Raw genomic sequence first — 115,343 nt, 5'->3', positions numbered from 1 at the left:
CTTATATCTCTTTACAACAATACCTAAAAGGTACATTGCCTGGAATATATGTACAAGAGACGACGGGTGAGCCGGGAAGTATTCAGAATATGCTGATTCGTGGATTGTCTTCTCCTGTATTTTCTAAAGGAGATATGTCTTCCGCACAACCAGTAGTTTATCTTAATGGAATCCCCTTGTTAACCAATGATGCTTTTGTATATGGCATTAAATCTACGGAAGTGAATCCTATTGGTACTGCTACTAATATATTATCCGGTTTGAATTTAGATAATGTGGAATCTATTGAAGTAGTAAAAGATGCTGCTCGTTTAGCGAAGTTAGGTCCACTTGCTGTTAATGGGGCAATATTAGTCAATATGAAAGATGGTTATTACGGTGGTAGTAATATGTTTATCCGTGCTAATGGGGGTATCGCTATTCCTCCATCAAATGTGAAAATGACAAATGCTGCTAATGATTATGCTTTTCGTATGCGATTTGCTGATTATTGTGCTACTAAGGAGCAACATACCGCTTATTTGAACAAAATGCCGTCTTGGATGCGAGATATTCGTGATATGAATTTCTTCGGAGAACCGGGATGGGCAGATGAATATTACAGTATATCACCCTTTATAATTTCAGTGCTTCCATGGGAAGTGGCGGTAGCTTTTCAAATTATATATTTATGATGGGCTATACGGGCAATGATGGGGTAGCTGATGAAACAAAGTTTAATAAATTAACTGCTAATTTTGCTTTGAACATGAAACTTCTGGAGCAATTGGGAGTTTCTTGTTTGATTAATCTTTCACGTGTCTCCCGTGATGGTAATCGTAACTTGCGTGATCGTTATGCTGAGATCGAGTATTTACCGGATCTGACTACTCCTCTTTCTCCTGTTACTTCTGTTTATCGTTCTTATCTCGATATTTATGAAGAATATAAAAAGAATGATAATTTAAACAATTTGTTGAATGGTTATTTGGGGATGAATTACAATTGGCGTGGATTATATGTAGATACTCGTTTAATGCTAGACTATAATACGAATGTGCGTCATGTTTTTTGGCCGATGGACTTGATGGAGTCAGTAAATTATGTCTCCAATTATTCCGGGTATAATCGTCGTTTGATTTGGCAGTCGTCTGCAGATTATAAGTTTGATTTTTTGAAGAATCATTTTTTCAAAATAGGCTTGCAAGAGATTATCATGAAAAGTGTGCAACACTATAACTATACGCAAGGCTATGATGGAGATGATGATACAAAACCGACTACTAGTGGCGGTGGTTTCAAACAGATGAAGCGCTATGTCGATAAAATGCAAAATAATATGGTAAGTACATTGTTTTCGATTGACTACCGATATAGAAATTTTTTTGATGTACAGCTCGTGCTTCGTACAGATGGCTCATCCAATGTACAGAAAGATAATCGTTGGTTGTTTACTCCGGCTACTAGTGCAAGTATAAATTTAAAAGATTTGTTGTTGAAAGATGTCAAACAACTATCTGACTTGTCAATGCGTGGGTCATGGGCCAGAATAGGACGCTATCAGGATAATAATAGATTTGCTGCAGGGCCACAATATACGGGAGAAGAGTTGACAGGTATTGGGCAGCCTGTTATGTCTTCCTACTATGGATATGCTACAATAGCACGTCCTTATAACACAGCTTGGGTCGGTTATGGTTTGGGGTGGCCTTATTCGGATAAATGGAATATAGGGTTGAATACCTCTTTTTTTAACAAACGTCTTTCTTTGGATGTAGAATATTATAATAATACAGACTGTGATTTGATTACAACCATTCCTGTAAATGAAGAATTCGGATATAAATATAGGTATGCCAATGGTATGAAGGTCCGTAATTCAGGAGTGGAACTGACTCTGTCCGGTAAGCCTTTTGAAAACCCTAAAGGTTTCTCTTGGGATGCTTCATTTTCATTAGCTTACAATAAAAATGAATTATTGCAATTACCTGAAAATTTGAATGAATTAGTCATAGGTAATCGTATGTTAAAAGTAGGACATGCTATTGATCAATTCTGGCTCTATCAAAATGAGGGAGTTTATACTTCAGATACTGAAGTTCCAGTCCAGAATGGAAAGAAGCTTGCTATGGGGTCCATACCATTTGCAAAGAATGATCCGAAATGGAAAGATCAAAATGGTGATAACCAGATCAATGATGATGATAAAATTTTAAAAGGCCATAGTTTACCGCCTGTAACAGGAAGTTTCATTAATAACTTCAAACTAGGACAATTTGACTTAGGTATCAATCTTTTCTTTGCATTAGGACATGATGCCATTAATTATCGTTCATCGCAACGTTATAACTTCTTTGCATTGGAGAATACACCGTCACTTGAAAGTTTGCGCGAAATATTTTTCTGGCAAAGTACAAATGACAAGGATGATTATCCTTTATACAATCAAATGAGTGGTTTGACTCCTTACCGTGCAGAACAAGACTTATTTATGGAGAAACTGTCTTATCTTAAATTGCGTTCGGTAACAGTGGGTTATACGTTACCAGTCAAGAAAAAGGCTTATAAAGGAGGTGGAAAGAAGAAGGTTGTATCAAAAAACAAATTGGAAAATATCTATTTCTATGTGACTGGCAATAATTTGCTAACCTTTACCGGATTTAGTGGAGATGATCCGGAGTTGATAGATATGGATGGTTATTACAGAGGATATGGTCAGCCGCTTTCTCGTTCGGTTATCGTAGGAATGAAGTTTAATTTCTAATCTAATACATTAATTATATATGAATCAGATATTGTGGATCAGAAAAATGATAAAACCATTGGTGCTTGCTTCTGTTCTTTTCTTTTCATCATGTAGTGATTTGTTGGAAAATGATGATGCATTTTTCCATGTAGCTACTCAAGAGCAACAATGGAATTCGTTGACGGATACTCGTGCTGCTTTGTTCGGCGTTTATGGATTGATGCGTACGGCGCTAGGAGAGAATAATACTTTTTGGGCAGTTGGTGATCTGCGTTTAGGTGATTTTTCCGTACGGATGCGCGATGATTTACAAGCTATCCGTGAGAATCGTTTAGATGCTCCTTATGAAAATATTCGTCAGATATCCAATTGGAATCGGTTTTATAGAGTGATCAATGCTGCCTGTGTTTTTATAGAGAATGCAAAAAAAGTGATGGATAAGGATGATGCTTATTCTGAAATCAACTATACGTATGATGTAGCGCAGGTACGTGCTCTTAGAGCATTAGCTTATTTTTATATGATACAGATGTGGGGTGATGTTCCGTTGATTACTCAGTCTTATGATAACGGTTCATTTCCGGAAATGAAACGAACAGATGCACAAACCGTGTTGAATTATGTGGAGGGTGAGTTGTTGGCAGTAGCAAAGTTGTTGCCTTTGCAGTTAGGGTCTTCATCTGATAAATATTATGATGGTGATACTAGTGCATGGCGGGGATTACTTATTAATCGTCTTTCTGTGTATGCTATATTAGCTTATGTGGAAGCTTGGAAAGGTAATTATGTCGATGCAGAAGCATATACTGCATATGTGATTAAGAACATAGGTGTTTATATTGTAGGCACTATTGATTGTGTGACTATTACTAATATGGTTAGTCCGACAGGACTTTTTAGTCAGGAGTATAGTAATGATTATAAGGCTGCCCGTTTGGTTACTTTTGGCTATAGATATGGTACGGATAATGCAAACGAGACGGGGACGGATGGTCATCTGGAGTCATGGACATTAGCAGAACCGGTTACAAGGAAACAATTACCGGAGATTTACGTGTCAATCGATACACTAAAGAATCTGTTTATGAGTCAATTTACGACAGATAATCGTTTTGGTTATGATGAGTTGTCGAAGCCAATGAAGTATTATTCCAATTATGTAACGGGACTTTCCAGAGAATATCCTATATTTTCAAAAATAAACGTTGTGCGTGAAGGAAAGGATAATACAGGTGATTTTGGTGTTTTTACCTCATTTATTATTTGGTCCCGTTTTGAGGATGTTTTGTTATTACGTGCCGAGGCTTTGGTGATGTTAAATCGTCCGGAGGATGCGATTAATTGTTTGAATGAGCTTCGTGGAGTACGTAATTTGAGAAATTTATCATATTTGAAAGATTTAAAGGGAGATGCTAAAGCATTATTAAAAGAAATTTTTCGTGAACGCCGTAGAGAACTGATGGGAGAAGGACATCATTGGTTTGATCGTATTCGTGAAGCGCGGATTGTCGGAGATGATACTGAAATGGTAAAGCTGATTAATGAAGGAGGCATTTATTGGCCTGTGGCAGAAGAAGTGATGAGAGAGAATCCTTCTATTACACAAAATGAATATTGGAAATGATGAAAATACAAAATACTATGAACAGGTTATTGACTATTGTATGTGGATGGGGGATAATGCTACTATCTTCATGTATGGATACTGCGGTGGTAGATGCTGATATTTCAGAGTTACAGCCGCAGGGCCTGACTCGATTTGATGGTACTATCTATGAGTATTTACAGAATGATGATCTTAATTTGGGAGTAACTTACGATTCGTTGATGCTTTTAATAGATTATGAAGAACCAGATTGTCCGGTAGAGTTGAAATTTTCAGAGTTAAAGCGATGTTTGCAAGATGAGGCCGGACAGTATACTTTCATGGCAATTCCCGATTCTTGTTTCCGGTATGCCTTACAAGAATTGAATCGTTATCGTCGGCTGAACGAGCTGATGATAGATTCCGATGATTTTTCAGAAGAAATTCCGGAGTCGGAGAAATATGCTGCCGGAGAACTAACATTAAACAAGTTGTTAAATTATCGTAAGGATATAGAGAGAACAGATGAAAAGAATCCGGAGAAAAAATGGACAGATAGTTATATCTATAAGGATGGGTTGGATTCGCTGGTGTGCCGTTATATGACCCCGGGTATTTACGATACGGAAACACTTTCCGGATTTTCTTACGTGGAGGGAAAGGTTATTCAAGGCTTACATAATTATCGGATGAATCTTGCTTATCGGCGGTTGCCTGCTAGCGGATTTGTTGGTGGAGGCCTGAAAGATCTTACTATTTATGATATGCGTAATACGCTAGAGAAAGAAAAATGGGAATCTGCTAAAATGTTATGGACTGACATATATGCTAAGAACGGTGTTATCCATGTTTTGCTTCCGCAACACGAATTTGGATTTGGACGATTTATTCAGTATTTTAGAAATGTAGGCCATGAAAAATAGAAGAAAGATACATAAATTGGGATGGAACGGTTTGTTGTGTTCATTATTGATAGTAAACGCAGGTTGTCTTGACAAGTACTTGCCAGAAGAGAAAGATGCTTTTGATCGGGATGTTAATTTTACGCGAACATCTTTTGATCCTGTAATGGGGCATACTGTATATTATACAGATATTTGTAATACAGGAAACTCTACACTACCTTTGACTTTTGCTATTACAGATATAAAGCACAATGATGGGACACCAGCTCCTGAACTGGAAGAGTATTACCCGGTACGGGTATGGAAAAAGCCTTATTTGGGGACGGAAAAAACAATAGAGGAAATTAATGCTAAACGGGGAACAGAATACCGTCGATTATTCGATGTAATTAAGCATAGTGGAGAAATAGTAATGTGGGGAGAAGCAAATTCAGGTATTCTGCGCTGCCAACCCGATTCCGGATATGTTTTTAATATGGAGATTGCTAACTCGGGTGGTTTTAAAACGATTAAAAGAATGCGGCTTATGCCAAAAAGGGAAGTAGATTTCGAACCATCTATTTATGATTCGGAAACAGGTTTACCTATCGCTGAATTTGTATCACCTTCTACCTCGCTGATGACTTATGAAAACAAGAACAATTCTTCTATATCCTATATAATTAAACCGGAGGATATTCATATCTACTTTAGAGAAAATAAGGATGCAGGAGAAGGAACTTCGCTTTCTATTTCTTTTTATGATTCATCATGGGCTGTTATTGACCCGCGTCGTTTTAATGAAACTTCATGGGATAATTTGTTTCAAGCAGGTTTTCTGAAAGACATAAATGAAAACAAAGTTGTATATGATATGGCTTATCCGCTTCCGTTGTTTACAGGAAAGACCAATTACACGGATGATAAAGGAGAAAAGGCACGAATTAGGTTTACAACGAGTTATATGTCTAAATATGGTACTCGTCGCAGAGGGTATTTCGTTTTTGAGTTTGCCATTTATAAAGAGGCACATTGGGATATGTTTATTCATTTTTCCAAAGGAATGCCTATGCTGGGAGACGCTAAGATCAACAATTAATCTTAAATGCGAATAAAAATGAAAAATAGATATACTTTACTTTTATTTTTTCTGTTTTCCGTAGTTGCGGATTCTGTTGCGCAGCAGTTGGAAAGGGTCACTATCAGCGGAACGGTATATGATAAGGCTATAGGGGAGGCAGAAACATTTCCGGGTGTAAATATTATATGTCAGGATGCCAAGACTAAAAAAAGAATTGCCGGTACAGCATCCGATTTGGAGGGCGCATTCTCTATCAAGGTTCCTGTAGGTTCTGAGCTAGTGTTCAGTTATGTATCCTATAAACCTACTATATATAAGGTGCGGAAAGCAGCATCTGGCATTAGTATCTTTTTGGAGGAAAATGTCAATGAAATCGAAGAAACCGTTATTATAGGTAATCGTAAGGTTAGCAAAGCTAATGCAACCTCTGCCCATACGGTAATAAAGGCGGACGAATTAGCACAGACACCTGTTTCCAATGTGATGAGCTTGTTACAAGGACGTGTTGCTGGTATGGAAGTTCAGTTGAATAACGGTTTACCAGGAGCACAAGGGACATTCAATATTCGTGGTATTTCGGATATTTCAGTTGTTGGCGATAAAGAAACCGGATGGGATTTAGCATCTTCTGCTCCTCTATTCGTGGTTGACGATATTCCACAGGATGATGTAAGTGATTATAATTCTGAAGGTTTGATTAGTGGTTCAGGCGTGAGTCCTCTTTCTACTATTGCACTGGAAGATATTGATAATATACAAATATTGAAGGATGCAGCTGCTACATCACTTTATGGTTCGAAAGGGGCTTATGGAGTAATTTTGATAACAACTAAAAAAGGAAATTCATCCAAACCTAAAGTGACCTATTCTGGTAATTTTACAGTTTCTACACCACCTAGTTTACGCGAAGTGGCTATTGGTAATGCGGAACGAAATATTCTGAAATGGCAGATATTGAATAATGATACTTCAAAAATATACCACGGTTATTATGATATCATGTTTATGCCGTCTGTGTCTGATAGTTTGAATCCTTACTTTAATAACAACACTGACTGGCAGGAACAATTTTATCGGGTTACTTATAATCACTCACACAACTTGAGTTTCATGGGAGGAAGTGATTTGTTTAATTATAAGATCAATGGTAATTATTATACAGAAAAAGGTATTGTAAAGAATACAGATTTCAATCGTTATGCTCTGACTGGAAACATGAACTATAGATCACCTAATTCTAAGTTTACTATTGGTGTGGACATGAAGGTTAGTTTTACCGACAATAGTACTGGTAGTGGAAATGCTGTGTCGCAATCAGGGGTTGCTAGTGCTGCAAACGCTTCTTCATTGCTCCCTCCACCTTCACTTTATTCTGCTTCAGTAGATGCTTTACAAGTTTTTGGCATCACCAATTCAACAGTGAAATCCGGATATTCGGCAACCGTGAATTTGGGATATAAACTTCCGTTTAATATTGACTGGAAAGGAATTTTTAATTATTCGTATGATGCAAGTGAACAAGAAAAGTTCACACCAGCTATTCTTGCCGATAATAGTTATCAGTCTATAGCCTATAATTATAGTGGTAATACCTCTAAAATTTATGTAAGTACTCATGCAACTCGTTCTTTTGATTTGAAATATATTCGTTTAGGGCTTACTGCTGGTATTCGTTATGATTCAAGGACTGCTACTGGTAATTCGATTACTTTTACGGGATTACCTAATGATTATATTATTGGTCCTGTTGGTCATGGCAAATCAAGTGGAAATGCTACAGTCAGTGAAAATCAGAGTACATTCTCATTGATTTTTAACCCAAGTATTAATCTTAAGACCAAACAGAGTTTTAGAGCTGGTGGAGATAAGTATATTATCGAACCCTCTATTAGTCCGGAGCTTAGTTCTGTGTATGGCACTAAAACGAAGTGGAATATAAATCCAGGAGTTGGACTTCGTTGGAATATTGGTTATGAAGATTTTATGCGTCCTTTTGAAAGTTGGCTGGATAATATGAATATTCGTCTGACTTGGGGACAGGTGGTGAAATACAAAGCCACTCGTTATGATGTATGGGGTACATATGACATCAAGGCTGAAAATACTTATAATGGACAATCTTATATCCCTATTGATTTTGCAAAGCTTCCTAATGCACAATTAGATCCTATTACAACTACTACGTGGAATTTGGGTTATGGGTTTTCATTATTCAATGGGCGTTTGAGTACAACTCTTGATGCCTACTATAAGCAAGTAGATAATCAATTGAGTGACATCTATTTGCCTGATCATTCAGGATTTGACAAGATGCGAAGTACTGAAGTCAGTTTGGTCAACTATGGTTTAGAAGTTGCGTTGACTGGAAGACCTCTCCCTACGCGTAGTAATTGGAACCTCACTTGCGGGTTAAATTTTGCAATCAATAGAGATGTAATCACTAAGTTGCCAAATGAAGCTCGTCAGATTTTAAATAATGATGCATGGGTTGCTAATCGGTTAGGAGCCAACACAACTTCTATGTTACTTTATATTAATAAGGGGGTATATGCTACAGATGAGGATGTACCGGTTAATCCAGTGACGGGTAAACGACTCAAGATCGGTGGAAATGATACTGAAGAAGCTTATTTCAAAGCAGGCGATCCTATTTGGGTAGATGTCAATGGTGATTATGTTATTGACGAGAAGGATCGTGTAGTAGCTGCTAATGCACGTCCTAAAGTAACTGGGGGATTCTATTTTAACTTGAGTTACAAAGAATTCAGTATGCATGTAAATACTTCATTTGTGTTTGGGCGTGATATTATCAATACTGTGTTGGCAAGAACTTTTGAATCATATAGTAATCCTGTAAAGAAAAAAATAAGCGATTTGCGTAAAAATGCAGCTCTTGCTCCTATAGAACGATATAACTTTTGGACGGAAAACAATCGTTATAATGCTAAATACCCTAATCCGTACGATTATATCCATAACGATATTATTGATCCTTTTAGAGAGGAACAAACTCTTTTTGTAGAGGATGGATCTTATTTCAAATTGAATACAGTATCTCTTTCATATCGTTTCCCAAAAGAGTGGTTGAGTTTTTTTCGGGTGAGTGGTGTTACACTGAAAGCATCTGTTAACAATATTTGGACTTTTTCCAAATATTCAGGTATTAGTCCTGAGAGTGTGACTGGTTTAGGACGGGATAATTCAGGCGGATATCCTAATGCTCGTACATGGACAGTAGGTGTGGTATTGAATTTATAATTAGTAATGTAAAAATAATGATTATGTTGAAATATATATCAATGGGTTTGCTCCTGATTTTTGCCTCCACGTTTAGCAGCTGCAAATTAGATAAGGATGATGAAGAAAAAATGCCGGGAGATAAATTCTGGAGTGGATCACCGGCTAATGCTGAGGCTTTTATGCTTAGTATATATCAGAGTTTGCGTACGGCTACCACATCATGCGGTTTCTTTCTTTACTCTGGAGATGTACGTTGTGCACCTATTACAGGACAGAGTACTAATAATTATTTGTATCTGATTCAGAACGATATGAAAAATTATAAAAGTAAGAAAGATAGTAAAGAAGAAGGTAAATCTGCAGATTGTGGTGCTATTTATAATTGGAAAAAGATGTATAGGGTTGTGCAAGGTGCCAATATCATGATGGAGGAAATTACTAACATTCAAGGATTATCAGGAGAAGAGGTGGAGCGGTATCGTGCGGAATGTTGTTTTTTGCGTAGTTTAGCCTATTTCTTCATGGTACGTTTGTTTGGTGATGTGCCTTATTATACCGAAGCTTATTTTGCCAATCCATTGCCTCGCACTGATAAATCTGTAGTGCTTACAAATTGTTTGGCAGACTTACAATCATTGCTGGATAATGATCCGGAAGGAAAAATTTTACGTTGGCGGAATGGAAATGGGAGTTGGCGTGCCAATCGTGGTTCTGTGTTGGCATTAATGATGCATATAAATATGTGGTTAGCTTTCTTTGATACAGGTAATGCACAAACTTATTATAGTGAAGTGGTGCGTTTGGCAGAGGTTGATTCTTGGATAGATGGTACGTACTATTCTTTGCAGTCAATGGAACAGATGTCCAATGTATTTAGAGGAAACTCTAATGAAGGGTTGTTTGAGATTGTGCAAAATATTACAATGGGTGAAGTCTTTGATACGAATAACATGTGGTGTACGAAAGTTGTGTATGAGGTTCGGAATAAAACAGAAGCGGATTTTGCTTATAGTGAAGCCTTTTTGACTCATCTTTATCCCGAGGAAACAAATGACATGAGAAAGGAATATTGGTTCAAAAATTTATATCGTGAAGAGGGAACTGGAGGAAGCTCGAGTATTCGTCCGGTAGAAATTATAAAATTGTTGAATGCGGATGAATATAAATCCACTACTATCCCCAATGCTGGTAATTATATTGTTTTTCGTCTTGCTGATGTGATTTTACTTTATGCTGAGGCACTCAACAATTTAGGAGAAAGGGAAAAAGCACTACAGGAAGTTAATCGAATTAGACAGCGGGCAGGAGCTCCTGACTTTACGATGGAAGATGACTTGGACGCCTCTATTTATTGGGAACGTGTACGCGAACTGATGGGAGAGGGACAGTATTATTACGATTTAGTGCGGACGATGAAAATAACGGATGCTTCTTTTGCTGTATTTTCTGATGATAGTGGTCATCGCGAAACGATGGCAAATCTAAAACAAGGTTCATGGACATGGCCCATCTATAAAGGTGCATTGGATAATAATCCATATATGTCAAAGAATATTTATTGGGAATAATGACTATGATAAATGAATAAATATAATGTGAAAGTCATGAATAATATAAGGAAAGCAGTTTATGGAATATGTATATTACTGTCTACTCTTTTGATGAGTAGTTGTAATAACGATGATTATCTGGTAGATGGAGGAATTAGTAACCCTTATTTTGATGGGAATGTGATGCAATATTTGGAGTCTCGTCCCGATTTATTTGAGGATTTGGTGAAAGTTATTAAACTAACGAAATGGAACGATATCTTGCGTAATGAAGAAGTTACTTTTTTTGCTCCTACAGATTTTTCTATTAATAAAAGTGTAGACCGTCTAAACTATTATTTGTACAATTATGAAGGGAAAGATCAGATCACAGACCTGTCACAAGTAAAGTCCGAAGTTTGGGAGGACCTTATCGGTATGTATGTAATGGAGGGTAAATACCGGTTGAACGATATTGCACAGATAGATACTACAGCAGTAAGTACGTATCCGGGACAGACCAACCTTACTTATGATAAAAGTTACAAGATGACTATGGGAGTCTGTTATGGGGATGCAAATGGAATTAAATATGCAGGTTATAGACAGATTATGTATGCCTATCAAGATTTTGGATATCCGCTATATGCTTATGTATCATCTTGTAACATAGAACCTCATAATGGTATCGTACACGTCATCAGGCTTGATCATTATCTTGGATTTAGTAGTTCGACTTTATATATGAAGGCGCTTGAAGCGGGGATTGATTATCCGGACAAGAACCGGATGATTGTTGGAAAAGAAGACGACGAAGAACACTTATTAAAAGAAAAGAATGATGAATAAAAGATATTGTGATAATTACAGAGGATGGTTGCATAAATCGATAGAGATGTTGTGTATGATTGCTTTGTCATTGGCTGTAGCCGGGTGCAATGCTGATGAAGAAGATTCTATCAAGGAAAATCCATATTCGGGCGGGCGTGAACCGTTGACTGTGAAACTGTTGTCGGAAACTCCTGAACCGGAGACTGCCGGACCTGGTACGAAGGTGACTTTCAGAACTGCAGGATTGGCTAAATATTCTAATAAGGATGAAAATAAATTCGATTTTGAATTTTATATATCTGATGAACAATGTGAGATTGCGGCTGCTACTGATTCTACATTAACTATCATTATACCGGAAAATGTAAGCTCGGGAACCACTTATTTAGTATTGGAGAATCAGATCTTTTACGGACCTTATTTTAATGTATCAGGTAGCGTATCTATTGATCAGGGATTTGAGTACTATAAGACTGGTCCTAGTTACGGCTCTATTTTTGCTTGTGTACCTTGGTCTGGTAATACACAACAAACTACAGAATTTTATCTGTGTGGTGATTTTGAGCAAAGTAAAAATAGCTGGTATGCTGGACTTTTGATGGTCAATAATGAAAAAGGATTAGTGAATTTTGGTACAGCTAATAAGTTTGCGCTTAAATATGGAATATATAGGCGTATATATGTTAATGATGGAAATACGACTTCTTCTTATGCTGCTAAGTTGAGTGGTATGGATTCTTGGAAAGCAGATAAAGAATCACCAAAAGCATTGTTATATGGTTGGTTTAATGATTATGAAAGATGGTCCTCTGTGACGTTGGATGGATTTAATTTTAGAAATGTGCTTTTAGTAAATAGCGATATGACAGTTCTGACGGAGAAGAGAAAATTTCCAGATCCTGATGGTAATATGAAAGAGATCAATATTCCGGTTTTTAATGGAGGTACAGACATGTTAAATGGAATTATACGTGCTTTCAGTACAACAGATGGAAAAATAATAGCTGTTACTAATTCTAGGTGGCATGTATACACGGACTATGAAAATACGACCTGTAGCGCGAACGGTAAGGCTATTATTCCGGCCGAGATATATACAAAAATTAAATCCGTGATGAGGATGGATGAATATGGTACTTTGGATTTGGAATATCGTCGGAGTAGCGTTAATCCAGAAGAAGAAGCATTGCCGGGAGCCGATGGAGAAATAAAAGATGCATGTATGACAAATGATGAGTCGATCATTATTGTCGGTGATTTGACGGCATTTGATGGTAAAGCTATTAATAATATTGTAAAGTTGGATAAGGATGGAATAATGGATGATACTTTCAGTGCGAATGTAGGTGCAGGTGCTGACGGAGAGATAAATAAAATAACTTATACCTCTTATGTTGATGGAGAAGGAATTGCACAAGAGCGTATTGTGATTGTGGGTGCTTTTACTACTTTTAATGGAAAATCAGTTCCAGGATTAGCGGTATTGAATGTTGATGGTACTTTTGATATGGAATTCGAACTAAAAGCAATGGAAGGCGGAAGACCTAATTTTGCGAAAATAGTTGATTTGACACCTTATTCAGACATACATAAACCACATCTTGTTATTTCCGGAACATTTAATAAATATGCAGGAATTACTCGTCAGGGATTCTTGATTTTAGATATGAAAGGTAATGCCATCAGGAATTTAATGTACCCGGCAGATTCTATGGAGAGCTGTACGATGTGCAATATTCCTTAACGTCAGATTACGCTAACGGATTATTGTTGACTGGTGACTTCACTTCTTTTGATGGTAAACGGATGAATAATATTGTGATGTTGAAAGTGGATGTGAAGAATGTAGTAAATAGAGGTATGAATGAGTAACCTTAAAATGAAGAGGAATAATATGAAAACAATGAACTACAAAACGATAAAAAAAGTGGTATGTAGGAGTATCGCGGGAATGTTGTTACTGTCTACCGTAAGTTGTGACGGTACAATGGAAGATTCGTTGCGCTATAATTATCCGGCATCAGGCTCCAATTATGATTCGGGACACGTATTACTCGTAGTGATGGATGGTGCTGCCGGGCGTTCGGTACAGTCAGCCAGAAATGCGGATAAGACTCCAAATCTGAAAACGATGATTGCTCACGCGATGTATACTGATTATGGATTGGCAGATGGAACCAATAAATTGCTTAATGATGAACAAATGACAGGAGCACGTGGATGGGCTAATTTGATGACAGGTAGCACTGCACATGGTATAAAGACAGAGACACAATTGGAGCAAGCCGGAACAGTGGATAATTTTTTGTCAAGACTGGTGGATGCTGGTGCTTCTGTCAGTATGTATGCAGCAAGCAATCAGTTTCACGCATCTTTTAGTTCAGATGATATGAATGCTCCTGCATTGGTAGGAGGAGATGAGGCTGTAAGAGAACATGTTTTGGAAGAACTACAATTACCACAAACCTCCGATTTGGTTGTTGCACAATTCAAAGGGGTAGTTGATGCGGCTGACGGAACTTTTTATAAAGATAATGGAGATCCGACAGAAGATGTATCAAATGCTATTGGAAAGTTGGATAGTTATATTGGGGAATTTTGGAATGCATTGAAAGAGCGTCCCGGCTATATTCGGGAAAGATGGCTGATTATAGTTACCTCTAATTATGGGGGGAGTTATTCATCTATAGAATCTCCTGCTACCCATTACGAAGATAGAACAAGAAATACGTTTACGTTGATGTATAATCCTGATTTGGAATCCACCGTACAAGTTACTCCGGGTAATTCTGCACTTGCTTATACTTTTTATACTCCTGTTTATTCATACGATAACCGATATCCGAATCCTGCAACGTATGCAGAATCAGCTCGATTAGGGAATTTGGAGATGGGAGAATTCGTCTTTGATCCAACGACGAAAGAAATATCTCCTATTACGATTCAATTTTTTTTGAGAGCAAGTACTTTAGGGTCCCAGAAATATATTATTTTGTCTAAGAGTACTGATATGAATGAAGATAATAAGGAAGCTAATGGATGGTTTTTTCATTTTAATCAGGATAAAAGTAATAGACGTATTTGTTTTGGATTCGGGGATAAAAGAGCAATTTTTCAGACTCAGAATGAAGATGTTCTTGAGCTTGATTGGAGAGAATGGCACGTCGTTACATTGACATTGGAGCCTGATCCTAAAAAGAAGGTGAATACATTGTTGAGTATATATTTGGATGGAAAACTTAATAACTCTAGCAGCCAGACAAATGCTAACATGGTGAAATGGTATGCTGCAACTCCTAGTTTGGCAACATCCAAACAAGCACCGTTACGCATCGGAGGTACTGAAAACAGGGATTCTCAAAACACCCAAAGGAATACTAAAGGACAGCAAGCAAAAAATTATATGTATCTGTCAAATCTCCAGATTTATGATAAAGCTTTGTCTGCAGAGGAGGTGGAATTATATGCCGGAAAGAATCAGCTACATAAATTAGCGGATGCATATCCACTTTGGAATAATCTGGTGGGGTATTGGCCTTGTGATTTGGAAGAAGATCAGTTGGAACCAATTATGAAGAATTACGCTAAAGATAATAAAGAAAACGACGATTCTGATGATTTTATCATAGATCGTGGTGTAGCTAATGCTTGGACATCGGGTAGTGAAATATCTTCAGGTATGCATCCTATTCCCGAATCAGACATAACATACTATAGTAAAACATTTAATACAGTAGACGTTTCGCGTCAAGTATTGTCTTGGCTCGGAAAGACTGTGCGATGGGATTGGAATATGGAAGGAAAAGCTTGGAAGTTAACTTATACCCAACTTTCAGACGAAAACAATTAATGCTTAAATTTTACAGAAAATGAAAGATAAGATAGTTTATGTGCTTCTGACCATAGGACTTGTGTGGGGAGCGATAGCGTGCGAAGATAAAGACTTTGAGGGAATTATCTCCAATACAGATGATTATGTGTCTGAGACTGGAGGCGATTATTACGAAGGAGGAGGCATTGATGTTAGTCATTATGATCGTGCGCGTGCTTTTCCCGGGCTAGTTGATACGCTGAAGGAAAGACGGCTTGAAGAGGCTATTGTAAAAATAGATTTGTCCCGTAATTCGATAGCTTCAGATAAAGTGAACTTGAAAGCAGTGCTCCCGCTATTTATAGTACTGGGTTATATGCGGGAGCGGGTGAAAAAATAACATTGACATTGGATGATGATGTGAAAGGATTGATTGTGCAGATTGGTGTTCATACACGTGACCTTTCTTCTTTGGTAGGAACTGCGTATTTAGAACGTGACGCAAAAATAACATCAGCTATGCCATTGTTCCAGGGAACAAATGAGATTCGTAATCCTTATGGTGGATATATTTGGATCAAGCGTACCGGAGCTAATAATCCTGATGCCCCAACGATTGCTGTGAAAGTAAAAGGAGCGTATGCAGCTCCTGACTATATACAGGGGGAAACTGATGCGGACGAGTGGATACAGAAAATAAATGAGACAACAGTACCATGGATAGAATTGCGGGGAGAGCAGATGGCTTTTTCAGTCCCTGTAAAATATATGAAGCAAAAAGTGCAAAAAGGCAAAGCATTTGTTACTCAAATGGAAGAGGCTCTTCGCATGTGGAATGACTGGATGCTTTGTTATAACGAATTTTACGGGCTTGATGGAGAAGATATGGAAAACTATCCGGACTTTCCTGTATTAGGATTTCCATTTAGAGAAGTGCTGGATGCGCACTTACTGACTGAACGTTTCTCATATTACAGTACGACCAATGTTGAACTGTTGTCTTCTGAAGAAGTAATTGATGCTATTACTGATCCCGAACAGATTAAGCAAAATGCAATGAATATTTGTCATATTATGGGATGGATACAGACAGATATGTATACCCCAACTTCTTTCCCTGTAAGTACTTTGGTAAGTTTTAAAGATATGTATCTACTGATGCCTAACTATTATTTTCTATATAAGAATAATTGGTGGGGAGAGACAAATACTTCTAAACTGTTTTCAGGAAGGAAACAAGGAACCAATGTTATGGCTAGTACTTCTTATCAGTTAATGTCATCAGCCTTTACAAATTTAGCGGCTTTTGCAAATGCGGACAGTTGTAAAATATTTAATAAAAATGTGGGAGAGTCTGTGAAATCAGATTATGGAAGTGCACAGACTTGGCCTGCTGTATTCTCTTTTTTCTCTGCTATATTGAGTTATAAGCAAGTTGATACAGATAAAGATGGTTGGAAATACTTCGGTTATCTCAATCGCTTTCTTAAAAAACAGAGTGAACTGTTTCCAACCTCTCGAAGATTGAATATTCAGGATGCTATGTTGACTTGTTTAACTACTTATTTTGAACGCGACTTTTCTCAATTATTTGATCGTTGGGGAATTATGGTAGGAGATGCACAGCGTGTAGAAGCTGCCAAGTATAAGCATGTGGAAAAACGTATATGGATTATAATCCATTAAAGAAAAATGAAACTGCAGTATTTGATGGAAAGGCATTTCAAACATTATCAGGGAAATATCCATACCTGCATTTACGTTCTGACTGGGCTGTAGTTGCTTATTCGGGTGAAGGAGATAACTTGAAGGCAAAAAATTACAGTTATAATTTCTCTGGTAACAAGCATTTGACTAATTTAGAAGATAATCCTGATAAATACAATGAGGCGTATTGTTCACCCTATAATCTTTTTGATAATGATCCTGCTACACTTTGGTCCTCTTATCACGATCCTTATACTGATGTAAAGTGGTTTGACGGAGAGCAGAAATATGCTTTTAAAGTAGACAAATTGTATTATGAAGCCAAGACCCCTGATTACCCTTATTCTCTAGTGGTTCAGCCAGGAAATGCGGGAATAGATATAGATGGAGTTTATGTGGCGTTTGGTGATTATGATTCCGAAGCATCTATTTATAATGGTGATGTGAAAGATTATCAGAAATATGATTTCCATCCTCAACATATTATGGTGGAGGTAACGAATGACCTGTTGAGTTATGATGATATAGATACGTTGTATACCAATATTAAAGATATTCAGTGGAGACGTGTGTATGATTCAAAAGATGATCCGAAAGGAGGGAAAGTAAATGGGCAGCAGTTTTGGCCGGATCGGCGCAATACATTCTATGTAGAATTTGCAAGACAGAGCGGAGTGACAGGAATCCGTCTTATTATGGATACAGATAGTCACGTGGCAAAAGATCGTCCCGCAAATTTTCCGATTGAAGAGAAACCTAACCGTCCGGAATTTGCTAACAAATACCTGAACCGTATACAGAAGATTGCAGAGTTTGGAACGTTTTATTTTAAGGAGGATTGATAAAAATGAAAACACAACAGATATGGAAATATGGCTTCTTGGTAGTAATGGTATTGGGAAGTGTACTGACTGCATGTACCAAATATGATACGCCTATGGAAGTGGAAGAGGAAGGCAAAACGGCAAGCCGTGCCTCTATTGAAAAGTATGTGCTTTGGATTAATCTCGATGGTGCTGGAGGAGGGGATTTGGCAAAAAATGCTTTTCCCGAGAATGGAACTATAAAGGGAATGCTTCCTCACAGTCGTTATTCTTGGAATGGGATGGAAGCGGAGCATGTGGAAGGAGAGAACTATGTATCTACAGCGGAAAATGCAATTGCATCCGCTTCGATGCTGACTGGCAATATACCTTTAAGACATGGGATGTCGGATAATACTTATCAGTCGGAACAAGTGTTTGATCCGGATTTTGACGAGTCATTGAAAGCTTATCCTGGCTTTTTTCAGTATATTACTGATTATAACAAATCAATGAAAACATTAGCTATTACACCATGGAAAACACTGAATGATAAATTATTGGATGAAGCAAGCGTAACATTCACATCTACTTCGGATGAGGAAACATTGAATAAAGCTTTGCAAAATATAGATGAAGAAAATAACCGGGTAATTTATCTTTCTTTTCGAAGTGTTTTAGATGCTGCAGTGAGTGGAGGAGGATGGAATACAGGAAATACCGCTTATGTGGAAGCTATGTCGAAGATGGATGATTATATAGGTCAGTTGCTGGACGCTGTTAGGGCGCGTCCGAATTATTATTACGAAGATTGGTTAGTAGTTGTTACTTCTAATCATGGCGGAACAGCTAATGGTACTTATGGAGGGATGTCTTTGGAAGAACGAAGTATGTTTGGTATTTTTTATTATGATCACTTTACACAGCCGAAAGAGATGAATCCGGGAGTAGTAGAAGATGTATTGTGTTTTGATCGGTCATTTTATGGGACAGTTATTGATTCCATAACTCGTACTCCAGACTTGAAAGATATTGCGACTATGCGCCAGATTTATTCGCCCGATTCATTAGATGGTGGAATGACTGTTGAATTCATAATGGCGGCAAGACCTTCTAATAGTCATAGCTATGTTCCTTGGAATCAGGATGGGATAAATATTCTTAGTAAAGGCAATTGGTATGTAAAATTAGATCATACTTATACTTCTGGAGCTGCTTCCTTTTTTGGACAAAGTGATGGGACTATGTCACAAAACGGTGCTGCTAATTTTCTGAATCCTATGGTTCACACGTTGACTTCTACCATGAAACTTTATAATTCAGAAGCATATATCGAGACGAAAGAAGAGACTGGTAATGAATATGACAAGGATGGTAATTATGTGGGTGGTGATCAATGGGGGAATATAACTCCTCCATATACAAGGTATATTCTAAGCGAAGAGGAAAACTGGCTTTATATAATTATTATGATGGGATAAAAAAAACGGCATCTGCTACTGTTATAGAAAAGGAGGTTGATAAGGAAAGTAGGTCTTTTATAGATAATTTCAATTTGGAAATTAATGGAGGAATGAGAAATTCATGCCGTTACATTCTAGAAATTCGTATTTGGAATAAAGAGTTTGCACCGGAGGAGGTTGTGAGTTACAGTAATAAACTGAAGTTGCCGGCTTCAGATCCTAATTATAAACATCTTATTGGTTATTGGCAGTTTTATAAGGGCGATAATGGACAATATATACAAGATGATTCGATTGTTGTCAATCAGATAAAGACAGTGAAGAAACGATTTGTAAAAAGCCGTACAATAGGTGCTGATGGCAAAGAAGTGGTAGAATATGAGTATAGGGATATACCGACGGAGGGTATTCGTTTGCGGAAGAAAATAATAGGTGCCGATGGTAGGAGTTATTATACCAATATTAAAAAAGAGGAAGGTGATATATTGCGGTATATGACTATGCCTAATACGCTATATCAGACGATGTTGGCCGATGGAAGAATGATGGAAAGTGTATTACCAGTGCCTGCCGTTCTGGAATGGATGGGAGTTCCTTTCCCAACTGAAACGACACGTGATCAGAAATTTAAGACCTCTAAATTGGATGGTGTGGCTAGCTCGTATGAAGCAGAGAGTAAAAAAGTGGTATGGCGTGGTATGTTCTTAGGAGATTATACGAAAGATTTGGAATGGCGTGATTATGACAAATAAGCTGTCCATACTTCATTAAGTAAAGAATATAAAAAAGAGCTGAGTATGTGTTGAAAGTTTGAGACATATTCGGCTCTTGTATGATATAAGCCAAAGTTGGCATAATTAAATGTTTCAGAATAGTTGAAAGTTATGATCTACTTTTATAGAAAGACTGTTATTGTATGGATGCTTGCTTGTATATTCGGCTGTATAGCAATAAATGCTCAACCTTCTTTGAAGGAACAGAAAGTGAAAGTTGAAAAGTGGGATAGAAAATTGAAGGTAATGCAGAGTCAATATAGTACCAATCGTTTGTCTCTGGGGAGAAAAACTACCCAAGTGTCAAATGACGATTTGGAGCAGTGGAGAGCATTTATATAAGGAAGCTGCAGACGATCGTTTGTCGGCGAAGATGGAGTGGCATCAACTAAGGAATATCTATAGAGAAACAACAGATAGCTTGAAAAAGGCTGAGTTAAAATCAATGGTACATGCATGGCTTAAAACTTTTCAGATTTTTGATGGACGATGTCGCTGTGCTTTAGACTACATAGCGCGTTTAGATGTTGATCGTATATTAACTCTGAATGAACAGAACAGGCTCTTCAAATAGCTAAATTGCAATTGGAGAAGGAAAAAGCGATGAAGGGAAATAAATCTGAAACAATAAGAAGGGCTGTTCTAAAAATAAAGAATGATTGTATCTCTGATTTGTATAAACAACTGGACACATTATCCGAATCAGAAAAAGATCTCCAACGTGATTCTATCGATTTAATATCTAAGGTCTTGGAGTATTATAAGAAAGCGACAATATGGGAGGATATTCCATAATTGTAGTAACCTCATGACGAAAAATATCGCTTTTTATCCGGAAGTTTTCTATTTACACAAAATGATGGACAGTGCCCTCTATATTCATCTTCTTTTTTAAGCGACCGCGTCTTACTCGAAATGAAGACATTTTAATATTTAGAAATTCTGCAATTTCAGCATGATTTTTCTCTGTACGTAATAGAAAGATGATATGAAAATCATCTTCTGTTAAAGAAGAATAGTTACTACGTAATTTTTCAGCGAAATTGGTTTGTGTCTTATTTATCCAATTTTCCGGTTTGCTCCAATTTCAATTTCCCGCCATTTGAAACGCTTCTTCAAAATTGGCATTTTCTGAAGCGCTGTTTTTTCAAGTATAGTTCTGTTTGCTTTTCTATCTGTTGTATCTTATTCTCATCACTGCTCTTAGACTTTGATTTTCCTTTGAAATACTTAGATCAAAAGGAGAATACATAATGCAATTAATATAACTACCACCATATTTGTTTCCCTCCTTCATAGGTGAATATCTGTTCTTCCTTCTTGGTTAAGTCCTTCAGTAAGTAAAGCACTTTGGAGGGGATTGAATCATAGGTTAAGACATCTCCTGCTGCTACTTTCTGTCCTAAAAAACAAGGATCATTTTGGGCAAAGTAGAAAAGCTCATAGAGATGTCTGGTTATGATTTTATAATATTTCCGTAAACGTTCGCTGGTGAAAGAATAGTGATGAATCATGTTGTCAATTAAAAAATGCGTAGCCTTATATTTCAGACTGTCTCCTTCATAATGTGATAATACTTTTATTAACTTCAGTGCGATTGGTGCTTGCATAATCTAACGCTATGTCTACACTGTCTTTATTTTTACAAGAGATAAAGACAAAGATAAATATCAGTGTTAAAATCAAAAATATTTTTGTCTTATTTTGCATGTTTAATAGAATTTGGTTGAACAAAGGTAGACTATTTACCACTGATTATTAAAGAATCATCACATTTTATATTGTAGATTTATTCTTCACATTTTCGCTGAAACTTATTGGAAAGGGAAAAGAGGGTGAAGAGGGAGAGGTTCATCCACTCTTTCATCCAAACAACTTAACAGGATTGATACTTAGAAAATCTTCTACTTTCATACCTCTCTCCAACCACCATTGTTGCCCTTTATATTCTTATTCTTTGTATTTCACAGCCACCGAAACCCTGTAATTGCCCGGAACGGGTGTATAAATGGGTTGGTGGGTAGTCCCTTTGTTTTGCAACTTCTTTTCTGCGATTAGTCTTTTAATATGGCGGTATGCAGTAATTTGTGTCATTCCGCAGAGGTACTGGAAGTCTTTTCGGGTGATAAGTTGGTTTTCTGCAAAATACTTTGTCAATTCCATATCTATCTCCACTTCAGAAAGCCCGGCAGAATGTGGCCTGTATTTCGAACGGTGGAATTCCATATCGGAAAGTTCGGCTTTCAGTTCTTTGTCTGCTTTGAATTTGATTGCTTTCAGTTTAACTTTATGCACTCGCTTATCTTTAGGATCCCGTATTTCTTCTTCGCAGGAAAGAGTTACTTGTAGATATCCCAATCCGTCGATATGCACCTTTTTCCCTTCTTTAAGGCACTGTGCCACTTCGTATTTCAGTTCTTCCAAAGTTGCTGTCACATCAGACGGGCTTAATGAACAGCGATCGTGAATCCGGTAAACCAGTTTTTTCGTATTTACTGTTTCATAACTAATCGGACGCGCATGATATCTTACCTTGTTTTTCTTCTCCTTCGGCATCGGAGTCTTATATAGTTCAAATTGTACTGCCATAGTCTTTCTTTTATCTTTAGATGTTTGTAGATTATCTTCCTGATGTTTCTTAATTTTCTTCTTGATATTTATTATTTATCATTGCTGTGATAAGTACTTATCATTAATGTGATATATACATGTCATTACTGTGATAAGATATTATCATTATTGTGATAAACTATAAATGTCCGCATCAAAGATAAGGTTTAATTAGGAGATAAACAAGAAACAATAAGGTAAAACGCAAGTATTTATAAAATAGAAGGAGTTAAAAAGTTGTAAATCCCATATTCCGGATATTATATTCGCATCCATTAAATACTAAAAACGAAATTTTATGGACAAGAAAAGTGTGCTGCTTTCATTATGGCAGAAGTTTGTAAACCGCTTTTATAAAGCGGAGAGTGTGAAGGATTACTGGAATACGCATCAAAGCCTTCGGTTAGTTGTTATGAAGAGCCTAAAGAGAGAAAGGAGATAAAAGAGAGGGATTCGCTTTCTAAAACGAAACAGTTGACTGAAAGTGTAGACCTTTTCTTGAAATCTCATTATGATTTTCGTTATAATGTTCTGACGGAAGAAACTGAATTTCGTTTATTGGAACGGATGAACGGGGAATTTCAGCCTGTCAATCAACGTGTGTTGAATACGATTTGCCTAGAAACGCATGAGGCTGGTATTGCATGTTGGGATCGTGATTTGTCGCGGTGTATTTATTCCACTCGTATAGCAGAATATCATCCTTCAGGCTGTATTTGGATGAATTGCCGAAGTGGGATGGGATAGACCGTGTGTCTGCATTGGCACGACGGGTTCCGAAAACCCGTTGTGGGAAAAAGGATTCCGTATTTGGATGTTGGGGATGACGGCACAATGGATGGGGGTAATGGGAGATCATGCGAACAGTGTAGCTCCCTTGCTTATCAGTACAGAACAGGGATATTTTAAATCTACCTTTTGTAAGTCTTTACTCCCTCCTGTACTTCGCCGTTATTATATGGATAAGGTAGATTTAACAAGTCAGGGGAATGTGGAGCGTAGACTGGCGGAGATGGGACTTCTCAATTTGGATGAATTTGACAAGTTTTCTCCTGCAAAAATGCCTTTGTTGAAGAATCTGATGCAAATGGCTTCATTGAGCCTATGCAAAGCATATCAGAAAAACTACCGCTCCTTACCTCGTATTGCTTCTTTTATTGGTACGTCTAACAGGAAAGATTTGCTTACTGACCCGACTGGTAGCCGCAGATTTATTTGCGTGGAAGTAGAGCGCCCTATTGATTGTGAAGCGATTGAATATGAACAACTTTATTCACAATTGAAAGTGGCAATCTTGTCAGGTCAGCGTTATTGGTTTACGAAAGAAGAAGAACAGGAATTGCAAAGGAACAATATGGCGTTTTACCGTCAAGGACCAGTGGAAGATGTACTGCGTGCTTGTTATCGATCGGCAGAAAGAGGAGAGGAGTGTGATCTTCTTTCTGCAGCTGATATATTTCAATGTTTAAAAAAGAGGAATCCTGCAGCTATGCGTGGTGCAAATCCGGCAAGTTTGGCGCAAATATTGGTAGCGGTGGGGATAGAACGTAAACATACTAAGTTTGGAAATGTGTATCGGGTGGTACCGATTTGTGGGTAATTATATATTTGCAGATCTGGCTACCAAGCAGATGGAAAATTATGGGCACTAATAGTAGGCGTTCGGGTGAATGGTCGGGTGAAGGATGCCCCTTCACCCGCTATCGCCTTGTGGTAGCGGGTTGTGAAGGGGAAGGAGAATTTGATTGTTTCTGAATCTGTTTGTGTTATTTTCCGGAAAGAGTGATTTCGGCAGCTTCCAATCCTTCTGAAATAGCTTTTAACGTGGACTTCCCTTTGGTTCCGTCGTTTTGCAATACGACAAGGCATTTACCATAAAATGCTTTCCGTTTATTGTCTTTGAAACGTTCCATTGAGTAAGGGGAACCGTTGTCTACGCCTGCGATAGAGATATTTCCGTTGACTTCAAAGCGCACAAGATTATCTGCATTCGGGCAGAGTGTTCCGTCTTTATCCAGTATTTCTACTGTGACGAAACTCAAATCTTTTCCGTCGGCTTTTATCGTGCGGCGGTCGGCTGTCAGGCGGATTTGCGTGGGTTCTCCGGCAGTACGGATTTCTTGTTCGAGTACCATCTGACCGTTTTTGCGGGAAATTGCTTTTACGGTTCCCGGTTCATACTTCACGCGCCAAGAGAGATGATACTCATTCTCTCCTTTCCTTTTTACGCCTTGCGATTTGCCGTTAACCAGCAGTTCCACTTCATCGGCGTTGTTGTAGTAAACCCATATATCGATCTCTTGTCCCTTCTCCCAGTTCCAGTGTGGGAACAAATGGAGAACCTTTTTATTTGTCCACTCCGATTGGTACATGTAGTATACATCTTTGGGAAATCCCGCCAGGTCGATGATGCCGAAGTAGGAACTACGGGCGGGATATTCGTAGGGTGTGGGTTCTCCGATATAATCAAAACCGGTCCAGACGTAGTATCCGGGGATGTGGTCCATTGTTTTCACCATATCCCAGCTTTTTTCGTGGGTACTGCCCCAGGGCACATGGCAATTGTCGTAGGAGGAACATTCTTTTAGCGGACGGTCGAATTTAGCCTTTTCGGCATGAGGGCGGATGAAAATGGAATCCGATGGCATTTCGTAATATCCGCGTGTCATCAGTCCGGAAGTGGATTCGGTAATCAACAGCTTTCGTCCGGGATATTTTTCGTTGAATTTCTCCCAGTTGTGGTTGTTGTAGTTAAAACCGATCAGATCCGGTGCCGGCGATTGGATTAACAGGTTGCGCGGTTCGGTTTCGTTGTTTGCAGTAGAGATGGGACGTGTTAGGTCCAATTTTCGCACGATCTCCGTCAAACGTGTAGTTAATAAGGTATAGGGGTGCTTGTCGCTCTGCTCTTTCACCTCTTCGGGAGTAAGTCTCAACTTAAATAATTGGTTGGCATATTCTACGCTTAGCGTGTCGCCAAAACTATCCGACCATTGTTCCCATATCTCGTTGCCGATGCTCCATGTAAATATGGAGGGATGGTTACGGTCGCGAAGTATAAAATCGGTCAGGTCACGTTCGTACCATTCCAGGAAATCATTGCTGTAATCATATTCCGATTTGGTTTTGCGCCACATATCAAACACTTCATCCTGTACGATAAAGCCCATGCGGTCGCACAGCTCCAACAGTTCGGGTGTTGGCGGATTGTGCGCCGTGCGGATACCGTTGCATCCCATCTCTTTGAGGATTTCCAGTTGACGCTCCAGCGCGCGGTAATTAACGGCAGCACCCAGACATCCCAGATCGTGATGCAGGCACACGCCCTTTATTTTCATGGATTTGCCATTGAGCGAGAAACCCTTCTCTGCATCGAAGGTAAATGTGCGTACACCGGTGGTTGTGTAATAGGTATCGGTAAGTTTGCCGTCCACTCTTAATTCTGTTTTTACCTGATACAGATAGGGCGTTTCGGGCGACCATAGCCGCGGGTTGTCCAGGGCAATGGTTTGCCGACAGATACCAGTGTATTCCGAAGATACACGTAGTGTTTCTACCGTTTTACGTATGGATTTGTTTTGCGCATCCAACAGAGTGGTACTGATTTCTACATCACAGGGAACGGTATTTTCGTTTTTAACGGTTGTGTTTATGACAATGTCGGCCTGTGTGGCTGTTACTTTAGGCGTTGTTACATACGTTCCCCACAGGTCGACGTGTACCGGATTTAGTACGGTGAGCCACACGTTACGATAAATTCCGCTTCCCGAATACCAGCGTGAGTTGGGTTGCCTGCTGTTGTCCGCTTTTACGGCAATTACATTGGGCTCGTCGAATTTGATGTAGGGCGTGAGGTCGTAACGGAACGAAATATATCCGTATGGACGTTTGCCCACCAATTGACCGTTGATATATACTTCAGAGTGCATATATACACCGTCGAAATCGATGCATATCTTCTTGCCCGCCAGTTTCTTACCTATGGTGAAGGTTTTGCGGTACCATCCTGTGCCGCCGGGCAATGCTCCTCCGCTAAATCCTGAAGGGTTCTTTTCGCTGAAATCTCCTCCGATCGACCAGTCGTGGGGAAGGTTCAGGGTTTTCCATGCTGCGTCGTCCAGTTGGGGCGATGAGACATCGGGCATTTCTCCCAAATGGAATCTCCAGCCGTCATTAAACTCGGTTCTACGCTCTTTCTCCTGTACTGTCGCCTGGCAGGCGCTAAGAAACAGGCAAACAAATAATAACAGATATATTCTATTCATATTGATCTTTTTTTAATTACAAATATATTTTTGTAGAGTGATTATCGTATAAGAATAACGTGGAAATGCATATTACTAACATTCCTAGGAGGGGATATTGTTGATACAAAAATAACAGATTAATAGTATATGGGCAATTGTTTGTGAAGAAAGATTCAGATATGATTTATTTTTGAACTCCTTTGAATGATTATCGGACTTCATATCGGACATTATATTAATTCATTCTTTCTCAATGTAACGAAATATAGTGTTGGTCTGTAAATAGACCAATTTGAATGATATGAGTACTTTTATTTGTGAATAAATCCTCAACTTTGTACTGATAAAATATGATTATATAATATAGGGTACAAAATGTTTGATGCAAATGTGAAAAATAAGTTGGAAAGTCTATTTGTTTCTATTTTATTTCTTGTCGTAGCATGTGGTTTGATTGGTTGGACTACTGCTACAACTGATAAACGCTTTCCTGATGATGTTGAAGCTGTATTAAATAAGGCGGGAAGTAACCGACCAGAATTGGAAAAAGCCCTTGCTTATTTTATGGAGAAAGGAGACGAACAAATGTTGCAAGCTGCTTATTTTCTAATAAGAAATATGGATATTCATTATTCGGAGACCTATGTTTGGCAAGACAGGGAAGGAAATAAAGTAGAGTTCAGCGAGTTTGATTATCCCAACTTTGCTTTGGCTGTAGATGCGATTGATTCTATCCGCAAAGAGCGTGGCGGGTTGGAATTTCGTGACACGGTTATCTATGATGTGGAGTCAATAACCGGACAATTTCTGATAGATAATATCCATTGCGCTTTCGAGTCATGGCGTACTTCTAAATTTCGGGATATTCCATTCGATGATTTTTGTGAATATATCCTTCCTTACCGGATAACGGTGGAACCTGTGCAGGAGTGGCGGCAGACTTATCAGAAAAAGTATCGATGGATGACTGAAAGTTTGTGGGAAAACAGTCTTGAGAAAGTTCTTGTTTATGCCGGACTTGATTTTAATATATGGTTTACTTCTACCTGGGGAAAAGAGACTCGAAATGAACCTCTTTCCCGCTTGGGCGCACAACAGCTCTTATTTCGTAAAAAGGGAGCTTGCGAAGATATTGCAGCCTTACAGGTTTTTAGTCTCGTTCTCAAGGAATTCCGGCTTCCTACAATATTATTACCTATTGGGCTACTTCTATGGGTTCTCATTTTGTGAACAATGTTTTTACTGAAAAGATGGACCCGTTGCGATTGGATGTGACAAATAATACAGTTGTAAATCGTGGATTGAATCGTGAACCGGCCAAAGTCTTTCGTGTCACATATTCAAAACGTCCTGAAACAGTAGCCATGCAGGAAGATGTAGAAAATATTCCACCCGGTTATTTACAGATGTGCAACTACGTAGATGTAACTTCCGAATGGTGGGAAACCTGCGATCTTACAGTTTCTTTGTTTGCAGGAAAAAAAGAAAGGATAACTTATGCTTATGTATTCAACTACGGCGATTGGAAACCTGCATGGTGGGGAAAGACAAATGGCGATTCGGTGACGTTTGCTGACATGCCTGTAGGTGCGGTTTTCTTACCGGCATATTACCGGAATGGATGGATGATTCCGGCAGGCTTTCCAGTGATTAATAAAAAGGAAGGAGCGGTATGCCTGAAACCGGATTTGCAACATACAAGGAGTATCGAAATCAATCAGCAGGATAACTATCTGAAGTTTCGTCCGGGCAAGCGGTATGAATTATTTTATTGGGATACAGACTGGGAATCTGCAGGAATACAGATTCCTTCTAAGGAGTCGACGAGAATGGTATTTAAAGATGTACCGTCTAATGCTTTATTGATATTGATTCCGGAATATACAGCCGGAAAAGAACGTCCGTTCATCATCGATGAGAGCGGAGCAAGACATTGGTGGTAAATATAAAGAATAAATCTGATATGAGAAGAATACAGTTGTCTTTAGGCATTGCATGCCTGTTTTTGATGTATTTAACGCCTGTATTGGGTCAGGTAAGTAATTGCGACATAAACGAATTTCCTCCACATATTATCTACCGTATGCAGACGATAGATAATATAATCCGACTTTCGAAACAAAGTTTGCAGAATCTAGGTCTGTACTTTATCCGGCAAGATAGTCTGGCTGCAAATATATTGCATGACAACGGCTTTCATGCATCTCTTACTGAATTTTATCAGACGCCTGTAGACGAATTGCGAGGAATTATTTCCGACTTGGAATTCAATGATTACAAGATTATAATCCGGTCAAACCGTTCTTCTCGACTTCGTGAGATTGTATACTGCAAGGATAAGATCAATCTGAAACCATCGGAAGTTCGTGGTTTGTTACTGTGTAGTGACCGGATAGAAAGAAGGATCGGGCAAAAAGGTTTCCGGCAACGGGAAATGGAATTCCGTTGGGCGGATAGTATTATGGGGCAGGAGAGATTACGTCTTTTCTACCGTACAAAGTATGAAGATAAAATACATAAGACGGTAGCAGAATGGTATAACGGAATGAAGAAGGAACATTGGATTAACGTGCGGGAGGACAGTGTATCTATATGTGCTTCTCTGTTGCGCTTTGAAAGTGAACGTTTTTCCTATTCTGAATATTGGAAAAATGCGGGAACTGCCTCCCTTTATAAAGAAGCGATGGCAACAGATCTGTTTAAAAAGCCCGAAAGTCTGAAACAATGGGAAACTTATAAGAAACTTCCTTCCTGGTCATTGATTCGGGATGTTCTTTATAGTAAAGAGCTGATAGCATTGACAACCGCTCAAGTGGACTCGTTGTTCGGTATTCCCGAACGGCTGGAGCAGTTGAAAGAAGAAAAGAAGAGACAGAAAGAAAAATATCTCCAAAGAGGTTTGGAATATTCTCTGGTGAAAGAAGTGCTCACACCTGTGCAAATAAATGTGGTATTGAAAGAAAAATACGGAAATGAAATGCGGCAGAGTGTGGAAAAAGACCTGGAAACACTTGAAAAAAATGGCCTGCTTCAGGGGAGAGATGCCGGAATAATATCGAAAGAGTTGTTGGATTATAAATTGAACCTAAAGATTGCCAATGTATTGGTAGAGTTAGAAAAGTCGCGAGAACATGTATTTAAGCGTTATGATTTGGAAAATAATAAACCGGTACTGATACGAAAGCTGGAAGAAATACGGAAGCTGGAGAAAGAAAAGAAGAAGGTGCAGTTTTAATAGTCATCATTAATTAAATACAAACAAAATGGATGCGATTAGGAAGCCGGTAGAGAAAATGCTCGTATTACTTTTAGCTATTTATATCATTATGTTACCTTTTATGTTCGGTATGTTTGCCGGGTATCAGGTGTTGACGTTTTCCGTCATTTATCTTTCAATGTGTGTGTTTGTGTCCGTTGTCTGCTATACCGGGCAGCGTGTCACTTTGACATGGATGGATATGGCTGTGTTACTGCTTTTCATTTACGAATGGCTTCATGTCGCAATCATCAGTGACGGGCAGGTAGACGTATTGGTTTATTATGAGTGGATGGCATTGGGAATGATCTATTTGCTCTCAAGAATGATGGCGGGCTGTTCAGGTCTATTGTTCATGCTACCGTTTGCTGTTGCTTTGTCCGGAGGGCTGCAAAGCCTTGTTGGTTTCTTGCAATATGGGGGAGCTTTAAAAAGTTCAGGTGAAAACTTTGTGTTGACAGGATGCTTTGGCAATCCCGGCCCTTTGGGTGGATATTTGGCTGTTTCTTTAGTGTCTGCTATTTATTTGTTGATGCAGAAGAAAGGTCTTGCGTGGAGAATAATCGGTATTATATTGTCTTTGCTTGTCGGAGTGATGCTGGTTTGTTCGGATTCCAGAGCCGGATGGCTGGCTGCCCTAGTTCCCGGTCTTTATTTATTGTATAAAGTCCGGTTGTTCGATATTAAAAACAGGACAAGTAAAAATGTACTTTGTACCGCATTGATTATTTTGTGCATAATTATAGTAGCTGCACTCTATCAATATAAGAAAAAATCTGCCGATGTCCGTTTGTTAATATGGACAGTGGGTGTTGAAATGCTTGCCGAGGCTCCTTTGTGCGGACATGGAACAGGAAGTTTCGCTAAGGAATACATGGAATATCAGGCCAGGTATTTTGAACGTCATCCGGATTCCGTATATGCTTCTCTTTCTGATAATAATACGCAGGCTTTCAATGAACTACTGACCGTATTATGTGAACAGGGGGTGATAGGTGGATTGCTCATACTGTTTCCTGTCGGCATAACGTTCTTCGGGAAAAAAGGGACATTTGGAATACGTGGTTTATTGCTTTCACTTTGCGTCTTTTCCTGTTTCTCTTATCCGGGAGACATTTTTCCTTTAAAGGCTTTCTTTCCATTATTTTTAGGAACTATTCCCTGTGACCGATTGGTTGGCTTTTCGGTAAAAAAGAAAGTGTTTGCATTGCTTTTTCTTCTTTGCTTATGTCCGTTATTTATGTTGAGCATTAGGACTAAGAATCTGTATGAGACAGCTTTCATTCAATTAGAGCGAAATAAACCGCAAATTATTTTGCTCTATAATAAAGAATATATGTCCCGTTATTTGCAGTTGTTGTTGGAACATAAAGAATATGGAGAGTTTGTCCGCTTGGCAACGGATGTCAGTTTCCCATTTATGACCTCGATGCTCAAATGCGACATCGGAACATGCTATATGCGAATGGGAGAGTATGAAAAATCGGAAACAGCTTTAAGGTCTGCCTATTGGATGGTCCCTTCTAAAGTATTGCCCAAATATTTACTGTTTACCCTTTATCGTGATGCCAGGCATTTTGAGAAAGCCTGTGATAAGGCAAAAGAAATTTTATCTCTGAAAGTCCCGAAAGTAGGTTCTATTTATTTGGCGGCACGTGCAGAAGCAAGGACTTTCCTGCAATCAGACGTTTGTCGGGAAAAGCGACAGAGTGAAATAAAATGAATTTCCGGAAATTAATTATATCTAACTCAAGTATTAATTTAACTTTTATGCTTATGAAACACAAGAATTTGTTTCGATTGTTTTTTATCTCCTTGCTTCTGTCTACCTTTTGGAGCAGTTGTCTGGACGATCCTTTAGATTGCGTTCAGCCCGGCATGGATACTCCTGCGGGTAGCTTGCCGCTATGCGTGAATATTTTGAATCTACTTCTCCTGCTTTGCGTCAGGTCAGCTTAGGTTCATCTGCCCGTAGCCGTGTCAATTCTTCTCCCTGGAGTTCCTATGACATTTCTCCTAATTGGGATAAGGCCCGTGTTTGGGAATCTTATAAAAAGACTTATGTGGAGGTACCTTTGAAAGGTGACGGTGTTTTCCGTTCTTCTATCATTGGTTCCGGTCGTCGTAATAAGTCCTATCCGGCACGTAGTTTTCTGATACTGACGTTGGACAATGTAACGGAAGATATTCATTACCATGTGGCTACCACCGTGTTGGAGACCCGCGGTCGTACCAAACCCAAAGAGGAGGATTTCCAATATGTGGGTAATGCCGATTTTAACGGTTTCCTGATTTTCTCCAGTGTGAGCGGTAGTTTCCTGAAAGGTTTTCATATTCATGGTGGGAAGTCTCATCTGATTTATATTGGTTCTCCCAGGGCAGCTACCCGTTCGTCTGAACCTTCTTCACGTTCGTATCATTTAATGCTCACTCCTTCTGTTGTTCGTTATTCTTATGATGAATCCGGTGGTGGCGGTGGCATTCAAAGTGGTAATTACAAGTATTGTCAGAATTGTTGGAGATTATATAATGTTGATAAAAATTCCGAGTGCCCTTATTGTGGTGGCGGTTCTGGTGGTGGTAATTCTGGTGGTGATTCCGGCGGTGATTCCGGTGGTGGTGATTCCGGCGGTGATTCCGGTGGTGGTAGTTCTGGTGGCGGTGAAACAGGTGGTCCCATTTATTGTCCTTTCTGTAATCAGCCTATGATATCACCCTTGGCAGTTGCCTAATGGTTGCGAAGTTGAGATAACTCCTCCTGAAGGCGACCTAGTTTATTGTGAGATTTGTGGTGTCGTATATGATACGGGTCGTTATCGGAGTTGTCCTAATGGTTGTGAGGTTTTTTATTGTGATGTCTGTGGCAAGTTCCCTTGTATTTGTTTCAATGACGCTTGTGAACGTTGTGGTAGTATCACTTGCCCCGGTCCTTGGTTCTGTTCGGAACGTGAGTGTACGGGTGAGAAGTGTAAGGTCTGCGGAGGATATAAAGCAAGTACGCGTAGCGGTTCGGATTGTCCGGTGTGTATGTGCGAAGAAAATCCAGATATGGACGAGGCGCTAAAGAGTAAAGTGAAATTTTCCGTTAATAGTTCTAAGATAACGATGTTGCAACCGTATGGATTGAAAGTGGGGCTTCTTGATAGATTGCAGACAACCAAGATAGAATATTGGATAAAATGGGAAGATATGGTGGATACTGATCAAGGTTGGCTGTTGCAAGAAGGTAATTCTTTGAAATGTGATGTTTCTGCCATACGTCCCGGTTGTTTTAAGGTCTTTGCTGTTGTTACACTTTCAGATAATACCGTTATTACAACGGATTTAAAAGACATTGAGGTTCGATACCCTCATGCAGACAAGGATATCGCCAATTCTCCGGTTGTGAAGGCTAAAATGGAAGAGGTCTGGCAGGCTACCAAGAATGCTATGACTACGACACATAGACAGGAAAAAGGTTGTTGGATTTATTTGAATACATTGACTGGTCAATATGAGTTTGGAGATATTGATAATGGTCCCTTGGTCGAAAATAACGGAAAGGATGGTGGTCATATTTCTCCTTCTGTTCCTAAGAAAGTAAAGCAGTCGGAATCTCCTTTGGAACATGGGTACTATCGAGTCGCTTACCTTGGTCGAAAATAACGGAAAGGATGGTGGTCATATTTCTCCTTCTGTTCCTAAGAAAGTAAAGCAGTCGGAATCTCCTTTGGAACATGGGTACTATCGAGTCGCTTACTTTCATACTCACACTCCTTGGAAAAATTGTCCTGAAAACTCGAGGCGTCCGGTAGGTCCTTCTGATAAAGACCGTGAGTGGGGCAGCGATAGCAAGAATGCTCCTTTATTCGTGTATGATTACAAGGGGAAATATGACTTATATACGGAAACTTGTTTACTTTTGGGTGGTCATGAGTTGAATGATCCTGCCGAGGTTGTTTATGTGGGTATAGATAGATGCCGGACTCCGCGTAATGCCTATGAATATTAACTATTAATTTAAAATAAGGAAAGCATATGAGAAAGTTTGTATTGTTATTCAGTTTTTTAGTAAGTTTTGTCCTGACCTCTTATAGTCAGAATTTGGATTCTATTCCGAAATCCAAACGTAATTCTCTGTTGAAATCAATGGCAACAGCCATTGTTATGAAACATGGTCCGGAATATTATCGGGATGAGATAAAAATTAAACGTATTGTTATGCTTGATCACCCTAATATGCACAAAATAGACAAGCAGCATATAGGTGAACCTGTTTATCAGGTCATTTTTCTATATGACAGCCGTAAAGAACGTTTTGAAATGAAATTTGCAGCAAGTGTGACTTTTTGGGGAATTACAGGTAAACCTCGTGATGTTACTTTTGGTAATGGCATAGGTCTGAGTTTTGATATTCCCGCAGATAAAAATCAAGATTTTAAAAACAGTTATGATCCTCTTCCTTTAAAAAAGAAGTAAGGATGAATAAATAAAGTAATCTGCCATTCTAATATTGTGATGGATGGCAGATTACTGATTGGATAATAATGTTTTGAGAGTATGAAAAGTTTGATAGTTTTGTTTTTAATAAGTTTGTTTTCTCTGTCACTTTATTCACAGAATTTGGATAGCATGTCTGTTTCAAAACGTGATTCAATGTTAATAAATATAGCAAAAAGTGCTGTGAAGAAATATGCTCCGGGTTATTTTCGTGAATATGGAACACCAGAGATAGAAAGATATATTTGGGATGGGGAAGAGGATTTGGAATTTGGAGAACGACTAGGACGATCTGTTCTTCGTGTGACATTCTCTTATGATGAAAGTAAGGATTATTTTGGTTATGGTTTTTCTGCAATGGTTGATATTTGGGGGGATGATGGGACATTAAAAGGAGTTATGGGTGGCCATGGCTTTGGTCGTAGGATTAGCGTGCATGAAGCTAACTCAAAGGATAAAAATATAGAGATTGTTCCTTATGTAGAACGTAAACGGCCAGAGAGACACTAACGAAAAGTGGAAAGGGAAAAACTGAAAATGATAGTCCATTATCAGTCTGGGACGACCAACGTAAGTGTGGAGGAATATATAAAGTTGATAATGAACCGATCGTTCCGTAATATAAGACAATAGCCCTAGTCTTTTAAGGTAGTAGGGTGCGAACTAGCAATGGAAGTGACGTTTCTCATTTCCATTGCTACTTTTATTAAGTGTTTCTAAAAAGTGAATTGAGGTGTGAGGATATGAGGTATGCTTATAACGTTAATGATAGTTTTCCTTCTCCTCTACGAATATCTAGTTTTCTACTGATGTGTTGGATGAATGATATATAAGCAATAATTTATAGGGGATGATTTAGGAATGATGTATTTTTGAACTTCTTTGAATGATTATTAGACTCCATATAAAGTCGTATACCAAAGATTTGGAACTTTTTGAATGATTAGAATACCCGTTTCTCTATTATTTTTAAGAACTTTGCCACTGTGAATTAGCTCGATGACTTACGTTGGCTATAAATTTAAAATTAATAATAAAAAAGAATAGACATGAATTACACAAAAATGAAATTTGGTTTAAAGAAAGGGATAGTGGGTGTATGCATCTTGGGAGCAATACTATTGTTTACTACCCCGCTTTCGGCACAAACGAATGGTAAATCCGGTAAAGGATTATACGAACTGTTTAGTACTAAACTGCCGGATGGGGCACAATGGGTAAAAGATAATAAGTATGTTCGGAAAGGAGGGTACTCAAAGAAGACAGAAAACTATATATATGTAGGAGCTGCTAAAAGTCCCGCAGAAATGACAGGTTTATCCATCCCTATCCGAGAAAACCCGGGACCGGGTGAATATCGTTATATTACTTTTGCCTGGGTGAAATGGGGGGGAGAACAGATTGGAATGAAATTTCATGTTTCCGAAAAGTCAGCCAGTCAAAAAGGAAAGAAATATGATTTTACTTATATCGCCGGAGAACCAAAAGATTTGATAAACCAGTTGAAAGGTCTGGATCTTGGTGATAAGCCTGGACACTGGATGGTGATGACACGCGACCTTTGGAAGGATTTCGGTAATATTACTTTAACCGGTATATCATTTATCTGCCCTGAAAAACGGGATGCGGGTTTTGATGAAATCTTTTTAGCAAAAACGCAGGATGATATAAAAAATGCTCCGAAAGTACTTCCGAGTGAGGTTGCTACTGTTGTTCCGGCAGTGGAGGAAGATGATGAGTTGATGTATGATGAGGCTGCATCAGATAGTATTGCTGCTGATCAGGGGGTACAAATCGACTGGGGAGCACAGATTAAGGCAGGTGGTACAATGATGTATCCATTATATTTGTTGGGATTGATTGCTCTTGTAATTGCAATTCAGAGACTGATAACTTCGCGTCAAGGTCGTCTGGCTCCGAAACCTTTGTGCAAAAGTGTCAACGAATGTTTGGCAAATGGAGATTTGAAAGGAGCATTGGCTGCTTGTGACAAATATCCTTCTACACTAGCCAACTCACTACGTTTTATTTTTGAGCATGTGAAAGCCGGGCGTGAGGCTGTAAGCCAGACGGCAGGTGATATGGCTGCACGTGATATTCGTACACATTTGGCACGTATATATCCTCTTTCTGTTATTGCTTCATTGGCTCCGTTGATTGGTCTGTTAGGTACTGTTGTAGGTATGATAGAAGCATTCGGCCTGGTTGCTTTATATGGGGATGAAGGTGGTGCTTCTATTTTGTCTGATTCTATCTCCAAAGCATTGATAACAACTGCTGCCGGTTTGATTATAGCTGCTCCTGCCATTGCTTTATACTTTATTATCAAGAATCGTATCATGCGTATGGCTTCACTGGTAGAGGTAAAAGTGGAAGAAGTGATTACCAAATTGTATCTGGACAACAAGGAGGAAAAGAATGAGACTGAATTATGATGACGATGATAAGGTAGAAGTACAAATGTCTCCTTTGATAGACTGTGTGTTCTTGCTGCTCATTTTCTTTTTAGTAACTACGATGATGAAAAAATGGGAAATGCAGATTCCGTTAACGCTTCCTACAATGACTTCAAGCCTTTCCACTACACGGGCAGGCGAGGAAGCGGTGATTATCGCAGTAGACGAAAAGAAGAATGTGTATCAGGTAGTAGGACATGATGCCTATTCGGGGGAAAGTACTTACTTGCCTGTAAAAGATTTAAGCGCTTTTCTTTCTGAATTACGCAATAGTCGGGGAGTGGAAACAAATATCGATGTGACGGCCTATCGCACTGTACCGGTAAGCACAGTAATAGAGATATTCGACCAATGTCAAATACAGGGGTTTACACATACACGTGTACGCCTTGGAAGCAAACCCTATTAAGCCTATGAGACTATCATTATTTAATAACGAGGACGAACCGGAAGTTTCTATGTCTCCTTTAATCGACTGTGTGTTTCTTCTGCTTATTTTCTTTCTGGTATCTACCATGACGAAAGTGAAAAATAGGGATATTCCCGTTGATCTGCCAACTTCACAATCGGCCGTTAAATTGAAGCCGGATGATAAGCAGGCTATTGTAGGATTGGATGCCGATGGTAATTTTTATTGGGACGGGCAACCTTGTTCTACCAATTTTATGATGGAACAGTTACGACAGACATGTATCATTGACCCGGGAAAGCGTATTCGCATTGATATGGACAGGCATACTCCGTTCGGACGTTTTGTAGAAGTGATGGATGCTTGCCAGTTTTATAACTTAACTAATATAGGAATCAGGACGTATGACGAAAACTACAACAGGGAGTAGCCGTCTGACGGTTATACTATCATGGATGATAGCATTGATTTGTTTTGTGGGTGGAGCACTCTATATTTGGAAGATGCCGTCTCCGGATCAGGAGGCGATGGATTTGCAAATGAAACAGCAGAAAAATCAAAAGTCCAGGAAGAGTTTGACGGAAAAGGTAAAACAGGAACAGGCACAACGGGCACTACCTGCTAATTATGCCAGACAGTTGGTAGAACAGTCGGAAGTTTTGGTAAAGAAGAATCTGGAAGAGCAGGTGAAGAAGTTTCAAACGATGGCTGAAACAATGAGACGGCGTAAAGACGATATGTTGGCGAAAGTGGAAAAAAGAAAATTGCCATGGGGAGCACCTGCTGATGCGAATGATACATCGAAAGCGCGGGCTATTCCTCAAGCAGGAAATCCGTCAGCCAATGCTTCTGTAGAAGAACTTTATGCTGTATTACGTGACTATGAGGCTGAAATTCAACAAAGTCATTTGGCCGTGAGTGCTGCTAAACAGTCTTTATCCAAGGGACAGTCGTTTCCTGAAGTGTATAGTTCTTTGAAAGCGGGTAATTCACGTATGCCGAGTTTTGATGAATTGATAAGAATGCAGTCAAGGGATAGTGAGTGGGCAACTTCGGCAGGCAGTAATGCTAGTGGAGGATTGGAAATAAAGAGCACTGCTGATTTGAATAATTATCGTGGGTTGCTCGGACAAGCTACTCGTCAGGCAGGGTTGGCACAATCTCGTTTGGAAGGGTTGTTTGGGGCAGTTCGTCAGGCTGGTAATCCTGGGAGCGGAATGAGACAAGGTAATGGCAGCCCGGGGAATGGAGGCTCTGGAGGTAATGGTAGCGGTAATGGAAATGGAACTGGTATGGGAGGAAGTGGAGAAGTTTCTGCTTCCGGAGGCGGAAAGGGAACATTCAGTGCTTATTCAGGATCGAAGTTGAGCAAGGAAATGGTGAAAGCACAAGCGTTGCCCGGACGGCGTTTCTCTAAAGATGCAGAACGTAAGGGATGGCTCTATATCAATACATGGTATATGATTGGACCGTGGGAGAGCTTCGGTCGAGAGGATTTTTCCATCGTTCATCCACCTGAAGTTTCTATTGACTTTGATGCTGTATATACTGATGGGCAGATAGGAACAGGAATTGCGGAAACGGATTCCGATCCGCTAAAAGTTATCGGAGACGAGGTTCAGCTTGACGGGACGCTACGTTGGAAGTTTATGCAGAGTGAATCGATGCACAATGTCCCACCTGTGACTACCGGACATTCAACTTACTATGCTTATACCGAGCTTTATTTTGATGAAGCTACGACGATGCTGGTAGCTATCGGTACGGATGACAGCGGGCGTGTATGGATTAACGGCAAGGATGTATGGCGTGACTATGGAACCAGTTGGTATAATATTGATGAACATATCGCTCCTTTTCAGTTTCGACAGGGGTGGAATAAAGTTTTGGTCCGGCTGGAGAATGGAGGTGGCGGGCCGTGTGGGTTTAGTTTTTTGATTATTCCCCAAAATAAATAGATAGATGTGTGTTTAAATAGAAAGATTGTTTAAGGATTAATTATTGGTAGAAGTTATGTGAAGGCTTTATGTGCCTTCCATAACTTTCTTTTTATGAATTTGATAGAACATGGTACATATAGGTCAGTTGATACAAAAAGAATTATACCGTCAAAATCGGTCTATTACTTGGTTTGCGGAGCAGCTATGTTGTTCTCGAAGTAATATTTATAAGATTTTCTCTCATTCCGATATCAATACTATGTTACTTTTCAAAATATCAGTGATTCTTCATTGTAACTTTTTTCGGTATTATTCGGAGTCTTTAGAGGTTATTGAAAAAATGTAAACTTTTTGGGTACATAATTTCCTCTTTGATTCCATTTATTCTCTTTATCTTGTGCCCATTCATCAAAAGAATATATTAAATTGATTGTTTGACCTTCTAAATTAGTACTATAATGAGAATATTAATATGGGGAATGATGTTATTCACAAGTTTACATGTCTATTCGGCTACGTTACCCGGTCTTAAAGGCAATCTAGCAGACAAGATTCATCCATCTTTGAAGATGGCGTTGTTAAAGGAGGAGATGATTTCCGATACTTCTTATATCTCACTTTTGGAAATAAAAGCGATCGAAAAACTGGAATTGCAAACAGACTTTCGTGTTTGGGATAGACAATCCAGAAAATCTTGTAGCTTTAAGATTAGTTCGTTGGAAGGGCTTGAATACTTTACTTCTTTGCGATACCTTGAGATAGAAGGGAGACGGCGTGATACCATTTTGCATATTCCTTCATTTTCCGTATTTAAAGAGTTGCGTGAACTGAAAATCAAAGACTTTTATCTACCTGCTGTAGATGTGGGCGGTTGTCGGGACCTGGTTTCTTTCACTTGTACTGGTTGTGGTTTGGAAACATTGGATTTACGGAAAAATATTTATCTGCAGAAGCTGGATTGCTCTTTTAATAACTTATCCACAGTAGACTTGAGTCGCAATCGCCGACTTCAATCTGTGATTCTTAAACGACAGACTGCTTGGGGAGTACTTGATGGAGATGAAAGACCCGGCGTTTTGGTCAAATTGTTGCTCCCGGATAACAGACATGCTAAAGAGGGGGTTCTGAAGCTGGATTGTTCAAGAAATAGATTGGAGAATCTGGATATAGGCCGCCTACCTTATTTAAAACAATTGAATTGTAGTTGGAATAAATTAAAAACATTGGATGTGTCGTGTAATACGGAATTGCGGGAGTTGGATTGTGCTGGAAATTATATAGGCGAATTGAACTTGAATCAAAACTTCCAATTGGAGTCGCTTGTATGTGGGCAGCAAGGATATACATGGATACGCAACCGTAATGAAGATTACCGTCTGTTGAGAAAATTGTCACTTCCACGTCAAAAAGAAAATGAAGCGGGCATTTATCTCCGTAAGCTTTCGATAGCGGAAGTAGGAAAGGAAGCTATTCCTGTATTTAGTGAATTTCCTTATTTGAAGGAACTGAATTGTGAAGATAATGAATTGGAGAAGATTGATTTGAGTGCTAACAAGGAGTTGGAAATTTTGAATTGCAGTGGGAATCAGATTGCGCAGTTAGATTTCAGCTCAAACAGGAAGTTGCATTCATTAAACATTGAAGGATGCCCTTTACGCTCGTTGGATTTGATAATGACGGTTATAAAGAATATCAAATGTGATTCTTACGAACAAAGAAAGTCATTGTTAAAACGTCATGCTATCCGCTCTTTAATTCTGATACTGAAATTACCCGAGGGGTATCACGCCGAAACAATTGATTTCAGAAGAGCCGGTGGCGGGGCATATTTCCGGTATAATTCGGAGTCTATTGCTTTACCGCCCCAGTATATAAGGTTGGTAGTCTCGACAAATTATAAGAAGTAATGTGTTTTTGGTAAGATGAAAGAAGGTAAGCAAAAGTGCCGGATATTGAAGACAATCCGGAAGCAGATAGCAGAAGCGAATGACATAAAGCTTGTAACATCTAAATGTAGATATCGGGGGGATTGTCTAGGTACATGTCCTAAATGTGAAGCTGAAGTCCGCTATTTAGAAGAGCAACTCCTTTTTCGTCAAAGAATAGGACTGGCTGTCAAGATAGTAGGTGTTTCGTTGGGAATGTCTACTATGGGGACTACTTCTTTATATGGACAAAAGGTGGGAGAAGATAGTTTGAAGAACGATTGTACTATGCTTCCACAAGTAGAGGTCGTAGGATGGAAGGCTGTTAGAAAAGTTTCGGTTGCAGGAGGAATTGTCCTTGTTTCACAAGATAAACATTCTGTTTCTGTAGAAGGAGTAGTAATGGATAAATGCGGTCATCCGATAATAGGAGCAGAAATTGTTGAAAAAGGAACAGCTCATAGGACGCTCTCTGACCTCAATGGGCGGTTCATCCTTCAAATATCCGGAAAGAGAGCAGTTTTGAAGGTTAATTACCCCGGTATGAAAACGAAGAGTGTGAGAGTAAGGAAGAGAAAGGTTAAAGATATAAAAGTAGTGTTGCATAAGAGTCGCAGAGTATTGGACGAAGTATTATAAAAATAATAGAATATGAATATAGTATTATTGAATTTTGTTTGGAGCGGTGTTATTATAGGAGAAAGCTTTATTCGTTTTTGGTATATAATACCGGCTACCATTATTATTGAAATGGTAATAATTAAGTTGATGACTTCTCATCTGTGGGGAAAATCATTACTTATCTCTACAGTTGGAAACTTGGTTTCTGGAATTATTGGGACTATTGTTATAGGATGTGCCAGTATATTAATTGATTTTCTGTTTGGCTCGGATTTCTTTCCGACTATGTTCATTACTTGGATTCTGATGTTTGCCGGAAGTTTCGGGCTTGAATACTTGACAGTGAGATGGATCTTTAAAGATAAGAGCCGGGCATTGATGTGGGCGATACTTAGTGGAAATGTTTTGAGCTATTGTTTCATTGTAATTTCTTTGCTTGTTAAATATTGGATTAAATAAAAGTTTGAAAGTTATTAATTTGTATGCTTTATAACAAAGATATCTGATAGTTCTTTCTCCAAAAAGACAATTTTTTATATATTGAATGATTTTTGTACGGTTTTGACGCATTTTAGAACCTTTCTGTCTTAAAAAGGATGCATCTTTGTTTCCTGAATAATAACCACGAAAAACTGTATAATTAATGAACTTTAGAAGATTTTCTTTTTGGGTATTAAGCTGTGTGTTCAGTATTAGCATGGCAGGATGTAAATCAGGTAAAAGTAACAATCAGAAGGAAGCAATTACCGATAGTGTATGGACAAAGTCAAAGGTTATTGAGACTATTAAGAAGGTAAATGACTATTGGCAGGCGGAGAATCCAGAACCGGCATTTGCCTTTTGGCATCCGGCTGCTTATCATACCGGAAATATTGCAGCTTATGAAGTAACCGGTAATGAGACTTACAAGAAGTATTCGGAAGCATGGGCTGAAAAGAACCAATGGAAGGGGGCTACTTCTGATGATAAATCCAAGTGGAAATATAATTATGGTGAAACGATGGAACATGTTCTCTTTGGAGATTGGCAAATTTGCTTCCAGACTTATATTGACTTGTATAACATGGACCGTGAGCCGGCAGAGTATAAAATAGCCCGTGCCAAGGAAGTGATGGAATATGAAATGTCAACTCCCAATAATGACTATTGGTGGTGGGCAGACGGATTGTATATGGTAATGCCGGTGATGACCAAACTTTATAAGGTTACAGATAATCAGCAATATTTGGATAAACTCTATGAGTACTTTACTTATGCTAAAAACCTCATGTATGATGAGGAAAGTGCCCTGTTTTATCGCGATGGAAAATATATCTACCCGAAACATAAGACAAATCAAGGATTGAAAGACTTTTGGTCTAGGGGTAACGGTTGGGTGTTTGCTGGTTTGGCGAAGGTTTTGCAAGACTTACCCGAAAATGATGTACATCGTACTGAATATATTACCATATACCAAGCTATGGCTAAATCATTGGCTGCTGCACAACAGGAAGAAGGATACTGGACCCGTAGTTTGTTGGATCCGGTGCAGGCTCCGGGACGTGAAACAAGTGGGACAGCTTTCTTTACCTATGGGTATCTTTGGGGGGTGAATAATGGATTTTTGGATAAATCAACTTATGAACCTGTTATAAAACAAGGTTGGAAATACTTGACTGAAATAGCCTTGCAACCCAATGGAAAGATAGGCTATGTACAACCAATTGGTGAAAGGGCAGATCAACATAAGAATGTCGGACCGGAAACGACTGCGGACTTTGGGGTAGGAGCTTTCCTGTTGGCGGGTTCTGAAATGGTGAAATATCTGAATAATTAAAATTGTTTTTTATATTTGAATGTAATGATGAAAAATAAAAATATCCTGGTCTTTATTTTATTGTGTGTGTTCAGCACAGTAACTTATGCTAAAAAGGGGAAGGTAGAAAAGGAAATCAGTGACCGTGAATATTGGGCACAGATGGCATATAAGATTGCTGCTCCTGTATTGAGTAATATGAGCAAAGGGGAGTTGAAGAAAAATATGCAGGTAGAGATCAGTCCAACATGGGATGGACGCAGTAAGGATGTGACCTACATGGAGTGTTTCGGGCGTCTGATGTCTGGTATTGCTCCCTGGCTTTCTTTGCCGGATGATGATACGGAAGAAGGTAAAATGCGCAAGCAATTGCGTGAATGGGCTTTGAAGAGTTATGCACATGCTGTTGACCCGGATAGCCCTGATTATCTTTTATGGAGAAATGAAGGGCAGCCTTTGGTGGATGCGGCTTATATTGCCAGTAGTTTTCTTCGTGCTAAAAAGCAGCTTTGGGAACCATTGGATGACGTGACAAAACAACGATATATTAAAGAATTTCAGTTGTTGCGTCGGATTGATCCTCCATACACAAACTGGCTATTGTTTTCAGCTATGATTGAATCTTTTCTGATGGAAGCCGGAGAACAATACGATTTGTTCCGTATTCATACAGCTGTTAGAAAAGCAGAAGAGTGGTATGTAGGTGATGGCTGGTATTCGGATGGAGAAACTTTTGCATTCGATTATTATAATAGTTATGTGATTCAACCTATGTTTGTACAAGTAATGCAGACTGTGAACGATCATAAAGTAATATTGCATGACCGTAGTTTGGAGATGCAAAAGAAAACAGAAGATTTGGCTAAGAAACGCATGCAGCGTTTCGGAATGATTTTGGAACGTTTTATATCTCCTGAAGCATCTTTTCCGGTATTCGGTCGTTCGATGACTTATCGTTTGGGAGTTTTTCAGCCATTGTCAATGCTTTGCTGGAAAGAAATGCTGCCCGAAGAACTTCCGGAAGGCCAGGTACGTAATGCTTTAACTTGCGTCATGAAACGTTTGTTTGCTGTTGATGGTAATTTCAATGAGAAAGGATTTTTGCAATTAGGCTTTGCCGGGCATCAGACCGGGCTAGCGGATTGGTATAGTAATAATGGAAGTATGTATATTACGTCAGAGGTATTCCTTCCATTAGGACTTCCTATTAATCATTCCTTTTGGACTTCAGCTCCTCAAGATTGGACTTCCCAAAAGGCATGGAGTGGGCATGAATTTCCCAAGGATCATGCAATACATTATTAAATGAAGAAATTTTTATTTACTATAGGACTGTTGGCTGTCTCTTTTGCAACTCTGTGGGGACAATTCAAATATGTGAAAGTGGATGCGCCATTTTCAATGAAGCCAATAAAAGAGTTTATATATCCTGATCAAGATTTCTCCATTGTAAATTATGGTGCTGTAAAAGGAGGAGAGGCGGATGTTTCTGATGCAATTGCGGGTGCTATAGCTGCTTGTAATCAGGCAGGAGGCGGGAGAGTAGTTATACCTGAAGGAGAATGGTTGACCGGACCAATCCATTTCAAGAGTAATGTAAACTTGTATTTGGCTGAAGGGGCAGTACTGCGTTTTACGGATAGTCCTTCTCATTATTTGCCAGCCGTAATGACGTCTTGGGAGGGGATGGAATGTTATAACTATTCACCTTTGATTTATGCTTTTGAGTGCAAGAATGTGGCTATTACAGGGACAGGTATGTTAAGGCCGAAGATGGATTGTTGGAGAAAGTGGTTTGCCCGTCCTAAGGCTCACATGGATGCACTTAGAAAGTTGTATACGATGGCGTCCAAAGATGTGCCTGTTGAAAAACGGCAGATGGCTGTAGGCGAGAACCATCTTCGTCCGCATCTGATACATTTTAATCGTTGTGAGAATGTGCTGCTTGATAGCTTTAAGATTCGTGAAAGCCCATTCTGGACGATTCATATGTATATGTGCAATGGTGGAATCGTACGTAATTTGGATGTTAAAGCGCATGGGCACAATAACGACGGTATTGATTTGGAGATGACTCGTAATTTTTTAGTAGAGGATTGTACCTTTGACCAAGGTGATGATGCAGTGGTAATTAAGGCCGGTCGTAATCGTGATGCCTGGAGACTGAACACTCCGACTGAAAATATTGTAATTCGTAATTGTAATATTTTGGAAGGACATACTTTATTAGGGATTGGCAGTGAGATTTCAGGTGGTATTCGCAATGTGTATATGCATGATTGTAAGGTTCCACAATCTGTACGACGACTTTTCTTTGTGAAGACAAATCATAGGCGAGGAGCGTTTATTGAGAATATTCACATGGAAAATATAAGAACCGGGCATGTGCAACGTGTACTAGAAATAGATACAGATGTGCTCTATCAGTGGAGAGAGCTTGTTCCTACTTATGAAGAACGTATTACTCGTATTAATGGTATTTATTTGAGAAATGTGATTTGTGATTCTGCTGATGCAATATATGAGTTAAAGGGGGACGCTAAATTACCTATAAGGAATGTAGTTATAAAAGACGTACATGTGGATAAGGTAAAAGATTTTGTAAAAAAAGTCCATAACGTTAAGAACGTAAAGGAGGATAATGTGGCGTACGGTTCATTGAGGGAATGAATGGCTATTGTATTATGATGACAGATTTAAAAAATTACACTAACTAACCTTTATTATATATGTTGGTCCCGTCGATATTGTAAAATGTATTGGCGGGATTTTTTATAATGAATAAAAAACACTGCAAAAAAGCAATATTTAGGCTGTGTTGAATGAATATTGTCCTGTTTTGACTGATTTGAAGACTTTTGTGTGAGAAGAATATCTCATCTTTGCATCAGATTTAGTTTTCAATAGGTAATAGTTTTAGTTTTTAGGGTAATTGAATGAGATTGGTTTTCAAATTCGCTGTCGGTCTTAATGGGAACATTAGCCGATGGTGAATTTATAAAAGAGATTAATGTATCATGAAAACAATAGATTAGAAAATGAAGAAACCTTTATTGTATTTGCTTATTTTATTAGTGACTATTTTCAGCACTTCCTGTTCCCAATCTTCAAAGGAGAGATTTGAAATAGGGGACAAGACATTTTTACTTAACGGAAAACCGTTTGTGGTAAAAGCAGCCGAAATTCATTATCCCCGTATACCAAAAGAGTATTGGGAGCATCGTATCAAAATGTGTAAGGCATTAGGTATGAATACCATTTGTCTTTATGTCTTTTGGAATTTCCATGAGCCGGAAGAAGGAAAATATGACTTTACCGGTCAAAAAGATATTGCGGCTTTCTGCCGGCTGGCGCAGGAAAACGGAATGTATGTGATCGTTCGTCCCGGGCCGTATGTTTGTGCAGAGTGGGAGATGGGTGGATTACCTTGGTGGTTGTTGAAGAAGAAAGACATCAAACTTCGTGAACAGGATCCGTATTATATGGAGCGGGTGAAATTGTTTATGAATGAAGTGGGTAAACAGCTTACCGATCTTCAGATTAGTAAAGGTGGCAATATCATTATGGTACAGGTTGAGAATGAATATGGATCATTCGGAATAGACAAACCATACATTGCCGAAATACGTGATATTGTAAAGCAAGCAGGTTTCACAGGAGTTCCTTTATTCCAATGTGACTGGAATTCGAATTTTGAGAATAATGCATTGGATGATTTGCTTTGGACAATCAACTTTGGTACAGGAGCCAATATTGACGATCAGTTTAAGCGTTTACAAGAACTTCGTCCTGATGTTCCGTTGATGTGTAGTGAGTTTTGGTCCGGATGGTTCGATCATTGGGGAGCGAAGCATGAGACACGTAGTGCGGAGGATTTGGTAAAAGGAATGAAAGAAATGCTTGACCGGAATATTTCATTTAGTTTGTATATGACTCATGGAGGTACTAGTTTCGGACATTGGGGAGGAGCAAATTTCCCTAATTTCTCTCCGACGTGTACGTCTTATGATTATGATGCTCCCATCAATGAATCAGGAAAAGTCACTCCCAAATATTTTGAGGTACGCAATTTGTTAAGCAATTATTTATCCGAAGGCGAGTCATTGCCGGAAATTCCGGATTCTGTTCCGACTATTGCCATTCCGTCATTCAAGTTGGATGAAGTGGCAATACTGTTTGATAATTTGCCGGAGCCAAAGATTAGTGAAAACATTCAGTCAATGGAGGCGTTCGATCAGGGATGGGGAAGTATTTTGTACCGGACTACACTGCCGGCCTCTAAAGAAGAACAGACGTTGACAATCACAGAGGCTCATGACTGGGCGCAAGTTTTTCTGGATGGCAAGAAGTTAGCTACGTTGAGTCGTTTAAAAGGTGAAGGTACGGTTATTCTTCCTCCAATGAAAGAAGGGGCCCAGCTGGATATTTTGGTAGAAGCAATGGGGCGTATGAATTTTGGTAAAGGCATTTATGATTGGAAGGGTATCACTGAAAAAGTGGAAGTCCAGTCGAATAATGGTGTTATTACTTCATTGAAGAACTGGAAAGTTTATAATATTCCGGTTGATTATGCTTTTGCGCAAAATAAGAAATTTGTAAAACAGGATAATCCCCAGAAATATCCTGCCTACTATCGGGGAACCTTTACGTTGGACAAAACTGGTGATACATTCTTGAATATGACTAACTGGAGTAAAGGTATGGTTTGGGTGAACGGTTATGCTATTGGACGTTACTGGGAAATTGGGCCACAACAAACCTTATATGTGCCGGGATGTTGGTTGAAGAAAGGAGAGAATGAAGTGATTATATTGGATATGGCTGGTTCTGTACAGCCACAGACAGAAGGATTACAACAACCTGTTCTTGACAACCTGCGTGTACATGGTGCTGCTTATGCGCATCGTAAGGTTGGTGAGAATTTGGATTTGACAGGAGAAAAACCTGTTTATGAAGGGACTTTTAAATCCGGTAATGGTTGGCAGCATGTGAAATTTGGAAAGGAAGTGGAAACTCGTTTCTTTTGCCTTGAAGCATTGAATGCTTATGATGGAAAAGACTTTGCAGCTATTGCAGAATTAGAATTGTTAGGAGCCGATGGTAAACCTTTGTCACGTCAGCATTGGAAGGTTATTTATGCAGATAGTGAGGAAACTGAAGAGGCAAATAACATTGCAACGAACGTGTTTGACTTACAGGAATCTACTTTCTGGCATACTAGCTACTCTTCAGCTGCTAAACATAAATTTCCACATCAGATTGTGATTAATCTTGGTGAGGATAAGATAGTCACGGGATTTTCTTATTTGCCAAGAGCGGAAGCCGACAAGACGGGAATGATAAAGGATTATCGGGTATATTTGAAGATGACGCCTTTTAAACTTTAAGAAAGGGTAATTATATGTTTGTGATACGTACTTGAGATATTTAAGTCAAAGGTTAATTATTAAGTTTGTTCATTAAGTTATAGGAAAGTAAAAGAATAACTTCCACGTGAGTGAAGGTTTTCTTTTACTTTTCTTTTTTTATAATAGTTGAAATCATAAAGTAGCTTACTTTTGTTCTTTCTCTTATATTATATAATCTAAAATAACTAGTGATGCAAAAAATGAATAAAAATGGATTTAGCCAATGTGCCAGAGCGTACATTGAGCGTTTGCGAAAAGAAGGGCGATATTCTACCGCTCATGTTTATAAGAATGCTCTTTTTTCTTTTAGTAAGTTTTGTGGAACAGGTAACATATCGTTCAGGCAAGTCACCCGGGAGTGTTTACGATGCTATGGACAGCATCTTTACGGGTCCGGATTAAAGCTCAATACGGTTTCTACTTATATGCGTATGTTGCGTAGTATCTATAATCGGGGAGTAGAAGCGGGAAGTGCCCCTTATGTTCCCCGGTTGTTTCATGATGTCTATACAGGCGTGGATATCCGGCAAAAGAAAGCATTGCCTGTGACCGAATTGCACAAACTACTGTATGAGGACCCGAAATCCGAACGTTTGCGTCGTACGCAGACGATTGCAGCTCTGATGTTTCAGTTCTGTGGAATGTCATTCGCGGATTTGGCGCATTTGGAGAAATCGGCTTTAGACCGGAATGTGCTTCAATATAACCGTATCAAGACTAAAACACCTATAAGCCTGGAAATTCTGGAAAGTGCAAAAGAGATGGTGAATCAGCTTCGAAGCAATAAACCCGCTCTTCCTGATTGTCCCGACTATTTATTCGATATTCTGCATGGTGATAAGAAGCGGAAAGATGAAAAAGCATATAAAGAATATCAGTCTGCTCTTCGTCGTTTTAATAATTCTTTGAAGGATTTGGCGAGAGTGTTGCGCCTGAACTCACCCGTTACTTCATATACCTTCCGACATTCTTGGGCCACTACTGCCAAGTATCGCGGAGTTCCGATTGAAATGATTAGTGAATCGCTGGGACACAAATCTATTAAAACCACACAAATATATCTGAAAGGCTTTGGATTAAGAGAACGCACAGAAGTGAATAGAAAGAATTTATCTTACGTTAAAAATTACAATGTAAGTAGGTGATAGATAGGCAAAACTTTAATAATCAGTATTTAAATGTATCCGTTACTTCTTAGGTAACGGAATCAAATGTGACGCAAAGATAGACAAAAATATAAATAGCAAACAAATATTCTCCCATTTTTTTTCGTTTTATCTGATGCATACGGCAAAAAAAAAATCTGAACATGAAATAATCATATCTTCATGCCCTCTGATTTATATGTCCTGTCTTAAAAAGAATTTCCCCCTTCGCTAAAGGCAAAAACTCTTCTACCACTGTAATTGTCGATGTTTTTCTCTGTTCTCATTCCGATTGGTCTTGATTGTGTGTTTTCCGTTACCTAAGAAGTAACGGAATTATATAAGGTAAAAATAGTGGATTAATCAAAAAAGTTTTGAGAATATCTCTATTTAAAAGTATAACATACAAATAAAGATGAAACAAACTAAAGCGGCTTTTAGGAATAAGCCATTTATTTCGTTAAAAGGTAGTATTCTATTTCTGATACTCATTCCGATGAGCGGTCTGGTTCACGCGCAATATTCCATGGGAACAACGGGACAGTTGATGATTCCTACCGCTGAAATGCAGGAGACCGGTACCTTTATGGGAGGAGTCAATTTCTTACCCGAGCAAGTTACTCCATCGGTTTTCAGTTTTCCTACCATGAACTATTTTGTAGATATGACTCTTTTCTCTTTTATCGAATTCACTTACCGGATGACATTACTCAAAATGACAACCGGTACAGGCAGGACGGGTTATCATAATCAGGACCGTTCTAATACGATTCGTATTCGTCCGCTAAAAGAAAGTCGCTATTTCCCAGCTGTTGTGATTGGTGGAGATGATCTTTTGACAGAGAAGAAGACTCCATATTGGGGAGCTTATTATGGTGTGTTGACAAAGACTATCGGATTTCGTTCGGGAGACCAATTGGCTGTAACGGCCGGATGGTATATTCATCAAGGTGATTGTCGTGTATTTAATAAAGGACCTTTCGGAGGTGTCCGCTATACGCCTTCTTTTTGCAAAGAATTGAAGTTGATGGTGGAATATGATACGCGTGGATGGAATATGGGTGCTGCCATGCGCTTTTGGAAGCATTTGTCCGTCAATGTGTTTACTCGTGAATTTACATGTGTTTCCGCCGGTCTGCGGTATGAATGTACATTAATGCATTAAAAGAAGATGAAAAGGATTGTTAGTGCGACCGCTGTTTTTCTCTGTGGTATTTCTTTGTTACAGGCACAGCCAGTTCGTGTGAGTGAGACACTGAAAGAGTTGGATATGGAGAATATTTCAGTTGTGGAGAAAAGGGACACGATAACTGCGGCTTTTGAGACCTCTGCTTATAGGGGTATTTATAATGGAATCGGTATTGCCATACGTCATTTGGTCGCTATACCGGAAATACCGACTTTGCAGCTACTTATATTAGATAATGCCTTACCACAATTATGCATAACCATCCCTGCAGAATTGATTCAAAAATATCAAGCTGGTGAATGTGCGTTGGATGAAGTGTATCGCAAGATGGGGATGACTACTTCTACCGAAACTGCTGTACGGCAGCTGAAAGGCGTAAAACGAAAAGAAAGTTCTTTCGGTAAGGTCGATTTGGTAGTATATCCCAACGTGATGTTAGTCAATAATGTAACTTATAAGTTGTATAAAGCGGCTCTCGAGTTGCAACCTGCCGTGGAAATGCAATTATGGAAAGGCGCCTCGCTACGGATGCAGGTTTCTTTGCCTATTGTAAGTAATGAAGATGGCAAGTGGAACTGCGTTCGCTTGGGATACATGACTTTTCGTCAGGATTTTCGCTTGGCTAATCATTGGAAAGGATACCTCACAGGCGGTAGTTTCTCGAATGACCGTCAAGGACTTGCAGCAGACATCGGCTATTTTTCAGCAAATGGTCGGTGGACGGTAGAAGGTGGAGGAGGAATAACCGGCTCTGCTCATTTCTATGGTAGCGAATGGAAAATGAGTCAATGGAAAAGAGTCAATGGACAAATTAGTGTAGGATATTATATTCCGGAAGTGAATACCTTGGTGAAAGTAGAAGGAGATCGCTTTATTTATGGTGATTATGGAGTACGCGGAACTCTTTCACGCTACTTCGGCGAATATATTGTAGGTATATATGGTATGTATACAAATGGAGCAACGAATGCAGGATTCAACTTTTCTATTCCATTACCGGGAAAGAAACGCAGGCGACATCTGCTACGGGTAATGCTTCCCGAATATTTTGCTTTTCAGTATGATATGCGTAGCGGGAATGAATATGCCCATCGTTCGTTGGGCGAAAGTTATAGTGTTGAACCTAAGTCGGCAGAGAATTCACATTTCTGGCAGCCGGATTATATTCGATATTATTTGATTAAAACGAGTGAGAAGTGAAACATGATTGATATTTTAACTAGTATTTTTAACAAAATTGAAACATTATGAAAAGTGTAAAATGGTTTTATGTGGGTGCCATGGCGATAGCCTTGGGTATGTTAACTTTTGCGACAGTAGCCTGTCACGATGATGATGACGATCCGAAACCGGCAGAAGGGGAAGTAATTGAAACTCCAAAACCGGTAGTGGAGTATTACATTATGGGTACGGTGACTTCTGGGGGAGAAGCAATGAATGGGGTAAAGGTAAAAGTGGGTAGTAAAAATTACACAACCGACTCGAATGGTAAGTTCTCTGTTACAGAAAGTGCTACAGGTACTTATAGTATTGAAGCGTCTTCTAATGGATATCTTTCACAGAAAACGTCAGTTGTCATTGCAGAGAATGCAGAGAATCGTAGTGTGGTAACGGTAGCTCTGGCTCTGACAAAGGAGAGTCGGAAAGAAACGGTGTCAGTAACTGCAGAAGAAGAAATTAAAGTAGAGGATAATAGTGAATCTAATACTACCATTGAAGATCCGGGAGAAGTTGCTCCGGAAGCAGTGGTAGAGGATAAACCACTCGTGAAAGTCGAATTGGCAATACCGGCAGGTGCAATTGATACAGAAGCTAGTGCAAGCCTTATTAGTGATGGGAATGTTGGCATTAGTGTAACAACCTTTGTTCCTGCTCCTGCAGAAGTGACTACTGAAGTGAAGGCTGAAGAAGTGAATCAAAATGTAGAAAAAAGCATACCTTTAGCTGCTGCTAAATTTGAACCGTCTGGTTTGAAATTTAAAAATGATGTTACGATTTCTATTCCTAATCCTATCCCTGGAATAACATTTGCTGATGCTGATATGATACTTACTTATCAGAATCCAGATACAGGAGAATGGGGAGATGCAAAAGATAATGATGGAAATGTAATTAAAAATATATCTTCTACTACAGAAAATGGAGCTGTCACTGCATATACAGCCCAAGTCGATCACTTCTCTGCTTATGCTATAGAAAATAAAGTATACAGCAAGATTAGTAATGAAACTGTGACAACTAATATTCTAGGACAAGCTAGTCGTGATAATAGCGAGAATGCTAAAGCAGTGACTGGTATTGAACTGAAATATAAGGAAAAGTCTGGTTGGGACTATGATAAGAATGATGCTGGTCTTGTTGCTGAAGTTAAATCGCAATTAGGAGCTACTACTAGTGAGAGCGATACAAAAACGGTGAATGCAATGGTTGCTTTCATGAAACTCGTATGTTCTCATTAATGGGATCGGTATCTGGCATTACGGAAACTGAACGTGTTTATAACACTGTAAATGTAAACGGATACACCACTATGAGTTATACTTGCTATGCAAAAGCTCGTACTACCACGTTGACGGCTAATGTAAAGTTTAATGGTCAAAACAAGACGGTTTCGATTACAGCAACTCGTTATACCGGAACGGATCATCAATATAAGACGGTTACTTATAATCCGACACATAGCGGCGGTAAGGGTGGTAGTATTTAAGATGTTTTATAGTAAGGGGGGGATTCGTTTGTAGCATTGAATCCCTGCCTTAGCCGATTAGGAAAGAGTACAGAGGTACATCTTTACCTAATCGGGGCCACGCATCAGATTTTATTTTGATGCACATTTCCCTGAATATCAACTGTCTGTGAAGATCGTTGATATGATTTGAAACGATTCATTGAATCGATATGTAATATTTTTAATAAAACCCTTTTGAATATGTTCCTTTTTTAATAAACCCTTTGGAGCATGTTCATATAGAGTATAGAGGGAGGAGATCACTGTGAAGCGGTCTCCTCTTTTGCTTTTTGAAAATATTGTATTACGCGAAGTAGTATTGCTAAAATCTGTCTTCCTTGGAGTGTTATTATATTCTTTTTGACTAGATTTGACTAGAAGTAATACCCTAAATTCACAAAACAACTTCCTTTGTCCGTCTGATTGGAATATCCCAACGATATTTCCAATGGTCCGAAGATGCTGTCCATTCCATAACCTGCACTAACACCGAATAATTGCTTGCCTTTCAATATATCGAAGAAATTGCTATCCGTTAGCCCGTAATTACCCGTCAGCGTGAGATAATGAATGGCTCCCATACGTTGTCTGAATTTAATAGACGCAATCATGATGGTGTTATCCATCAATTCCAGATTGGTGACCCCGGCAAACGGTAATTGCTGTGGAATATAGAAACCGGGTACGTCACCGCCAATGGCATTTTGCAGCGGATAAGGAAAATCTCTTCCGATCAGGATACGTCCATAAATGGAAGGAATGACGGAGAAACGGCGGGTCACAGGGATGACACTTGCCCACGAAGCATTCAATGCTGAAAATGGAGCGTGGTCGTTGTATTGTGCCATGTTATCCGTATAAAGCGAATAGGCAGCTCTGAAGTCACTTCCTTTAGAAGGGAAGCGTCCTTTATCATAAGTATTATATTGCACTTGGGCAAAATAACTTAGAAAATGTTCCGATTCCACTTTCAGATCGGAGATTTCAGGTTTCTTGAACAGGAAATCTTTGTACTTGTAATATTCAAAACGCAGACCGAGTCCGAAGCGGAAATTCTTGTACCATACATCGGAGAAACCGAATTCTGCCAGATGATATTTATACGTTGTATTATAGGCACGGTCACCTTCCTCGTAAATGTTGATATCGTTGTATTGGAACATATACGAGAAGTTGAAATTACGTTGCTGCATGGGTTCCAGCGTATAGTCTATGCGGGCAGCATATCGTTTACCCAATCGACCGGTAAGAGCCAGGCGGGAAGGAATATGAGTTTTGAGGTCTGCCGTTGCATTCACCAACAAAGACGCGATTTCTTCCGAATCGAAACGGATGCCCAGATTGATTCTTCTTTCGTATTTTTCCTGCAACAGGAAGTTGAGGTGATAACCTTCAGGAGTCTCTTTCAATGTATAGCTGGCACTGGAATAGGATTGGCTGCCACGTAATTGATACAAGGCCTGTTCTATTTGTTGAGTGGTAATGTCACTGTTTTCTTTCAGATTACATTTCTTCATCAGCCATTTTTTATCATCCACCTCTACACCGGAAAATGAGATGTCCGTCACATAAACTGTGCGTGCATTGGAAAGAGAAGAATAAGGGCCATGTTGCTTCGGAGTATAATCTTCGGTTATTCCTATCTTCTTTTTCAAGGCAAGCAACGAATTCCATTGTTCTTTAGCCGCTTCTTCGCCTCTTCGCATCAGAGTGTCGATGGCTGCCGGGGTAAAACTGGCAGATGAATATCCCTCCACATTGACACGGATATAAGTGTCTGTGAGGTCTACATTCTTTTCGTGGTTAGACTGGCAGGTGATGTCTACAATCTGTCCCAGAATATCGGGGACGCTGTTGAGCTTGTCAGCCTTCTTCAAAGCATTCTGCACGTCTACTCCGATAATAATATCGGCTCCCATGGCTTTCACAACATCTGCCGGATAGTTGTTTACAATGCCGCCGTCCACTAATACCATGCTGTCTTGCCGTACCGGAGTAAATACACCCGGAATAGCCATACTGGCACGCATAGCGGTTGAGAGTATTCCGTCATGGAATACAATTTGCTCTCCATTGACAACATTGGCTGCCACACAAGCAAAAGGAATGGGAAGTTTATTAAAGTTGATGGAGTCATGATACCCCACAGTGAGATCTGAAAATAGGTTAGCCAGATTTTGCCCTTTCATGAGTCCTCCGGCAGCAGCATCCTTGGGAGTTTTGGTGAAAGGGATAGAGACTGTATATTTTTCAGACCGTTCACGATCAGTCAATGACATGGCACTTCGTTTGATACGGTCGCTCAACAGGAATGTCCAATCTTGTTTCCGTACCATGCTGTCCAATTGTTCCGTAGTATAACCGATGGCATAAAGGCCACCTACGATAGCTCCCATACTGGTACCGGCTATGTAGTCGATAGGGATTCCGGCTTCCTCAATTACTTTCAGTGCTTTGATGTGTGCCATTCCTTTGGCACCGCCGCCGCTTAGAACGACACCTACCTTTTTCCTTTGCTCTTGAGAATGCAAAGAAAAAGGCAATAAGATGCCAATTGATAAAACTAATGTTGAAAAGATTTGTTTTTTCATTAGGATGTGGTCTAGTGTTGATGTTTAATATAATACAAATGTAGAGCATAATTTGTTTAGTTGTTGAAATGGGAACTAAAAAAAATGTTCCAAAAGTCGGAAATGTGGATTTTTTCTACACCATACAGTGAATTTCCACACTTTCTGCAAAACGAAGAAATATCTAATGCTTTGATTTTAAGCAAATAATGCAGGTAACGCATTTTTGGTATATGAGTTGTAAATAAGGATATAGAACAAACATAAGTTAAATTAAATAATAAGATTCGATATGAGATTATTCTTTTCGAAACATGAGTTGAAACTGAGGAGAAAGAGAACCATTGCTGCTATTATATGTATGGTAGTTGTGTTGGGTGTGTACTGGATACTGACCCGACCTCAGAAGGCTGCGCCGGAAATGCCGACAGTCATTGTTGAACCGGTAGTGAAAGACGACGTAGAGATATACGGGGAATATGTGGGGCGTATTCGTGCCCAACAGTTCGTCGAAGTACGTGCCCGTGTGGAAGGTTATCTGGAAAATATGCTTTTTGCCGAAGGGACATATGTCAATAAGAATCAGGTTTTGTTTGTAATCAACCAGGACCAGTATCGTGCCAAAGCAGATAAAGCCAGAGCGCAATTGAAAAAAGACGAAGCGCAGGCTTTGAAAGCGGAACGTGATTTAAAACGTATCCGTCCGTTGTTTGAACAGAACGCTGCGAGCCAGTTGGACTTGGATAATGCGGAAGCCGCTTATGAAAGTGCCGAGGCAACGGTAGCCATGAGCGAGGCGGATTTGGCACAGGCTGAACTGGAATTGGGTTATACCATTGTTCGTTCGCCCTTATCGGGACACATTAGTGAAAGAAATGTGGACTTGGGTACGTTAGTCGGCCCCGGAGGAAAATCATTGCTTGCTACCATTGTGAAGAGTGATACAGTGTTGGTGGATTTCAGTATGACAGCACTCGATTATTTGAAGAGTAAAGAAAGAAACATTAATTTGGGACAGCAGGATTCCACCCGTTCCTGGCAGCCGAATATTACCATTACATTGGCGGATAATACCGTCTATCCATTTAAAGGATATGTGGATTTTGCCGAACCGCAAGTCGATCCTCAAACCGGAACTTTCTCTGTACGTGCAGAAATGCCGAATCCGAAACAAGTATTGTTGCCGGGACAATTTACAAAGGTAAAGTTGTTGCTGGATGTTCGTGAAGGTGCGCTTGTTGTTCCGATGAAAGCCGTTACCATCGAAAAGGGTGGAGCATATATTTATACCATGCGCAAAGATAATGCGGTAGAGAAACGTTTTATCGAATTAGGACCGGAAGTCGGGAATAATGTGGTGGTAGAAAGAGGACTGGCAGAAGGAGAAATGGTGGTTGTAGAAGGGTTCCATAAGTTGGCTCCGGGCATGAAAGTACGGGTCAGTGATCCGGAAGCCGAAGCTGGGGACAGTATAACTACGACAAAAAATGAAGTGACCGGAGTAAAAGAAAACACTACCGGAACGAAGGATAACGCGAAAGGAGAATAAACGATGAAAGTTACTTTTTTTATAGATAGGCCGGTCTTCTCGGCCGTAATCTCCATCGTGATTGTGATTGTCGGCATTATTGGCCTGACGATGCTTCCGGTGGATCAATATCCGCAGATTACCCCTCCGGTGGTGAAGATCAGCGCATCCTATCCGGGTGCCAGCGCACTTACTGTGTCGCAGGCAGTAGCCACTCCGATTGAGCAGGAAATAAATGGTACGCCGGGTATGCTTTATATGGAATCAAACAGTTCTAACTCCGGAGGTTTTTCGGCAACGGTCACTTTTGATGTATCTGCCGATCCGGATTTGGCAGCCGTTGAGATTCAGAACCGTGTAAAACTGGCGGAATCCCGTCTGCCGGCGGAAGTCATTCAGAATGGTATTTCGGTAGAAAAACAGGCTCCCAGTCAGTTGATGACGCTTTGTTTGACTTCTACTGATCCGAAGTTCGACGAAATTTATTTGAGTAACTTTGCTACTATCAACGTGCTCGATGTAATTCGCCGTATTCCTGGGGTTGGACGTGTATCTAATATCGGTAGCCGCTATTATGCGATGCAGATATGGGCGCAACCCGATAAGTTGGCAAACTTTGGGCTGACCGTACAGGATTTACAGAATGCATTGAAGGATCAGAACCGTGAATCGGCAGCCGGCGTATTGGGGCAACAACCGGTACAGGGACTGGATATTACCATTCCTATTACGACTCAAGGACGTTTGTCTACCGTAGGGCAGTTTGAAGATATTGTAGTGCGTGCCAATGCCAACGGATCTATTATCAGGTTGAAAGACGTGGCGCGTGTATCGTTGGAGGCTTCTTCCTATAACACGGAAAGTGGTATCAACGGCGAGAATGCCGCTGTGCTTGGCATTTATATGTTGCCGGGAGCAAATGCGATGGAAGTAGCCGAGAGGGTAAAAGAGGCTATGGATGAAATTAGCAAGAATTTTCCGGAAGGATTGAGCTATGAGATTCCGTTCGATATGACGACTTATATTTCCGAATCTATTCATGAAGTATATAAGACGTTGTTTGAAGCGTTGGTATTAGTTGTATTGGTGGTTTATCTATCCTTGCAGAGCTGGCGTGCAACGTTGATTCCGGTAGTAGCGGTGCCTATTTCATTGATCGGTACTTTCGGATTCATGTTGATTTTCGGTTTCTCGCTGAATATACTGACATTACTCGGATTGATTCTTGCCATCGGTATTGTTGTGGATGATGCGATTGTGGTAGTGGAAGGCGTAGAACATATCATGGAAACGGAACATCTAAGTCCATACGAAGCAACGAAGAAAGCGATGAACGGACTTGCCAGTGCTTTGATTGCTACATCACTGGTATTGGCGGCAGTGTTCGTTCCGGTTAGTTTTTTAAGTGGGATTACAGGGCAATTGTATCGCCAGTTTACGGTGACGATTGTGGTGTCCGTACTTATTTCTACGGTAGTGGCTCTGACATTGAGCCCGGTGATGTGTTCATTGATTCTGAAGCCGGATAATGGAAAGAAAAAGAATATTGTTTTCCGGAAGATTAATGAATGGCTGGGCATCGGTAGCAATAAATATGTGGCTGCTGTAACTCGCACCATCAAGCATCCTCGCCGGGTTTTGAGTGCTTTTGGTATGGTATTGATCGCTATTATGCTGATTCACCGCATTATTCCGACCAGTTTCTTGCCTGTGGAAGATCAGGGATATTTCAAGATTGAATTGGAACTGCCGGAAGGAGCTACTTTGGAACGTACCCGTATCGTAACAGAACGTGCCATTGCTTATTTGGAAAAGAATCCATATATTGAATATATACAGAACGTAACGGGAAGTAGTCCGCGTGTTGGAAGTAACCAGGGACGTGCTGAACTGACGGTGATCCTGAAACCTTGGGAAGAGCGGAAGAACACCACTATTGAGAAGATTATGGATACGGTGGAAAAACATTTGAGGGAATATCCTGAATGTAAAGTCTATCTGTCCACTCCTCCGGTTATTCCGGGACTGGGTAGCTCGGGAGGTTTTGAAATGCAATTGGAAGCCCGTGGAGAAGCCACTTTCGATAATTTGGTAGACGCGGCAGATACATTAATGTACTACGCATCCAAGCGCAAAGAACTGGCTGGTCTGTCATCTTCTTTGCAGTCGGAAATACCACAACTCTATTTCGATGTAGACCGTGACAAAGTAAAGATGCTGGGTGTGCCACTGGCTGATGTGTTCTCTACCATGAAGGCTTATACCGGTTCGGTGTATGTGAACGACTTTAATATGTTCAACCGTATATATAAGGTTTACATTCAGGCGGAAGCTCCTTACCGGGAACACAAAGACAATATCAATCTGTTCTTCGTGAAAGCCTCCAATGGAGCGATGGTACCATTGACTTCTTTAGGAAATGCCTCCTATACCACAGGACCGGGAAGTATTAAACGTTTCAATATGTTTACTACGGCCGTTATCCGTGGAGCAGCTGCACAGGGATATAGTTCCGGACAGGCGATGGAAATCATGGAGCAGATTGCCCGTGACCATCTTCCCGATAATATCGGTCTTGAATGGAGTGGCCTTTCTTATCAGGAGAAGCAGGCGGGAGGTCAGACAGGTATGGTGATGGCATTGGTATTCCTGTTCGTATTCCTCTTCCTTGCTGCACAATACGAAAGTTGGACGGTGCCTATTGCCGTGTTGCTCTCTTTACCTGTTGCCGCTTTGGGAGCCTATTTAGGAGTCTGGGTTTGCGGATTGGAGAACGATGTCTATTTCCAGATTGGTCTGGTAATGCTGGTGGGACTTGCTGCCAAGAATGCGATTTTGATTGTAGAGTTTGCAAAAGTACAGGTAGATAAAGGTGAAGACCTGGTGCAGTCGGCTATCTACGCAGCCAAATTGCGTTTCCGTCCGATTCTGATGACTTCTCTCGCATTCGTACTCGGTATGCTTCCGATGGTATTGGCAAGCGGTCCGGGGTCGGCAAGCCGGCAGGCAATCGGTACAGGTGTATTTTTCGGAATGATATTTGCCATTGTATTCGGTATCATTCTTGTGCCGTTCTTCTTTGTGATGGTGTATAAAACAAAGTCGAAAATTTTAAAACATAAGAAATAATGAAACGAAAGAAACTATATATTGCTATCCTGTTACTTGCCGGAGTCTTGACTTCCTGCAAGGTAGGGAAAAGCTATGTCCGCCCTGATCTTCATTTGCCCGACAGCTTGGAAAGAGCGCAAGACTCGATCAGCTTCGGCGATCAGGACTGGAGGGATATTTATACGGATGCTACCTTGAGAAGTCTGATAGAACGTGCACTGGATCACAACAAGGATATGCTGATTGCCGCTGCCCGTGTGAAAGAAATGGCAGCACAGAAACGTATTTCCACCGCTGCGTTACTTCCGGATATCAAAGGAAAAGTAACGGCAGAACGTGAACTTGAAAATCATGGAGGAGACGCTTTCAAGAGATCAGATACCTTTGAAGCACAATTTCTCGTTTCATGGGAACTCGATCTTTGGGGAAATCTGCGCTGGGCACGTTCGGCCAGTATTGCCGAATATCTGCAATCTATCGAGGCGCAACGCGCATTGCGGATGACGATTGTTGCTGAAGTGGCACAGGCTTACTATGAATTGGTTGCTTTAGATACAGAACTGGACATCGTAAAGCAAACATTAAAAGCCCGTGAAGAAGGAGTACGTCTGGCACGTATCCGGTTTGCCGGCGGGTTGACTTCCGAGACTTCCTATCGACAGGCACAGGTGGAATTGGCGCGTACGGCAACTTTGGTTCCTGACCTCGAACGTAAAATCTCCCTGAAAGAAAACGATATTGCCTATCTTGCCGGTGAATATCCTAATAAGATAGCCCGTTCTCGTTTGCTTCAGGAATTCAACTCTCCGGAAACACTTCCTGTTGGGTTGCCGTCTACATTATTGGAACGCCGTCCCGACATCCGTCAGGCAGAGCAGAAATTGATTGCTGCCAATGCGAAAGTGGGAGTGGCTTATACAAATATGTTTCCGCGTCTTGCCCTGACAGGTGGTTTCGGTAGTGAAAGTACTTCTTTGTCGGAACTTCTGAAATCTCCCTATGCAGTGATGGAAGGAGCTTTGCTGACTCCGATTTTTGGCTGGGGAAAGAACCGTGCGGCATTGAAAGCAAAAAAGGCAGCTTATGAGGCTGAAGTACATAGTTATGAAAAAGCCGTACTGGAAGCTTTCAAGGAAACACGTAATGCAATTGTCAATTTCAACAAGATCAAAGAAGTGTATGAACTTCGTGCCAATTTGGAACGTTCGGCCAAGAGCTACATGGACCTGGCACAACTGCAATACATCAATGGGGTTATTAATTATCTGGACGTATTGGATGCCCAACGTGGATATTTTGATGCACAGATTGGGTTGAGTAATGCTATCCGTGACGAGTTGATTGCGGTAGTTCAACTCTATAAGGCTCTTGGTGGAGGCTGGGAACAAAATCCCTAGAATTATCATATCGATTCACTCATTGAAGAAAACGTAAAGGCTATCTCCCACGCCGGGAGGTAGCCTTAATTTTTCTTTCTTCTTCTTTTTGTCTTAAAAACAACAACAGAAGAATTTTCATAATTCGGAAAAAAGTGCGAAATTTGCAACGCTTTTCAAGTTTGACAAGAAACTTACTAACACCTTTAAATAAAAAATTAAAGAAAATGACAAAAAGTGCATTGCAAATCGCAAGGGCTGCTTATCAGCCCAAACTTCCGAAAGCATTGGCATCAGGAGCTGTTAAGGCCGTAGCAGGTGCTGCTACTCAATCTGTAGCCGATCAGGAAGCTATCAAAGCATTATTTCCGAACACGTATGGAATGCCGTTGATTACATTCGAAGCTGGTGAAGCTGTTGCTCTTCCCGCTATGAACGTAGGTGTAATTCTTTCCGGTGGTCAGGCTCCGGGCGGACACAATGTAATCTCCGGTTTGTTCGACGGTATCAAGAAATTGAACCCGGAAAACAAATTATATGGTTTTATCCTAGGTCCTGGTGGTCTGGTAGATCATAACTATATGGAACTGACTGCTGATATTATCGACGAATACCGTAACACAGGTGGTTTCGATATCATCGGTTCCGGACGTACGAAGCTGGAAGCAGAAAGCCAGTTCGAAAAGGGATATGAAATCATCAAAGAACTTGGCATCAAAGCATTGGTTATCATCGGTGGTGACGACTCTAACACAAATGCTTGTGTATTGGCTGAATACTATGCAGCTAAGAACTACGGTGTACAGGTAATCGGTTGCCCGAAAACAATCGACGGTGACTTGAAGAACGATATGATTGAAACTTCTTTCGGTTTCGATACAGCATGTAAGACTTATGCAGAAGTAATCGGTAACATCCAACGTGACTGTAACTCTGCACGTAAATACTGGCACTTCATCAAGTTGATGGGTCGTTCGGCTTCTCACATCGCACTGGAATGTGCTTTGCAGGTACAGCCTAACGTGTGTATCGTTTCTGAAGAAGTAGAAGCTAAAGATATGTCTTTGGACGATGTAGTGACTTACATCGCTAAAGTGGTAGCTGACCGTGCTGCACAGGGAAACAACTTTGGTACTGTATTGATTCCGGAAGGATTGGTAGAATTCATTCCTGCCATGAAACGCCTGATTGCTGAATTGAACGACTTCCTGGCTGCTAATGCTGAAGAATTCGGTCAGATTAAGAAATCTCACCAACGTGATTATATCATCCGCAAACTTTCTCCGGAAAATTCTGCTATCTACGCAAGTCTGCCGGAAGGTGTTGCCCGCCAGTTGACTTTGGATCGTGACCCGCACGGAAACGTTCAGGTATCACTGATCGAAACAGAAAAACTGTTGTCTGAAATGGTGGCTACCAAATTGGCTTCATGGAAAGAAGCAGGCAAGTATGTTGGTAAATTTGCTGCTCAACACCACTTCTTCGGTTATGAAGGACGTTGTGCTGCTCCGTCAAACTTTGACGCTGACTATTGCTACTCTCTGGGTTACACAGCCTCTATGTTGATTGCTAACGGTAAGACTGGTTATATGTCTTCTGTACGTAACACAACAGCTCCTGCTGCTGAATGGATTGCTGGTGGTGTGCCTATCACTATGATGATGAACATGGAACGTCGCCACGGTGAAATGAAACCGGTTATTCAGAAAGCATTGGTGAAACTGGATGGTGCTCCTTTCAAGGCATTTGCTGCGCAACGTGATCGTTGGGCTATCGAAACGGATTATGTATATCCGGGTCCGATCCAGTACTTCGGTCCTACAGAAGTTTGCGACCAGGCAACTAAGACTTTGCAGCTGGAACAAGCTAAATAAATACACTTCAGAGCAGTTGTTGATGTAACAGTTGCAATAACAGCTGCAATGAAAGATTCTTTCAGGCACGGATTACACGGACTACACGGTTTATAAGAAATAACTAAAAAACCGTGTTAATTCGCGTAATCCGTGCCTATCTCTAAAAACATTGATCGTTTAAAGTAAATGCCGCAACGCAACAACCCGATGTCTGCCGTACAGAAGAAAAGAACTGTTTCCATTACCAAGAAAAAGGGAACGACCTCTTCTTCCAAAACTTCCCGTACCTCAAAAAAGGAACAGATGAAGCATCGAACTGTGATGCCTGTCTGGATTCGTAACATTTTGGCAGTGGTGATTGTCGGTTGTTTTTCCGTTGTATTCTACTATTTTTTTATCCGTCCTTATGCTTATCGATGGAAACCTTGTCATGGTTTAAAGGAATACGGAGTTTGTATCCCTGACGGATATGATATTCATGGTATTGACATTTCTCATTATCAGGGAAAGATTGATTGGAAAAGACTGTTGCAGAATAAAGAGACGGCTACTCCTTTGCATTTCGTTTTTATGAAAGCTACAGAAGGAGGAGACCATAACGATACTACCTTTGAGGCGAACTTCGCCAATGCCCGTAACCATGGATTTATCCGTGGTGCTTATCATTTTTATATTCCTGGTACGGATGCTTTGAAACAGGCGGACTTCTTTATTCGTACGGTGAAACTGGACACGGGTGATTTACCTCCCGTACTTGATGTGGAAGTGACCGGGCGGAAGGAAAAAAAGGAATTGCAGCAAGGCATTAAACGCTGGCTGGACCGGGTGGAATCTCATTATGGAGTGAAACCTATTCTTTATACTTCTTATAAATTTAAAACCCGTTATCTGGACGATTCCATCTTCAATACATACCCTTACTGGATTGCCATTATTATGTTGACTCTGTAAAATATCAGGGGAAATGGGACTTTTGGCAACATACTGATGTGGGAAGTGTTCCCGGCATCAAAGAAGACGTAGACCTGAACGTGTTCAATGGCTCGTTAGAGGAACTTAAAAAGCTGACAATTAAGTAACAGGTATTTCTTTTCCTAACAACTTATCTCTTCTCTCATTTGTTATAATCGTATTATTACTAAAAAAGATACGATTATGAATTTTGATATAGCTATTATTGGTGGTGGTCCTGCCGGGTACACAGCTGCCGAACGGGCAGGGGCCAACGGATTAAAAGCCGTTCTTTTTGAGAAAAAGGCAATGGGTGGAGTGTGTCTCAATGAGGGGTGTATTCCTACTAAAACTTTGTTATATTCTGCTAAAATACTGGATAGCATCAAAAGTGCTTCCAAATATGGCGTTTCTGCCGAATCTCCTTCGTTCGATTTATCCAAGATTATGAGCCGCAAAGACAAAACAGTGAAAATGTTGACGGGTGGCGTGAAGATGACTGTGAATTCTTACGGAGTGACGATCGTGGAGAAAGAAGCTTTTATAGAAGGAGAGAAAGAGGGGATGATCCGCATCACCTGTGATGGAGAAACCTATTCCGTGAAATACTTGCTGGTATGTACCGGCTCCGATACAGTGATTCCTCCCATACCGGGATTGTCGGGAGTCAGTTATTGGACTTCCAAGGAGGCGTTGGAGATAAAAGAACTTCCCAAGACGCTGGTTATTATTGGCGGTGGAGTGATCGGGATGGAATTTGCTTCTTTCTTTAACAGCATGGGAGTAAAGGTGCATGTGGTAGAAATGATGCCGGAGATTTTGGGAGCGATGGATAAGGAAACGAGCGGTATGCTTCGCGCCGAATATGCCAAACGGGGAGTCACTTTCTATTTGAATACGAAAGTAGTGGAAGTGAACGCTCATGGAGTCGTGATAGAAAAAGAAGGCAAAGTTTCCGCTATTGAAGCGGAGAAAATCTTGCTTAGTGTAGGCCGTAAGGCAAATTTATCCAGAGTGGGGCTGGACAAGCTGAATATAGAATTGCATCGGAACGGGGTCAAAGTAGATGAACATCTGTTGACTTCGCATCCCCGCGTATATGCTTGCGGTGATATTACAGGTTATTCTTTATTGGCACATACCGCTATTCGTGAAGCGGAAGTCGCTATCAATCATATCTTGGGAGTGGAAGACGGATGAATTACGATTGTGTTCCGGGAGTTGTTTATACCAATCCCGAAGTGGCAGGAGTGGGAAAGACAGAAGAAGAATTGATAAAATCAGGACTTTCTTACCGTGTGTCCAAATTACCGATGGCTTATTCCGGTCGGTTCGTAGCCGAGAATGAACAGGGAAACGGCCTTTGTAAGTTGATTCAGGATGAAGAAGGGAAGATCATCGGTTGCCACATATTGGGAAATCCGGCGTCGGAACTCATAGTGATCGCAGGTATTGCTATTCAGAGAGGCTATACGGTGGAAGAATTTCAGAAGACTGTATTCCCGCATCCTACGGTCGGAGAGATTTATCACGAGATTATGTTTTAACTCTTATTCTGTCTGACCTATGATTCGATGTATCTATAGTCCGTTTACTGATATTTACTTTCACTTGGCTGCAGAAGAATATCTGTTGAAGCAGGGAAATGAAGACATTTTCATGCTTTGGCAGGACACTCCTTCTGTGGTAATAGGGAAGCATCAGCGGTTACGGTCGGAAGTCGATCAGGAATGGGCGGAACGGGAGCAGGTACATATTGCCCGTCGTTTTTCCGGTGGGGGAGCAGTGTACCATGATTTGGGTAATGTCAATCTGACTTTTATAGAAACGACTCCCCGCTTGCCGGAGTTTGTCACGTATTTGCAGCGGACGTTGGATTTCCTGAACTCTATGGGACTGATGGCAACAGGAGGCGAACGATTGGGGATTTATCTGAATGGATTGAAAATATCAGGAAGTGCGCAATGCCTGTACAAAGATCGGGTATTGTATCATTGCACGTTATTGTATGATACGGACCTCACAGCGTTGCATCAAGCATTGAATCCGGAACCGATGGCCGATGATGAAACGTTATCGTCTGTATACGCTGTTCCTTCCGTTCGGAGTGAGGTAACCAATATTCGCTGGCATTTGTCGGTGGGGACTGTCACTGATTTCAAAGAAAAGGCTTTTCAGTATTTCAGTAAGTCGCAATCTGTCAGTGCTTTCACTAAGGAGGAGATAGAAGCTGTCAATCAGCTCCGGGAAGAGAAATATATTCAGAAAGAGTGGATATATAGCCGTTGATGCTTGGTTGTGCCGATTGGCATCCGGTTAAAATTTACTTAACTTAAAACTTTCTATTTCAGCCCATTGTTGTAATATATCTAAGGTTGAATAATAAATTTACTGTCTATGTCAAAATTCGAAATAAAAATGCCTAAGTTAGGCGAGAGTATAACCGAAGGGACCATTGTCTCTTGGTCTGTAAAGGTGGGTGACATGATTCAGGAAGACGATGTGCTTTTTGAAGTGAATACTGCTAAAGTAAGTGCAGAAATCCCTTCTCCCGTAGCGGGAAAAGTGGTGGAGATTTTATATAAGGAAGGTGACACGGTAGCTGTAGGAACAGTTGTCGCCATTATTGATTTGGATGGCGAAGAATCATCCGGTACGGAGCCGGCAAGCGAAGGTGCCACAAACGAAGGAGCTGATGCCAGTCAGGTTGCCGCTGATGTTTCCGGAACATCACAATCAGCAGCAGACATTGCTAAGAGTCAATCAGTGAATACTGCATCACCCCCCGTTGATACATCCAAACCCGTTGCTGTTGAGGAAGAACGTTGGTATTCTCCTGTTGTGATTCAGTTGGCGCGGGAGGCTAAGATTCCGAAAGAAGAGTTGGATGCTATACAAGGTACGGGTTATGAAGGGCGATTGAGTAAGAAAGATATAAAAGACTATATTGAAAAGAAGAAAAGAGGAGATATGGCTGAACAGAAGCCAGCCTCTGCTGTTGTTGCTCCGGCTGCAAGCAAACCATCGGTGGCTGTTGCTCCCGAACCGATAACTCCGAAAACGTCTCCGGTTGCATCTGCCCCTGCTGCACAGTCGGCTGCTACTTCATCCAAATCGTCTGCTCCTGTTGCCATGCCTGGAGTTGAAGTGAAAGAGATGGATCGTGTCCGCCGGATTATTGCCGATCACATGGTTATGTCTAAGAAAGTATCTCCTCATGTAACCAATGTGGTAGAAGTGGACGTCACTAAGCTGGTGCGTTGGCGTGAAAAGAACAAAGATGCTTTCTTCCGTCGCGAAGGAGTGAAGTTGACTTATATGCCTGTGATAACCGAGGCCGTAGCGAAAGCATTGGCAGCCTATCCTCAAGTGAATGTGTCAGTAGACGGATATAATATCCTCTTTAAGAAACATATCAATGTAGGTATTGCTGTCTCTCTGAATGATGGAAATCTGATTGTGCCTGTGGTGCATGACGCCGATCGTTTGAATCTGAATGGTCTGGCAGTTGCCATTGACTCTTTAGCCCTGAAAGCAAGGGATAATAAATTAATGCCGGAAGATATTGATGGCGGTACATTTACCATTACCAATTTCGGAACGTTCAAGAGCCTGTTCGGTACACCGATTATTAATCAGCCGCAGGTTGCTATTTTGGGAGTAGGGTATATCGAGAAGAAACCTGCTGTGATAGAAACACCGGAAGGCGATACGATTGCCATCCGCCATAAAATGTATCTGTCTTTGTCTTATGACCATCGGGTAGTAGACGGAATGTTGGGAGGTAACTTCCTCCACTTTATAGCCGACTACCTCGAAAACTGGCAAGGCTGATAACTGATTGTTTCACTCATTAAGAACTTCATTCACTATGAAAAAGAAATATGATATAAAAACGACAGATGTAGAAACCCTGAAAAAGTGGTATCATCTGATGACATTGGGGCGGGCTTTGGATGAAAAAGCACCGTCATACCTGCTACAATCTTTGGGTTGGTCTTATCATGCTCCTTACGCGGGGCATGATGGTATTCAGCTTGCCATCGGTCAGGTATTCACTTTGGGTGAAGACTTCCTGTTTCCTTACTACCGCGATATGCTGACTGTACTTTCTGCCGGAATGACTCCGGAAGAAATCATCCTGAATGGTATCTCGAAAGCGACAGACCCAGGCAGCGGCGGACGTCACATGTCGAACCATTTCGCCAAACCGGAATGGCACATCGAAAACATTTCTTCTGCAACGGGAACGCATGACCTTCATGCGGCAGGTGTGGCACGGGCAATGGTATATTATGGACATAAAGGAGTCGCCATCACTTCTCACGGAGAATCTGCCACTTCCGAAGGATTTGTATATGAGGCTATCAATGGCGCCAGCTTGAACGTCTTCCTGTGATTTTTGTGATACAGGACAACGGATATGGTATCTCTGTCCCTAAATCGGAACAGACAGCCAACCGCAAAGTAGCCGAGAACTTCTCCGGTTTCAAGAACCTGAAAATCATCTATTGCAATGGAAAAGATGTGTTCGACTCGATGAATGCCATGGCCGAAGCTCACGAATATGCAAGGGAAACCCGTAATCCGGTGATTGTGCAGGCCAACTGTGTTCGTATCGGTTCCCATTCCAACTCGGATAAACATACCCTGTACCGGGATGAGAACGAACTGGAATACGTAAAAGATGCCGATCCGTTAATGAAATTCCGCCGGATGTTGTTGCGTTACAAACGCCTGACAGAAGAAGAGTTGCAACAGATCGAAGCTGACGCAAAGAAAGAACTGTCGGCTGCCAACCGAAAAGCGTTGGCTGCTCCCGATCCTGATCCTAAGAGTATCTACGATTTTGTGATGCCCGATCCTTATCAACCCCAGAAGTACAAAGAAGGTACTCATGAAGCAGAGGGCGAAAAGACCTTCCTGGTAAATGCCATTAACGAGACATTGAAAGCCGAATTCCGCTACAATCCCGATACGTTTATCTGGGGACAGGACGTAGCAAACAGAGAGAAAGGCGGTGTGTTTAATGTCACCAAAGGTATGCAGCAGGAATTCGGCGAAGCCCGTGTGTTCAGTGCGCCGATTGCCGAAGATTATATTGTAGGCACCGCCAACGGAATGAGCCGCTTTGATCCTAAAATCCATGTCGTGATAGAGGGAGCGGAGTTTGCCGATTACTTCTGGCCTGCCGTAGAACAATATGTAGAATGTACGCATGAGTATTGGCGCAGCAATGGTAAGTTTGCCCCGAATATACGCTGCGGTTGGCTTCCGGAGGTTATATCGGTGGAGGGCTGTATCACTCTCAAAATATAGAAGGAGCTTTGACTACATTGCCGGGAGCACGAATTGTCTGCCCTTCTTTTGCAGATGATGCAGCCGGATTGTTACGTACTAGTATGCGCTCTAAGGGATTTACTTTGTTTCTCGAACCGAAAGCATTGTATAATTCGGTAGAAGCTGCTACTGTGGTGCCGGAAGACTTTGAAGTACCTTTCGGAAAAGCACGTATCCGCCGTGAGGGTACGGACTTGAGTATTATCACATACGGAAATACGACCCATTTCTGTCTGCATGCCGCCGAACGATTGGAGAAAGAGGGTGGTTGGAAAGTAGAAGTGATCGATATTCGTTCTCTGATTCCGCTGGATAAAGAGGCAATATTTGAATCGGTCAAGAAGACCAGCAAAGCATTGGTTGTACATGAAGATAAAGTATTCTCCGGTTTCGGTGCGGAGCTTGCAGCAATGATTGGTGAGGAAATGTTCCGTTATCTCGACGGACCGGTGCAGCGTGTCGGTTCTACGTTTACTCCCGTCGGTTTCAATCCGATACTGGAAAAAGAAATTTTGCCGGACGAAGCTAAGATATACGAAGCTGCACGGAAATTATTGGAATATTAAAAGATAAGAATGATGAAAAAGATAGGTTTGTTTTATGCTACCAAAGCCGAAAGAACGAGTTGGGTGGCAGAGAAAATACAGAAAGAGTTTGGTGAAGACAAGATAGAAGTAGTGCCTATCGAGCAGGCCTGGCAGAATGATTTTGCTGCTTATGACTGCTTCATTGTGGGTGCTTCCACCTGGTTTGACGGGGAACTTCCTACTTATTGGGACGAACTGTTGCCGGAACTCCGGACAATGAAATTGAAAGGTAAGAAGGTTGCTATCTTCGGTTTGGGAGATCAGATACGTTATCCGGAAAATTTTGCAGATGGAATTGGTCTGCTGGCAGAAGTCTTTGAAGGCGATGAGGCTACCTTGGTCGGTTTTACTTCTTCCGAAGGTTACACTTTCGAACGTTCTAAGGCTTTACGTGGCGAGCAGTGGTGCGGGTTGGTTGTCGATTTGGATAATCAGTCCGAACAGGCGGAAAAGAAAATCAAAGCATGGTGCCAACAGGTCAAAAAAGAGTTCGCGTAACGACTTTGTTTCTCTTTATAAGATAGTGACGCTATCCAATGCAAATAGTGACGGTATATGCTATGGATAGCGTCACTATCCCACGCGTATACCGTCACTATTTTTTTTTCTGCATTAATCTGGAGTCTTACGCTTGTTTATAGCGTATATCGACTGCGATTTTTGCTTGCTTTCTTATATCTTTTAATGATAAGGGAGCTTTCTTTTTTAAAGATATTTGTTGGCTCTTATCCTTTATAAATAAATTTCACTTCTGCCCAACGATTCTTCTCTTTATAATGAACGAAAGTCAGTCCGTTCTTCTCCGCTTCTTCGCGGATGGCGGCAATGTCGTCTATATAAAATCCACTCATGTAGAGTTCGGAATTCGTATGCATACAGGCAACATATTGCTTCATATCATTTAGTAATATATTCCGGTTGATGTTGGCGATGATAACGTCGAAAGGTCCTTTTCCTACAAGCGACGAGGCATCTCCTTCTGATACGGCAATATCGTCTACGTGATTCAATTCGATGTTTTCGATGGAGTTTCGTACGCACCATTCATCAATGTCGATGGCCGTACAGGGACGTGCGCCCCGCATACGTGCGAGGATGGCGAGAATCGAAGTTCCGCAGCCCATATCGAGCAGGGATTTATCTTTCAGTTCGCTGTCCAATAATTCTTCAATGATGAGGCTGGTAGTCTCGTGGTGTCCTGTTCCGAAGGCCATTTGAGGATTGATGACGATGTCATATTCCGCTTTGGGGACATCTTGGTGGAAAGTGCTGTGGATCACACATCGGTTTCCGATAATGATGGGTTGGAAGAAATTCTTTTCCCATTCCTCGTTCCAGTCCTTGTCTTCCGCTTCGGTGTATGTATAAGTAATATCCGTATCGGGTAGGGGGAACTCGTTGATGGCAATCTTGATGGCGTTTTCATCACACAATGTCTGTTGGATATATGCGGTCAGTCCGCCTTCACACTCAACAAAACTTTCAAATCCGACTTCACCCAATATGGCAGCCAGTACGTCATTGACGGTTTCGGTACAAGGCTGGGTGCGGAATGTGAATTCAAAATACTTCATAGTTGTTTTTAATGCTGGTGAATAATGTGCAAAGATACAGCAATCCGGGTATAGAAAGTCAAGTTTGCCTGAACTTTATGCCGGTGAGCGTTGTATCTTCTACAAAGATAGTTAGAAATAGGGATTTCCCTATTATCCTTTGGGGAAAATCTCCCCCGGACGAAAAATCTCTTCCTTATCTTTGTAACGTGAATAAGTTTAAGTAATTACATAAACCGAGATGATATGAAAAAGATTGTTTATTTCTTGCTATTTGCCTTGTGCCTTCCGATAGGTATCTTTGCACAAAGCGTTGATGACGACCTTTACTTCGTACCTTCCAAAGACAAACAGGAGAAGAAAGAAACTCCGGTTAAGAAGGAACCGAAGAAACAGGTGACGACTAACATCTATACTTCACCGGGTACTACAGTGGTTGTTCAGGACCGTAAGGGAAGAACACGGGATGTGGATGAATATAACCGCCGTTACGATGCACGTGAAAATGAATTCGTAATGGATAATGATACCTTATATATAAAAGAAAAATCTAATCCGGATTTGGACGGAGAATGGGTGACGGGCGAATTCAATGGTACGGAAGACGACTATGAATACGCTGAACGTATCATCCGTTTCCGCAATCCGCGTTTCGCTATCAGTATCAGCAGTCCGTTGTATTGGGATGTAGTTTACGGTCCGAATTCATGGGATTGGAACGTATATACCGATGGTATGTATGCTTATGCATTCCCGACGTTCAGTAACCCGCTTTGGTGGGATTGGCGTTATGGCTCTTACGGCTGGGGATGGAACTATGGCTGGGGATGGAATCGTCCTTATTACTCTTGGGGATATTACCCCGGTTATTGGGGCGGAGGCTACTGGGGTGGCTGGTATGGCGGCGGATATTGGGGACATCATCACCACTGGCATGGTGGTCCTAGCTGGGGCTGGGGCGGAGGTGGAAGCGGTCGTTGGACAGGTCCTACCTATACAAACCGTCGTTCTTCCGGACAAAGCAGTTACAGGAATCCTTCTACTATTCGTCGTTATGGTTCGAGTGCCGTTCGTTCCAGTGGTTCTTCTGTTCGGGGAGGCTCTGCAGTTCGTTCAGAAGGTAGCTCTGTTCGTTCTTCTGGTTCTACTTATAGTAGGGGAACTACTTCCAGACGTGTAGTGGGTACACGGACTTCAGGTGAACGCAGTGGCTCAAGTAGTCGTAGCAGTGCTACTTATTCTCGTCCAAGTAGTACTAGAAGTAGCGGAAGTTCTTCATCTTCCCGTTCGACTGGTTCTTCTGGTTATTCGCGTTCGTCTGGAACCACTACTAGAAGCAGTAGTGCAAGATCAACTTATAGTCGTGGAAGTTCAGAAGCACCGCGTAGTTATTCTCCAGCAAGTAATAGTAATACCCGTTCTTCTTCCTATGGCACTTCTCGTTCTTCTTCACGCAGTTATTCTCCAGCTTCGTCAGGTGGCAGTAGCTCTCGGGGTAGTTATTCGAGCGGTGGTTCTTCTTCTAGATCATCATCAGGTGGAGGTTCCTCTCGTAGTAGCAGTGCCAGAAGATAAGTATTAATTAAATGGTTTTGACAGGAATGAAAAAGATAAGTGTTTTAACTGCTCTGGGGATGCTAATGATAGCGCCTTGGGGAATGGCACAAACGATATATGACGGTGCCAAACTAACAGGAAAAGATTTGAATGGCACAGCTCGATTTGTGGGTATGGGTGGAGCTATGGGAGCTCTTGGAGGAGACATATCTACGATGGGGACTAATCCGGCAGGTATTGGCCTTTATCGCAGTAATGATGTAATGACTTCATTTGGGCTTTCTCTTTATGGGAATGAAAGCCAGTATTTGGGGAAAAAGTTTAATTCCGATTTAACTAAAGGAGATTTTAATAACATCGGGTTTGTATTTTCTTCGAAGATTGGTAATGAAACTCCGCTGCGTTTTGTGAATTTCGGTTTTAACTATCATAAAGCGAAATCATTTAATAACAACATGCGCATGGAAGGTAATTTGGGGCTTTACTCCCAAACCTATCTAATGGCATCTCAAGCAGCTGGCATTGAAAAATGGGGAGATTCGCCTTATACGGATAATGGTATTGGGTGGCTTTCTATTCTTGGAGCTGATGCTGGGCTGATTAGAGATATTACAATACATGACAAAACAGGAGGGGTAAACAATATTCCTTATACCTATAAGGATGAACAAGGGAAGGAGGTACAGTATAAGGATATAAATGGTAATCCTCTTTATATCTCTCCTGGACATTTTGAAGGAATGTTGGATAATGGATATGCAAATTTTCATTCAGAAGAACGCGGAGGAATTGATCAATATGATTTTAATGTATCATTTAATTTCAATGATCGGGTATATTTGGGATTGACGCTAGGTGCCTACTCCGTGGATTATAATAAATATACTTTTTATGGTGAGGATTATGGAAACGATGAAAAATACAATTTGCAGAGTTGGAATAGAATAAAGGGGTCTGGCTTTGATGTGAAGTTTGGAGCTATTATTCGTCCTTTTGAATATTCGCCTTTTCGGGTTGGATTAGCTATACATACGCCAATATTCTATAGTTTGGATTATAAAACGAGTGCACAAGTTATATCGGATGTGATGGATGTTGTAACTGGAGAAATAAAGGGATATGACGTGAAATCATGGGATAATCTTCCGGGAAAAGGGGATATGATCCTTCCTTTCGATTTTCAGACTCCTTGGACTTATAATGTAAGTTTGGGATATACGGTAGGCAAGAGCTTGGCTTTAGGAGCAGAGTATGAGTATCAAGATTATTCTTCCATGAAGTTTAAAGATACTGAAGGTAATTCTTCTGCTTATGAATTTGAGAATAGTACGACGTCTATGTTGAAAGGGGTTAGTACAGTCCGTCTTGGTCTAGAGTATAAGGTGATTCCACAGTTTGCTTTTAGGGCAGGATATAATTATAGTACTGCGGCTTTCCATCAAGATGCTTTCAAAGATTTGGCTATTAACTCTATTCAGACAGATACAGACTTTGCCAATTCTAAATCAATGAGTAATTATACATTGGGTATTGGTTATCGCGGATCAATGTTTTATGCTGATTTGGCTTATAAATACTCTACATATAAAGAAAATTTCTATCCGTTTGTGAATGGATTTACAGATGAAGATGGTAATACAGTCATTGGTTCACCGGAAGCAACGAAAGTTACGAATACACGCAGTCAAGTGTTATTTACCGTAGGTATGCGTTTCTAACCTAAAAAAGACAGTTTTCAATTTCAATAATAACTTTTGTGTGTAAAAAATCCCTGGAATGCTGAGTGTCTACAGCGGTTCCGGGGATTTTTATTAGTATCACTTTTTATTCTTTAGTCTTATCTGAATAGTGGAGTTCGTTCGTCAATGATTCCGCGTCTTGCGTACATTTTTACCGCAACAGGAGTTCCGGCTTCTATGGTAATGTCCTCCTCTGCGATGATAGGTTCTTCTTTACCGTCCTCCAGGATAACCGTTCCTATTTTCTCGCCGGCTTTGATGAGCTGTGGAATCAAGTTAGTCAAGATACCTCAGATACTTTCCGGATATCAATGTATTCCGGTTTTGCATTGGGGTCAGCTTCGATTTTACCGCTGAACAGGTCTTGCACACCTTTGTTCTTCAAGAACAGTTTAACGATTGCTCTACCTTCGTACGGCTGGTTGTTCTCGTCGAGCAGAACGACGGGCGTTGTCATTCTCTTGAATGCAAGAGCAACATTCTTAGAACCTTTGTTGGCTTGGGCTGTACCGAACAAATATTCTAAGCCACCCTTGATTTCACGATAGCGGCTGCTCAATGATCTGGTAGTAGCAGCTTCGTCGGTCAATTCAGGATAATGAGCATAGAAAGTAACCGTTTCCGAATCGGTGCCTGCTTCGTTCCAGGTTTGGCTATCCATGCCTATGGCAAACGGATGATAATCCTGCTCGGCAACGGACATGGAGATAACATCCCCGGCAGCGAAATTGCTTTTTAACGGAAGTGTCAGACTACTGCTGTTACGGGTAAGAGCATTGTTGATACTTTGGTCAATAGAAGTAGAAAAGTCGATCACTCCATTACTGGGGTCTTGCAGTTCTTCTTGCTGTTGACAACTGAACAGGCATACTGATGCCATAACAAATAAAAGGCTTTTTCTTTTCATTTGAGGGTAATTAATAGGTTAATAATAGTGAGAGGTTTTCTAATATTCTACTCTGTCTTCTTTGGCCACCCAGGCTTTGAAGGCAGTAAGGGCTTCATTATGTAGTAGGATTTCGGAAGGCAGCTTTCTGTCTTCAGGTTTCAGTTGCAGTTCGTCATAGATAAAAGAGTCGTCGAAGCCGATGTTTTTGGCATCGGTCTTGTTGTTTCCATAGTACATCTTATCCAGGCGTGCCCAATAAATAGCACCCAGGCACATGGGGCAAGGTTCGCAGGAAGTATAGATTTCGTATCCGCTAAGATCAAATGTTCCGAGTTTGGCAGCTGCGGCACGTATGGCGCTTACCTCGGCGTGAGCCGTAGGATCACAAGATGCAGTGACACGATTAACTCCTGTTGCAACTATTTCTCCGTCTTTCGTGGCAATCACAGCACCGAAAGGACCTCCACCATTTTCAACATTTTCTTTTGAAAGCTCGATCGCTTTTCTCATTAAAGCTTCTTTAGTCATGGCACAAAAAATATATTGTTAGTTTCATTTTTTCTTTGCTTCTTTCTACAAAGATAGAAAAAACTAACAATATACAATGGAATGTCCCTATTAATTTTTTAACAATACCGGCAGAATCCGGAAAAAGAAGGAACTTTTTTTTGCTTTTTTTAGGGTTATAGCTTACCTAAGATCTTGTCCATTACCCAGTTAGTCAACGTTGCACTTTCGCCGTCGCAAGAGCAAACCGACTTACCCAATAAGTGGTCTACTACTGCTTGGATAAGAGGCTGTTGCACGTGTTCCGGGTTGCCGATACAGATTTCTTCCCGTCCTTTCTCGGTATGCAGTCCGATAGGTTCGTAAGTAAAGACAGAGAAGCAAATCATTCCTTTGTCGCCGATAATCTCTATGCGGTCTTCGCGGGCAGAATCATGGGCTACGAAGCACCAGGAACCACTACCCACCAGTCCGTTGTCAAATTGGAAACAGGCGCTTAATGTATCTTCTGCAGGATAAAGCCCGCCGCGATTACTCTTGTAACCGCTTGCTTCGAGGATACAACCGAACATATCCTGCAACAAATCAATCTGATGCGGAGCAAGGTCGTAGAAGTAGCCGCCTCCGGCAATATCAGCCTGCACACGCCAGGGAAGATTATCACGATTGTAATCCAGATCGCGTGGCGGCTGGGCAAAACGAATCTGTACATTGATAACGTTGCCGATCGTTCCGTTCTCTACTAATTCCTTTACTTTCTGGAAATAGGGAAGATAACGTCGGTAGTATGCTACGAAACAGGGAACCCCCGTTTCATTGGATATGCGGTTGATTCGGGTACATTCTTCATACGTCACCGCCATTGGCTTCTCAATATAGGCCGGTTTACCCGCTTTCATGGACATAATGGCATACGTAGCGTGTGAAGAAGGAGGAGTGGCTATATAGACAGCGTTTACTTCCGGATCATCTATCAGCTCCTGTGCATCGTCATACCATTTCTTGATTCCTCTCTCTTTGGCATACGCTTTCGCTTTCGCGCCGTCACGACTCATCACGGCTACGACTTCCGAATGTTCTACTTTCTGGAAAGCGGGACCGCTTTTCGTCTTGGTTACTTCTCCGCAACCAATGAAGCCCCATTTGATCATCTTTTCACTCATAATATAATATACCTATTGTGTCTGTTCTAACAAACCCCAAAGATAAAGCTATTTTTTGTCAAGAGCAACTTTATTGATTATTAACTTAGCGGGGACAGTTGGAAAACAGACATTGTGTTTTGTTTCAACAGAAGCTCTATTTTATCGGAACAAAGGCTCTGTTTCAGGCAAACAGAACGTCTGTTTGAGGCGGATATATACTTCATTTCGGTAAGAAGCAAGGTGAACACTGCTGATCCTCCGGCTGAAGAACCATAACCACCGGGCAAAGCGCAAGGAAAAGCCGGGGCGGGGAGAGGTTTTTCCCGGCTGGATAAAAAGAAAGGAGAGAATCGCGATTCCCTCCTTTGCATGTAGTTTAATTGAAACTACTTTATCATTAACTCTGTAAAGATACGACATTCGAAAGCGAAAGTCAAGTCTTTGGGAGTTTATTTCTCGTAATAGACATGAATATATCTATCTTACATTCTGTTTTTGATTGTTTTCTTCTGATCTGTACTATGATAAGGTTATTCTTTATCATAGTACTTTTTATAAATCTTCTGGTATTCTTTCTCCTTTTGGAATTTATCCAGCCATGCATTCAAACTATCGAGTAAAGCGGGTGATTGTTTGCTGACTGCCCATGAGTAAAATTGTGTAAAGCTGATGGCTGTATTTATATCTATCTGTGGGATGGAATCGGCAGCCGCGCGTGCGATGCTTTCGTCACAAACGGCATAGTCGATATCCCCATGAGCTACCATTGAGATTAATTGTTCGGAACCGTATTTCTCTATTTCTTTGATATAAATGGTATCGCCGATTTCATTACCTAGATTCTGAATACGCAGAATAGAAGGAGACCCTTTTACTACGTGAAGTGTCCGCCCGGCCAAGTCCAGCTGGCTACGGATATAGAGTGAGTCGTTTTCTCCGTTTTCTTTCCGTTGCACGAGCACTTGCTTGTTGAGCGTGATGGGAGAGGTGAGGAGCAGAGAGTCTTTCAGTTCGCTGGTAGCTAATATGCCGCAGGCAATTACATCGTAACGTCCCTCGCTTAATCCTTCCAGCCGTTCTTCAAAACTCATCAGGGGTGTTATTTCGGTCTTTAATCCCTTGTCATGGGCAAAAGCCTGTATCAGTTCGTAATGGAAACCGGAAACGGTATCGCCGTCCACGTAGAAACTGATCGAGTTATATTCAGTCGCTACACGCAATATACCTTCTTTGGCAATGGCTGCATAATCACGTGGGTGTCCTGACGGCTTTTCCTGATTACCGCATTGGCGGATAGAAAAGATGATTGCCAATACAATGATTACGGGCACTAAATATCTGGCCAGTCTCAATTTGGGGCGTGTTACCATAAGCCATATAGATTTTGTTAATCATAGAAATTCCATGAAAGACCGAATTTCAGTACACGCGGGTTGATAGGATAGTGAGGAGCCAGGAAGTAATTCGGGCTGCTCATACCTTGATTCACGTGATACATCATTACATAGAAACGTGTACGCTTTAGATGTAAGTTTGCGTATACATTCACGATCGGATAACCTCCTATCTCTACCTGGTCATTTTCCGGTTGCAAATAGAAGTTTTGGATAGCCGGCATATAAGCGGGTGCATTGTATTTACTGAAATAACGCACATCGGCACCCAATTGTACACTAAGCACTTTCTTTGCCAGCTTGAACTGCATATAGAAATTGTGATACAGCGAAAGATCAGGCAAAGGCAATACGGTCTGGTCGCTGGACTTTTGCCAGGTTACTTCATTGTCTAAATGGAAGATTCCCAGCTTGAAGTCCTGATTAAGACTTGCTGACAACACCTGTATACTTCCGCTTTTCTGTTCCGGCATTGCTTGTTGGTTGAAATAAGTGTAGTTCTTTATATTTTCAACTCCTGCTTTCAAGCGTGTTCTCCAACGTGCAATGCTTAATTCTCCTTCAATACGGGTACGAAATTCTTTGTCCATATCATTGTCCCACATGAAATGTTTGGAATGATAATGACGCATATAGAAAGGCGCAAGCTTATTGCTGACTTCACCACGGGCTATAAGGCTCACAGTGTCTTTCCATAACGGAAAGTTAAGGTCGATATCTCCTTTCACATTGAATTGTCCGATTGCTTTTCCGGCGAGTCCCACTTCACCAATGGCATGGTAATGAAGTACATTTCCTTCACGTTTGGATAATTCGCCTCCAACAAATATTTCATTTTCATTGTATTTGTCGGGCAATGGATTCCCCTCCATATTCATAAGAGTATATTTGCTGATTTTATAGGAAGCAAATGCCGTGAGTCCGGCTTTGGCATATTTATTGAATCCTTCGAGTAGAGCAATACCTATGGTATTCTTGATACCCATATAAGTAGTACTGTCTCTGGCAATCGGATTATCCGGTTCCAAATAGGTGTTTTGATAATAGTTCTTTTCACGCATGTCATCATCAGAGTTGAAGCTATGACGTGCACGCTCTACCTGAATGGTATGTATAAAACTAGTGACCGGCACAAACTCTTGTTTGGCTGGAGTAGTGTCATTTTCGGCCTGCGGTATGTCGCGGCTGAATCCCAGATTGTAACGTTGGGTCAGGAATATATAAAAGTCATGATTACGGTTGGTTGTGGCGCTTAGTACAGTCGGGATATTGGTTGATTCATATTCCCTTTGGCCTTGTGCCATCTCTTCAGGAGCAGTGATGTATCGGTCGTCCTCAATACCTCCGTTTTCATTTGTTTTGAGATAATTGTTGCTGTATATTGCCTGCATCTGATAGCGGTCGCCGATATAACTACCGAAAATTGCCGCATTGAAATAAGCCGTATTTTGGTTATTATAATATCCTCGTCCGTACAGGTAATCTATGTTAAAACCGAAAGCCAGCTTCTTGTTTACATTGACAGAGAAATAAGACTTAAAGCGTTCTTCTCCGTTTATTTTATTACCGGCTTTATGATACGTCAGATTGGTATAAGGTACGTTACTATTGGTGAAATTGAATTCCGTAGGACGAATAAAGAAACTGGAGAAAGGCTCCATAAAGATAGTAGGTTTCGGATCACGACGTTCAAAGAAGATGCGTGACATACGGGGAGAACCCATATTGGCCAGATAATTATAATGTCCGGTAAGTCCTCGGTAAGATTGGTGTTTTGGAAGTGGTGATAAGCAGTATCCGCCGGGATGATAGTCCGGTCGCCCAACTGATTATTAATACGCCACATATATAATTTCGGAGGTAACCCCTGTACTTCTACATTTGCACTATCCAGTCTGTCCGGAATCATGGCAGGGTCCACCTGGTTACCGTATTGGTCGTATCCGTTTTCGTCCACTCTCTGGCGACCATTATCGAACTGTGCATGGACAGTTGTCAAACCTATAACGGAAAAGATTATATATAATAGTAAGATTCGTCTCATAATTGGAGGCAAAGATACTTACTTTAATTGATTTAATGATAATGGATAATTGAAAATTATGTTGCATACGTACTATACGTAGCTAATAATTATCAATTATCCATTGTACATTATCTGTTAATTAAACCTCACGGATTAACTCCATACCTTTCTTGATAGCTTCCTCGTTCATCGGAATCAAGTGATGGTGGCGTTCCGGCAGGGTTTTCTTAAGTCCTTTGATAACATTCTCCAACGTTACGATGGGGCGGAGCTTCAATAATCCGCCAAGTACGATCATGTTGAATGCTTTGGCATTATTCATCTCGTTGGCTGCATCCATTGCGTCGATACGATATACCTTAATATCCTTGCGGGTAGGAGGGTTGATAATTCCGTAACCGTCATAAATCAGGATACCACCGGGTTTCACTTTGCTTTCAAACTTTTCGAGTGAAGGCTGATTCAGAATGATGGCAGCGTCGTATTTACTAAGAATCGGTGAGGATATTTTGTCATCGCTTACAATAACTGTAACGTTGGCTGTTCCACCTCGTTGTTCGGGACCGTATGCCGGCATCCAGGTCACTTCTTTGCCTTCCATCAAACCGGAATATGCCAGAATCTTACCCATAGACAATACGCCTTGTCCACCGAATCCTGCTATAATTATTTCTTCTTTCATTGTTCTGTTGACTTTTAGCGTTATTCTTTATCTTTTAAATCACCCAGCGGATAGAATGGGAACATGTGTTCTTCCATCCATTTGTTCGCCTTCTCCGGAGTCATCTTCCAGCCTGAACTACAAGTGGAAACGATTTCTACCAGGTTGGAACCTTTACCGTTCATGGAGTTCTCAAAAGCCTTGCGGATTGCCTTCTTAGCCTTACGGATAGCCGGTACGGATTGTACGGACTGACGGGTTACGTAAGCAGTTCCTTCCAGTTGGGCTGCGATTTCAGTAATCTTCAATGGATAGCCGTGAAGTTCAACGTCACGTCCGTAAGGACAAGTCGAGCTCTTCATGCCTACCAGTGTAGTCGGTGCCATCTGGCCGCCTGTCATACCGTAGATCGCATTATTGATAAAGATAATCGTGATATTCTCACCACGGTTCAAAGCGTGGATTGTTTCGGCTGTACCGATACAAGCCAAGTCACCGTCGCCTGATAAGTGAAAACAAGGCGGTCCGGCCACAGGCGTTTCACAGCAGTCGCCACAGCAGGAGCACGTCCGTGTGCTGCTTCTTGCCAGTCAATATCGAGATAGTTGTAGGCAAACACTGCACATCCCACCGGAGAGATTCCCACAGTTTTATCTTCCATACCCATTTCCTCAATGACTTCGGCAATGAGTTTGTGTACCACACCGTGACTGCAACCCGGGCAGTAGTGCATGGCGTTATCGTTCATCAGAGTCGGTTTTTTGTAAACCAGATTCTCGGGTTTGATTATTTCTTCTTTAGTCATAACTTCATCTCCTTATCTGTTGGTGAACCGTATAAAAAACTCCATCAGCTTGACAAAGATTGCCGCGCCGCATACGTAGATAAACATTTTGAAATCATCTTTTGCTACAAAGTAGGTGATGATGGCTGCAACAGCCAATATCATAAATAGGATGTTCAGTACGTTTCTTATTTTATCGGGATTCATTGTTTCGTTATTTGATTATTTTTTCTTTCAAGGCAGTTACAATTTCATCCGGATCGGGAACGATGCCACCTAGACGTCCGAAATGTTCTACCTTTACTTTACCGTTAACAGCGAGACGGACATCTTCAATCATCTGTCCGGCATTTAGTTCCGTAACGAGCATACCTTTTACTTTATCAGCGTATGCAGCAATCGCTTTGGTTGGGAACGGCCACAGTGTAATCGGGCGAAGGATACCTACTTTAATTCCTTTTTCACGGGCTAGTTCCATTGCTTTCTGGCCAATACGTGCCATTGAACCGAAAGCGATAATCAAATACTCTGCATCTTCGCAGTTGATCTCTTCGAATCGTACTTCATTTTCTTCAATTTCACGATATTTAGCTTGAAACGGAGGTTGTTGATTTCCATTGCTTCCGGTTTCAATTCAAGGGAAGTGATAATATTCGGTTTGCGGTCTTTTGCTTTTCCGGTAGCAGCCCATGGACATTGTTCAATTACTTCTGCTTCTGTGCGGCGTGGCTTTTGTGCAGGAAGAACAACCTTTTCCATCATCTGACCGATCACACCGTCGGCAAGGATAATAGCCGGATTACGGTATTTGAAGGCCAGTTCGAATCCTAATGCTACGAAATCCGCCATTTCTTGTACGGATGCCGGAGCGAGGGCAATCAGTTTGTAGTCTCCATGACCACCACCTTTTACTGTCTGGAAGTAGTCAGCCTGGCTAGGTTGGATAGTTCCCAGTCCGGGACCGCCACGCATTACATTTACAATCAGACAAGGAAGTTCGGCACCGGCCAAATAAGAGATTCCTTCTTGTTTCAAGCTCACACCCGGACTTGAAGAGGAGGTCATTACCTTCTTTCCGCTACCTGCACCTCCATATACCATATTGATAGCTGCCACTTCACTTTCCGCCTGGAGTACTACCATGCCGGTTGTTTCCCACGGTTTCAGTTCGGCAAGCGTTTCCAACACTTCCGATTGGGGAGTAATAGGATAACCGAAGTATCCGTCGGCACCGCAACGGATAGCTGCGTGGGCGATGGCTTCGTTTCCTTTCATTAATACAACTTCTTCTGCCATATTCTTTTCTTTTATTCTACTTTTACTTTATACACTGAAATACATCCGTCCGGACAAACCGTTGCACACGAGCTGCATCCGTTACAGGTATCTTCCTTCACTTGCCAGGCATAGTTATAGCCTTTCATGTTTACCTCTTTATTGAGGGCGATTACATCGAGCGGACACGCCACTACACACAGGTTGCATCCTTTGCAACGCTCCGTGTCGACTACGATTGCTCCTTTGATTTTTGCCATAATCTTTATTTTATTACGTTATCTTTGAGTACGGTTATTGATTATACATCTCTTTTATTGATTGAACATATCCTTGTGGTAGAAGTTGAGGATATCTATTGCCATCTTCCTGGCCTGAACGGCAGGACTGTCCGGATTGATCTCGATGGCATACTGGTAGTTGTCCAGTGCCTGCTTCCAATCTCCTTTCTTTCGGTAGGCATTTCCCCGTAAATAGTAAAGAGTATCTTTCTCTTTTTCGACAGAACTGTCCTGGAGAAGCTGGTCCAATTGCTTAATCGCTGTGTCCACATCCCCCTGATTGATAAGCTCTTTTAGGTTGTCTATTTGCTCCATTTCTTTTCGTCTTTCGGGATTCTGAAACGCAAAGATAGTTTTTATTTATGTAAACAGGGCAAATGAGGACGGAAATTTGCAACGTTTTGAGTTTATTGCATATTCTATGAATATATAGTCAGGGGAAAGAGAACTCATTTGAATTTTGCGTTTTTTGTCACATTATGTACACTGATGCTTGGTTATCCTATGCTTTTATTTATAGCTTTCCCTGATTGTTACTTAAGGAATATTTTTCAGCGAAAACTCCTGTACATCCCACAAAAGATTCAATTCGGTTAGATAGTTCAAATACCCTCACACAAATAAAAGGATAATGAGCCGTTAAGAAACAGAATTCTTTTGTTACATTTGCGATTGGAAATTAAAAAAACACTCAATGTTATGACTAAGGGCGATGCGGAACAAGTAGAACCAATGAAGCTTATATTCAATTATAATAATGTATTTTACAGCTTCTATTACGATGACCTTGGCGGTTGTATACACCGTTCTCGTGAATATGCTATCAACTATGTGTATTCAGGTGAGATGATTCTTGATAATGGAAAAGAACAAATTCATGTCAGAAAAGGCGAATGTGTCTTTATCCCCCGCGATCATCATATAACAATGTATAAGAGAACGTACGACGGTGAGCGGTATTGTGGTATTTTCCTGATGTTTACACGTCGTTTTTTACGTGAGATGTATAGCAAATTGGGACAGCGGAGAGTACCCGTCAATACTCCAAAACTTGATTCGGGTGTGATAAAACTGCCCCAAACGGTGGAACTCGCAAGCCTTTTCGCTTCAATGACACCTTATTTCAATCCTGAAGTAAAACCGAAAGATGATTTTATGAATCTGAAGATACAGGAAGGTCTGCTCGCTTTGTTGGATATAGATGAACGGTTTGCCCCGACGCTTTTCGATTTCAACGAGCCGTGGAAAATAGATATTCTGGAATTTATGAGCGAGAACTACATGTATGAGTTCACAATGGAGGAAATGGCTCATTATACCGGGCGCAGCCTTGCCACGTTCAAGCGGGACTTCAAGAAGATAAGTGACCTGACACCTGAAAAGTGGCTTATTCGCAAGCGTCTTGAGGTGGCTTACAACAAGATGAAGGAAGGCGGTAAAAAGGTTGTGGACGTCTACGCAGAAGTAGGGTTTAAGAATCCTTCCCATTTTTCAACCGCATTCAAGAAACAATATGGTATATCACCGACCGCCATATTTGCATAGAATTCTTATTTGTGTAAATCGGGACAGTTTTATATTGAGCTTTTGAGCAATACTATTTGAGCCTCACAGCAATGCCGCTGTGAGGCTTTTGCTTTACCTTTGCACTGTAAAATAAGAAAGAATAATTCAACAACCATTTAAGTAATAGCAGAATGAAAACAACGAATCTTACATCCGTGGCAATCGCAGCCTTGTTAGGAACCGTCATGCTTGCGGGCGCAGGCTGCACAAATAGTAAAACAAATCAAGAAACAAGTGATAATATGGAAACATTGAATCTTACTCAAGAATGGGACAAGAAATTCCCGCAAAGCGACAAGGTAAACCACCGTAAGGTGACGTTTAAGAACCGTTACGGCATCACACTTGCTGCCGACCTCTACGAACCAAAGAATGTTGAAGGCAAACTCGCTGCCATAGCTGTGAGCGGTCCTTTCGGAGCTGTAAAGGAACAGGCATCCGGTCTTTATGCACAGACAATGGCGGAACGTGGGTTCCTTACTCTTGCATTTGACCCCTCATATACCGGTGAGAGTGGCGGTGAACCTCGTAATGTAGCTTCACCGGACATCAATACCGAAGATTTCAGCGCAGCAGTCGATTTTCTCACAGCATTGCCTGATGTGGATGCAGAGCGCATCGGGATTATTGGTATCTGTGGTTTCGGTGGGATGGGACTAAATGCTGCTGCTATGGATACACGTATCAAGGCTACAGTGGCTTCGACGATGTACGATATGAGCCGTGTGAATGCCAATGGTTATTTCGACGCAGAGGATAGTGCCGACGACCGCAACAAAAAAAGGGAGATGATGAATGTTATCCGTATCCGTGACGCGCAGAGTGGTACAATCACTTCCGGTGTCCCTGGGTTACCTGACAGCATCACCGGTGAAGAGCCACAATTCGTCAAGGATTATTTCGATTATTACAAGACTAACCGTGGTTTCCACGTTCGCTCTATCAATTCCAATGGTGCATGGAGTCCTACGATGACGCTGTCTTTTATCAATATGCCGCTATTAGCTTATATTCATGAGATTTCCCGCCCCGTACTTCTTATTCATGGTGAAAATGCCCATTCGCGTTATTTCAAAAGTTGACAGGTGATAATAAAGACTGATGATTATCCCTGGAGCGAACCATACTGATCTCTACGACCGTACGATTCCTTTCGACAAATTGGAGGACTTCTTCAGAAAGAACCTGAAATAATAAATTATGAGTAAACAGTAGTAATAGCTATATACAATTAAAACAATTAAATGATGAACGATATTTTTGCAAAAGACTTGAGCGGTGAGATGGTCTCACCTGATGAACCGGGTTATGATGAACTGATTGCGGATATTTTCGCTACCATAAAGACTGCAACCGAGATGAACACGGGGTATCGTACGCCTGAAGAGGTGCATGAATATATGGAACGTATTCTTGACAAAGAACTGGATGCAACCACCACCGTCCTGCCGCCACTCTACATTGATTATGGTAAACCTGTCAATATTGGTAAGCGATGTTTCATCCAGCAATGCTGTACGTTTTTCGGACGAGGTGGTATTACGATTGGTAATGATGTGTTTATCGGGCCGAAAGTCAACTTGATAACTATCAATCATGATCGGATCCGGATAACCGCAGTGCCACATACGGACGTCCGATTGTGATTGAAGATAAGGTTTGGATTGGCATAAATTCGACTATACTTCCAGGTGTAAGGATTGGCTATGGAGCGATAGTGGGAGCCGGTAGCGTGGTAACTAAAGATGTTCCGGCGATGACAATCGTAGCCGGCAATCCGGCACGAATCATCAAAAAGATAGAAACAAGCGAATAATATAATGGCTGCTCCCTTATGAAATAGGAATTATACCTGAAGAAACTGTAATTAATAAAGGTGCGTTCTAACTCTAATGAAGGTAAGGTAGTTGAAATAAATATCTTACCTTCTGCAGATTGTTTAGAACCCATATAATCAGTTACGCCTGTTTTCCTTATTGATACGTTATAAGCCGTTTCTACATTATATTCATATTAGATAAGAGTGTTTTATTTTTCAATGGCATAGTGTTATCTTATTCTATATTAAAAAGCAGCAATAGGACGTACGTAGTAAGCCGTCGATATATAGGACTGAGTAGTGTTACCATTTGTCAAACCTACACTCCACGAATCTCCACTTCCATTTTGGACGGATTGCCAATATCTGCCCGAATTATAATTAGTGAAAACAGTTTTTTTGATTAACTCTCCTCTTGTATTTCTCAACTCCAGCATCTGTCCTCCGGCTGGGAAAAACCATCCGCTGGTTTTAGCATCTGCGGCAGGCGAGTAGCTGATACATGCATTAGCAGCCGGATAATTACCTATACCATCGGCTTTGAGTAATTGTGTTATCTTAAAGCCATTAAAATATCCGTACGGACTACTTCCGTTACGATTGGAATCCAAAGCGAACTTCTTGTTCCCCCACTTGATGGCTGCTCCATTATTTGCATCTTTCAGTGCCACTGTATATCCATTAATGTTAGTCATCGGCTCTCCGTTACCATTGACATATTCACTATCATCCGCTGTAAATCGCCCCACCTTGAAGACAAGCCCGATGTAAGTTCTTTTGATAATGGATGTTTCGCCCGGAATAATCTTACCATCGCTACAAAAATAGTCGCCCACCTGTAGCGCCCGGGTTATGCTTCCGTCGGTATAGACCGCTGTTTCCACCTGCTGAGTGTAGTATTTCCCGGCAGCGAGCTTTCCGGCTGTTAGTGAGGTCCCCGTATATAGAATCGTTTTGTCACCTTTCGTTAGATAACTCCCGGCAGGCACAAAGTCGCCTGCGGGGAAGGTACGATGGCACGAAACGTTCCGTCGTCCATACGCAGGGCTTTGATGCCGTTTATAGTAGCGTCTTTGGCAGTAACGTCCAGCCTCAGTACCCCACCGGCATACTCAAAGCTTGCTCCTGCCGGGGGAACGCAATTAACTAATCCCATCGGTTTGAGTACCAACAACGCATGCAGATGTTCAAACTTCAGCGTAAGCATCTTCTTATTCGCATTTGCCGGGTCTACCGTGGGGCTGGCAACGGCTGCCATCAGGTCGCTGCCGGTATAGGCGGCGGAGGTGGACTGGTCAGCGGCCGGTTGCAGCTTAGCGTTGTTTGCCAGGTCTTTGAGGATTTCCGCTTTATTGTCTTGTTTGATTGTAATACCGTCCCGATAAGGATAGTATGCCACATAGGCGAGATTATCGTCGTAGCTGTACAATGCGTGTGTATCACCGGTGGCAGGTGCCCAACTGCCCGTTCCGTCCGCTGCTTTTGTATAAACCAGTTTGAGGTTGTACACACCATCGATAGTGGCTACATTGGGCGTTTCAAAATTCCTGAGGGCGAAGATGCCGATGGCATCACCATCGGAAAATTCTGTGGTATAATCGTTCTCGATTGGCGTGCGGGTGACGGAGGTATTTTTTTTATCAATGGCGGTGTAACGACTCACCGTTGCACTGATGGTAAGAGGGATGCGGCGATCTGTATTTCCGATGTTCTCCATACCTGCCTCGTCCGTACAACCACCTCCAAGGATAAGGAAGGTATAGAGACAAATATTAGACAAGAATGTTTTGTTTTTTAACGGCATAGTGTTCTCTTATTTTATTATAAAATAATTTTTATAGATGGATTAAAATGCTAAGGCGGTACGTACCATAGATCCTGAGCTTTTGTTTTTTTGACTGTATGTTCCTGAGTCCCAATTAATGTTATATGAATTTGCCGCAGTCGCTTCCGTACTGCTCCAGTAGTGGTGCTGCCATCCGCGTCCCATGGCGCCGCCACACTTATCAAAACTTTTAGATATTACCTCTGCATACTTCTTCTTTATATAAATCAGTTGTCCTATTGAAGGCAGAAACCATCCGCTCGTAGTTTGGGGTGAATTGGTCTGCTTTCTTACATAAGTCATCATATCATTATAACCGGCAGAGATTGCTTGTAATTTATCTGTATTGAAATAACCATTAAAGTCGGTGGTGCTTTTATAAGTGCCAAAGTCAGTACCACCGCCATTGTGCCATTGGTCTGTCCCTTCTGACCGATTAATCACATATCCGTGTACTTCCATCGGGTTTCCATTTTTATCGACATATACACCGTTATCTTCCGGATGCCGTCCTACATAAAAAACAACTCCGATAACGGGACTGCTGAAAGAGTTTGCCTCATAAGGTGAAATCTTGCCATTGCTACAGAAGAAGTCACCCTCTTGAAGCGGGCGAATAACACTTTCATCGGGAGATTCCAGCATATTCACCTGTTGGGTGTAGTATTTACCGGCAGTGAACGTAGCTGCTGCCAGTGAAGCACCTGTATAGAGAATTGTTTTATCTCCTGTAGTCTTGTAATTTCCGGTAGGTACAATATCTGCCGAAGCAGTTTTCACAATGGCACGGAACGTACCGTCACCCATAGGTAATGCTTTGATGCCATTTATGACAGCGTCTTTGGCTGTAGCGTCTGCCCCCAGCATTGGATCGCTATATTCAAAGCCTGCCCCGGCAGGGGGCGTGCAATTGAACAACTTATTTGTTTTCAGCACCAGCAACGCATGCAGATGTTCGAACGCTAGCGTCAGCACCTTCTTGTTGGCATCCGTAGGGTCGGTCGCAGGCCGGGCAAAGGCTGCCATTAGGTCGCTGCCGGTATAGGCGGCGGGGGTGGACTGATCGGCGGCGGGTTGCAGCTTGGCGTTGGCTGCCAGGTCTTTGAAAATTTCCGTCTCGATGTCTTGTTTGATAGTGATTCCTTCCCGGTAAGGATAGTAGGCTACGTAAACCAGGTCGTCGTAACTGTACAGCACGTGCGTGTCGCCAGAGGCGGGCGCCCAGCTTCCCGATCCGTCCGCGGCTTTGGTGTAGACCAGCTTGAGGTTGTACACCCCGTCAACGGGAGTTACATCGGGCGTTGCATACTCTTTAAGGGCGAAGATGCCGATGGCGTCGCCGTCGTTGAACTCCGTGGTGTAGCCGTTCTCAGTGGGTGTGCGTGTGGCGGGGGTGTCTCCCTGCACGCAGGAAACGAAGCCGCTTGCAGTGGCGCGGATGGTGAGGGGCGTGCCGTTGCCTGCATCGTCGATGCCCTGCGGCTCATCTGCTATTTCCGTGCAGCCTCCCAAAGCGCAACTGCTCGCGATGAGGAGGGCGGCGCCAAGGAAGCCACTGATGAAGGAATGTTTGTTTTTAAACGTCATAACTATCTTGTCTTTTTTATCATATTCCTAATCATGTTTATTTTTCCCGTCACACGAGGATAGCACCTATCTGGTACGACGGACCTTCAACCTGTTGGAAACGGAACGTCCCGCTCGCTTCTCACGAGGGAGAGGCGGGCGGGACGGAAATTATTCTACTACAAAGTTTATAAACTGCTACTAACTTCTTTTATCATGCGGTGCACAATGGGGGCATCATCGGAATGTCTTCTTTTAAGGTCTTGAATACAACTTCAGCATCCATTTCAAAATAATGATGAGCTATCTTATTACGCATTTTCATTACTCCACTCCAATATATCTCAGGATATCCGGGGAGCAATTCACCTCTTGTTATTTTATCCAAACCTTTCACAGCTTCGTCCAATGCGATTAGGTTTATACAAATAGCATCCAAACGCAACATACCATCGGCGATAATAAAAAATCATCCGGGGTAGCAGCTACAGCTGCCCGTTGGGTAATCATCAACTGTTGAGCGCCAATTCTTTATCATACATAAATACTTTCTTTTAAGATTCTTTGTTTCAAGCGCGCGTTCATTCGCTCACGTATTCTTATTAAATCTACCGGGGAACCCAGTAGCTCTTCAAGCTCGCTCTGTATATGTTCCTAGGTAAGAAGTGATGGTGGCTCGCCTTCATAACAAACATCAACGTCGCTTTGCTCCGTTTGCTCTCCTCGCGCTACGGAACCGAATACACCGAGACGCTTGAAACCGTATTTACTCGCAAACTGTGTTTTATATATGCGGAGAAGTTCTAATATTTCAGCAGTTGATTTCATAACTCTATAATTTTTACTTTGCTATGCTTGCAAAGATAATCATAATTTCCGTTTCCAGCATGTCAAAGAGCGATATTTCAAGCAACAGGTCTGCATAAGCGGACGAAAGTTGCAAAGGATATTTTGATGTACTACGTTCCTGGTCTCCGGTTAAAAGGCGAAGAAGGGGCGGATAGAATAGGTTGCTGTTTTACCCATCGTACTAATAAGTACAGTTAATATATCCTTTTTATCATAATAATCACTCGAAATTAGTAGACCCCACAGATCATTATCCCCATTTAGAGCAGTTTCCGAAGTGCTACAATAGAAGTGAGACTGACTGTCCGGATTAGGAAAAAAGGTGCTATCATCTATATTCACTTTATCTAATTGATTATTTATCTTATCGAACATATTGGGGGCATCATTCATTTCGTTCCACCAGCCTGAACTACTACTAATATTTTCCCATGTAGTCGGAGACTTTCCACCAAGATTTGCCATTAAATCAAACCATTGACCAACACTTGGCATAAACCACGGGCTGCGGTTTATGTTGTTCGGTACGGCATGACTATTGCTGTAATCTTTTATCGCTTGAAATGCGGGATAATCACTGAGGGGCGTTTTTGCTAACATAATTTGTGTCTTTTCGTAGCCATTCATATCATTTCCGGCATCGTTCATGTCAATGGGTGAAGTAACAGATATATTGCTGTTTGCCCATCTATATGTTCCGGAAATATCCGCTAGCCCCATTACATACGCATGGTTCCACCCTTTTGCGTTGCACTTGGCATCTGTCAACCTTGCCGGGTCAGTGGTCACCACTATCCCTACGGCTTGCCGATAGTCCGGTATATTCCCAAAAACATCCACTGCCCCGTTACATGGATAAATTTCTATCTTGCCGTTATGCTGATATACAAAGTCACCGGGCTGTACGGTACGCTTCACTTTTGAAGCGTTAACGTGTATCTCCAATGTGTAACAGGTATTGGACTTGAAGCCACCGATGATGTTGGGGCCGTTTGCGTAAACAGGCTTCAGTCCATCTTCGTCCATAACGTATTCACCGGTTATATGAGAATAATCGGCGGTTGTAGCTTCTGTCAGTATGCGGTAGGTTCCGTCGCTCATTTCGCAGGCTTTTCCGCCGTTTATCAACATCTTGAAGTCCTCTCCGCCCACTTGTATTACATTCCTGTCTATTTCCCAATCATTGCTTTGTGCTTCGGTATAATAGCTGTATGCCGTCACTCCTGACGGGACCATGTATACGCCTTTAACCATGGGTTTCACCACCAGCAATGCGTATTCGTGTTTGAAGTTCAGCGCCAGTGCTCCGCGGTCGGCATCGGCTTGCGAAGGCAGGGCGGCGGCAGTCATCAGGTCGTTGGCTGTGAATACCTCCTTCGTAAGCATATGGGTTGCTAAGGGTTTATTGGTCTTGAGCCAGTTGCGGATGTCCTGCTCGTTGTTCACGGAGGCATCGGTCAGTGCGTCCGTATAAGGATAGTAGGCAAAGTAGGTCACCGCATCGGTATAGAGCAGTGGGGCGGAGGCCGCTGTAGGAGCTTCCCAGGTGCCGGTTCCGTCCGTCGCTGCGGTGTAGGTCATCTTGAGGTTGTAGATGTCCGTTGATATGTATTCAGTGCCAGATGCGTTTTTGCGCACGCAGAAGAGCCCGATGGCGTCGCCCGTCTGGAACTTGGTGCTCGTGCCCTCCATCACCGGGGTGCGGGTGGCGGGGCTGCCTCCGGGCTGTGCCGGGGCTTGGAAGCCGCTTGCCGTGGCGCGGACGGTGAGGGGCGTGCCGTCGGCGGCGGAGTTGCCGTTTCCGGCGTTTTTATCTATGTCTGCCTCCTCCGTGCAGCCGCCCCAAATTGAAAGGACGGCGCCGAGGAAGAGGGCTATGAAGGAATGTTTGCTTATATATCTCATGATTGTCTGACTGTAGTTAATAGTTGCTGATAATTAGAAAGCGAAAAAGTATAATGGCGATAATTCTTTAAGGGTTTTATCTACTGTGCCGAATTCAACGGTATTCCCGTTGAATCTGACCATCCATGCACCCAAGCCGGGTTCTGTGCTGCATGGAAAACGCACGCCATCGGGAAGGGATTTGCCGATTTTGTTCAACCGGGCGTTTATCTCTCCTAATATTGCTGTTCCGTCTTGGTTGCTGTTCCATCCTGCCGTTGTGTTATTATTAAAATCATCCGGCGATTTTCCGCCTATATTGGCTATCAGGTCATACCATTGGCCTGTGCTGGGGATAAACCACGGACTGCGGTTTACTCCTTGAGGGAGTGGGTTGTTATTCCGGTAGGTAACCAGTTCGTCAAATATCTCATAATCATTATATTTTGTCGACAGAATGTATTTTGTATCTTTACAGCCGTTCATGTAGTCTTTTGCCTGAGTAATGGTAGTGACATCCTCAAGATCCGCCAGCATTCTATTCTGCCAGCACCATCGAAGATTGTTGCCATGGGTTTCCGTCCCCATCACGTAAGCGTGTGTCCAGCCATCGCCGCTGCATCCTTCATCAGTCATTCTCGCGGGGATGCAAGTCGTCACTATTCCTACGGCGTTGGTGTAGTCCGGTATCTTGCCGCTCGCATCTACGGGTCCGTCGCCCGGATAAATCTCTATCTTGCCGTTGTGTTGGAAAACGTAGTCTCCGGGCTGCAACGCACGTTCTGTGGCATCGGCGGTTCCGGACAAGGGAACATTCACTGTACATTCGAACCGTTGGTTTGCCTTCAGGGATGCCAATCCGGCAAGAGAAGCATTATACTCCACCATCATCCCGTGGGTAGAGTAGCTGCCACGCATGTAGTCGTCAGAAACAGGTTTGGTGATGGCGCGGAATACGCCGTCGGCTATCTTATATGCCTTTACGTCGCGTATCATTACGTCGGCGGCACCGGGGTCGGCACTCGTAGCGGTTGCTTGCGGATGATAGTCAAAGGCGCTTCCGGCAGGCGCTACATACATCGCCTTGGTCAGATTAGCTTTCAACACTAGCAGCGAGTAGCTGTGGGTAAAGGTAAGCGACAGCAACTTCCGGCTGGGGTCGGCGGTATCGGTGGCCGTGCCGTCGGCGGTCATCAGGTCGCTGGCGGCGTATGCTTCGGGGGTGGACTGGTCGGCAGCGGGTTGCAGTTCCGTCTTCCCGGAAAAGGAGGCAAGGATAGTGGCCGCGCTTTGTGTGGGGTCTATCACGATGCCGTTTTTGTAGGGGTAGTAGGCGATATAGGTCACGTCCGCATAATAATATAAGGTGGTGGCGGCATCTGCCGGTTGCCACGTTGGCTTATGCGAAGCGTCGGCGGCGGGGGCGTATGTCAGCTTGGAATTGTTGATGCCGTCCACGATGGCGGCGGCCGGCGTACCGATGCCCCTTACGGCAAAGAGGCCGATGGCGTCGGTTTCCTCAAACCAAGTGTCATAATTATCCTGTTCCGAGGCGCGGGTGTCAGGCGAGGCGTCCGGCTGTCCGGTGAAGCCGCTTGCCGTTATCTCCAAGGCAAGGGGAATGTGACTGTCTGCCGTGGATGATCCGCCGGCACTGTCGGTTTCGTCGGTACAACCGCCCAGTGCTGCGAAACCGGCGCAGAGCAAGGCAAGGCGGGCGGGGGCTGCGCACCGGTAGAAAGAACGGACGAATAAGTGCTTGATGTATCTCATTGTTATCTTGTTTTAGTAGGATTTACGACTTGGAATCAACTCTTTTCCACGATTTCCGTTCCCCCGTCCTCCCATTGCACGTCGTTCTGCACGGTACTGTGGGTCACCACGGGCTTGCCGTCCACCGAGCCCGAGCCGCCGTTGCTCCAGTTGGGGGTACTTTCATTTTCGGCATACGTGATGACCACACTGCCGGTGACGGTACCCGTTCCGGCATCACCCCATGTGGGGTGTGAGGTGGCAGTGACGGTAAGTTTCTGTTTCTCTATTAGAAAAGTATAGCTGACGTAAGCCCCGAATTCCCATTTATCCATCGAGGGTAGCGTCTGGTTACTCAATGTCACCGTCTGCACAGGTGCATCGCCACTGCTGGCCGTTCCGGCGGTAGTATAGGTGATACTGAACTTATGGTCGCTTTCATTTATCCTGGCGGCGGGCAGGAGGAAGAAGTCGGCAAGCAGCTTTTTCTCGTCTTTTACGGCTGGTACGGTGAAGGGGAGAGTGGCCGAAGGAGATACGGTAATCGTCTCTATAGGGTTTATATAGCTCCAGCTGGCATACTTATTATAAGACGGCGTAGGGTCACGGTATATCAGTGTGGCTTTCTTGGTGGCCTGCATGGAGAAAACGGTCACCTGCTTCCCTTGTACGTTATCGCCGCTTTTCACGTATGCGGACACTCTTGTCAGGGCATGACTCATGTGGAGGCTCACTTTGCCGTTGTTCGTTCCGTAGGTCAGGTTCATCGACGGTGGGATAGAGACAAGTAAGTCCGTCTGGTCGTTATCCTTGGCGGACACGATGTAATCGAGGATGGGATAACCTTTATCCGTTGCTGGACGGAAGGATGGGTTACTGCCGGTTGCTTCCTTTACATACGGAGCGTAGGCGAAGAAAGTGAGCTTATCGCCCGGATTGTTGGGCCAGTACTTCACCGGGCTGTAGGTCCACGGCGAGGAGGCATTGCTTCGTTTTACTTCCTGGTTGTACATGAAGTTCGGCTTTTCGCTTATCGTCAGGTCATTGCTGCCAGTGTAGTAGGCAAAGATGCCCATAGACAGGAGGTTATTGGTGGCAAGCGCTCCGCTTCGCGTCTGTGTATCCTCCACCGTGGTGGAGAAACCGATGGAACGGTCTCCCAACGGCATGTCCGGGGCATTGTCGTCCGCACCGCATGCGGCGAGCAGCGTCAGGAGAAAGACGGTGACTCCGGCGCGTATCCCGTTTTTGTGAATGAATAGCCGTCCGGCTTTTATCGTTCGATTCTTCATATTTCTTCTTTTTTCATTTTCTTTGGTGACCGGGAAGGGACATTCAACCCTGCCCGGTCTGATGTGCCGGCTTTGGTTGCCGGAATCAGCGGTTGATTATTCTACTGTTGCTTCCGTTTTGATATCTTCCCATGGAGTGACCGTAGCATCACTAATCTCAATCTTATGCAGATTGATTTTCAGAGTATACAAATAAGACTCCTTACGTTTCATGTGTCCTGCCGGTAGCTCGATGAAAGCTTCCCCATGGCTGGCAATGAATTTGCCGGCATTAGTCGCATCTTTGGACACGATATCGTAATGGAAACCTATCTTGATGTCTCCTTTGGCACAACCCTTATTTTGGGTTAGATCTGTGCCGCTCTTTTCTCCTACCGGAATCAGATAAAGGTACTCTTTATCCTTGAAAAGCGGAACGGCCTTCTCTGCTGTCCCTTGTGACGCTTTTGTGATTCGGATACCTTGTGTACGTGCGTCATGTCCTGCGGCGGGGGTGGATATATCGATACCCGGACTTTCCAGGTTCAGCATCTTGTCGAGACTGAAGTCTGCCTGGGCAATAGTGGCATCCGCCTCATAGTTCCAGTGAAGTTCAGACCATTTGGCACTGGTGTAGAATTTGGAATTCGCATTAACGGGCGATGCCGGGTCTATCAGCGAAAGATTACTGCCGTCAGCACTGTGGTCCGTACCTACAATCCACATGTGGGTGATATAAACGAAACTGTTCGTACCGTCCATACCATCGAAGTCACCGGCTCCCAACTGTGCGCGGAAGGAGATACGCGAGAGCGTATGCTCGAAGGTAAAGCTGATCTTGCCTCCATTTTCGGCCGTATACGTTTTGTCACGCTGGTCGGCAACCACAAGATCCACCATCTTGTCGAGTTTGTCCGTTGTTTTGAGCTTAAACTTGATGTAGGGGATACCCGGAGCAGTGGCTGCCGAGGTGATTACTCCTGATTTGCTGCCGTTCTGCCAGTCGCTCTCATAAGGTGCATAAGCGAAGAAAGAAATTTTGTCATTCTGTCTGTTCGGCCAGTATTTCACCGGAGAGTACGTCCAGACATTGTTGGTTCCGTCAAACTTTACCATCTGGTTGTGCATGAAGCTGGGGGTTACCGTGGTCTTTACAGTTTCAAAGTTATCTTGTCCCGTAAAGTAGGCCATGATGCCGAATCCACCATATTTATTGGCATCTGTCGGATCATCCTTCATACTTTCCGTAGTCATGTCCACACCTCTGGTTGGTACTCCCGTGTACACACCGAATCCCACCTGCGGGTGAGCGTCCGGACTGATTTCTGTCACTTCATTTTGCGAGCAGCCTGCTATCGTCAGTGCCGCAAGCGATAACATCATAGCGTTAATCGTTTTCATTGTTTCTTAGCTTTAGTTTTTCATTGTTTATATATTAATAAATTTATTGCACATTCATTTTTATAGAGTCAATTGATGGGAATATCCGTATTGATTTCGTTCCCCCATCCGTCTACGTCCACATCAAAGCCGGAACCGGCTCCTCCTTCTGGTTTTACGTCCGGCACTTTTTCGGTACTGGCTTCCAGAATAAGCGTGATGCTCCCTGTTCCGTCGTCGTTTTCCGTTATTTTTACGTTGGTACAATCCCCTTCAAATTCAGTTTTTCCATCCACCAGTAATGCATCCAGATGCAGGTTGTTGTTATCAATAACGTTGAGACCGAATATTTCAAACTCACAACTCAACGTACCGTTGAAAGGAGAACCGGGCGAGAATTCCGGATTTGACGGTGTGAACTCCTGCGTCACCGTGTTGGCGGATGTTTTTCCTGTTGCAAGGAAAATAGATTCTGCCACCCCGCCCAAGCGGCAGGTGGCTGAACGTATGTTGTTCAGTCCTTCTATATGAAGCACGGCGGACACTTCGCGGGTCAGCTTTTTCGGAACGAAATGAAGGTGGTAAAGTCCGTCCGGCGTCTCTTCCGACGAGCGTGAAGGAGCCGTCCGCCCGTAGGTGGTCTGGCTATAATTTCCCAGCATATCTTCCGTAACAGTGAAACCTTCCAGCGTGGCTGCCGCCAATTCATCGGGTGAGGAAATGATTGTGCGTGTTTCCACACGTGTCTTTTTGTCCACACGCGTCTCCACTTTGCGGGCGTATGCTTCCAGTGTCTCATAACTGTTGCCACGGAAAGCAATGTTGCTGAAATCGTTGAACGAACGGTTGAAGACAATGATGTCATACACTCCCATCGGCAGGCGTACTGCGTCGCCCGAACGGTCACCCATCATGAAGATTTTCGGTTCGCCGCCATTCCGCGGATAGAACACGGCTGTGGCACCGTATTTTTGCTCTTTGTCGTCCAATCCCGAATCATTCCAGTCGGCAGTTAGGGTAATCTCCGATACTTCATAGTAGGTCAGGTCACGACGCTCGCAGGAGACAAGCAGGATGGAAACACATAAGAGACAGAAGAACAGTAGCTGTCCGCTGCTTGTTATTAACCACTTATCACTCATTTTATACCTCCTTTCCTCACTTTACGGTTCAACAGCCAGACGAGAGAGAGCTTGGCTTTTGTAGGGCCGAACCAGGTGTATTTGCCATTCTCCTGCCAGAGCAAGGTCTGGTAGTTGTCCCGTGCATGGTAATGCCGGTAATCGGTACGTAGCATACCAATACCTATATTGAATTCCAAGTGCAGATTGCGTGCAATCCGTGTTGCCCAGCCGTAACTGATGCCTGCAGCAATAAAGAATTCTCCTTGATAACCGTTCTCTTTCCACTGAGGTCGTATTTACCTCCTCCGGCATATAACCCGAAGAAATGCCCGGTCAGCACTTCGCTATTCTCGCGTTTCTGATGGCTTCCCAACCAGTAGCGGCCTTCCAGACCGCCCATAAGGATTTGCATGGAGTACTTGTCGCCGTCGAACAGCCACCACGGGAACATATATTCACCATTTATGGACCAACGTTTGCCGATGGGGACTTCTATTTCTATATTCGGCATCATGGCGACGTCGAACAGAAGATTCGTTTTCAAGGCAAATAGCGGGCGTTTATTTTTTGCAAGCTGTTCCTGCTGTCGGACTTGCTCCATAGTTCGCCTTGTTTCTTCTGTCAAGGGATTCGGCAGATTATGCGCATACGGTTCTTGCCGTTGGTATTCCGGCTTTACACAGACAGGCTCGGGTAGAGCCGGCAGGGTGTCGGCATATAATTTGACCGTACAGATGGAAGCATTGCGCAAATAGCGTAATATCTTTTGGCGGATGTAATGATAGGGAATACCATTATCCAGTTTTTTCAACTGCGCCTTGCGCTTTTCCGTTTCCGGTGTGCAATCAATGATTTGCAACACTTCTTTTTGTTTGGGCAGGTTCGCGTCTTCTGCTATCATACGGCGTAATTCCTGCCAGTTTTCACCTTGCGGACACGGAAGGATACGGCACTTGTCGAGGTGGGGATATTTCCATATCAGGTAATTCCTCACCGCATAAGAACGCCGCATTGCCAGGCGGTTGTTGTAGGATGGAACACCTTCGGGCGAAGCGAAAGACAGTATGTATATTGAATCTATCCGTCCGGTCGGAATACTGTCCGAGAAAAGTTCATCTAAACGGCGTAATGTGCGTCCATTGTCCATATAGCCACTGTCTACCAAAGCTTTGTCAAAGCGGAAATAAAGCAAGGCAGGCTTGACAGAAATTTCTTCGGTATGCCCCTTCTGTGCAAAGATATCAGCAGAAAGGGATAATAGCATACCGAAAAGAAAAGCGAGGCGTTTTAAATATGTAGGTTTATTTTTCATAAGTTGATGTGTGTCATTTTTATGTGTACTATACGGTTACCAGTCGGATATTTTGATTCCTGTCAGAAGCATCCGCGTAACCTGGTTGAGCACGCCTGTCTTTTGAGCGACTTGCATATTCTGCAAATAGAGGGATTCGGGAGTAGGGCGGATACAATAAATAGGTTCGCCCAATGCTTCAAGTATATCTAATAAGGAAAGGTCGTTCAAGGAGCGGCACAATACGTAGGATGATATTATGTTTGCTTCACAGTTCGGTAACAATCGTATAATATGTCCTTCCTCTAATTTATGGAACAGATTTTCCCATTCTTCCTCTGTAAACCGGAAGTTGGCTGAACGGAAGTAGATACCTGTAGAAATATCATGCAGGATCGCTATTGCTGCTTGTGTGGCTTGTGTTAACATACTTTGCGTTTTAATTTATCTGTTACTTACCAAGTAACGGCTGTTGTTCATAATTAAGCAGCGGTGAAAAGCGTTTTTTCGTAGGCTTGATTTATAATAGAAAGACTTTTCTGGCGGGAAAAGTGCATGAAAGAATGTTTCATTTTTGGAGTACAGAAATGAACTGGGGGCGTATGCCCTTAAGAAGCATAGTCGTGATAATATGTTGTTTTGTCAGGTTTTGTGTCAGTATATAGTTCTTTAATATTGAAAATAAAAGAAGATTTTACAATATATATTTGGATATATGAAGAAATATTCACTACTTTGCATCGTAAAACGTCCGTTACTTGGTAAGTAATAGTTTCTCTTCTAATCTGTTGTTATTTGGTCGTTTACGCTACTATCTTTTCTTTAGAACGTTTTACAACCAACATTATCAGTTCATCATTTGCGGCATCTACCTTTTCATTTTCGAAAGGTTTCAGATAAGTTTCTGTTACCTTGATGGACGAGTGTCCCAGGGCTTTGCTTATAATACCGATGGGAATGCCTGAGTAAAAGGCTAGTGTTGCCCAGGTGTGTCGTGCGGTGTACGAACTGATATTAGTGCCGGGGAGCAGCAATGCGGCCATTTTGGCTAGCTTGCGGTTGAATGTGCGTAAAGCCTGACGATAATTCTCGTATAGTTTCTTTTCGTTTTCTGTTGTTTCGTCAAGAATAGGAAAGAGATAACCGGAATCAGTTTTCTTGTTCCGGCATTTCTCAAACAGAGCAGTTGCTTCATGCGGAATGCGTACTACCATTTTCTTTCCGGTTTTGTGACGGCAGTAGGTGATACAGTGTTCCTTTAGGTCTTGTTTGCGCAGGTAGGCCATATCAATGAATGGCATTCCACGGAAAAGAAACATCAACAGAAAATAAGCGAGTACATTTTGTACGTCTTCGGGCAATTTTTCAAAATCTGTGCGCAGTAATGTATTCATTTGTTCTTCTGTAAGCGACCGTTTGGACTGTGCCTCCACCTTTGTATATACACTATCAAACAGTCTGGCATCATAAGTCAGGTGCTTTGCTTCCACGAGCCTGTTGTAAACCGCTTTGAGCACTCGCATATAGGTGGAAACCGTGTTCCAGCTTGCATTTCTGCTTCGCAGCCATGCTTCGTACTCTTTCAGCTTGCCTGCCGTAAAAACGTCTGTTACCAGCATTTCTTCTGTGCCCTGTCCGCCGGAAAACTTCGTAAAAGAGTTTAGCGTGGCATTATAGGTATGTACTGCCGGGCGTTTCTTGTCTGCCGTCAACCTTTCAATGACCGACTTCATGTATGGTGACAGATGCACCATCTCAACATTCTTTTCTTCTTTATCCATAAATTTAAATTTTAATTTCCGCATCCCGCGGTCTTTTTTGAAACAGACCTACTGGGGAAATGTTTATGGATGCAAGATAAAGAATTTTATGGGCGAAGAAAACAAAAGATGTTTCAACTAGTTCCATTTTTTGTTTCATACCTTGAAACGAATGGTTTCCCGTAGTGAAACAGTTTGTTTCTCGGTGTGAAACGAATCGTTTCACCATTTGAAACTTTTAGTTTCTAGCGCTTGAAACAAAAAGTTTCAGCAGGCTGGAAACTAGTTAGAACGCAGCTTTACCAATTATACTCATCCGTGTAACTATCAAAGACCGGTTCTTCGGTGATACCTTTCCGGCGAAAAAGCTGGCGGATATAGTTTTGGTCTGCGGGGCTTAGGAAGCGTTCTTCGCGATAAAAGCGATAGTAAAGCGTTTTTCCGAAATGTCCGATCAGTTGTTGCTTGATGTTTGTTCCGTCCTTATAAGGTACGTTGTCCAGCAGGTGGCTGATACCCCATGCCACATGTATCTTTTCTGCGTTTTGGAAGTGGGGACAGTCAATGCCGGTGGCCGGAATACACATTGGGTTTACGATGCTGATGTAGGACGTGTCAGCGGTAGTGAGAAGTGCAGCCACCCGACGCAGGCAGTTACAAGCTTTCGGACATTGCTCATTGTAGCAGCGGGCGTAGTTGAAAGGGACTGTTTTGTTTTTTAATTTATTGTCGTTCATTTTATATTGTATATTACATACATGATTGACAAAGGTAGTGCTTTTATTGTGGAAAGGTACAGTTTGAAAAAGAAAAAACGTGAAAGGATGGGTGAAGGGAACACCCTTCACCTATAAATTGCTAATAGATAGGATAATACAAGGAAAAGTGAAGGGTGAAGAGATTGTTCATTATAACTCTTCGCATACCCGCATTTCCATACCTTTATATACCACTACAATCTTGTGTAGTTGCGTGGAGCCAATAGCTTGCTTCACCGTGTCCGTGTCGGCATAGCGGTTGGCTTGGGCGATGGCTTCTTGACGCAATTCTTCCACACGGTTTTCGGAATCGCGATATTTGGCGTATTTCAACTCAACGATGTAGCTGTGCTTCATGTCGGAATATATGTCCAACATGGGACAGAGGAAAATATCAACGTAACCCGCTTGTGTATCTTGCTCGGAAATAGGACGGTAGAAGCGGTTTTGCGCAGTCATGGCCAAGGTGAAGCCGTGAACGAAGAATTCGCCCTTTTGCTTGTCACGTTGGGATGCATAACGTTTCAGGCAGTCGGCAATGTAACCGAAATAGGCTTGCCAGTTGCCCCGATAAGCCAGTTGGCTTGAAAGTTCGCTCTTCTCATAGCTGCTGAAACTCAAGTCTGCGTCGTTGTAGGTATTCAGTAAATAAGTGTATAGTTGCTCCTGAACCACTAGGTTGGGAATGGTCAGCTTGGTTTTTCCTTCATGCATTCCGCTAATGGTCAACATTCCAAAATAGTAGAGCAGGCTTATAAAATTGTCCGGATTGGTGATGTTGACGGCAGGGAAACCTTTCTTCACTTCACCAGTGATATAGCCTTGACTCACTAAAGTCTGAATGACGGAAGCATCGTGTGCAAACTCCTTATCCTTTCGAATGAGCATACGCAGCTTTTCATAGTCGATACGTATATTATCTTCTATCATTTCTCGTGGTGCTTTGCCGTTATCTATGTAATTCTTCACGAAGTAGAGCACCATGTTGGAGTTGTACATGGTAGTTTCACCGTAACAATCCTGCGCGAAGCAATAATTGTCGTACCACGGTTTCATTATTTCTATCAGTTCGTCAACAGTATGGCGGAAAGGGCTGTTCGTTGAATAGTAAGTCAGCATTTCGCGCACTTCTTCTTCGGTGAACCCCATCATTTGGTTAAATTGGGGTGTAAGTGAGTAGTTCGTGCCGATGTTGAAGCCACTCGTCAGGTCATCCATCGTTACGGGGCTTACGCCGGTGATGAAACAACGCTCTATGCTGGAGTAAGTTCCTGCCTTCACCTTATTGAAGAAAGCACGTAGATAACCTTCGCCATGCGTTTCATCAGTGTAACGGTGCAAACTTTTGGCATCGGAAAGGATGGCGTTGGTGAAGTGGTCGTATTCGTCGATGAAGAGATACATTTTCTGTCCGGCACGTTCGCAGGCTTGATAGAGGTAGTCCAACTGCTCTACGGCCCCATTCACTTGGCGTAGTTCTTCCAGAGTTTCCGGAGGCAGAAGGTCGGCATATATCTTGCAGAAGTTCATGAAAGTAATGCTGCAATGTGCATCCAATCCTTTTCGATAATCGTTCAGTTCGCCGGTGATGCCTGAAAAGTTAAGGTAAAGCACCAGATAGCTGTTGCGGTTTGCTGTGGGATGCTTCCCGATGTAGAGGTCGCCGAATAAGTCGTTGAACTTATCGCGGGTACGCACATCGTAGTAGTGTTGCAGTACGTTCAGCGTGAGGCTTTTGCCGAAGCGGCGGGGACGGATGAAGAAAAAGAACCGGTCTGCCTGCTCTATCATAGGAATGAAGCGGGTTTTGTCTACATAATAATAGTCTTCGCGGCGGATGACTGCGAAGTTCATCATACCGTAAGGCAAACGCTTTCTGTTGGGTACTATATATTCCATTGGATCCATTTCCTGTCCTCCTGCTGATTTCTTATATTATAACTTGCTTATTAATAGCGTTAACGACACAAAGATAGTAAAAGTTCTTGTTGGGTACGAGGCATCCTCAAAAAAGTATTGGAAAAACTCATTCACACTAAGAACTGCAGCTCTGGCAAAGCTATTCTGAAACAGCAGTGAAGGGGCGGAAATAATTCTCGAGGTTAGCTTGTATTTACTGAAAGATACTGTATTTTTGTGCAGAACTAAAAAAATAGATTATGTTGGACATTATTTTGATTGTAATTAGTGCCCTTTGTATGATAGCCGGGTTAGCAGGTTGTATTCTGCCGTTTCTTCCCGGTCCTCCCATTGCTTATGTGGGGTTGGTCATTCTGCACTTCACGGATAAGGTACAATATTCTACGACACAATTAATCGTATGGTTATTGATTGTAGCTGTTTTGCAGGTATTGGACTATTTCACTCCGATGCTGGGAAGTAAATATAGTGGCGGTAGTAAATGGGGGAATTGGGGGTGTATTATAGGAACTTTTGTCGGTCTTCTTTTCTTGCCTTGGGGCATTATTCTCGGTCCGTTTCTAGGGGCGGTGATTGGTGAACTATTAGGAAATAAAGAGTTCTCGCAGGCACTCAAATCAGGTGTGGGCTCTTTACTCGGATTTATATTCGGAACTTTACTGAAGTTCGTTGTCTGCGGTTATTTTTGCTATCAATTTATCATAGGTCTTATTCGGTAACCTATTTGATGTTGTAAAACATTCGTAAGAATAACCTATCTATTGCCTTTACATAGAGTACTAAATCGATGTGTGTTCGTCTTTATTGAAGTAGCACATTGAGGTAGTACCATGAAAAAGACTTTTATTTATCTTTCTTTTATCATTTTCTTGGGGTGGTTTCCCTCGCTTTTTGCGGGAGAAATTTATGTATCCCTGCAGGGGAATGATAAGAATCCCGGGACAAAGGAAGCTCCGTTTTATACATTAAACCGGGCAATCAAGCAGGCTCGTGAATGGCGTAGACTGAATCGGCCGGAAGTAGCCGGAGGAATTTATATTCGTTTGGAAGAGGGTGTTTATGCCCAGCGCAATTCTCTGTTTCTTCGTCCGGAAGATAGTGGGACACCCGATTCTCCAACGGTGATTTGTGCAGTAGATGGTGCTCACCCTGTAATTAGTGGTGGAGTTGCTGTTACGGGGTGGAAGCGTGGATGTAATCATCCGGCAATTCCTGAAAAGCTAAAGCAGAAGATATGGTCGGCAGAGGCTCCCCTAATAGGAAATAGAAGAGTAGAAACTCGGCAGATGTGGGTGAACGGTCATAAAGTTCAAAGAGCTGCGCAATTTCCTGACGGAGAATTGGAACGAATGATTGACTTCAATCCGGAAGAACAAACAATAACGATCCCCGTTTCTCAAAGTGTAAATCCGAAAAGACTACAAAATGCCGGTCAACTGGAAATGATTGTCCATCAACGCTGGGCGATTGCTATTTTGCGCGTGAAAAGTATAGACGTGAAAGACGGACAAGCTGTAGTTCGCTTCCATGAACCTGAAAGTCACTTGGAGTTTGCGCATCCCTGGCCGCAACCCGTCATCGGAGGAGAGAAAGGAAATTCTTCCTTCTGCCTGACCAATGCACTGGAATTGCTGGACCAACCCGGTGAATGGTTTCAGGAATATCCTTCCGGCACGATTTACTATTATCCGCAGGCGGACGAAAATATGGAAACAGCTGAAGTGATTATCCCTGCTTTGGAAACTTTAGTGACCATAGACGGTACATTGTCCCGTCCGGTAAAACATATACAATTTAACGGAATTACTTTTGAGCATACCTCCTGGATGCGTCCTTCTTATCAGGGACACGTCACTCTGCAAGGGGGATTTCCTTTATTGGATGCCTATAAACTACAAGAACCGGGGCTTCCGGAAAAAGCAGAACTGGAAAATCAAGCTTGGATCACCCGTCCCGAAACAGCGATACGTGTAAGAGGTGCCGAGCATATTGATTTCAAGCATTGCACCTTCCGTCATTTATCGTCCACCGGACTGGATTATGAATGGGCAGTCACAGCATCGAGCGTCGAAGATTGTCAATTTACGGATATTGGAGGAACGGCTTTACTGGTTGGCGCATTTCCGGACGGAGGATTTGAGACGCACATCCCTTTTATTCCTGCTGACGTACGGGAATTATGTTCCCATATAACTATCAGAAACAATTTCATAAGTAATGTGACTAATGAAGACTGGGGATGTGTAGGTATCGGCGCCGGATATGTCAGAAACATGGATATTTCTCATAATGAAGTCTGCCATCTGAACTATTCAGGGATTTGTGTAGGCTGGGGATGGACATCGCTGGAGAGCGGAATGTACAACAACCGGATAGAAGCAAACTATGTACATCACTTTGCCCGTCGGCTATACGATGCAGGCGGTCTGTATACTCTTTCCAACCAGCCGGGTTCCGTCATGCGAAATAACCGGATCGAACATTTAATCGAAGCCCCCTACGCTACGAATGACCGTGCTTTTTATATCTATCTGGATGAAGCTACGGACGGATATACAATGGAAAACAACTGGTGTCCCACTGAACGTTTGATTCGAACCGCCCCGGGAAAAAGAACGTGTGGAAGAATAACGGCCCTCAAGTGGCGGACAGTATTAAATACAAAGCCGGAAGAATAAAGCAAGATTGAAACAAATCAATGGATTAACATAGTCATTAATGTACTAGTATAGCAATCAATAAACTAGTGTAATAATCATTAGAACTAGACTAGTATGGTAATCATTCAAACTAATATGATAATTATAGTAATCAATAAACGATATTTAATCAATAAAATAGATGAAACCAACGAACTACCACTTATTTGATTTCCTTGATTTCGATACCGAGTTATTAAGGAATGAGTCGCTTTGGAAAGCATACAAGCCAACGGCTGTTTATGAAAAGGAAGGAGATATTTACGTAACAGTTCCCTTTCAGAAGCAAAAGCTGGCTAACGATATGATGGCGGATACCGATGTTCCCCAGGAGGAATATACGTTAATCATCCGTCAGTATAACATCGGTATCACCCGCCTGTTTCTTGGCTTCGGTGATTATGTACTGACAGATGAGTCGGAAATGCTACAATTCAGTGACCGGATTCAGAAAGTGCCCCTGTTTATAAAAGAACAAAAAGGAAAATGGATTCTTTCGACGGAAGACGGAACGAAGCGTGCCGTTATCAATGTGGAAGAGCCTCTATTAGACCGATGGAGCGAATTGCTACCCGATCCTCAAGAAACGCTTGACATCACTTTATACCCTGACGGAAAGCGTGAAATCCGCTTGTCAGCCTACGACCATTTTTCGCCTCCCCGCTACGATGCGTTACCTGTTGCCTTTTGCAAACGCGACGGTCGGAAAGAACGTGCAACGCTTTCTTTTGAATGTAAACCCGATGAATGTTTTGCCGGAACCGGAGAACGTTTCTTTAAAATGGACTTAAGCGGACAGACTTTCTTCCTGAAAAACCAGGACGGGCAAGGAGTCAATAACCGGCGTACTTATAAGAATATCCCCTTCTATCTATCCAGCCGCATGTATGGAACATTCTACCATACATGTGCTCATAGCAAGCTCTCGCTGGCCGGACATTCCACCCGTTCCGTACAGTTTCTAAGCGACCAGGCATTGCTGGATGTATTTGTAATAGGCGGTGATACGATGGAAGATATTCTTCGCGGTTATCGTGACCTGACCGGCTATCCGTCTATGCCTCCTCTTTGGAGTTTTGGCGTTTGGATGAGCCGTATGACTTATTTCAGTGCCGATGAAGTAGACGAAATATGCGACCGCATGCGTGCCGAACACTATCCCTGTGATGTAATTCATCTGGATACGGGCTGGTTCCGTACCGATTGGCTCTGCGAATGGAAATTCAATGAAGAACGGTTCCCCGATCCGAAAGGATTCATCGGGCGGTTGAAAAAGAACGGCTATCGTGTCTCTTTATGGCAACTTCCATACGTTGCAGAAAATGCAGAGCAGATTGATGAAGCCAGAGCCAATGATTATATAGCCCCATTGACCAAACAACAAGCGACCGATGGTTCCAACTTCTCCGCCCTGGATTATGCCGGAACAATCGACTTTACTTATCCGAAAGCAACCGAATGGTACAAAGGACTATTGAAACAACTCCTGGATATGGGAGTAACCTGTATCAAAACCGATTTCGGTGAAAACATTCACATGGACGCCCTCTATAAAGGTATGAAGCCGGAATTGTTAAACAACCTGTATGCCCTGCTTTATCAAAAGGCCGCTTACGAAATTACGAAAGAAGTGACAGGTGACGGCATAGTCTGGGCACGTTCCGCATGGGCGGGATGCCAGCGTTATCCTTTGCATTGGGGAGGCGATTCATGCAGTTCTTGGGATGGAATGGCAGGTTCTCTGAAAGGTGGTCTACATTTCGGCCTGTCGGGATTTGCTTTTTGGAGCCATGATGTTCCCGGCTTCCATACATTGCCCAATTTTATGAACTCGGTAGTAGCAGATGATGTGTACATGCGTTGGACTCAATTCGGCGTATTCACATCGCATATCCGTTATCACGGAACCAATAAGCGTGAACCCTGGCACTATCCGGCCATAGCTCCGTTGGTGAAAAAGTGGTGGAAATTGCGTTATTCGCTCATTCCATACATCGTAGAACAAAGTAAACTAGCCATAGAAAGCGGCTATCCGCTCTTGCAGGCACTCATTCTGCATCATCCGGAAGATAAACTTTGTTGGCATATAGATGATGAATACTATTTCGGCAATGATTTCCTGGTAGCTCCGGTGATGAACAGCGAGAACCGTCGGGATATCTATCTTCCCGAAGGAAAATGGGTGAACTTCTTTACGGGAGAACGTCTGGAAGGAGCATGCTGGCTGAAAGACGTATACGTTCCATTGGAAGAAATGCCCGTATATGTGCGTGCAAATGCCGTGATCCCCATCTATCCGGAAGACGTGGACTGTACGGATGAAATGGATTTAAGCAAGAGCATGGCTTTACGCATAGATAATGATTATAAAGGATTTTGGAATAGATAAATAGAAATAACTCAAGTTTTGTAAGTAGCCTGAAAGGCTTACATAATATTGCGTAGAGTGATACCTTACGCTATATAGCAAGAGGCTTTCAACCTAATAAATTACTTCCGAAACTTGAGTAGAATAAATAAAAAATGGCAGAGTATGAAAACATGGAAGAGTAATTTAGAAGAAACAAAACAACGTTATATAAATTGGTGGAACCATAAAGGAATCATTCTCAATATGTGGGAACACTTCCAGGAAGGAGTACAACCACATGCAGAGATAACACCTCCCGCACCGGCAAAAGATTTGTCGCAAAAGTGGTTCGACCCTCAATGGAGAGCTGAATATCTGGACTGGTACGTAGCGCACAGCAGCCTGAAAGCGGATATTCTTCCGGTTGCGAATACCCAACTGGGTCCCGGTTCTCTAGCTGCCATTTTAGGCGGAGTGTTTGAAGGTGGGGAAGATACCATTTGGATTCATCCCAACCCGGATTTCACCGATGAAATAGTCTTTAACCCCGAACACCCGAACTGGATTCTTCATAAAGAACTCCTGAAAGCCTGTAAAGCGAAAGCCAACGGACACTACTTTGTCGGTATGCCCGACCTGATGGAAGGATTGGATGTTCTGGCCGCATTGAAAGGAACGGATAGGGTATTATTGGACACAGTGATGCAGCCTGAAATCCTGGAACAACAGATGCAGCAAATTAACGACATCTACTTCAAAGTATTTGATGAACTATACGACATCATCCGTGAAGGCGACGAGATGGCTTTCTGTTATTTCTCGTCCTGGGCTCCCGGAAAGATGAGTAAACTGCAAAGTGATATTTCAACCATGATTAGTCAGGATGATTATCGCCGGTTTGTGCAACCTTTTATTCGTGAACAATGTCAGAAGATTGATTATACCCTTTATCATCTGGATGGAGTGGGAGCCATGCATCACCTGCCTGCCTTGCTTGAAATTGAAGAATTGAATGCGATTCAATGGACTCCCGGAGTGGGCGAACCACAAGGAGGATCTCCCAAATGGTACGATCTGTATAAGAAGATTCTGGCAGGCGGAAAGAGCGTGATGGCTTGCTGGGTGACATTAGACGAACTAAAACCCCTATTGGATCATATCGGCGCGGACGGTGTACATTTGGAAATGGATTTTCATAACGAAAAGGAAGTGGAACAGGCCATGCGGATTGTTGAAGAATATACCGGTTCTTCTACCGCTGTAAATACCAATGAACATCAACAGGATGCCGACTTGGCAGCTACCGGACAGGAACGTATTTGTATACGGGAAGAACAACATCGGGAAGAGGATAAACTGAAACCTCTGTATGAAGCCATTGTTGCCGGGAAACTGGAACCTGCGGTTGAAATCACCCGGCAAGCCATTGCGGAAGGAATAGCACCCCAAATGATTATCAATAATTATATGATTAAGGCAATGGGCGAAGTGGGACAACGTTTCCAGGATGGAAAAGCTTTTGTTCCTCAACTGTTGATGGCAGGACGTGCCATGAAAGGGGCTTTGGAACTACTGAAACCTTTATTGGCAGGAAGTGCTTCCACTACAATCGGTAAGATTGTCATCGGTACAGTGAAAGGAGATCTCCATGATATTGGTAAAAACCTGGTGGCTTCCATGCTGGAGGGTTGCGGCTTTGAAGTCATTAATATTGGTATTGATGTGACTTGTGACAAGTTTGTGGAAGCTGTGAAGGAAAACCATGCTGACATCTTGTGCATGAGCGCATTGCTGACTACTACCATGACGTATATGAAAGAGGTTATTCAGGCATTGGAAGAGGCCGGTATTCGTAATCAAGTGAAAGTGATGATTGGCGGAGCACCCGTCAGTCAGGGGTTTGCTGACGAAATCGGTGCGGACGGATATAGTGATAATGCGAATACAGCCGTAGCAGTTGCCAAAGAACTGATTGGAAATAAAAAATAGAATAAAAAGGCACGGATTACACGGATCAACACGGCTCTTAATTACATAGCCTATCAAAACCGTGAAATCCATGTAATCCTTGCCTAAAGAAAATTAGATTTAACTTACGTTACTTATTTAATACTTGAATTATGCATGTGAAATTCTTAGAGACATTAGATTGGAGTATTCTGATTGCCTACTTCCTGATTTTGATAGCTATTGGTATATGGGCAAGTTCAAAACGAAAAAAGGGGAGTAGTCTTTTCCTTGCGGAGAATTCGTTGAGATGGTATCATATCGGCTTCTCCATGTGGGGGACAAATGTCGGACCTTCCATGTTGATAGCTTCCGCAAGTGCCGGATTTACTACTGGTATTGTTTCGGGGAATTATGCCTGGTATGCATTTGTCTTTATATGTCTGCTTGCTTTTGTCTTTGCTCCCCGATATTTGGGTAGTCGCATCACGACATTGCCCGAATTTATGGGAAAACGTTTCGGACAATCTACCCGTAACATCCTTGCCTGGTATACCATTATTACCATTCTTATTTCATGGCTTGCATTGACTTTATTTGCCGGTGGAGTTCTGATCCGTCAGGTCTTCGATATTCCTATGTGGCAATCGGCATTGCTGTTACTTGTCATCTCCGCTTTCTTCACGATGCTCGGCGGACTGAAAGCTGTGGCCTACACGAATGTATATCAAATGATACTGTTGATTGTAGTATCAGCCACACTGGCTATCATGGGAATCTATAAAGTGGGCGGTGTAGGAGCACTGGTGGACGCCGTTCCGGCGGATTACTGGAATCTTTTCCATCCAAATGATGACCCGGCTTTTCCCTGGCTACCTATTATCCTGGGTTATCCTATTATGGGAGTTTGGTTTTGGTGTACGGATCAGTCGATGGTGCAACCGGTTCTTGCTGCCAAGAATCTCAAAGAAGGACAGATGGGAACCAACTTTACCGGATGGTTGAAAATATTAGATGTACCTCTTTACATTCTTCCCGGCATTATCTGCCTCGCTTTATTCCCACAATTGGAGAATCCCGATGAGGCTTATATGACAATGGTGACTCATTTGTTCCCGACAGGAATGGTCGGCTTGGTATTGGCTGTATTGACAGCAGCATTGGTAAGTACTGTCGGCTCTGCATTGAATGCATTAAGTACGGTATTCACGATGGATATCTATGTGAAGAAAATCCGACCGCAGGCCAAGCAGAAAGAGATTATCAGAGTGGGACAAGTGGTTACGGTAGTCGGTGCACTGATCTCTGTGATAATAACCATAGCGATCGACAGTATCAAGGGGCTGAATCTATTTAATGTTTTCCAGTCTGTACTGGGATTTATAGCTCCTCCAATGGCAGCTGTATTTCTCTTTGGCGTGTTCTGGAAACGCACCACTACTCTGGCAGCTAATATGGCTCTGACATTGGGAACAGTGTTCAGTATCGGAGTAGGAATCTTGTATTTATGGGTGTTTCCGGCAGAACAATATGATGCATGGCCTCATTTTATGCTGCTTTCCTTCTACTTATTCGTTATCATCGGAATAGGCATGATAGTAGTCAGCCTGTGGGATAAGTCTCCGCAATTGGGCATCTTGAATATGGAAAAGATAGAGGACAAACCTGCACGAATTGTTCTTATTCTATGGGGATTACTTATTGTGACCATGATTGGGCTTTACATCTTCTTCAATGGCCACTAGTTTTTATTCACCACAGAGGACGCAGAGGACGCAGAGATTATTATCTAATAATAAAAAGACTCCGTGT

The 115,343-nt window shown here is 42.0% G+C and carries 80 protein-coding genes and 14 pseudogenes (1 of these 94 running past the window's edge); 63 read left to right on the top strand and 31 right to left on the bottom strand.

Going from position 1 to position 115,343, the window contains the following annotated elements; all coding sequences use genetic code 11:
• From DXA05_RS27095 to DXA05_RS27065, 17 genes are all read left to right on the top strand, one after another.
• A protein-coding gene (locus DXA05_RS27095) for a TonB-dependent receptor plug domain-containing protein (protein ID WP_284515425.1) crosses the window boundary here: on the top strand, positions 1 to 674 show its 3' portion. The gene continues 241 nt to the left of window position 1, outside the view; the window shows 674 of its 915 coding nt (coding positions 242-915); the start codon falls outside the window, past its left edge; it ends in the stop codon at positions 672 to 674.
• Positions 671 to 2,743, top strand: coding sequence for a SusC/RagA family TonB-linked outer membrane protein (locus tag DXA05_RS04710; protein ID WP_284515424.1), 2,073 nt, complete (start codon positions 671 to 673; stop codon positions 2,741 to 2,743). Before DXA05_RS27095 ends, DXA05_RS04710 begins: the two co-directional genes overlap by 4 nt.
• A gap of 19 nt (positions 2,744 to 2,762) precedes the next feature.
• Entirely contained in the window at positions 2,763 to 4,349 is a 1,587-nt protein-coding gene (locus DXA05_RS04705; RefSeq protein WP_128858863.1) for a RagB/SusD family nutrient uptake outer membrane protein, read from the top strand.
• Positions 4,350 to 4,366: 17 nt separating this feature from the next.
• The gene (locus tag DXA05_RS04700; protein ID WP_128858862.1) at positions 4,367 to 5,233 is read left to right on the top strand and encodes a hypothetical protein; all 867 of its coding nucleotides are present in this window, start codon (positions 4,367 to 4,369) and stop codon (positions 5,231 to 5,233) included.
• Entirely contained in the window at positions 5,223 to 6,293 is a 1,071-nt protein-coding gene (locus DXA05_RS04695) for a DUF5007 domain-containing protein (RefSeq protein ID WP_120143391.1), read from the top strand. Before DXA05_RS04700 ends, DXA05_RS04695 begins: the two co-directional genes overlap by 11 nt.
• A gap of 18 nt (positions 6,294 to 6,311) precedes the next feature.
• Complete coding sequence (locus DXA05_RS04690) at positions 6,312 to 9,533, top strand: SusC/RagA family TonB-linked outer membrane protein (protein ID WP_128858861.1); 3,222 nt, start codon at positions 6,312 to 6,314, stop codon at positions 9,531 to 9,533.
• 23 nt (positions 9,534 to 9,556) lie between these two features.
• On the top strand, positions 9,557 to 11,083 hold the full coding sequence (locus DXA05_RS04685; protein ID WP_120143499.1) for a RagB/SusD family nutrient uptake outer membrane protein: 1,527 nt from the start codon (positions 9,557 to 9,559) through the stop codon (positions 11,081 to 11,083).
• Between the two features lie 12 nt (positions 11,084 to 11,095).
• On the top strand, positions 11,096 to 11,893 hold the full coding sequence (locus DXA05_RS04680; protein WP_120143388.1) for a fasciclin domain-containing protein: 798 nt from the start codon (positions 11,096 to 11,098) through the stop codon (positions 11,891 to 11,893).
• Positions 11,883 to 13,619: a DUF5008 domain-containing protein gene (locus DXA05_RS04675; RefSeq protein WP_284515423.1), complete on the top strand. Its 1,737-nt coding sequence runs from the start codon at positions 11,883 to 11,885 to the stop codon at positions 13,617 to 13,619. Before DXA05_RS04680 ends, DXA05_RS04675 begins: the two co-directional genes overlap by 11 nt.
• Positions 13,604 to 13,747 carry a hypothetical protein gene (locus DXA05_RS27090; protein ID WP_284515422.1) on the top strand — a complete coding sequence of 48 codons (144 nt, stop codon included), beginning with the start codon at positions 13,604 to 13,606 and terminating at the stop codon, positions 13,745 to 13,747. Before DXA05_RS04675 ends, DXA05_RS27090 begins: the two co-directional genes overlap by 16 nt.
• A 22-nt stretch (positions 13,748 to 13,769) precedes the next feature.
• Positions 13,770 to 15,725, top strand: coding sequence for a LamG-like jellyroll fold domain-containing protein (locus DXA05_RS04670; protein WP_128858860.1), 1,956 nt, complete (start codon positions 13,770 to 13,772; stop codon positions 15,723 to 15,725).
• A 19-nt stretch (positions 15,726 to 15,744) separates the two neighbouring features.
• The gene (locus DXA05_RS27085; RefSeq protein WP_284515421.1) at positions 15,745 to 16,086 is read left to right on the top strand and encodes a hypothetical protein; all 342 of its coding nucleotides are present in this window, start codon (positions 15,745 to 15,747) and stop codon (positions 16,084 to 16,086) included.
• Between the two features lie 2 nt (positions 16,087 to 16,088).
• Positions 16,089 to 17,372 carry a M60 family metallopeptidase gene (locus tag DXA05_RS27080; RefSeq protein ID WP_284515420.1) on the top strand — a complete coding sequence of 428 codons (1,284 nt, stop codon included), beginning with the start codon at positions 16,089 to 16,091 and terminating at the stop codon, positions 17,370 to 17,372.
• Positions 17,354 to 18,235, top strand: coding sequence for a hypothetical protein (locus DXA05_RS27075; protein ID WP_284515419.1), 882 nt, complete (start codon positions 17,354 to 17,356; stop codon positions 18,233 to 18,235). The genes DXA05_RS27080 and DXA05_RS27075 overlap by 19 nt, the downstream gene beginning before the upstream one ends.
• Positions 18,236 to 18,240: 5 nt before the next feature.
• Positions 18,241 to 19,677 (top strand): alkaline phosphatase family protein, encoded by a 1,437-nt coding sequence (locus DXA05_RS04660; protein ID WP_284515418.1) that lies wholly within the window; start codon positions 18,241 to 18,243, stop codon positions 19,675 to 19,677.
• A 92-nt stretch (positions 19,678 to 19,769) separates the two neighbouring features.
• Positions 19,770 to 20,411 (top strand): hypothetical protein, encoded by a 642-nt coding sequence (locus tag DXA05_RS27070; RefSeq protein ID WP_284515417.1) that lies wholly within the window; start codon positions 19,770 to 19,772, stop codon positions 20,409 to 20,411.
• A gap of 606 nt (positions 20,412 to 21,017) precedes the next feature.
• Complete coding sequence (locus DXA05_RS27065; RefSeq protein WP_128858859.1) at positions 21,018 to 21,227, top strand: hypothetical protein; 210 nt, start codon at positions 21,018 to 21,020, stop codon at positions 21,225 to 21,227.
• A gap of 473 nt (positions 21,228 to 21,700) precedes the next feature.
• Here DXA05_RS27065 and DXA05_RS04650 read toward each other — a convergent pair whose 3' ends face one another.
• Entirely contained in the window at positions 21,701 to 22,042 is a 342-nt protein-coding gene (locus DXA05_RS04650) for a hypothetical protein (RefSeq protein ID WP_128858858.1), read from the bottom strand.
• 340 nt (positions 22,043 to 22,382) lie between these two features.
• Positions 22,383 to 23,021 (bottom strand): HU family DNA-binding protein, encoded by a 639-nt coding sequence (locus tag DXA05_RS04645; protein WP_004307636.1) that lies wholly within the window; start codon positions 23,019 to 23,021, stop codon positions 22,383 to 22,385.
• A 319-nt stretch (positions 23,022 to 23,340) separates the two neighbouring features.
• On the opposite strand from DXA05_RS04645, the gene DXA05_RS26405 reads away from it, so the two are divergent.
• Both DXA05_RS26405 and DXA05_RS04640 read left to right on the top strand, forming a co-directional pair.
• Positions 23,341 to 23,484 carry a hypothetical protein gene (locus tag DXA05_RS26405; protein ID WP_165861471.1) on the top strand — a complete coding sequence of 48 codons (144 nt, stop codon included), beginning with the start codon at positions 23,341 to 23,343 and terminating at the stop codon, positions 23,482 to 23,484.
• A pseudogene (locus DXA05_RS04640) lies at positions 23,421 to 24,642 on the top strand (VapE domain-containing protein). Before DXA05_RS26405 ends, DXA05_RS04640 begins: the two are co-directional and overlap by 64 nt.
• 166 nt (positions 24,643 to 24,808) lie before the next feature.
• Here DXA05_RS04640 and DXA05_RS04635 read toward each other — a convergent pair.
• A complete protein-coding gene (locus DXA05_RS04635; protein WP_128858857.1) occupies positions 24,809 to 27,307 on the bottom strand; it encodes a sugar-binding domain-containing protein in 2,499 nt (832 codons plus the stop codon).
• Positions 27,308 to 27,664: 357 nt separating this feature from the next.
• Here DXA05_RS04635 and DXA05_RS04630 point away from each other — a divergent pair, with 357 nt between their 5' ends.
• The 24 genes and pseudogenes from DXA05_RS04630 to DXA05_RS04510 all read left to right on the top strand — a co-directional run bounded on the left by DXA05_RS04630 (position 27,665) and on the right by DXA05_RS04510 (position 54,619).
• Entirely contained in the window at positions 27,665 to 28,519 is an 855-nt protein-coding gene (locus tag DXA05_RS04630) for a hypothetical protein (protein ID WP_284515416.1), read from the top strand.
• A 20-nt stretch (positions 28,520 to 28,539) separates the two neighbouring features.
• Positions 28,540 to 29,232 (top strand): hypothetical protein, encoded by a 693-nt coding sequence (locus tag DXA05_RS04625; RefSeq protein WP_284515415.1) that lies wholly within the window; start codon positions 28,540 to 28,542, stop codon positions 29,230 to 29,232.
• 20 nt (positions 29,233 to 29,252) lie between these two features.
• Positions 29,253 to 30,524, top strand: coding sequence for a hypothetical protein (locus DXA05_RS04620; RefSeq protein ID WP_128858854.1), 1,272 nt, complete (start codon positions 29,253 to 29,255; stop codon positions 30,522 to 30,524).
• Between the two features lie 28 nt (positions 30,525 to 30,552).
• Positions 30,553 to 32,268, top strand: a complete 1,716-nt coding sequence (locus DXA05_RS04615) for an O-antigen ligase family protein (RefSeq protein ID WP_128858853.1) — start codon at positions 30,553 to 30,555, stop codon at positions 32,266 to 32,268.
• A 184-nt stretch (positions 32,269 to 32,452) separates the two neighbouring features.
• A complete protein-coding gene (locus tag DXA05_RS04610; RefSeq protein ID WP_128858852.1) occupies positions 32,453 to 33,277 on the top strand; it encodes a hypothetical protein in 825 nt (274 codons plus the stop codon).
• On the top strand, positions 33,270 to 34,190 hold the full coding sequence (locus DXA05_RS04605; protein ID WP_128858851.1) for a hypothetical protein: 921 nt from the start codon (positions 33,270 to 33,272) through the stop codon (positions 34,188 to 34,190). The genes DXA05_RS04610 and DXA05_RS04605 overlap by 8 nt, the downstream gene beginning before the upstream one ends.
• Positions 34,153 to 34,536 carry a hypothetical protein gene (locus DXA05_RS04600; protein WP_128858850.1) on the top strand — a complete coding sequence of 128 codons (384 nt, stop codon included), beginning with the start codon at positions 34,153 to 34,155 and terminating at the stop codon, positions 34,534 to 34,536. The genes DXA05_RS04605 and DXA05_RS04600 overlap by 38 nt, the downstream gene beginning before the upstream one ends.
• A 137-nt stretch (positions 34,537 to 34,673) precedes the next feature.
• A complete protein-coding gene (locus DXA05_RS04595; protein ID WP_284515414.1) occupies positions 34,674 to 35,003 on the top strand; it encodes a hypothetical protein in 330 nt (109 codons plus the stop codon).
• 81 nt (positions 35,004 to 35,084) lie between these two features.
• Positions 35,085 to 35,534: a hypothetical protein gene (locus tag DXA05_RS04590; RefSeq protein ID WP_128858848.1), complete on the top strand. Its 450-nt coding sequence runs from the start codon at positions 35,085 to 35,087 to the stop codon at positions 35,532 to 35,534.
• A 539-nt stretch (positions 35,535 to 36,073) separates the two neighbouring features.
• Positions 36,074 to 37,459, top strand: coding sequence for a MotA/TolQ/ExbB proton channel family protein (locus DXA05_RS04585; RefSeq protein WP_128858847.1), 1,386 nt, complete (start codon positions 36,074 to 36,076; stop codon positions 37,457 to 37,459).
• Entirely contained in the window at positions 37,443 to 37,889 is a 447-nt protein-coding gene (locus DXA05_RS04580) for a biopolymer transporter ExbD (RefSeq protein ID WP_004325585.1), read from the top strand. The genes DXA05_RS04585 and DXA05_RS04580 overlap by 17 nt, the downstream gene beginning before the upstream one ends.
• Positions 37,890 to 37,893: 4 nt before the next feature.
• Positions 37,894 to 38,319: a biopolymer transporter ExbD gene (locus tag DXA05_RS04575; protein WP_128858846.1), complete on the top strand. Its 426-nt coding sequence runs from the start codon at positions 37,894 to 37,896 to the stop codon at positions 38,317 to 38,319.
• Positions 38,294 to 39,847, top strand: coding sequence for an OmpH family outer membrane protein (locus DXA05_RS04570; protein WP_128858845.1), 1,554 nt, complete (start codon positions 38,294 to 38,296; stop codon positions 39,845 to 39,847). The genes DXA05_RS04575 and DXA05_RS04570 overlap by 26 nt, the downstream gene beginning before the upstream one ends.
• A gap of 440 nt (positions 39,848 to 40,287) precedes the next feature.
• Positions 40,288 to 41,736 carry a leucine-rich repeat domain-containing protein gene (locus tag DXA05_RS04560; RefSeq protein ID WP_128858844.1) on the top strand — a complete coding sequence of 483 codons (1,449 nt, stop codon included), beginning with the start codon at positions 40,288 to 40,290 and terminating at the stop codon, positions 41,734 to 41,736.
• Between the two features lie 15 nt (positions 41,737 to 41,751).
• Positions 41,752 to 42,393: a carboxypeptidase-like regulatory domain-containing protein gene (locus DXA05_RS04555; RefSeq protein WP_128858843.1), complete on the top strand. Its 642-nt coding sequence runs from the start codon at positions 41,752 to 41,754 to the stop codon at positions 42,391 to 42,393.
• Positions 42,394 to 42,405: 12 nt separating this feature from the next.
• Positions 42,406 to 42,834, top strand: coding sequence for a hypothetical protein (locus tag DXA05_RS04550; protein WP_128858842.1), 429 nt, complete (start codon positions 42,406 to 42,408; stop codon positions 42,832 to 42,834).
• 184 nt (positions 42,835 to 43,018) lie between these two features.
• Positions 43,019 to 44,191: a glycoside hydrolase family 88 protein gene (locus DXA05_RS04545; protein ID WP_128858841.1), complete on the top strand. Its 1,173-nt coding sequence runs from the start codon at positions 43,019 to 43,021 to the stop codon at positions 44,189 to 44,191.
• Between the two features lie 24 nt (positions 44,192 to 44,215).
• Positions 44,216 to 45,475 carry a DUF2264 domain-containing protein gene (locus tag DXA05_RS04540; protein WP_128858840.1) on the top strand — a complete coding sequence of 420 codons (1,260 nt, stop codon included), beginning with the start codon at positions 44,216 to 44,218 and terminating at the stop codon, positions 45,473 to 45,475.
• The gene (locus tag DXA05_RS04535; RefSeq protein ID WP_128858839.1) at positions 45,476 to 46,840 is read left to right on the top strand and encodes a glycoside hydrolase family 28 protein; all 1,365 of its coding nucleotides are present in this window, start codon (positions 45,476 to 45,478) and stop codon (positions 46,838 to 46,840) included.
• Positions 46,841 to 47,208: 368 nt separating this feature from the next.
• Positions 47,209 to 49,557: a beta-galactosidase gene (locus tag DXA05_RS04530; protein ID WP_128858838.1), complete on the top strand. Its 2,349-nt coding sequence runs from the start codon at positions 47,209 to 47,211 to the stop codon at positions 49,555 to 49,557.
• Between the two features lie 212 nt (positions 49,558 to 49,769).
• Entirely contained in the window at positions 49,770 to 50,723 is a 954-nt protein-coding gene (locus DXA05_RS04525; protein ID WP_128858837.1) for a tyrosine-type DNA invertase cluster 3b, read from the top strand.
• A 415-nt stretch (positions 50,724 to 51,138) separates the two neighbouring features.
• The gene (locus DXA05_RS04520; protein ID WP_004325599.1) at positions 51,139 to 51,888 is read left to right on the top strand and encodes a YjbH domain-containing protein; all 750 of its coding nucleotides are present in this window, start codon (positions 51,139 to 51,141) and stop codon (positions 51,886 to 51,888) included.
• A gap of 6 nt (positions 51,889 to 51,894) precedes the next feature.
• Positions 51,895 to 53,112 carry a hypothetical protein gene (locus tag DXA05_RS04515; protein WP_128858836.1) on the top strand — a complete coding sequence of 406 codons (1,218 nt, stop codon included), beginning with the start codon at positions 51,895 to 51,897 and terminating at the stop codon, positions 53,110 to 53,112.
• Positions 53,113 to 53,159: 47 nt separating this feature from the next.
• Positions 53,160 to 54,619, top strand: a pseudogene (locus DXA05_RS04510) (carboxypeptidase-like regulatory domain-containing protein).
• A gap of 395 nt (positions 54,620 to 55,014) precedes the next feature.
• On the opposite strand, the gene DXA05_RS04505 reads toward DXA05_RS04510, so the two are convergent.
• Positions 55,015 to 57,231: a patatin-like phospholipase family protein gene (locus DXA05_RS04505; protein ID WP_128858835.1), complete on the bottom strand. Its 2,217-nt coding sequence runs from the start codon at positions 57,229 to 57,231 to the stop codon at positions 55,015 to 55,017.
• A 271-nt stretch (positions 57,232 to 57,502) separates the two neighbouring features.
• Here DXA05_RS04505 and DXA05_RS04500 point away from each other — a divergent pair, with 271 nt between their 5' ends.
• From DXA05_RS04500 to DXA05_RS04455, 10 genes and pseudogenes are all read left to right on the top strand, one after another.
• On the top strand, positions 57,503 to 58,759 hold the full coding sequence (locus tag DXA05_RS04500) for an efflux RND transporter periplasmic adaptor subunit (protein ID WP_128858834.1): 1,257 nt from the start codon (positions 57,503 to 57,505) through the stop codon (positions 58,757 to 58,759).
• Positions 58,760 to 58,762: 3 nt separating this feature from the next.
• Positions 58,763 to 61,867 (top strand): multidrug efflux RND transporter permease subunit, encoded by a 3,105-nt coding sequence (locus tag DXA05_RS04495; RefSeq protein WP_008643983.1) that lies wholly within the window; start codon positions 58,763 to 58,765, stop codon positions 61,865 to 61,867.
• Positions 61,867 to 63,246, top strand: coding sequence for an efflux transporter outer membrane subunit (locus DXA05_RS04490; RefSeq protein WP_008643984.1), 1,380 nt, complete (start codon positions 61,867 to 61,869; stop codon positions 63,244 to 63,246). The genes DXA05_RS04495 and DXA05_RS04490 overlap by 1 nt, the downstream gene beginning before the upstream one ends.
• A 206-nt stretch (positions 63,247 to 63,452) precedes the next feature.
• Complete coding sequence (locus DXA05_RS04485; RefSeq protein WP_004314973.1) at positions 63,453 to 65,099, top strand: diphosphate--fructose-6-phosphate 1-phosphotransferase; 1,647 nt, start codon at positions 63,453 to 63,455, stop codon at positions 65,097 to 65,099.
• A 168-nt stretch (positions 65,100 to 65,267) separates the two neighbouring features.
• Positions 65,268 to 66,160, top strand: a pseudogene (locus tag DXA05_RS04480) (glycoside hydrolase family 25 protein).
• A gap of 76 nt (positions 66,161 to 66,236) precedes the next feature.
• A pseudogene (gene lpdA / locus DXA05_RS04475) lies at positions 66,237 to 67,579 on the top strand (dihydrolipoyl dehydrogenase).
• Positions 67,580 to 67,598: 19 nt separating this feature from the next.
• Positions 67,599 to 68,321 (top strand): lipoate--protein ligase family protein, encoded by a 723-nt coding sequence (locus tag DXA05_RS04470; RefSeq protein ID WP_128858833.1) that lies wholly within the window; start codon positions 67,599 to 67,601, stop codon positions 68,319 to 68,321.
• 108 nt (positions 68,322 to 68,429) lie between these two features.
• Positions 68,430 to 69,866 carry a dihydrolipoamide acetyltransferase family protein gene (locus DXA05_RS04465; protein ID WP_128858832.1) on the top strand — a complete coding sequence of 479 codons (1,437 nt, stop codon included), beginning with the start codon at positions 68,430 to 68,432 and terminating at the stop codon, positions 69,864 to 69,866.
• Between the two features lie 37 nt (positions 69,867 to 69,903).
• Positions 69,904 to 71,938: pseudogene (locus DXA05_RS04460) on the top strand (thiamine pyrophosphate-dependent enzyme).
• Positions 71,939 to 71,950: 12 nt separating this feature from the next.
• Positions 71,951 to 72,457, top strand: coding sequence for a flavodoxin (locus DXA05_RS04455; protein WP_004314967.1), 507 nt, complete (start codon positions 71,951 to 71,953; stop codon positions 72,455 to 72,457).
• A 227-nt stretch (positions 72,458 to 72,684) separates the two neighbouring features.
• On the opposite strand, the gene prmA is transcribed toward DXA05_RS04455, so the two are convergent.
• On the bottom strand, positions 72,685 to 73,533 hold the full coding sequence (gene prmA / locus DXA05_RS04450; RefSeq protein WP_074706057.1) for a 50S ribosomal protein L11 methyltransferase: 849 nt from the start codon (positions 73,531 to 73,533) through the stop codon (positions 72,685 to 72,687).
• Between the two features lie 225 nt (positions 73,534 to 73,758).
• Between prmA and DXA05_RS04440 the strand changes: the two genes are divergently transcribed.
• Positions 73,759 to 75,087, top strand: a complete 1,329-nt coding sequence (locus tag DXA05_RS04440) for a hypothetical protein (RefSeq protein ID WP_009040822.1) — start codon at positions 73,759 to 73,761, stop codon at positions 75,085 to 75,087.
• 26 nt (positions 75,088 to 75,113) lie between these two features.
• Positions 75,114 to 76,787 (top strand): outer membrane protein transport protein, encoded by a 1,674-nt coding sequence (locus DXA05_RS04435; protein WP_074706103.1) that lies wholly within the window; start codon positions 75,114 to 75,116, stop codon positions 76,785 to 76,787.
• 119 nt (positions 76,788 to 76,906) lie between these two features.
• Here DXA05_RS04435 and DXA05_RS04430 read toward each other — a convergent pair.
• The 11 genes and pseudogenes from DXA05_RS04430 to DXA05_RS04375 form a co-directional block, all read right to left on the bottom strand.
• Positions 76,907 to 77,715 (bottom strand): annotated as a pseudogene (locus DXA05_RS04430) (fimbrillin family protein).
• A 39-nt stretch (positions 77,716 to 77,754) separates the two neighbouring features.
• Positions 77,755 to 78,225 (bottom strand): nucleoside deaminase, encoded by a 471-nt coding sequence (locus DXA05_RS04425; RefSeq protein ID WP_004314961.1) that lies wholly within the window; start codon positions 78,223 to 78,225, stop codon positions 77,755 to 77,757.
• Between the two features lie 155 nt (positions 78,226 to 78,380).
• Positions 78,381 to 79,367, bottom strand: coding sequence for a Gfo/Idh/MocA family oxidoreductase (locus DXA05_RS04420; RefSeq protein WP_004314960.1), 987 nt, complete (start codon positions 79,365 to 79,367; stop codon positions 78,381 to 78,383).
• A gap of 512 nt (positions 79,368 to 79,879) precedes the next feature.
• The gene (locus tag DXA05_RS04410; protein ID WP_008774894.1) at positions 79,880 to 80,719 is read right to left on the bottom strand and encodes a transporter substrate-binding domain-containing protein; all 840 of its coding nucleotides are present in this window, start codon (positions 80,717 to 80,719) and stop codon (positions 79,880 to 79,882) included.
• Positions 80,720 to 80,736: 17 nt separating this feature from the next.
• A pseudogene (locus DXA05_RS04405) lies at positions 80,737 to 82,787 on the bottom strand (putative porin).
• A gap of 121 nt (positions 82,788 to 82,908) precedes the next feature.
• Positions 82,909 to 83,451, bottom strand: a complete 543-nt coding sequence (locus tag DXA05_RS04400; protein WP_004297415.1) for a 2-oxoacid:acceptor oxidoreductase family protein — start codon at positions 83,449 to 83,451, stop codon at positions 82,909 to 82,911.
• A 20-nt stretch (positions 83,452 to 83,471) separates the two neighbouring features.
• A pseudogene (locus DXA05_RS04395) lies at positions 83,472 to 84,235 on the bottom strand (thiamine pyrophosphate-dependent enzyme).
• Positions 84,236 to 84,247: 12 nt separating this feature from the next.
• Positions 84,248 to 84,421, bottom strand: coding sequence for a hypothetical protein (locus DXA05_RS04390; RefSeq protein WP_004297417.1), 174 nt, complete (start codon positions 84,419 to 84,421; stop codon positions 84,248 to 84,250).
• A gap of 7 nt (positions 84,422 to 84,428) precedes the next feature.
• Positions 84,429 to 85,510: pseudogene (locus DXA05_RS04385) on the bottom strand (3-methyl-2-oxobutanoate dehydrogenase subunit VorB).
• 11 nt (positions 85,511 to 85,521) lie between these two features.
• Positions 85,522 to 85,749 carry a ferredoxin family protein gene (locus DXA05_RS04380; RefSeq protein WP_004297419.1) on the bottom strand — a complete coding sequence of 76 codons (228 nt, stop codon included), beginning with the start codon at positions 85,747 to 85,749 and terminating at the stop codon, positions 85,522 to 85,524.
• Positions 85,750 to 85,803: 54 nt separating this feature from the next.
• Positions 85,804 to 86,085, bottom strand: coding sequence for a tetratricopeptide repeat protein (locus tag DXA05_RS04375; protein ID WP_004307591.1), 282 nt, complete (start codon positions 86,083 to 86,085; stop codon positions 85,804 to 85,806).
• A 384-nt stretch (positions 86,086 to 86,469) separates the two neighbouring features.
• On the opposite strand from DXA05_RS04375, the gene DXA05_RS04370 reads away from it, so the two are divergent.
• From DXA05_RS04370 to DXA05_RS04360, 3 genes and pseudogenes are all read left to right on the top strand, one after another.
• The gene (locus DXA05_RS04370; RefSeq protein ID WP_128858831.1) at positions 86,470 to 87,315 is read left to right on the top strand and encodes an AraC family transcriptional regulator; all 846 of its coding nucleotides are present in this window, start codon (positions 86,470 to 86,472) and stop codon (positions 87,313 to 87,315) included.
• Positions 87,316 to 87,467: 152 nt separating this feature from the next.
• Positions 87,468 to 88,530: pseudogene (locus tag DXA05_RS04365) on the top strand (alpha/beta hydrolase).
• A gap of 53 nt (positions 88,531 to 88,583) precedes the next feature.
• Positions 88,584 to 89,152, top strand: a pseudogene (locus tag DXA05_RS04360) (DapH/DapD/GlmU-related protein).
• Positions 89,153 to 89,400: 248 nt separating this feature from the next.
• Here the strand turns inward: DXA05_RS04360 and DXA05_RS27060 are convergent.
• The 15 genes and pseudogenes from DXA05_RS27060 to DXA05_RS04290 form a co-directional block, all read right to left on the bottom strand.
• On the bottom strand, positions 89,401 to 90,144 hold the full coding sequence (locus DXA05_RS27060; RefSeq protein ID WP_284515413.1) for a hypothetical protein: 744 nt from the start codon (positions 90,142 to 90,144) through the stop codon (positions 89,401 to 89,403).
• Positions 90,123 to 90,959 carry a fimbrillin family protein gene (locus DXA05_RS27055; RefSeq protein WP_284515412.1) on the bottom strand — a complete coding sequence of 279 codons (837 nt, stop codon included), beginning with the start codon at positions 90,957 to 90,959 and terminating at the stop codon, positions 90,123 to 90,125. The genes DXA05_RS27060 and DXA05_RS27055 overlap by 22 nt, the downstream gene beginning before the upstream one ends.
• A gap of 42 nt (positions 90,960 to 91,001) precedes the next feature.
• Positions 91,002 to 92,567: a fimbrillin family protein gene (locus DXA05_RS04350; protein WP_128858830.1), complete on the bottom strand. Its 1,566-nt coding sequence runs from the start codon at positions 92,565 to 92,567 to the stop codon at positions 91,002 to 91,004.
• Positions 92,568 to 92,760: 193 nt separating this feature from the next.
• Complete coding sequence (locus tag DXA05_RS04345) at positions 92,761 to 92,994, bottom strand: HepT-like ribonuclease domain-containing protein (protein ID WP_284515411.1); 234 nt, start codon at positions 92,992 to 92,994, stop codon at positions 92,761 to 92,763.
• An 86-nt stretch (positions 92,995 to 93,080) separates the two neighbouring features.
• A pseudogene (locus tag DXA05_RS27050) lies at positions 93,081 to 93,374 on the bottom strand (nucleotidyltransferase family protein).
• 150 nt (positions 93,375 to 93,524) lie between these two features.
• Entirely contained in the window at positions 93,525 to 95,300 is a 1,776-nt protein-coding gene (locus DXA05_RS04335; RefSeq protein ID WP_128858829.1) for a fimbrillin family protein, read from the bottom strand.
• A 33-nt stretch (positions 95,301 to 95,333) separates the two neighbouring features.
• Positions 95,334 to 97,052, bottom strand: coding sequence for a fimbrillin family protein (locus DXA05_RS04330; protein ID WP_128858828.1), 1,719 nt, complete (start codon positions 97,050 to 97,052; stop codon positions 95,334 to 95,336).
• Between the two features lie 35 nt (positions 97,053 to 97,087).
• A complete protein-coding gene (locus tag DXA05_RS04325) occupies positions 97,088 to 98,200 on the bottom strand; it encodes a fimbrillin family protein (RefSeq protein ID WP_258998954.1) in 1,113 nt (370 codons plus the stop codon).
• Between the two features lie 219 nt (positions 98,201 to 98,419).
• Complete coding sequence (locus tag DXA05_RS04320; protein ID WP_008021867.1) at positions 98,420 to 99,703, bottom strand: fimbrillin family protein; 1,284 nt, start codon at positions 99,701 to 99,703, stop codon at positions 98,420 to 98,422.
• A gap of 68 nt (positions 99,704 to 99,771) precedes the next feature.
• Positions 99,772 to 100,824, bottom strand: coding sequence for a DUF5119 domain-containing protein (locus DXA05_RS04315; protein WP_128858826.1), 1,053 nt, complete (start codon positions 100,822 to 100,824; stop codon positions 99,772 to 99,774).
• A pseudogene (locus DXA05_RS27045) lies at positions 100,821 to 101,317 on the bottom strand (DUF3575 domain-containing protein). Before DXA05_RS27045 ends, DXA05_RS04315 begins: the two are co-directional and overlap by 4 nt.
• An 837-nt stretch (positions 101,318 to 102,154) precedes the next feature.
• Positions 102,155 to 102,526: a hypothetical protein gene (locus tag DXA05_RS04305; protein ID WP_004314687.1), complete on the bottom strand. Its 372-nt coding sequence runs from the start codon at positions 102,524 to 102,526 to the stop codon at positions 102,155 to 102,157.
• A 374-nt stretch (positions 102,527 to 102,900) separates the two neighbouring features.
• Complete coding sequence (locus tag DXA05_RS04300) at positions 102,901 to 103,878, bottom strand: tyrosine-type recombinase/integrase (RefSeq protein ID WP_165861470.1); 978 nt, start codon at positions 103,876 to 103,878, stop codon at positions 102,901 to 102,903.
• Positions 103,879 to 104,156: 278 nt separating this feature from the next.
• Positions 104,157 to 104,594, bottom strand: a complete 438-nt coding sequence (locus tag DXA05_RS04295) for a DUF6078 family protein (RefSeq protein WP_004319314.1) — start codon at positions 104,592 to 104,594, stop codon at positions 104,157 to 104,159.
• A gap of 171 nt (positions 104,595 to 104,765) precedes the next feature.
• Positions 104,766 to 106,523, bottom strand: a complete 1,758-nt coding sequence (locus DXA05_RS04290) for an AAA family ATPase (RefSeq protein WP_128858824.1) — start codon at positions 106,521 to 106,523, stop codon at positions 104,766 to 104,768.
• 251 nt (positions 106,524 to 106,774) lie between these two features.
• On the opposite strand from DXA05_RS04290, the gene DXA05_RS04285 reads away from it, so the two are divergent.
• The 5 genes and pseudogenes from DXA05_RS04285 (at position 106,775) to DXA05_RS04265 (ending at position 115,276) form a co-directional block, all read left to right on the top strand.
• Entirely contained in the window at positions 106,775 to 107,254 is a 480-nt protein-coding gene (locus DXA05_RS04285; protein ID WP_128858823.1) for a DUF456 domain-containing protein, read from the top strand.
• Positions 107,255 to 107,365: 111 nt separating this feature from the next.
• Positions 107,366 to 109,224: pseudogene (locus DXA05_RS04280) on the top strand (right-handed parallel beta-helix repeat-containing protein).
• Positions 109,225 to 109,376: 152 nt separating this feature from the next.
• Positions 109,377 to 111,623 (top strand): alpha-xylosidase, encoded by a 2,247-nt coding sequence (locus tag DXA05_RS04275; RefSeq protein ID WP_128858822.1) that lies wholly within the window; start codon positions 109,377 to 109,379, stop codon positions 111,621 to 111,623.
• Between the two features lie 144 nt (positions 111,624 to 111,767).
• The gene (locus tag DXA05_RS04270) at positions 111,768 to 113,573 is read left to right on the top strand and encodes a corrinoid protein (protein ID WP_128858821.1); all 1,806 of its coding nucleotides are present in this window, start codon (positions 111,768 to 111,770) and stop codon (positions 113,571 to 113,573) included.
• A gap of 131 nt (positions 113,574 to 113,704) precedes the next feature.
• Positions 113,705 to 115,276, top strand: a complete 1,572-nt coding sequence (locus tag DXA05_RS04265; protein ID WP_128858820.1) for a sodium:solute symporter — start codon at positions 113,705 to 113,707, stop codon at positions 115,274 to 115,276.
• Positions 115,277 to 115,343 lie beyond the last annotated feature (67 nt).

This window comes from Bacteroides sp. AM54-2NS, assembly GCF_003602935.1.
GTDB classification, from domain to species: Bacteria; Bacteroidota; Bacteroidia; order Bacteroidales; family Bacteroidaceae; genus Bacteroides; species Bacteroides xylanisolvens.
Note: the sequence above shows the minus strand (reverse complement) of the source record. Positions and strands in the feature narration are given on the sequence as shown.

Bases quoted from the DNA above. Each gene is read 5' to 3' on its own strand.
- DXA05_RS04710 (WP_284515424.1), top strand. From the start codon at position 671: ATGATGGGCTATACGGGCAATGATGGGGTAGCTGATGAAACAAAGTTT.
- DXA05_RS04705 (WP_128858863.1), top strand. From the start codon at position 2,763: ATGAATCAGATATTGTGGATCAGAAAAATGATAAAACCATTGGTGCTT.
- DXA05_RS04700 (WP_128858862.1), top strand. From the start codon at position 4,367: ATGAACAGGTTATTGACTATTGTATGTGGATGGGGGATAATGCTACTA.
- DXA05_RS04695 (WP_120143391.1), top strand. From the start codon at position 5,223: ATGAAAAATAGAAGAAAGATACATAAATTGGGATGGAACGGTTTGTTG.
- DXA05_RS04690 (WP_128858861.1), top strand. From the start codon at position 6,312: ATGAAAAATAGATATACTTTACTTTTATTTTTTCTGTTTTCCGTAGTT.
- DXA05_RS04685 (WP_120143499.1), top strand. From the start codon at position 9,557: ATGTTGAAATATATATCAATGGGTTTGCTCCTGATTTTTGCCTCCACG.
- DXA05_RS04680 (WP_120143388.1), top strand. From the start codon at position 11,096: ATGAATAAATATAATGTGAAAGTCATGAATAATATAAGGAAAGCAGTT.
- DXA05_RS04675 (WP_284515423.1), top strand. From the start codon at position 11,883: ATGATGAATAAAAGATATTGTGATAATTACAGAGGATGGTTGCATAAA.
- DXA05_RS04670 (WP_128858860.1), top strand. From the start codon at position 13,770: ATGAAAACAATGAACTACAAAACGATAAAAAAAGTGGTATGTAGGAGT.
- DXA05_RS27085 (WP_284515421.1), top strand. From the start codon at position 15,745: ATGAAAGATAAGATAGTTTATGTGCTTCTGACCATAGGACTTGTGTGG.
- DXA05_RS27075 (WP_284515419.1), top strand. From the start codon at position 17,354: ATGGATTATAATCCATTAAAGAAAAATGAAACTGCAGTATTTGATGGA.
- DXA05_RS04660 (WP_284515418.1), top strand. From the start codon at position 18,241: ATGAAAACACAACAGATATGGAAATATGGCTTCTTGGTAGTAATGGTA.
- DXA05_RS27070 (WP_284515417.1), top strand. From the start codon at position 19,770: ATGAGAAATTCATGCCGTTACATTCTAGAAATTCGTATTTGGAATAAA.
- DXA05_RS04650 (WP_128858858.1), bottom strand. From the start codon at position 22,042: ATGCAAGCACCAATCGCACTGAAGTTAATAAAAGTATTATCACATTAT.
- DXA05_RS04645 (WP_004307636.1), bottom strand. From the start codon at position 23,021: ATGGCAGTACAATTTGAACTATATAAGACTCCGATGCCGAAGGAGAAG.
- DXA05_RS26405 (WP_165861471.1), top strand. From the start codon at position 23,341: ATGGACAAGAAAAGTGTGCTGCTTTCATTATGGCAGAAGTTTGTAAAC.
- DXA05_RS04635 (WP_128858857.1), bottom strand. From the start codon at position 27,307: ATGAATAGAATATATCTGTTATTATTTGTTTGCCTGTTTCTTAGCGCC.
- DXA05_RS04630 (WP_284515416.1), top strand. From the start codon at position 27,665: ATGTTTGATGCAAATGTGAAAAATAAGTTGGAAAGTCTATTTGTTTCT.
- DXA05_RS04625 (WP_284515415.1), top strand. From the start codon at position 28,540: ATGGACCCGTTGCGATTGGATGTGACAAATAATACAGTTGTAAATCGT.
- DXA05_RS04620 (WP_128858854.1), top strand. From the start codon at position 29,253: ATGAGAAGAATACAGTTGTCTTTAGGCATTGCATGCCTGTTTTTGATG.
- DXA05_RS04615 (WP_128858853.1), top strand. From the start codon at position 30,553: ATGGATGCGATTAGGAAGCCGGTAGAGAAAATGCTCGTATTACTTTTA.
- DXA05_RS04610 (WP_128858852.1), top strand. From the start codon at position 32,453: ATGCGTGAATATTTTGAATCTACTTCTCCTGCTTTGCGTCAGGTCAGC.
- DXA05_RS04600 (WP_128858850.1), top strand. From the start codon at position 34,153: ATGGGTACTATCGAGTCGCTTACCTTGGTCGAAAATAACGGAAAGGAT.
- DXA05_RS04595 (WP_284515414.1), top strand. From the start codon at position 34,674: ATGGCAACAGCCATTGTTATGAAACATGGTCCGGAATATTATCGGGAT.
- DXA05_RS04590 (WP_128858848.1), top strand. From the start codon at position 35,085: ATGAAAAGTTTGATAGTTTTGTTTTTAATAAGTTTGTTTTCTCTGTCA.
- DXA05_RS04585 (WP_128858847.1), top strand. From the start codon at position 36,074: ATGAATTACACAAAAATGAAATTTGGTTTAAAGAAAGGGATAGTGGGT.
- DXA05_RS04580 (WP_004325585.1), top strand. From the start codon at position 37,443: ATGAGACTGAATTATGATGACGATGATAAGGTAGAAGTACAAATGTCT.
- DXA05_RS04575 (WP_128858846.1), top strand. From the start codon at position 37,894: ATGAGACTATCATTATTTAATAACGAGGACGAACCGGAAGTTTCTATG.
- DXA05_RS04570 (WP_128858845.1), top strand. From the start codon at position 38,294: ATGACGAAAACTACAACAGGGAGTAGCCGTCTGACGGTTATACTATCA.
- DXA05_RS04560 (WP_128858844.1), top strand. From the start codon at position 40,288: ATGAGAATATTAATATGGGGAATGATGTTATTCACAAGTTTACATGTC.
- DXA05_RS04555 (WP_128858843.1), top strand. From the start codon at position 41,752: ATGAAAGAAGGTAAGCAAAAGTGCCGGATATTGAAGACAATCCGGAAG.
- DXA05_RS04550 (WP_128858842.1), top strand. From the start codon at position 42,406: ATGAATATAGTATTATTGAATTTTGTTTGGAGCGGTGTTATTATAGGA.
- DXA05_RS04545 (WP_128858841.1), top strand. From the start codon at position 43,019: ATGAACTTTAGAAGATTTTCTTTTTGGGTATTAAGCTGTGTGTTCAGT.
- DXA05_RS04540 (WP_128858840.1), top strand. From the start codon at position 44,216: ATGATGAAAAATAAAAATATCCTGGTCTTTATTTTATTGTGTGTGTTC.
- DXA05_RS04535 (WP_128858839.1), top strand. From the start codon at position 45,476: ATGAAGAAATTTTTATTTACTATAGGACTGTTGGCTGTCTCTTTTGCA.
- DXA05_RS04530 (WP_128858838.1), top strand. From the start codon at position 47,209: ATGAAGAAACCTTTATTGTATTTGCTTATTTTATTAGTGACTATTTTC.
- DXA05_RS04525 (WP_128858837.1), top strand. From the start codon at position 49,770: ATGCAAAAAATGAATAAAAATGGATTTAGCCAATGTGCCAGAGCGTAC.
- DXA05_RS04520 (WP_004325599.1), top strand. From the start codon at position 51,139: ATGAAACAAACTAAAGCGGCTTTTAGGAATAAGCCATTTATTTCGTTA.
- DXA05_RS04515 (WP_128858836.1), top strand. From the start codon at position 51,895: ATGAAAAGGATTGTTAGTGCGACCGCTGTTTTTCTCTGTGGTATTTCT.
- DXA05_RS04505 (WP_128858835.1), bottom strand. From the start codon at position 57,231: ATGAAAAAACAAATCTTTTCAACATTAGTTTTATCAATTGGCATCTTA.
- DXA05_RS04500 (WP_128858834.1), top strand. From the start codon at position 57,503: ATGAGATTATTCTTTTCGAAACATGAGTTGAAACTGAGGAGAAAGAGA.
- DXA05_RS04495 (WP_008643983.1), top strand. From the start codon at position 58,763: ATGAAAGTTACTTTTTTTATAGATAGGCCGGTCTTCTCGGCCGTAATC.
- DXA05_RS04490 (WP_008643984.1), top strand. From the start codon at position 61,867: ATGAAACGAAAGAAACTATATATTGCTATCCTGTTACTTGCCGGAGTC.
- DXA05_RS04485 (WP_004314973.1), top strand. From the start codon at position 63,453: ATGACAAAAAGTGCATTGCAAATCGCAAGGGCTGCTTATCAGCCCAAA.
- DXA05_RS04470 (WP_128858833.1), top strand. From the start codon at position 67,599: ATGATTCGATGTATCTATAGTCCGTTTACTGATATTTACTTTCACTTG.
- DXA05_RS04465 (WP_128858832.1), top strand. From the start codon at position 68,430: ATGTCAAAATTCGAAATAAAAATGCCTAAGTTAGGCGAGAGTATAACC.
- DXA05_RS04455 (WP_004314967.1), top strand. From the start codon at position 71,951: ATGAAAAAGATAGGTTTGTTTTATGCTACCAAAGCCGAAAGAACGAGT.
- prmA (WP_074706057.1), bottom strand. From the start codon at position 73,533: ATGAAGTATTTTGAATTCACATTCCGCACCCAGCCTTGTACCGAAACC.
- DXA05_RS04440 (WP_009040822.1), top strand. From the start codon at position 73,759: ATGAAAAAGATTGTTTATTTCTTGCTATTTGCCTTGTGCCTTCCGATA.
- DXA05_RS04435 (WP_074706103.1), top strand. From the start codon at position 75,114: ATGAAAAAGATAAGTGTTTTAACTGCTCTGGGGATGCTAATGATAGCG.
- DXA05_RS04425 (WP_004314961.1), bottom strand. From the start codon at position 78,225: ATGACTAAAGAAGCTTTAATGAGAAAAGCGATCGAGCTTTCAAAAGAA.
- DXA05_RS04420 (WP_004314960.1), bottom strand. From the start codon at position 79,367: ATGAGTGAAAAGATGATCAAATGGGGCTTCATTGGTTGCGGAGAAGTA.
- DXA05_RS04410 (WP_008774894.1), bottom strand. From the start codon at position 80,719: ATGGTAACACGCCCCAAATTGAGACTGGCCAGATATTTAGTGCCCGTA.
- DXA05_RS04400 (WP_004297415.1), bottom strand. From the start codon at position 83,451: ATGAAAGAAGAAATAATTATAGCAGGATTCGGTGGACAAGGCGTATTG.
- DXA05_RS04390 (WP_004297417.1), bottom strand. From the start codon at position 84,421: ATGAATCCCGATAAAATAAGAAACGTACTGAACATCCTATTTATGATA.
- DXA05_RS04380 (WP_004297419.1), bottom strand. From the start codon at position 85,749: ATGGCAAAAATCAAAGGAGCAATCGTAGTCGACACGGAGCGTTGCAAA.
- DXA05_RS04375 (WP_004307591.1), bottom strand. From the start codon at position 86,085: ATGGAGCAAATAGACAACCTAAAAGAGCTTATCAATCAGGGGGATGTG.
- DXA05_RS04370 (WP_128858831.1), top strand. From the start codon at position 86,470: ATGACTAAGGGCGATGCGGAACAAGTAGAACCAATGAAGCTTATATTC.
- DXA05_RS27055 (WP_284515412.1), bottom strand. From the start codon at position 90,959: ATGCCGTTAAAAAACAAAACATTCTTGTCTAATATTTGTCTCTATACC.
- DXA05_RS04350 (WP_128858830.1), bottom strand. From the start codon at position 92,567: ATGACGTTTAAAAACAAACATTCCTTCATCAGTGGCTTCCTTGGCGCC.
- DXA05_RS04345 (WP_284515411.1), bottom strand. From the start codon at position 92,994: ATGTTGCGTTTGGATGCTATTTGTATAAACCTAATCGCATTGGACGAA.
- DXA05_RS04335 (WP_128858829.1), bottom strand. From the start codon at position 95,300: ATGAGATATATAAGCAAACATTCCTTCATAGCCCTCTTCCTCGGCGCC.
- DXA05_RS04330 (WP_128858828.1), bottom strand. From the start codon at position 97,052: ATGAGATACATCAAGCACTTATTCGTCCGTTCTTTCTACCGGTGCGCA.
- DXA05_RS04325 (WP_258998954.1), bottom strand. From the start codon at position 98,200: ATGCCGTTGGGAGACCGTTCCATCGGTTTCTCCACCACGGTGGAGGAT.
- DXA05_RS04320 (WP_008021867.1), bottom strand. From the start codon at position 99,703: ATGAAAACGATTAACGCTATGATGTTATCGCTTGCGGCACTGACGATA.
- DXA05_RS04315 (WP_128858826.1), bottom strand. From the start codon at position 100,824: ATGAGTGATAAGTGGTTAATAACAAGCAGCGGACAGCTACTGTTCTTC.
- DXA05_RS04305 (WP_004314687.1), bottom strand. From the start codon at position 102,526: ATGTTAACACAAGCCACACAAGCAGCAATAGCGATCCTGCATGATATT.
- DXA05_RS04300 (WP_165861470.1), bottom strand. From the start codon at position 103,878: ATGGATAAAGAAGAAAAGAATGTTGAGATGGTGCATCTGTCACCATAC.
- DXA05_RS04295 (WP_004319314.1), bottom strand. From the start codon at position 104,594: ATGAACGACAATAAATTAAAAAACAAAACAGTCCCTTTCAACTACGCC.
- DXA05_RS04290 (WP_128858824.1), bottom strand. From the start codon at position 106,523: ATGGATCCAATGGAATATATAGTACCCAACAGAAAGCGTTTGCCTTAC.
- DXA05_RS04285 (WP_128858823.1), top strand. From the start codon at position 106,775: ATGTTGGACATTATTTTGATTGTAATTAGTGCCCTTTGTATGATAGCC.
- DXA05_RS04275 (WP_128858822.1), top strand. From the start codon at position 109,377: ATGAAACCAACGAACTACCACTTATTTGATTTCCTTGATTTCGATACC.
- DXA05_RS04270 (WP_128858821.1), top strand. From the start codon at position 111,768: ATGAAAACATGGAAGAGTAATTTAGAAGAAACAAAACAACGTTATATA.
- DXA05_RS04265 (WP_128858820.1), top strand. From the start codon at position 113,705: ATGCATGTGAAATTCTTAGAGACATTAGATTGGAGTATTCTGATTGCC.